The organism is Gemmobacter lanyuensis (genome assembly GCF_014652355.1).
Classification (GTDB): Bacteria; Pseudomonadota; Alphaproteobacteria; order Rhodobacterales; family Rhodobacteraceae; genus Gemmobacter; species Gemmobacter lanyuensis.
Map to the genome: position 1 here is coordinate 109,277 of NZ_BMYQ01000003.1, position 112,475 is coordinate 221,751.

Sequence of the window (112,475 nt, forward strand, 5' to 3'; positions counted from 1 at the left end):
CGCGCCGATCGTCGCCCCCATGATCCCGCGCCCCGACGCGCCCATGCGGTCGCGCAGGTCAGGGGCGAGGCGTTTGAAGAGATGGGGGCCGATCCAGAGGATCAGGCCGATCAGCAATAGGGTCATGGTGCGAAGCTCCGGCAGATGTGAAATCGGTTCACATTGCCCTTATTCGGCCAGCGCCGCAATCGCCTCTGCCTTGGCCAAGGTGGCCTTGGCGGTCACGATATGGAGGTTTTCGACAATCTTGCCATCCACCACCGCCACGCCGCCGCCCTGCGCCATCACCGCGTCAAAGGCGGCAATCTGGCGACGGGCCAGATCGATCTCGGCCTCGGAAGGGGCAAAGGCGCTGTTGGCGATCTCCAGCTGGGCGGGGTGGATCAGCGTCTTGCCGTCAAAGCCCATGTCGCGGCCCTGTTCGCATTCGGCGCGCAGCCCTTCGTCATCCTTGAAGGCATTATAGACGCCATCGACGATGGTCAGGCCATGCGCCCGCGCGGCCAACAGGCACAGGCCAAGGCCCGCCTGCATCGGCAGACGGTCGGCGCGGAACCGGCTGTTGAGCTCTTTGGCAAGGTCATTGGTGCCCATGACCATGCCCTTCAGGCGCGGATGCGCGGCAATCTCGGCCGCGTTCAGCATCCCGATGCAGGTTTCCATCATCGCCCAAAGATCGGCGCCCGGCACGGCATCGGCCACGGCATCCAGATCGGCGGCACGGTTCACCTTGGGGATCAGGATCGCGTCGATCCGCGCGCCGCGGGCAATGGCGGCATCCATCGCATCGGCATCGGCCCGCCCCCATTCTGTGTCAAAACCGTTGATGCGGACGATCCGGGCGCGATTGCCGAAATCCCAATCTGTCAGCACCTTGGCAAGCAATTCGCGCGCCGCGGGCTTTTCATCCGGGGCGACGGCATCTTCCAGATCGAAGATGATCGCATCGGCGGGCAGGCCCATCGCCTTTTCCAGCGCCCGCTCTTTCGAGCCGGGGATATAGAGGACCGAACGGTAGGGGCGGGCGGTCTGGGCCATGAGTCTCTCCCGTAAGTAATAATCTTGCGCGAGGAAGCATGATTTCGGCATATCTGGCAAGACCCGTTTTGCCGCGATGCAGAAATACTTTGGTGTCGGGCGGGCCGGAACGGGCCGTTAACCGCGCATCAGCACCTGGGACGGCAGCCTGTGACGACAGATCGCAGCAAAGGTGCGCCGCCATGATTCAGGAAAGACTTTACGCCCTGTCGCTTGGTTTCGCCGGTCTGATCTACGCGACGCAGGCGGCGCGCGGTTTGCTGTGGTAGAGGGTCAGACCTTGGTCAGCGCATCCCAGACCAGCTTGACCGACAGGATCAGCAGCGCCCATGTCACCAGCTGGAAAAACAGCCGTTCCGGCAGTTTCCGCACCAACCAGACCCCCGCAAAAACCGCGACCGAGGCCGGTATCGCCAGAAGGACCGAGAGTTTGAGGTTTTCCACATTGATCTGCCCCAGTGCCCAATAGGGGATAAGCTTGATCGCGTTCACATAGGCAAAAAGGATGGTCGATGTGCCGGCAAACACCTCTTTCGGCAGTTTCAGCGGCAGGGTGTAGACCTGATAGGGCGGGGCGCCCGCGTGGCTCACAAAACTTGTGAAGCCGGTCAGCGCGCCCCAGAACATACCCGGCGCGACCTCGGCCGTTTTTGCGGCGGGTTCCACACGGCGGGGGCGCAGCATGTTCAGCGCAAAGATGGCACCGATCAGCCCGACGATGCCCGAAACCACCCATTCGGCCACAACATGTGCGGTGGCCCAGCCCAGCACGACGCCAATTGTGGTGGCAGGAACCAGAATGGCGAGCAGTCGTTTGTCGAAGGCATGACGATAGGCATAAAGCCCGAACATGTCCGAGACGACATAGATGGGCAACAAAAGCCCCGCCGCCATCACGGGCGACATGACCTGCGACATCAGCGGCACCGACAACATCGCCACCACCGGCACACCGCCTTTGCCCATGCCCACAAGCACTGCGGCCAACCCCGCCAGGACCCAGAAAATCGTGTCGTGCATCATGGCCCCGGCTGGCTTTTGTCAAATCCGTCCGGGTTTAGCGCAAACATCTTGCGCGCGCCAGTCGGGCCTGTCATGCCGCGACGCGGCGGCCCGAAGAATCTTGCGGGAATCTTCCGGGGTCACTATAGCATACCATTGCATACAATCCCAGCCGGAGACGGAATCATGGCACGACCCAAGATTGCACTGATTGGCGCAGGCCAGATCGGCGGCACTCTCGCCCATCTCGCAGCCATCAAGGAACTCGGCGATATCGTCCTGTTCGATATCGCGGAAGGCACCCCGCAGGGCAAGGCGCTCGACATCGCACAGTCCGGCCCGTCGGAAGGCTTTGACGCGACCATGAAGGGCGCCAACAGCTACGAAGACATCGCGGGTGCCGATGTCTGCATCGTGACTGCCGGTGTCCCGCGCAAGCCGGGCATGTCGCGCGATGACCTGCTGGGCATCAACCTCAAGGTCATGAAATCGGTCGGCGAAGGCATTGCCAAATTCGCTCCGAACGCCTTCGTGATCTGCATCACCAACCCGCTTGACGCGATGGTCTGGGCGCTGCGCGAATTCTCGGGCCTGCCGCACAACAAGGTGGTCGGCATGGCAGGCGTGCTGGATTCGGCGCGTTTCCGTCACTTCCTGTCGGTGGAATTCAACGTCTCCATGCGCGATGTCACCGCCTTCGTGCTGGGCGGGCATGGCGACACCATGGTGCCGCTGGCCCGCTATTCGACCGTTGCCGGCATTCCGCTGCCGGATCTGGTCGCGATGGGTTGGACCACGCAAGAGCGTATGGACAGCATCATCCAGCGCACCCGTGACGGCGGCGCCGAAATCGTGGGCCTGCTGAAGACCGGTTCGGCCTTCTATGCCCCGGCCACCTCGGCCATCGAAATGGCAGAAGCCTATCTGAAAGACCAGAAGCGCCTGCTGCCCTGCGCGGCCTATGTCGATGGCGCCTTCGGCCTGAACGGCATGTATGTCGGCGTCCCGACCATCATCGGCAAGGACGGGATCGAGCGCATCGTCGACATCAAGCTGAATGCCGACGAACAAGCCATGTTCGACAAGTCGGTCGATGCGGTGAAGGGCCTGGTTGCCGCCTGCAAGACCATCGACCCGTCGCTGGCCTGATCGTCTGACGACCTTTCCGCGGCCGCGGGTCCGGGGGCAATTCCCCGGCCGCGGCCGCGGTTCATTTTGGGGGGCTTCCCCCTTGGCGGGCTGCCTGCGCTTGCGGTAAGGGCAGGGGATGACCCAAGGCCATATCTCGCCCTATCACGCGCCCGACTTCATCCCCGACGCCCTGTCGCGCGGCCGTCACCGGTCTATCATCGGGGGGCGGTGGGAAGAAACCGGCGTCATCCAGATGCAGATGCTGCTGGCCGAGGGCCTGCGCCCGTGCCACCGGCTGCTGGATATCGGCTGCGGTCCGCTGCGGACGGGCTGCCGCGCCGTGCCCTATCTGAACCCCGGCAATTACTGGGGCACCGATCTGTCGCGCGATCTGATCCTGAAGGGCTATGCCGATGAGCTGACCGAGGGCGACCGCGCCCGCCTGCCGCGCGCACAGCTGGTGGGGGATGCGGACTTCAGCTTTCCGGGGGTGCCGGATGCCTTTGACTATCTGCTCTGCTTTGCGGTCTTTACCCATCTGCCGATGAACCATCTGCGGCGGGCGCTGATCCGGGTGGGGCAGCGATTCACGAAGTTTGAAAAGTTCCTGTTCACCGTCTTTCTTGCCCCCGATGCCGCGGCGAGCCTTGGGCCGGTGCGTCAGCCCGACGGGGTGGTGACGCATGACATCCGCCCGCCCTATCACCTGCTGGCCGAGGATGTTCAGCACTTCTGCGCGCAGGCCGGGCTGATGGTCGACATCCGCCCCAACCGCCTGCCGCGGGGACAGGTGCTTTGTGTCGCGCGCAGGGCCTGACCTGTCGCAAGAGACTCGGCCCGAGTCTTTCGAGCGAAGCCCCGCATGCTGTTTGCGTTAACGAAACCTTGCTTGTGATCACACTTTTTCGCGGTGTGATCACAAATACGATTTTTATGCGCCAAAACCTGCCCGCCACGCAAAAGCCATTTTGAGACCGCCTTTTTCTATGGCATCACCCCGCCAAATCAGCAGCGATGGGACATGATCCATGAACATCCATGAATATCAGGCCAAGGCGCTTCTGCGCAGCTACGGCGCCCCGGTTTCGGACGGGCGCGTCGTCCTGAAAGCGGAAGATGCCAAGACGGCCGCGGGTGAGCTGGACGGGCCGCTCTGGGTCGTCAAGGCTCAGATCCACGCCGGTGGCCGTGGCAAGGGCAAGTTCAAAGAGCCGGAAGCCGGCGAAAAGGGCGGTGTCCGCCTGGCCAAATCGGTCGAAGAGGCCGAGACGCTTGCCAAGCAGATGCTGGGCCGCACGCTGGTCACGCATCAGACCGGCCCGGTCGGCAAGCAGGTGAACCGCATCTACATCGAAGCGGGCTCGGACATCGCGCGCGAACTCTACCTCGCGCTGCTGGTGGATCGTCAGTCCTCGCGCATTTCCTTCGTCGCCTCGACCGAAGGCGGGATGGACATCGAAGAGGTTGCCGCCTCGACCCCGGAAAAGATCATCAGCTTCTCGGTTGACCCGGCTTCGGGCCTGTCCGATTTCCACGGCCGCCGTGTGGCCTTCAGCCTCGGGCTGGAAGGCAACCAGGTGAAGCAGTGCGTGGCGCTGGTCAAGACGCTCTACAAGGCCTTCGTCGAGAAGGACATGGAGATGCTGGAGATCAACCCGCTGATCGTGACCCCGGAAGGCCAGCTGAAGGTGCTGGACGCCAAGGTCTCGTTCGACGGCAACGCGATCTACCGCCATGCCGATATCGCCGCCCTGCGCGACGAAACCGAAGAAGACCCGAAAGAGCTTGCCGCGTCGAAGTTCGACCTGAACTACATCGCGCTGGACGGTGAAATCGGCTGCATGGTGAACGGCGCGGGCCTTGCGATGGCCACGATGGACATCATCAAGCTTTACGGTGCCGAACCGGCCAACTTCCTCGACGTGGGCGGTGGCGCCACCAAAGAGAAAGTGACCGAGGCCTTCAAGATCATCACCTCTGACCCGAACGTCAAAGGCATCCTCGTGAACATCTTCGGCGGCATCATGCGCTGCGACGTGATCGCGGAAGGCGTGCTGGCGGCGGTGAAAGAGGTTGGTCTGCAGGTGCCGCTGGTCGTGCGTCTGGAAGGCACCAACGTCGAGCTGGGCAAAGAGATCATCCGCAATTCCGGCCTGAACGTCATCGCAGGCGACAACCTGTCGGATGCCGCGCAGAAGATCGTGAAAGCGGTCAAGGGCTGATCCGATGCGCAAGCGGATGGTCCCTTTCCTGCTGGTTCTGACGGCTCTGCCTGCCTTCGGGCAGGACCTGGCCGCGCTGCCTGATGCGGTGGCGTTGCTCAAGGGCAAGGCGCTGGCTGACCGGCTGGACGGGGCGATCATCGCTTGTCTGTATGGGACAACGGACCCGGCCAAGGCCGAGGCGGCCTATGAGCTGGCGGAATGGGTGCGCGCGGACGAATTCGAAGGCACCGTGCGCTATGTGTCGAAGGACATCGTGACGATGTTCTGGGACGCGCCCGAAACCGGCTTCTGCATGGTCGAGACGGGGGCGATGGGCACCGATGCCCTGCTGGCCCGCGCCACGACCCTGCTGGACGGGGCAGGCTGGGTTGTCCCCCGCCTTGCCACGGTCGAGGGTTGCCCCGCGCTTGATCTGGGCAATGGGATGACCCTTGCGCCCACCTCGGCCGGGCAGGACCCGCTGTGTTCCGCCGACGAAAACGCCGCCCTGCGCTTTCAGGCCAAGAATTGATCCTTGGGCCGGGTGCGCCCCGGCCTGACCCGCAATCAACGGTGGCAGCGCCACCATACGGAGAGACACATGGCTGTTCTCGTGAATGAAAATACCAAGGTGATCTGCCAGGGCTTCACCGGCTCGCAGGGGACCTTCCACTCGGAACAGGCGATCGCCTACGGCACCAAGATGGTTGGCGGCGTGACCCCCGGCAAAGGCGGCACCAGCCACCTGAACCTGCCGGTGTTCAATTCGGTCCACGAAGCCAAGCACGTGACCGAGGCGAATGCGACCGTGATCTACGTGCCGCCGCCCTTCGCTGCGGATTCGATCCTCGAAGCGATTGACGCCGAGATGGAGCTGATCGTCTGCATCACCGAGGGCATCCCGGTGCTGGACATGATGAAGGTGAAGCGCGCGCTGGAAGGCAGCAAATCGCGCCTGATCGGGCCGAACTGCCCCGGCGTCATCACCCCCGGCGCCTGCAAGATCGGCATCATGCCGGGCCATATCCACCAGCGCGGCAGCGTCGGTGTGGTGTCGCGTTCGGGCACGCTGACCTATGAGGCCGTGAAGCAGACCACCGACCTCGGTCTGGGTCAGTCCTCGGCCGTGGGCATCGGCGGCGACCCGATCAAGGGCACCGAACATATCGATGTGCTGAACATGTTCCTCGACGACCCGGAAACCCAGTCGATCATCATGATCGGTGAAATCGGGGGTTCGGCCGAGGAAGAAGCTGCCGAGTTCCTGGCGCAGCAGAAGAAGAAGGGCCGCTGGAAGCCGACCGCCGGTTTCATCGCGGGCCGCACCGCGCCGAAAGGCCGCCGCATGGGCCACGCCGGGGCGATCGTCGCCGGGGGCAAGGGCGATGCGGAATCGAAGATCGAGGCCATGAAGTCGGCCGGGATCATCGTCGCTGACAGCCCGGCCCATCTGGGCGAGGCCGTCATGAAGGCCCTTGGCAAGTAATGACCTTTGCCCCCGGCCACGGCCGGGGGCGCACTTCACGGGAGGGGAGTGTGCCATGACCTGCGATCCGCTTCCGGCGCTGCCCGGCCTGCCCGCCACCCGGCGGGCCTGACCGCGTTTCAGACCTGCCCCCGCCCGCCGCACAGACCTCCGGCCCAGACCCTTCAAGGATAACGCCGATGACCGATCAGACCCCCAACGCCGCGTTCCACGCCCAATCCTTCATGGATGGCGCGAATGCCGATTACATCGACCAGCTTCAGGCCCGCTATGCCGCCGATCCGAATTCGGTGGATGCCGCCTGGGCCGCCTTCTTCGCGGCGCTGGGTGAAAGCGAGCTGGACGCCAAGCGCGCCGCCGCCGGCCCCAGCTGGGCCCGCGCCGACTGGCCGCCGACCGCTGCCGATGACCTGACCGCCGCCCTGACCGGCGAATGGCCGCTGGCCCCGAAAGAGGCCAAGGGCGCGGGCAAGAAGATCGCGGAAAAGGCGGCCGAAGCCGGGGTGCAGTTGTCGCAGGACCAGATCCAGCGCGCCGTGCTGGATTCGATCCGCGCCATCATGATCATCCGCGCCTACCGGATCCGCGGCCACCTGGCCGCCGACATCGATCCGCTGGGGATGCGTGACGCCTCGGCCCATCCCGAGCTGGACCCGAAATCCTACGGCTTCACCGAAGCCGACATGGATCGCCCGATCTTCATCGACAATGTGCTGGGCCTGACCCATGCCTCGATGCGCCAGATCATCGACATCGTGAAGCGCACCTACTGCGGCACCTTCGCGCTGCAATACATGCATATCTCGAACCCTGAAGAGGCCGCCTGGCTGAAAGAGCGGATCGAGGGCTACGGCAAGGAAATCCAGTTCACCCGCGAAGGCCGTCGCGCCATCCTGAACAAGCTGGTCGAGGCCGAGGGCTATGAGAAATTCCTCCATGTGAAATACATGGGCACCAAGCGCTTCGGCCTGGACGGGGGCGAGGCGCTGATCCCGGCGATGGAACAGATCATCAAGCGCGGCGGTGCGCTGGGTGTGAAGGAAATCGTCATCGGCATGCCGCACCGCGGCCGTCTGAACATCCTCGCCAATGTGATGGGCAAGCCCTATCGCGCGATCTTCAACGAATTCCAGGGCGGCTCGTTCAAGCCCGAGGATGTCGATGGGTCGGGCGACGTGAAATACCACCTCGGCGCCTCGTCGGACCGGTCGTTTGATGGCAATACGGTTCACCTGTCGCTGACCGCCAACCCCTCGCACCTTGAAGCCGTGAACCCGGTGGTGCTGGGCAAGGTGCGCGCCAAGCAGGACCAAAAGGGCGACCACACGGACCGCACCTCGGTGCTGCCGATCCTGCTGCATGGCGATGCTGCCTTTGCGGGGCAGGGCGTCGTGGCCGAATGTCTGCAGCTGTCGGGCATCAAGGGGCACCGCACCGGCGGCTGCATCCACATCGTCGTGAACAACCAGATCGGCTTTACCACCGCGCCGCATTTCTCGCGCACCTCGCCCTATCCGACGGATATCGCGCTGATGGTGGAAGCGCCGATCTTCCACGTGAACGGTGATGACCCCGAGGCCGTGGTCCATGCCGCCCGCGTGGCGACCGAATTCCGCCAGACCTTCCACAAGGACGTGGTTCTGGACATCTTCTGCTACCGCCGCTTCGGTCACAACGAAGGCGATGAGCCGATGTTCACCAACCCGGTCATGTACAACCGGATCAAGAAGCACAAGACCACGCTCCAGCTCTATACCGAGCGTCTGGTCAAGGACGGCCTGATCCCGGAAGGCGAGATCGAGGATATGAAGGCCGCCTTCCAGGCGCGCCTGAACGAAGAGTTCGAGGCCGGCAAGGACTACAAGCCCAACAAGGCCGACTGGCTGGATGGCCGCTGGAAGAACCTCTCGACCGATGGCGGCAACTACACCCCCGGCAAGACCTCGATCGCGCCGGAAACCTTGGCCGAAGTGGGCGCCGCGCTGACCCGCGTGCCTGACGGGTTCGACATCCACAAGACCGTGGCGCGTCAGCTGGAAACCAAGAAGAAGATGTTCGAAACCGGCGAAGGCTTTGACTGGGCCACCGCCGAGGCGCTGGCCTTCGGGTCGCTGCAGGTCGAAGGCTTCCCGGTGCGTCTTGCCGGTCAGGACTGCACCCGCGGCACCTTCTCGCAGCGCCATTCGGGCCTGATCGACCAGACCACCGAGGAACGCTACTACCCGCTGAACCACATCCGCCCGGGTCAGGCGCGGTATGAGGTCATCGACTCGATGCTCTCGGAATATGCGGTGCTGGGCTTTGAATACGGCTATTCGCTGGCAGAGCCGAATGCGCTGACCCTGTGGGAAGCCCAGTTCGGCGATTTCGCCAACGGCGCGCAGATCATGTTCGACCAGTTCATCAACTCGGGCGAATCGAAATGGCTGCGGATGTCGGGCCTTGTTGTGCTGCTGCCGCATGGCTTTGAAGGGCAGGGGCCGGAACACTCTTCGGCGCGTCCGGAGCGCTTCCTCCAGCTGTCTGCGCAGGATAACTGGATCGTGGCGAATTGCTCGACCCCGGCGAACTACTTCCACATCCTGCGCCGCCAGCTGCACCGCGATTTCCGCAAGCCGCTGATCCTGATGACGCCGAAATCGCTGCTGCGCCACCCGCTTTGCATTTCGCGCGCCGAGGACTTCACCACCGGCTCGTTCTTCCACCGTGTGCTGTGGGATGACGCCCAGAAGGGCAATTCCAAGCAGGTGCTGAAGGCCGATGACCAGATCAAGCGCGTCGTGCTGTGTTCGGGCAAGGTCTATTACGACCTGCTGGCGGAACGCGATGCCCGCGGTTTGGACGATGTCTATCTGCTGCGCGTGGAACAGCTCTATCCGTTCCCCGAAGCCTCGCTGCGCGCCGAACTGTCGCGCTTCCCGCAGGCCGAGGTGGTCTGGTGCCAGGAAGAACCCAAGAACCAGGGCTACTGGACCTTCGTCGAACCCAATATCGAGCAGGTGCTGGCCCAGGTCGGCGGCGCGTCGAAGCGTGCCCGCTATGCTGGCCGCAAGGCTTCGGCCTCGCCCGCAACCGGCCTCGCCTCCAAACACAAAGCTGAACAGGAAGCGCTCGTGAACGATGCGCTGTCTTCGGAAGGGAAGTAATAAAATGACCGTTGAAGTCCGCGTCCCCGCCCTTGGCGAAAGCGTCACCGAGGCGACCATCGCAACCTGGTTCAAGAAGCCCGGCGATACCGTCGCCGTGGACGAGATCCTGTGCGAGCTGGAAACCGACAAGGTGAGCCTGGATGTTCCCTCGCCCGCAGCTGGTGTTCTGGGCGAAATCCTGGCGCAGGAAGGCGAAACCGTCGCCGCCGCCGCGCTGCTGGCCACCATCGCCGAAGGTGCCGCCGGTGCCGCCCCCGCCCCGGTGACTGTCGATCCCAAGATCGAACAGGCCGCCGCGGTGAATTCGCCCGGCGCCGGTCCCGAAGTGCCCGCCGCCCGCGCCGATGTCGAAAACGCCCCCTCGGCCAAGAAGGCGCTGGCCGAGGCCGGTCTGTCGGCCGATCAGGTGCAGGGTTCGGGTCGGGATGGCCGCATCATGAAGGAAGACGTTGCCAAGGCTGCCGCTGCTGCCGCCGCCCCCGTGGCTGCGGCCGTCGCGGCCGCCCCGGTCGCCATTCCGCGCGCCCCGGTCCCGGCCGATGACGCCGCCCGCGAAGAACGGGTGAAGATGACCAAGCTGCGCCAGACCATCGCGCGCCGCCTGAAGGACAGCCAGAACACTGCCGCCATGCTCACCACCTACAATGAGGTGGACATGTCCGGCATCATGGAGCTGCGCAACACCTACAAGGACGCCTTCGAGAAGAAGCACGGCGTGAAGATGGGCTTCATGTCCTTCTTCGTGAAGGCCTGCTGCCACGCGCTGAAGGAAGTCCCCGAGGTGAACGCCGAAATCGACGGCACCGACATCGTCTACAAGAACTACGTCCATATGGGCGTGGCCGTGGGCACGCCCTCGGGTCTTGTGGTGCCGGTGGTGCGTGATGCCGATCAGATGGGCTTTGCCGCGATCGAAAAGAAGATCGCCGAACTGGGCATCCGCGCCCGTGACGGCAAGCTTTCGATGGCCGAAATGGCGGGCGGCTCGTTCACCATCTCGAACGGCGGCGTCTATGGTTCGCTCATGTCCTCGCCCATCCTGAACCCGCCGCAATCGGGGATCCTCGGGATGCACAAGATCCAGGACCGTCCGGTCGTGGTGAACGGCCAGATCGTGATCCGCCCGATGATGTATCTTGCCCTCAGCTACGATCACCGCATCGTCGACGGCAAAGGCGCCGTGACCTTCCTCGTCCGAGTCAAGGACGCGCTGGAAGATCCGCGCCGCCTGCTGATGGATCTGTGATCCTGCTCGGGGGCGGCAATACCGCCCCCGAACCCTCCCCTCGCGGGGGCCGTCGGCCCCCGTTCCGTCGCGCCAAAAGATGCCGGGGCCCCGCCCATGACCGACGACCTGTCCCTTCCCGCACTCACCCTCCCGGCCCGGCCCGCATTGCCGGGGCAGGGCTCTCCGCGGTGGGACGTCGGCCCCAACCGTCCGAGCCGCGCATGACCCCCGAACTCACCGCCCTTGCCCTCGCGGGCCTGCTGCAGGCCGTGCAATTTGCGACCTTCGCAGTCCCGGCCAACCGGGAACTCGGCGTGGGCTATACCTCCTCGGCGCGCGACGTCCCGCCCTCGCGGTCCATGTCGAGGGTCACCGCCCGGCTGCAACGCGCGATGAACAACCATTTCGAAGGGCTGATCCTCTTTACCCTCGCCGTGGTGGTCGTGACGCTCGGCCAGCAATCCAGCCCGGTCACGCAGACCGCCGCTTGGATCTACCTTGGCGCCCGCATCCTCTATGTTCCGGCCTATGCCCTCGGCTGGCGCCCCTGGCGCTCGGCCATCTGGGGCATCGGCTTCTTCGCAACCCTTACCATGATCGTGGCCAGCCTGATCTGACCGCTTTCATCTTGGCAAAATATCCTCGGGGGTCCGGGGGCAGACAGCCCCCGGTCTTCGACACCACAGGAGACCGAAATGGCAGAATTCGATGTGATCGTGATCGGCGGCGGCCCCGGTGGCTATGTCTGCGCCATCCGCTGCGCGCAGCTGGGCCTCAAGACCGCCGTGGTCGAAGGGCGCGAAACACTGGGCGGCACCTGCCTCAACGTGGGCTGCATCCCGTCGAAAGCGCTGCTCAACGCCACCCACCACCTGCACGAAGTGCATGAGAATTTCGAAAAGATGGGCCTGATGGGCGCGCATCCGACCGTGGATTGGGCGAAGATGCAGGCCTACAAACAGGATGTCATCACCGGCAATACCAAGGGGATCGAATTCCTCTTCAAGAAGAACAAGGTCACCTGGCTCAAGGGCTGGGGCACAATCCCGGCCGCCGGTCAGGTGAAGGTCGGCGAAGACACCCATACCGCAAAGCATATCGTCATCGCTACCGGCTCCGAACCCGCAAGCCTGCCGGGCGTCACCGTCGATGAAGAGGTGGTTGTCACCTCCACCGGCGCGCTCGCCCTTACCGAAATCCCGAAATCCATGGTGGTGATCGGCGCCGGCGTCATCGGCCTCGAAATGGGGTCGGTCTATGCCCGCCTCGGCGCCAAGGTGACCGTGGTCGAATATCTCGACGGCATCACCCCCGGCATGGATACCGAAGTGGCCAAGGCCTTCCAGAAGATCCTCGCCAAACAGGGCCTCAAATTCGTGCTGGGTGCCGCCGTCCAGGGCACCGAACGCACCGCCACCGGGGCCAAGGTCGCCTACAAGCTCCGCAAGGACGACAGCGCGCATGAGATCGAGGCCGATGTCGTCCTCGTCGCCACTGGCCGCAAACCCTATGTCGCAGGCCTCGGCCTTGACGCGCTCGGCGTCGAGATGGAGCCCCGCGGCCAGGTCAAGACCAATGGCCATTTCGCCACCAGCGTGAAGGGCATCTACGCCATCGGCGACGCCATCATCGGCCCGATGCTCGCCCACAAGGCCGAAGACGAAGGCATGGCTCTGGCCGAAATCCTCGCGGGCAAGCACGGCCATGTGAACTATGACGTCATTCCCGGTGTCGTCTATACCACGCCCGAGGTGGCGACCGTCGGCAAGACCGAAGACCAGCTCAAGGCCGAAGGCCGCGCCTATAAGGTCGGCAAGTTCAGCTTCATGGGCAATGGCCGCGCCAAGGCCGTCTTCCAGGGCGAAGGCTTCGTCAAGATGCTGGCTGACAAGGAAACCGACCGTATCCTCGGCTGCCATATCGTCGGCCCCGCCGCCGGTGACCTGATCCACGAAGTCTGCGTCGCCATGGAATTCGGCGCTGCGGCACAGGATCTGGCGCTCACCTGCCACGCCCACCCCACCTATAGCGAGGCCGTGCGCGAAGCCGCCCTTGCCTGCGGCGATGGCGCCATCCACGCCTGATCCGGCCCCAAAACGCAAAACGCCCCGGTCCAACCCGGGGCGTTTTTCTTTTCTTCCTATTTTCTGTCTGAAAATATCCTCAGGGGGTGAATGGCCGTCAGGCCAGAGGGGGCGCGAGCGCCCCCTGCCTTCATTCTGCCGCCACCGCCTCCGGGTTCACCAGCGCGACAATGTCCAGCATGATGCGGTTCAGCTCGAAATCCTTGGGCGTATAGACCGCGGCCACACCCATTGCGCGCAGCTTCACGGCATCCTCCTCGGGGATGATCCCGCCCACCACGACCGGCACATGGTCAAGGCCCGCAGCCCGCATCCGTTCCATCGTCTCGCGGATCAGCGGCAGATGGCTGCCCGAAAGGATCGACAGACCCACCACATGCGCCTCTTCCGCCGCCGCCGCGGCAACAATCTCGGCCGGGGTCAGGCGGATGCCTTCGTAATGGATATCCATGCCGCAGTCGCGCGCACGGGCGGCGATCTGCTCGGCACCGTTCGAATGGCCGTCAAGACCGGGCTTGCCCACCAGGAATTTCAGCTGCCGCCCCAGCCGGGCTGAGGCCGTGGCCACGGCCTCGCGGATCGGCTCCAACCCTTCCGTCCGGTTCGAGGGGCTGCGCGACACGCCCGTCGGCGCACGATATTCGCCAAAGGCCGCCCGCACCACGGCACCCCATTCGCCCGTCGTCGCCCCGGCCTTGGCCGCAGCGATAGAGGCCGGCATCACGTTCTGCCCCGACAGGCAGGCCGCCCGCAGTGCCTCCAGCGCCTGTTTCACCGCGGCCTCATCACGGCCCGCGCGCCAGGCTTGCAGACGCTCGACCTGATCACGCTCGGCGGCCTCGTCCACCACCATGATCGCTCCATCCCCCGCCGTCAACGGCGAGGGCGCGGCCTCGGTCCAGCGGTTCACGCCGACGACGATGGTCTCTTTCGCCTCGATCCGGGCAATACGCTCGGCATTGGCCTCGACCAGACGGCTCTTCATATACTCAATCGCCGCCACCGCGCCGCCCATGGCGTCGATCTGCGCCAACTCCTGCCGCGCGCCGTCCTTCAGCGCCGCAACCTTGCGGTCAATCGCCGGGTTCCCGTCAAAGAGATCGTCATATTCCAGCAAGTCCGTCTCATAGGCCAGGATCTGCTGCATCCGCAGCGACCATTGCTGATCCCAAGGGCGGGGCAGGCCAAGCGCCTCGTTCCAGGCCGGAAGCTGCACCGCGCGCGCGCGTGCCTTCTTGGACAGGGTCACCGCCAGCATCTCGATCAGGATGCGATAAACGTTGTTTTCCGGCTGCTGTTCCGTCAGGCCAAGGCTGTTGACCTGCACACCATAGCGGAAACGGCGGTATTTCGCATCGGTGATGCCATAACGGTCGCGGCACAGCTCATCCCACAGATCGACGAAGGCGCGCATCTTGCACAGTTCGGTCACAAACCGGATGCCCGCGTTCACGAAGAAGGAGATCCGCCCCACCATATTCGGGAAATCTTCGGCCGGAACCTTGCCCTTGAGGTCGTCCAGAACGGCACAGGCCGTGGCCAGCGCAAAGGCCAGCTCTTGCTCGGGCGTGGCCCCGGCCTCTTGCAGGTGGTAGGAACAGACGTTCATCGGATTCCATTTCGGCAGGTGCCGCTGCGTATAGGCCGCCACATCGGTGATCATCCGCAGGCTGGGCTTCGGCGGGCAGATATAGGTGCCCCGGCTCAGGTATTCCTTGATGAGGTCGTTCTGCACCGTCCCCTGCAGACGCGAGATATCGGCGCCTTGTTCCTCGGCCACCGCAATATAAAGGGCCAGCAGCCAAGGCGCGGTGGCATTGATCGTCATCGAGGTATTCATCTGCTCCAGCGGGATCTGGTCAAAGAGCATCCGCATGTCGCCCAGATGGGATACCGGCACACCGACCTTGCCAACCTCGCCGCGCGCCAGTTCGTGGTCGCTGTCATAGCCCGTCTGCGTGGGCAGATCGAAGGCCACCGACAGACCCGTTTGCCCTTTGGAAAGGTTTGTCCGGTAGAGCTGATTCGAGGCCCGGGCCGTGGAATGCCCGGCATAGGTGCGGAACAGCCAGGGGGCTTCCTTCTGCGGCATCTGGGGCGCTTGGGTCATGGCGGGCCTCGTGAATCGGGTTGGAAATATTATTGCTGCGATGCAGTTATGCGCGAAAGAATATGCCCCTGTCAATTCGCCGCGCTGCGGCATGGCCGGGTTTACGGCGAAGGTCGCACCGCATAGGCTGCGGCCCATGACATCGACCGTGGAACTTCCGCTCTGGCTGGTGGTGCTGGCCCTTCTGCTCGCCGCCGTCGCGGCGTTGGAACGCGTGCTCATGCCCTCTGCACGGTGGTTCCTGCGGAAACGGGCCGAGCGGCTGATCGGGCGGCTCAATACCCACCTTGCGCGGCCGATTCAGCCCTTTCGCCTGATGGCGCGGGCGGATCGCATCGTGCAGCTGACCTATGATCCCCAGGTGATCCGCGCCGTGATGGACCATGCGCGCGACACCGGCGTGCCGGAACCCGTGGCGCTGCAGGCCGCGCGCAAGGCCGCGCGCGAAATCGTGCCGGGCTTTTCCGCGCTGGTCTATTTCGGGGTGGCAACGCGGTTGGCCCGTTGGTTTTCGCGCCTGTTCTACCGGGTCCATGTCGGGCGTGTGGACGCCGCCCTTGCGACCATCGACCGTGAGGCGACGGTGGTTTTCGTGATGAATCACCGCAGTAACATGGATTACGTGCTGGTGACCTGGCTTGTCGCCAACCGTTCGGCCCTGTCCTATGCGGTGGGGGAATGGGCGCGGATCTGGCCGCTTTCGGCGATGATCCGGGCGATGGGCGCCTTCTTCGTGCGGCGCAATTCGCGCAATACCCTCTATCGCCGTGTGCTGGCGCGCTATGTGCAGATGATCACCGCGGAAGGGGTGACGCAGGCGATTTTCCCGGAAGGGGGCCTCAGCCTTGACGGGCGGGTCGGGGCGCCGCGGATGGGGCTTTTGTCCTATATCCTGCAGGATTTCGGGCCCGATCACCGTGATGTGGTGTTTGTGCCGGTGGGCATTGCCTATGACCGTGTGCTTGAGGACCGGCTGTTGGTTGAAGCCGCGCAGCGGGGCGACCGGCGCTTTCGTGGCAATCTTTTCGGCGTGATCGGCTTCACCCTGCGGATGCTGCGGCGCAAATGGAAGGGCAGCTATATCGGCTTTGGCAGCGCCGCCGTCAGCTTCGGGGCGCCGCTGTCGTTGCGGGACTGGCTGGTGCATCAGACTGCCGACCCCGAACGGCTGGGCACGGCGCTTATGGCGCGTGTCGCGCAGGTCGTGCCGGTATTGCCGGTGCCGCTGGTGGCGGCGGCTTTGCGCGAAGGGGCTCTGACGCCGGGCGCCGTCCAGCGCCGCGTGGAGGAGATGGTCGCCGAGCTGACGGCGCGTGGCGTGCCGCTGGAACTGCCTGCCGGCGGGGTATCCGAGGCCGTGGGAGAGGGGCTGACCGCCCTTCTGGCCCGTGGGATCGTTGCCGACCTGAACGGATTGCGTATTGCATCCGGGAAAGAGGCGCTCTGTGCCTATCAAGCCGGGCCGGTGGAGCAGCATCTTGGGCGCTGATGCCGCAAGATCGCTATGCCCCGGCGGGATTTCCCGTTACGCTGCGCCGCAGCAAGGGGGATTCGCATGGGCAAGGTCATCACCATCGCGCAACAGAAGGGCGGGGCGGGCAAGACCACGCTTGCCGTGACGCTGGCGGGGGCTTTCGTGCGGCAGGGTCTGTCGGTGGCGCTGCTCGACAGCGATCCTCAGGGCAGCCTCGGGCGTTGGTTCATGACCCGGGTCGAGCGTCTGGGCGAGCCGGATGTCGAGTTTTCCACCGCTTCGGCCTGGGGCGTGGGTTATGAATGCCGCAAGCTGAAGGGGCGGCATGACATTGTCATCGTCGATACCCCGCCCAAGGCCGACAGCGATCTGCGCCCTGCCTTGCGCGAGGCGGATCTGGTCTTGGTGCCGGTCGCGGCGAGCCATGTGGATCTTTGGGCAACCGATGGCGTGCTTGATCTGGTCGCGCGGGAAAGCGGGCGGGCGCTGATCGTGCTGAACCGGATGAGCGCGGGCACCCGTCTCGCGGAAGAGGTGGCAAAGGCGGCAGAGGGCGTGGCGCAGGTGGCGAAGTCGCGCCTTGCTGCGCGCGTGGCCTATGCCGAAACACTGGGGCAGGGGGCTTCGGCGCTGGATGCGCGCGGCCCTGCGGCGGCCGAAGCGAAGGCCTTGGCCGCCGAGGTTTTGGCCGCTCTGGCCGAGTAAGCCCGGCCAGAGCGCCCGTTCAGAATACGTCAAAAAGATAAAGCAGAATGATGATCGGGATCGGGATGCCGATCACCCAGGCGAGAATGCCACGCATGTGAGCCTCCTTTTTGCTGTCGCAAGGCCAACGCCCCGCAGGCGGCAGCGGTTCCAGACAGGCGGCCTGCGCCCGGCCCGCCGCGCCAATGCGCGGGGCGCCCAGAGGTTTCACCGCGCTGTTCGCAGGCAATGCGCCTTCGGACATACGGGGGGCGAAGGTCGCCCGACGTCCCTGACCGGGTTTGGTTGACTGCCGCGAAAGGGCGCCCTGCATGTGGCCAAGTTCCTTTGTCCTCTCTCATGCAGCAAGGCGTGCGTCTCGGAGAGCGGCCTTTGGACATGGAAATCAGCGCCCATTTCCCGGGCCCCGGCCAACAACCCGGTTTCCCGAACGCCCGCCAGAAGTGAGGGCCAGATGTCTGGCTTTGGGCCACATGGTTGCGGCGGGCAAGGGCTGCCCACCCGCTTGGCCCATGGCATTGGCCGGTGCGCCCAAACCTTGATCGGCTTCCCCGATATCCCGCCACAGTGTTTCGGCCATCCGCCGCGCCGCCACGGCCGAGGGGCGCCCCGCCCATGAAGAAGGACGGTGAGGTTTCCCCCACCGGCCCAAAGCCATATGCCGTTGTCACACCGCGAAGGTCAGCGGGTGAATTTTTTGTATTTGACGCGCTTCGGTTCAATCGAATCCGGGCCGAGGCGACGGACCTTGTCTTCCTCATAGGCTTCGAAGTTGCCCTCGAACCATTCCACATGGCCTTCGCCTTCGAAGGCGAGGATATGGGTGCAGAGCCGGTCAAGGAAGAAGCGGTCGTGGCTGATGATGACCGCGCAGCCTGCGAATTCTTCCAGGGCCGCTTCCAGCGCCTGCAGCGTTTCCACGTCAAGGTCGTTGGTCGGTTCGTCGAGCAGCAGGACGTTGCCGCCAGAGCGCAGCAGCTTGGCCATGTGCACGCGGTTGCGCTCACCGCCCGACAGCAGGCCCACCTTCTTCTGCTGGTCGCCGCCCTTGAAGTTGAAGGCCCCGCAATAGGCGCGGCTGTTCATCGTGGCGTCGCCCAGTTCGATGACCTCAAGCCCTTCCGAGATTTCTTCCCAGACGGTCTTGTTGGGGTCCAGCGCGTCGCGCGACTGATCCACGAAGGACAGCTTGACGGTATCCCCGAAGGTGATGGTGCCGGCATCGGGTTTTTCCTGCCCCGTCAGCAGCTTGAACAGCGTCGATTTCCCGGCGCCGTTCGGGCCGATGACGCCCACGATGCCACCGGGCGGCAGCACGAAGGACAGGTCCTCGAACAGCAGCTTGTCGCCGAAGGCCTTGGTCAGGCCTTCGATCTCGATCACCTTGCCGCCCAGACGCGGGCCGTTCGGGATGATGATCTGCGCGGTCGAAATCTTCTCGCGCTCGGTCTTGTTGGCCATTTCCTCGTAAGACTGGATCCGGGCCTTGGATTTCGCCTGACGGGCCTTGGCCCCGGCGCGGATCCATTCCAGTTCCTTTTCCAGAACCTTCTGCTTGGCCTTGTCCTCACGCGCTTCCTGCGCCATGCGCTTGGCCTTCTGTTCCAGCCAGCTGGAATAGTTGCCCTCGTAGGGGATGCCGCGGCCGCGATCGAGTTCGAGGATCCAGCTCGTGATATCGTCGAGGAAATAGCGGTCGTGGGTCACGATCAGGATCGTGCCCTTGTATTCGATCAGGTGCTTTTGCAGCCAGGCGATGGTCTCGGCGTCGAGGTGGTTGGTCGGTTCGTCGAGCAGCAGCATGTCGGGCGCCTCAAGCAGCAGCTTGCAGAGCGCAACCCGGCGGCGTTCCCCGCCCGAGAGGGTTTCGACATTGGCGTCATCAGGCGGGCAGCGCAGGGCCTCCATCGCCACATCGACCTGGCTGTCGAGATCCCAGAGGTTCTCGGCGTCGATCTCGTCCTGCAGCTTGGCCATCTCCTCGGCGGTCTCGTCCGAGTAGTTCATCGCCAGTTCGTTGTAGCGGTCGATCTTGGCCTGCTTCTCCGCAACCCCCAGCATGACATTGCCGCGCACGTCCAGCGCGGGGTCCAGCTGCGGTTCCTGCGGCAGATAGCCGACTTTGGCGCCTTTGGCGGCCCAGGCCTCGCCGGTGAAATCCTTGTCCCAGCCGGCCATGATGCGCAGCAGGGTCGATTTCCCGGCGCCGTTGACGCCGACGACACCGATCTTCACGCCGGGAAGGAAGTTCAGGCGGATATTTTCAAAGCACTTCTTGCCGCCGGGATAGGTCTTGGAGACGCCATCCATGTGATAGACGAATTGATACGAGGCCATGTCGGGCTCCATGTTCCAGAATTGCCCCTGCTCTAGCGGTCTCGCGGCGGTTCTGCAACGGAAAGCGGGGTCAGAGCTGCTTCTCGAACCAGTGATGGGCAAAGGGATTGTCGTTGTAGCGCGGGATTTCCTGCCATCCCGCGCGCCGGTAGAGGGTCAGCGCCTCGGGCAGGTGGCGGCTGGTGTCAAGGCGCAGGCGCGTCAGGCCCAGACGGCGGGCTTCGGTTTCGGCGGCGGCCATCAGGCGGCGGCCCAGCCCCACCCCGCGATGATCGGGCGAGACCCAGAGACATTTGATTTCGGCCCGGCCCAGCCCATCCCCGCGCAGCGAGACGCAGCCCAGCCGGTCCTCGCCATGTTCGGCCATAAGGAAGGCACCGCGCGGCGGACGCAGGGCGCCGGGGTCGGGGTCGGTGCCGGGGGTGAAGGGCAGGCCGAAGCGGCCCGAAAGTTCGGTATAATAGGCGCGCAGGCAGGCTGCGGCCTCGGCGCTGTCGGGGTCGATCAGGCGCAGGCGCATGCGATGTGCGGCCAGCAGGGTGGCCACGCGGTCCATCGCGGCCAGCAGCGTTTCATCGCCGTCCAGAAGGTCATGCAGTTCGGCCGCGCGGTCGCGGGTCAGCTGTTGGCAGGCCGCGATCTCTGCCAGCCCGGCTGGGGTGCAGGCGGCGCGGCGGCGGCGCGCATCTTCGGGGTCGGGGGTGACGGTGATCAGGCCGTCCTCTTCCAGTTGGCGGAGCTGACGGCTCATCAATCCGCTGTCGAGCGTCAGGTGATCGCGCAGGGCGCCCACATCCATCCCCGCGGCGCCGATGGCCATCAGTGCGCGCAGCGGTCCCATCGGCCGTCCGCGCGCGGCAAGCGCCGCTTCCCGCCCGGCCTCTTCCGCGGCGATGGTTCGGGTGAAGCGCAAGAGGCGGTCAAGCTGCGGTTCGGGCATGTCGGACTCGGGTCAGGCAATTTCTCTGACTGATGTCAGGAATTTTCGCCATTGGCAAGCGGACCCCCGCGTGTATGACGATTCCGGGCGGGCAGGGCGCGATAAGGAACAGGGGCGGATGCGGCAGGGCTTTCCACGGGCGACGCGGGGCATGGTGGTGGGGCTTCTGGGCGGGTCCTTCGATCCGGCGCATGAAGGCCATGTCCACATCACGCGCGAAGCGTTGCGGCGCTTTGGCCTGGATCGCGTCTGGTGGCTGGTCACGCCTGGCAACCCGCTGAAACCGCGCCAGCCTGCGCCCATGGCGGATCGGTTGGCGCGGGCGCGGGCGCTGATGCAGCATCCGCGCGTGGTGATCACAGATCTTGAGGCTCATCTGGGCACCCGCACGACCGCCGCCACGCTGAAGGCGCTGCGGGCGCGCTATCCGAGGGTGCGGTTTGTCTGGCTGATGGGGGCCGACAATCTGGTGCAGTTCCACCGCTGGGATCGCTGGGAAGACATCATGCACATGGTTCCCGTGGGGGTATTGGCCCGCCCTGGCTGGGGCGTGCGCGGGCGTCTGGGCCGTGCGGCGCGGGTCTATGCGACCGACCGGGTGACCGAAGGGGCCGCGGGCGATCTGGGGCGCCGGGCGGCCCCTGCCTGGGTGCTGGCCGATGTGCCGCTGAACGATCTGTCCTCAAGCGCGATTCGCGCGCGGGGGGAATGGCACAGCGGCGGCTAGGTCAGTTGGCGGGCGCCTGCGAGGTGGCGTCGCCTGCCGGGGCTGCGTCCGGCGCGGGCGGCGGGCCGGCAGGTTCGGGTGCCGCGACCAGAATCCCGTTCAGCCATTTCCCCGCGCTTTCCTGACCCGAGGTATAGCGCAGCACGCCTTGCCCCTCGCGCTTGCCCTTGACGAAGTCGCCCTCATAGGTGTCGCCATTGCCATAGGTCGCGGTGCCTTTGCCGGTCATTTCCCCCATTTGCCACTGGCCGCTATAACGGAACCCGTCGCTCATGGTGAAATCGCCGATACCGTGGCGGATGCCATCCACAAAATCGCCCGTATAGGTTGACCCATCGGGATAGGTTGCCGTGCCTTTGCCGGTACGTTTGCCCGCCGTCCAGTCACCATCGTAGCGGAAGCCGTCTGGCCGGGTCAGCACGCCTTTGCCATCGGCCTGCTCACCGCGGAACTGCCCCGCATAGGCGGCGCCATCGGCATAGGTGGCGCGGCCACGGCCCTCGATCTGGCCCTTGGACCAGTTGCCGTCATAGCTTGACCCGTCGGCATAGGTGATCTTGCCCTGACCCTGCGGTAGATCCGCGACGAAGCTGCCCATGTAGACCGATCCATCGGCATAGGTGAGGGTGCCTTGCCCCTCCATCCGGCCCGCCTTCCAGTCGCCGTCATAGCCATAGCCATCGGGGGCGATGTAGCGGCCCTTGCCCTCGCGCTGATCGGCGCGGAACTGGCCTTCATAGACGGCGCCGTCCTTGTAGGTCATCTTGCCCCGGCCCTGACGGCGGCCTTCGACAAAGGCACCTTCGTAGCGGTCGCCATTGGGTTGCGTCAGCTTGCCTAGGCCGTTGATCTGGCCCTTGGCCCAATCGCCTTCATAAACTAGCCCATCGGGCATGGTCAGTTTGCCCTTGCCATCGCGCAGGCCCGCCTGCATCTGCCCCTCGTATCGGGTGCCATCGGCATAGGTCATCACGCCTTGGCCCTGCATCTGGTTGGCGACCCAGTCCCCCTCATAGACCATGCCGCCGGGCGAGGTGAGCTTGCCCTTGCCTTCATGCTTGCCCGCGACGAAGGCCCCTTCATAGACCGCGCCATTGGCATAGCGGGCGATGCCCTGACCCTCGATCGCGCCATTGGTCCAGTCGCCTTCATAGCTCGACCCGTCGGCATAGGTGATCTTGCCCTTGCCATCAGGTTTTCCGCCCACGAAGGCGCCCTGATAGATCGACCCGTTGGGATAGCGTGCCGTGCCCTGACCGCGGATTTCGCCTTCGACCCAGGCGCCGGAATATTCATAGCCGTTGGGCAGCCGATAGGTGCCGGTGCCGTGCTGGCGGCCGTTCAGAAACGTGCCCTCATAGACCGATCCGTCGTCATATTGCTTGACCTGCACGTCATCCAGCGATTGCGCGGCTGCGGCCAAGGCCACAACCTGTGCCAGAACCAGACCTGCCATCCCGATCCGCCGCCGCATCCCGCGCCTCCGTCCCGTGTCATCGCCCATGCAGCCTTTTCCTTGGCTGTCAGTCTGCTAGAAAGCAAGACAATTCCTCGGGACGCCGCTCCCGCAGATTGTGGAGAGCCGCCCATGACGACCCGCTTCCGCCTGACGCTTGGCCAGCTGAACCCGACCGTGGGCGACCTTGCCGGAAATGCCGAAAAAGCCCGTGCCGCCTGGGCCGAGGCCAAGGCCGCCGGGGCCGATATGCTCGCGCTGCCCGAAATGTTCATCACGGGCTATCAGACGCAGGATCTGATCCTGAAATCGGTTTTCGTGCAGGAGGCCGAGGCCGCGCTGCATCAGCTTGCCCGCGATTGCGCCGAGGGGCCGGCCATCGGCATCGGCGGCCCGGCGATGCTCGGCGGTCGGCTGCACAATGCCTATTGGATCCTGCAGGGCGGTGCCGTGGTGGCGCAGGTCTTGAAGCATCACCTGCCCAATACCGATGTCTTTGATGAAAAGCGCGTCTTCGTGGCGGCCGATGTCTCGGGGCCGTATCGCGTTGGTCCGATCCGCATCGGCACCCCGATCTGCGAAGATGCCTGGCACCCCGATGTGGCCGAAACGCTGGCCGAAACCGGGGCCGAGATCCTGCTTGTCCCCAATGGCTCGCCCTATCACCGGGGCAAGCCCGATCTGCGGCTGAACCTGATGGTGTCGCGCGTGGTCGAAACCGGGCTGCCGCTGGTCTATCTGAACATGGTGGGCGGGCAGGACGATCAGGTTTTCGACGGTTCGTCCATGGTGCTCAATCCGGGGGGCGAGCTTGCGCTTCAGATGCCGCAGTTTGACGCCTGCATCACCCATGTCGATTTCCTGCAAGGCCCCGAAGGCTGGCGCGCCGAACCCGGCATGAAGGTCGAAATCCCGCGCGTGTGGGAGGCGGATTATCGCGCCTGCGTGCTGTCGCTGTCGGATTACATGGCCAAGACCGGGTTCAAGAAGGCCGTTCTGGGCCTGTCGGGCGGGGTTGATTCCGCGCTGGTTGCGGCGATTGCGGCCGATGCGCTGGGGCCGGAAAACGTGCATTGCGTCATGCTGCCCTCGGCCTATACCTCGGAGCATTCGTTGCAGGATGCAGGCGAAACCGCGCGCAATCTGGGCTGCCGTCTGGATACCGTGCCGATTGGCGGCGCACAGGCCGCTGTAGGCGAGGCGCTGGCCGATCTGTTCCGCGGCACCGAACCCGGCATCACCGAGGAAAACATCCAGAGCCGTCTGCGCGGCGTCATGCTGATGGCGATTTCCAACAAATTCGGGGGCATGTTGCTGACCACGGGCAACAAATCCGAAGTGGCGGTGGGCTATTGCACCATCTACGGCGATATGAACGGCGGCTATAACCCGCTGAAAGACATGTATAAAACCCGTGTCTTTGAAACCTGTCGCTGGCGCAATGCGAACCATCGGCCCTGGATGAAGGGGCCTGCGGGCGTGGTGATCCCCGATCGCGTCATCAGCAAGCCCCCCAGCGCCGAGTTGCGCCCCAACCAGACCGATCAGGACAGCCTGCCGCCCTATGAGGTGCTGGATGCCATTCTGGAAGGGCTGGTGGACCGGGAACTTTCGGTCGCCGATCTGGTCGCGCAGGGCTTTGACCGCGCCACCGTCAAGCGGGTCGAACATCTGCTGTACATCAGCGAATACAAGCGCTTCCAATCGGCGCCGGGCGTGCGCCTGACCCCGCGGGCCTTCTGGCTGGACCGGCGCTATCCGATTGCGAACCGTTTTCGCGACGCCACCTGACTTAGATGCAGGACTATTACGCCAACCTGGAGCGCTTGCTGTATGATCAAGATGGTGAGCTGTCACGCAGGCTGAAATCTGCGGCGCTTATCATTTTGTCAGCAGAGGAACTGCGGTCTTGCGTTGAGCAGAAGGCCCTATTGTTTTTCGGTTTACAGAAAGAGTTAAGTTGGCGGCGGGACGATGACCCTCTGCCAATAGAATACGAGGGACTACGATCCAAAAAACAAGCGGACCGGCTTCGGGCTGCGAGCCTCTGGTTCCAAAGCGTTGGTGCATTTAGTGAAGACGATTTTGAGCTGGTTCGGCTTGCAATGAACTATCGAAATGAAGTCGCCCATGAGCTTCTCGAAGCGCTTCTTTATCAATCCCCCGACTTCTTCGCCCCAGAAGTGCCATTTGCAATGGTTTGTTTAGCTCACAAAATAAATGTATGGTGGATGAAAAATTACGAGTTTGAAGACGATTGTAATGAGAGCTTGGATGTCGATAAGGCTGAACAGCTGTCTACCGCAATTGTGAGATTGATAACACTGGCGGCATTTCCTGAATTGTCTGAGGTGCCGCATGCAAATGAAACATGATGATTTATATAGAACTAGTGGTCGCGTGATCCGAAACACGCACTCCGGAACAATGTAAGTCTTCCCCCATGCAGCAGCAGGAACAGCGCCTCAGCCATCGGGCAATGCCTGCGGTGTGGTCTGGGGCAGAAAGCGCGCGACATCCTCGGGGCGGCAGAGTTCGGTCGCGGGGGTGATGCAGGCCGCGGCGGCCGCGGCGACGGCCATGGCCAGCGCAGCCTCACGCACCGCGCCGCGCGACAGGGCCAGAACATGGGCCCCGACAAAGGTATCGCCCGCGCCGACTGCGCTGATGACCTTGACCTGCGGTGCCGGGGCGAACAGGCGCCCCGTACCGTCCGCCAGCACAGACCCTTCGGCCCCGCGGGCGATGATCACGGTTTCCGCCACCCCACGCGCCACCAGATCGGCGGCGAAGGCCGCGCTCGTCGCGCGATCGGGCAGGGGGTGGCCGGCCAGGCCTTCCGCTTCGGCATCATCCATTCGCAATACGGCAAGGCCCGGCACCGGGTCTTGCACCACCGCCGTCAGCGCAGCACCCGAGGTATCGAGGATCAGCCGCGCGCCGGGGGGCAGGGCGGCCTGCACCTCGGCGGCAAAGCGGTCAGGCACGCCGGGGGGCTGGCTGCCTGACAGCACCACCAATGCCCCCTTTGGCGTGATCTCGCGGATGCGCGACAGCGCGCGGTCCATGTCGGAGCGGGGCCAGGGTGTGCCGGGCAGCACGAAGCGGAACTGTTTGCCGGTGCTTTCGTCGGTGACGGCGATGCTTTCGCGCGTCTCGCCGGGGGCGTCGATGCCGCTATAGCCCACGCCCTCGGCGCGCAGGGCTTGGGCCAGACGGTCGCCCGTGGCCCCCGCCAGCGCGACAAGGGCCAGCGCCTCGCCGCCCAGAATGCGGATCGCGCGGGCCACGTTGATGCCCCCGCCGCCCGGATCGATGCGCGGCGCGCTGCAACGCAGTTTCGGGCCGGGCTGCACGCTGGGGGTGCTGGTCGACAGATCCAGCGCGGGGTTCAGCGTGATGGTCAGGATCGGGGTCATGGGGCACCTTTCATGCGGCCAGCTTGCCAGACCCTGCCCCTGCCCGCAACGCGCAGAGCGGGGATTTCTGTGCGCCCATGCACCATGGCCTTGCGACCTTACCGACTGGAACAAACAGCCCGGCGCCTTATTTTCTTAAGACCGCAACGGATTGGGAAACACGATCATGACTGTCAAGCTCGCTATCGTTTTCTATTCTTCCTACTCGACCAACCTGCAAATGGCCCGTATCGCAGCCGAGGATGCCCGCGCCGCCGGGGCCGAGGTGCGCCTGCTTCGCGTGGCCGAAACCGCACCCGAGGATGTGGTCGCGGGCCAAGACGCCTGGAAGGCGACCGCCGATGCCATAAAGGACATTCCCGTCGCCACGGCTGCGGATATGGAATGGGCCAATGCCTATCTCTTTTCGACGCCGACGCGCTTTGGTCAGGCGGCCTCGCAGGTGCGGGCCTTCATCGACACGCTGGGCGGTGTCTGGTTCCAGGGCAAGCTGGCGAACAAGGCGATTTCGGCCATGACCTCGGCCCAGAACGCCCATGGCGGGCAAGAGGCGACGATCCTTGGCCTTTACACCAGCTTCCTGCATTGGGGCTCGGTCATCGTGGCGCCGGGCTATACCGATGCGTCGATCTTTGAGGCGGGCGGCAACCCCTATGGTTACAGCCACACGCAGGGCAAGCCCTTTGGCGATGCCGAACGCAAGGCGATCGGCCATCAGGTGCGCCGTCTGATCGAGATCGCCGGCAAGCTGGCCTGAGGTTTTGGGGCAGGGGGCGCCTGGCCCCCTGCCTGCGTGCCGTCACCCCTCCATCAGCAGCTGATAGCTGGCGGGGACCATGCGGAACCCGTCGCCCTGCGCCTCAAGATATCCCAGCGCGGGGAAGGGCATGTGATAGCCGATGAAGGGCAACCGATCTGCGGCGATCATGCCCAGCAGGGTCTTGCGCGTGGCCGCTGCGGCGGCCTTGTCCATGTCAAAGCGCACCTCCCATTCAGGGCGTTGCAGCGAAAAGACATAATGGTTCACGGTATCCGCCGTCAGGATCAGCCGCTGCCCACCGCTTTCCAGATGATAGGCCATATGGCCGGGGCTATGGCCAAAGGCCGCCAGTGCGGTGATGCCGGGCGCCACCGTGCCGCCATCGTCCAGCATGGTCATGCGGTCATTCAGCGGTTTGACCTTGGTGTCAAAGCCCTCATTCCCCGCCTGGGACCAATGGTTGTGCTCGGCGCTGCCGGTCACATAGCGGGCCTTGGGGAAGGTCGGCCCGGCGTCGCCGGCAAGGCCGCCGATATGGTCGCCGTGCATATGGGTCAGCACCACGACATCGATCTGGTCGGGGGTATGCCCCGCCGCCGCCAGCGCCGCGGTGATGCCTTCGGGGGCAAGGCCCGTGTCGAACAGCACCAGCTCGGCCCCGGTGTTCACCAGCGTAGGGGTAAAGAAGTTCTGCGTCCGATCCGCTGGCAGAAAGTTCTGCGCGGCCAAGGCGGCGAAATCCTCGGCGCTGGCATTCAGGCCGAAGGTTTCCTGCGGCTTGTCGGTGGTGCGGGTGCCTGCGAGCAGCGGCGTCACCTCGAAGCTGCCCAGTCGGAAGCGCTGGAACAGCGGCAGGGCCGGGCCTTGGGGATCGGCTGCCGCCTGTGCAGGGCGGGTCAGCCCGGCCGAGAGGGGCAGCGCCCCCGCAAGCGGCAGGGCAGCCGCGGCAAACAGCGCGCGGCGGCGGGTCAGGGTCGGGTCGGTCATGGTCGCTCTCCCTTCAGGTTGTTCACCCGAAGGTAGAAAGCCGCGCCCTCACGGCCAATCACGCTTCGGTTATTCCCACCAGGGGTCCACTGCGGCGATCTCGGCATCGGACCAGCCGAAGTGATGGGCAAGCTCGTGCACCAGCACATGGGTCACCATTTCCCCCAGCGAAACATCGCCCCGGTCCAGCCATTCATCCAGAATGGGGCGGCGGAACAGCCAGATCACATCCGGCCCCGTCGGCTGGTCCATCACCGATTTCTCGGTCAGGGGGATGCCCTCATAAAGCCCGGTCAGTTCGAACGGGTCGTCGATCTGCATGGCCGACAGGATATCGGCCGGGGCGAAATCCTCGATACGCACCAGCACACGGGTCGCGGCGGCGCGCCAGGGTTCGGGCAGGGCGATGACCGCCTCATGGGCGAGCTGTTCGATCAGGGCGAGGTCGGGCGCAATCGTCGCGGCGGTGGCATGGGTCATGCCCGGCAGGATAGGGCGCCTGCCGCCCGGTGCAAGCGGGTGATATGGACAAAAGAGCCGTGCCGTGCCAAAGGTCCGGGGTTCAGGAGACATGCCCATGACCACCGCATCCCGGCCCACCGTTACCCGCTTCGCCCCCTCGCCCACCGGCTATATCCATGTCGGCAACCTGCGTACGGCGCTGATGAACTACCTGATCGCCCGCAAGACCGGCGGCACCTTCATCCTGCGTCTGGATGACACCGATCAGGAACGGTCGAAGCAGGAATATGCCGATGGCATCATGCGCGATCTGGAATGGCTGGGCCTGCACTGGGACCGCGTCGAAAAGCAGTCGCTGCGGCTGGATCGCTATCGGGCCGAGGCGGAAAACCTCAAGGCCAAGGCGCGGTTCTATGAATGTTTCGAAAGCCCGGTCGAGCTGGACCTGAAGCGCAAGAAGCTGCTGAACATGGGCAAGCCACCGGTCTATGACCGCGCCTCCTACAAACTGTCGGAGGAGGAGAAGGCCAAGATGCGCGCCGAGGGGCGCGAGGGATACTGGCGTTTCCTGCTCAATCAGACCCGCATCGAATGGGCCGACGGCATCATCGGCCCGGTCAGCATCGATGCGGCCAGCGTGTCGGACCCGGTGCTGATCCGTGCCGATGGGCAGGTGCTGTATACCTTTGCTTCGTCGGTTGATGACATCGACATGGGGGTCACGCATATCGTGCGGGGTGCCGACCATGTGACGAATACCGCCACCCAGATCCAGATCATGGAAGCGATGGGCGGCACGCCCCCGGCCTTTGCCCACCATTCGCTGCTGACCGGCGCGAAGGGCGAAGAGCTGTCTAAGCGTCTGGGCACGCTGTCGCTGCGCGATCTGCGCGCGCGGGGGGTGGAGCCGATGGCGCTGCTGTCGCTGATGGCGCGTCTGGGGTCGTCGAAGCCGGTGGTTCTGGCTGGGTCGATCGATGAGCTGGCCGAGGGCTTTGACGTGGAAAGCTTTGGCACCGCGCCCACGAAATTCGATGCCGAAGACCTGTTCCCGCTGACGCGCCAGCATGTGCAGGGCTTGCCGCTGGATGCCGTGGCGGAACGCATCCGCGCGCTCGGCGTGCCAGAGGACAAGGTCGAAGGGTTCTGGCGTGTGGCCAAGGACAATATCACCGTGCTGGACGATCTGGCCGGGTGGTGGACCCTGTTCCGCGATGGCGCCGAGCCGATGGTCGAGGACGAGGACCGCGAATTCGTGGCGCAGGCGCTGGCCCTGCTGCCTGCCCAGCCCTGGACGGAAAAGACCTGGTCGGAATGGACCACCGCGGTGAAAGAGGCCACGGGCCGCAAGGGCAAGGGGCTGTTCATGCCGCTCCGCAAGGCCTTGACCGGGCAGGCGCATGGGCCGGAAATGGCTGATGTGATGCCGCTGCTGCAGGTGGTGCGCGGGCTGTGAGTGCGGACGGGGGGCTTCGCGCCCCCCGCACCCCCCGCGGGATATTTGAAGACAGAAAATGAAGGGGCGTTGTGCGCCCCTTTTTGCCGTTTCAAGAGGGTGGCCAATGACGCAGGGTCAGGCGAAATTTGTCGAGGGCAGTCTGTTTCGCCATGTGGCGGTCATGTCGCTTACGGCTTCGGTCGGGTTGATGGCGATCTTCGTCGTCGATCTGATCAATATGGTTTACATCAGCTGGCTGCGCGATCCGGTGCTGACGGCGGCGGTGGGCTATGCGGGGGCGGTGCTGTTCTTCACCACGGCCGTCGGCATCGGCCTTTCGGTCGGGGTGTCGGCGCTGGTGGCGCGGGCAGTGGGGGCGCGCGACCCGGCGCTGGCGCGGGATCGGGCGACCGCTGGACTGGTGCTGAGCGCGGGCGTGGGCTGTATCTTTGCCGCCCTTGTCTGGCTGTTCTTGCCGGCCATCGTGGGCTTGCTGGGGGCTGAGGGGCGGGTAGGGGCCGAGACGCTCTGGTTCCTGCAGCTGTCGGTGCCGGGGCAGCCGCTGCTCATGGTGGCCATGGTCGGGGCGGCGGTGCTGCGTGCCCATGGCGAGGCGCGGCGGTCGATGATGGTGACGGTTTGGGGTGCCATCGTGCTGGCGGCACTGGACCCGGTGTTGATCCTTTGGGCCAATCTGGGGCTGACGGGGGCCGCGCTGGCGGGCTGGGGATCGCGCCTCGCCATGGTGGTCATGGCGCTTTGGCCGATCTGGCGGCGGCACGGCGGTTTTGGTGTGGTCTCGGGGCGGATGATCGCCGATCTGGCGCCGGCGCTGGGGGCGATTTCGGCGCCTGCGGTGCTGACGCAGCTGGCAACCCCGGTGGGGCAGGCGATCATCACCCGCATGGTTGCGGGCTATGGCGAGGCGGCCGTGGCGGGCATGGCCATTGCCGGGCGCCTGACGCCGGTGGCCTTCGGGATGATCTTTGCGCTGTCGGGCGCCATCGGCCCGATCATCGGGCAGAACCTGGGTGCCAAGCGTATGGACCGGGTGCGGCGCGGGTTCTGGGATGCCCTGCTTTTTTGTGCGCTGGTCATCATCGGCATGTCGGCCCTGCTGTTTCTGGCCCGTGCGCCCATTGCCGATGTCTTCCATGCCGAGGGGCTGACGCGGGATCTGCTGTATCTGTTCTGCGGGCCGCTGAGCCTGCTGTTCTTCTTCAACGGCATGATCTTTGTCGCCAATGCCGCCTGCAACAATCTGGGCGCGGCCTTCCAGTCGACGCTGGTGAATTGGGGCCGCCACACGCTGGGGACAGTGCCTTTTGCGCTGTGGCTGGGTGCCGCGCATGGGCCGCAGGGGGTGCTGGTGGGGCAGGCGGTGGGGGGCATCGTCTTTGGTCTTCTGGCGGTCTTCCTCGCGCTGCGGGTGATGGATCGCCGGTCTGCGACGCTGCAATAGTCGCTTTCGCGCGGTATCCCGTCGTATTCCATTTTCTGCTTGCCAGCCGCCCCCGCGCCGGGCTAACCCTGTCTTAACAGGATCGGGAGAATCCGGCGGGGGGGCAACCTTCGGAGCCGGTGCCGAAGGAGCAACCGCCCCGGTAAACTCTCAGGCGACAGGACCGTCCTGCACACAGACTCTGGAGAGAGGCGCCTTGGCGCCCGCCGAAGGGATAACGATCTCAGGCGCCCGTGACGGGGTGAGGACAGAGGGGGCACCGCAGGACAGGGGTTGGCCTGTCCGTCCGGTGCCGGAATATCTTCGTCCGGCGGAAGAGGGGGGACGCGTGAGCGACCTTGAACGCTTGGTTCTGCATGATCTGCATGTGGAACTTGGGGGGAAGATGGTTCCCTTCGCGGGCTATGAGATGCCCGTGCAATATGGCCTTGGCGTGATGAAGGAACACCTGCACACGCGCAGCAAGGCCGGTCTTTTCGATGTCAGTCATATGGGTCAGGTGCTTCTGCGGCCGAAGGGCAGCTATGAGGCGACGGCGCTGGCCTTTGAGGCGCTGATGCCGGTCGACGTGCTGGGCGTGGCGCCCGGCCGTCAGCGCTATGGCCTTTTCACCAATGCCGAGGGCGGCATTCTGGATGACCTGATGTTCGCCAACCGGGGCGACCATCTTTTCGTCGTGGTCAATGCGGCCTGCAAGGGACAGGACATCGCCCATATGACGGCGCATCTGTCGGACACGACCGAGGTGATCCCGGTGACGGACCGCGCGCTTTTTGCGTTGCAAGGTCCGGCGGCCGAGGCCGCGCTGGACCGTGTCGCACCGGGTGCTGCCGCCATGCGCTTCATGGATGTGGCGGTGCTGGACAGCGCCTTTGGGCCGCTGTGGGTGTCGCGCTCGGGCTATACCGGCGAAGACGGCTATGAGGTTTCGGTCGAGAACGGGCAGGCCGAGGCGCTGGCCCGCGCGCTGCTGGCGATGGAGGAGGTTGAGGCCATCGGCCTTGGCGCCCGCGACAGCCTGCGCCTTGAGGCCGGGCTTTGCCTTTATGGCCATGACATCGACACCACCACCACGCCGGTCGAGGCCGGTCTGACCTGGGCCATCCAGAAGGCGCGCCGCACCGGTGGCGCCCGGGCCGGGGGCTTCCCCGGTGCCGGCCGCATTCTGGCGGAACTGGCCGATGGTCCGGCCCGCCTGCGCGTCGGGCTGCGCCCCGAAGGCCGCGCCCCGATGCGTGAGGGCGTGGACATCTTCGCCGGGGATACGGCCGTCGGCCGCGTGACCTCGGGCGGGTTCGGCCCCTCGGTCGAAGCGCCGATTGCCATGGGCTATGTCAGCGCGGCGCAGGCCGCCATTGGCACCGTCCTTGAAGGCGAAGTGCGGGGCAAGCGCATGCCGCTGACCGTCGCCGCCATGCCCTTCCAACCCAACACCTACAAACGCTGAGGCGAAACGATGAAATTTACCAAAGAACACGAATGGCTCCGCGTCGAGGGTGACCTCGTGGTGGTGGGCATCACCGAGCATGCGGCCAGCGCGCTGGGGGATGTGGTCTTCGTCGAACTGCCGGACACGGAAATGCAAGTGGCCGCGGGCGACGAGATCTGCGTGATCGAAAGCGTCAAGGCCGCTTCGGACATTCTGGCTCCGGTGGATGGCGAGATCGTCGCCGTGAACGAGGCGCTGTCCGAAACGCCCAGCCTTGTGAACGAAGACCCGCTGGGCGCCGCCTGGTTCTTCAAGATGAAGATCGACGACCTGAGCGTCCTCGACGATTTCATGGATGAAGACGAATACAAGGACATGATCGGCTGACCGCCGGTCTTCTGACCTGACATCGGTGCGGGGCCGGTTAGGCCGTCCCTGCATCCTGCCACCGCCGGCGGGTGCAAAGGCACCTGCCCGGATTGTCACACCCTCGGAGGACGCGATGACCTTCACGCCGACCGATTACAACCCCTATGATTTTGCCAACCGCCGCCACATCGGACCGTCGCCTTCGGAGATGGCCGATATGCTCAAGGCGACCGGGGTGCAGTCGCTCGATCAGCTGATCGACGAAACCATCCCCGCCAGCATCCGCCAGGAAAAGCCGCTGTCATGGGCGCCGCTGTCGGAACATGAGCTGCTGGCGCGCATGCGCGAGGTTGCCGCGCGCAACAAGGTGATGACCAGCCTGATCGGGCAGGGCTATTACGGCACCGTGACCCCCCCGGCCATCCAGCGCAACATCCTGGAAAACCCGGCCTGGTATACTGCCTATACCCCCTACCAGCCCGAAATCGCGCAAGGCCGTCTTGAGGCGCTGCTGAACTATCAGACGATGGTCGCCGATCTGACCGCGCTGCCGGTGGCCAACGCGAGCCTTCTGGACGAAGGCACCGCCGCGGCTGAGGCCATGGCCATGGCCGAGCGCGTCGCCAAATCGAAGGCCCGCGCCTTCTTTGTCGATGAAAACTGCCATCCCCAGACCATCGCCGTGATCCAGACCCGTGCCATGCCGCTGGGGATCGAGATCATCGTGGGCGCCCCCGAGGATATGGATGCCACCGCCGTCTTTGGCGCGATCTTCCAATATCCCGGCACCTGGGGTCATGTCCGCGACCTGACCCCCTGGATCGAGTCGCTGCACGCCGCCAAGGCCGTGGCCGTGGTTGCAACCGACCTTCTGGCGCTGATGATGCTGAAGGCACCGGGTGAAATGGGCGCTGACATCGCCGTCGGTTCGGCACAACGCTTCGGCGTGCCGATGGGCTATGGTGGTCCGCACGCGGCCTTCATGTCCTGCCGCGACGATTACAAGCGCGCCATGCCGGGCCGTATCGTTGGCGTGTCGATCGACGCGCGCGGCAACAAGGCCTATCGCCTGTCGCTGCAAACGCGCGAACAGCATATCCGCCGCGAAAAGGCCACGTCGAACGTCTGCACCGCGCAGGCGCTGCTGGCGGTCATGGCCAGCATGTATGCCGTGTTCCACGGGCCGAAGGGGCTGCGCGCCATCGCGGAGCGTGTCCACAGCTACACCATCCGTCTGGCCAAGGCGCTGCGCGCCGCCGGGGCGACCCTGCCGCAGAAGGGCTTTTTCGACACGATCACCGTCGAGGTGGGCGTGGGGCAGGCCGGTATCCTTGCCGCTGCCCGGGCCGAGGGGCTGAACTTCCGCAAGGTCGGCAATGACCATGTCGGCATCAGCCTTGACGAAACCACCAACGAGGACGTGCTGCGCCGCGTGCTGCGGGCCTTTGGCATCCTCGATGCACCGCTGCCCGAGGGCGATCTGGGCTTCCCGGTCGAACTGCTGCGCACCTCGGAGGTGCTGACCCATCCGGTTTTCCACATGAACCGTGCGGAATCCGAGATGATGCGCTACATGCGCCGCCTGTCGGACCGCGATCTGGCGCTGGACCGGGCGATGATCCCGCTCGGGTCTTGCACCATGAAGCTGAACGCCGCTGCCGAGATGATGCCGATCACCTGGCCCGAATTCGGCAGCCTGCACCCCTTCGTGCCTGCCGATCAGGCCGCTGGCTATGCCGAGGCGATTGCCGATCTGTCGGAAAAGCTGTGCGAAATCACCGGCTATGACGCGATGAGCATGCAGCCCAACAGCGGCGCGCAGGGCGAATATGCCGGGCTTCTGACCATTCAGGCCTATCACCGTGCCCGCGGCGACCTGCAGCGCGACATCTGTCTGATCCCGGTTTCGGCCCATGGCACGAACCCGGCTTCGGCCCAGATGGCGGGGATGAAGGTGGTCGTGGTCAAATCCTCGGCCAATGGCGATGTGGATGTCGATGACTTCCGCGAAAAGGCCGCGCAGGCGGGCGACAAGCTGGCTGCCTGCATGATCACCTATCCCAGCACCCATGGCGTGTTCGAAGAAACCGTGCGCGAGATCTGCGCCATCACCCATGAACATGGTGGGCAGGTCTATATCGACGGCGCGAACATGAACGCGATGGTCGGTCTGGTGAAGCCGGGTGAGATCGGCGGCGATGTGAGCCACCTGAACCTGCACAAGACCTTTGCCATCCCGCATGGCGGCGGCGGTCCCGGCATGGGTCCGATCGGGGTGAAGGCGCATCTGGCTCCCTACCTGCCGGGCCATCCGGAAACCGGCGGGGCCGAAGGCCCGGTCTCGGCGGCGCCTTATGGATCGGCCTCGATCCTGCTGATCAGCTGGGCCTATTGCCTGATGATGGGCGGCGAGGGGCTGACCCAGGCCACCCGCGTCGCGATCCTGAATGCGAACTACATCGCCGCCCGTCTGAAGGGCGCCTATGAGGTTCTGTTCATGGGCAACCGGGGTCGCGTGGCGCATGAATGCATCCTTGACACCCGTCCGTTCGCCGAGGCGGGCGTGACGGTGGATGACATCGCCAAGCGCCTGATCGACAACGGCTTCCACGCGCCCACCATGAGCTGGCCGGTTTCGGGCACGCTGATGGTGGAGCCGACGGAATCGGAAACCAAGGCCGAGATCGACCGCTTCATCACCGCCCTTCTGGCCATCCGCGCCGAGATCAAGGCGGTCGAGGCCGGTGAGATCAGCGCCGAGGACAGCCCCCTGCGCCACGCGCCGCATACGGTGGAGGATCTGGTTGCCGACTGGACGCGCAAATATCCGCGTGAGCAGGGCTGCTTCCCGCCGGGCGCCTTCCGCGTGGACAAATACTGGCCGCCGGTTGGCCGCGTGGATAACGTCCATGGCGACCGCAACCTGATCTGCACCTGTCCGCCGGTCGAAAGCTACGCCCAGGCGGCCGAGTGATCGGGTGAACCCTTTGGCCCGCCCCGCCATGCTGCGGGGCGGGCCTTTTCATGCCCGGACGCCGGGCCGGGTCGCGTTGACCCGCCGTTGGGTGTCAGGTAGCGAGAGGCCATGATGACGGATCAGCCTTCCACGTTTTGGGGCGGTCTGGGGGCGGCGGTGCCGGTGGCGCTTGGCTATTTCCCGATCGCCTTTTCCTTTGGTGTCGCGGCCACGCGGGCAGGGTTTTCCCCGGCCGAGGCCATGGTGTTTTCGACCGTGATGTATTCCGGTGCGGGGCAGTTTCTGGGGATCACGCTGGTTTCGGGCGGGGTGCCGCTGCTTGTGTCGGTCATCACGCTGGTCGCCATGGCGCTGCGCCATGTGATCTATGGCCCCACAGTCCTGAAGGCCGCCGGGGCCGATGCCCGCACCCGCTTTGCGCCCTTCTGGGGCTTCTGGCTGACGGATGAGGTCTTCGGCGCGGCCTTGGGCGAGCTGGCCCGCGGGCAGCGGTTTTCGGAGCGCTTCATGGCGGGGCTCGGCTTTGGGGCCTGGGCGGCCTGGGGCAGCGGCACACTGCTGGGGGCCTTGGCCGGGGGCGGGGCGCTGGCGGCCTATCCGGCGGTCGAGGCGGGGCTGGGCTTCATGCTGCCTGCCCTGTTCCTTGCGCTGCTGCTGTCGATCCTGTCGCGGGCGCAGGTGCCGGTTATTGCGGTGGCGGGGCTGGTGACAACCGGCGTCACGCTGGCCGGAAGCCCCACGGCGGGCATTCTGCTGGGGATGCTGGCCGGGGCGCTGGCGGGGCTGGCACGGAAGGGGGCGGCATGATGCGGATCGAGGTTCTGGCGCTGGCGGTGCTGGTCGGGGTGGCGACTTGGGCCTTCCGCAGCCTGCCCATGCGGTTCGATCTGTCGGGCCTGCGCCCGGAAGGCGGGCTGTCGCGCCTGCTGGGGGCGACCGGCCCGGCCGCAATTGCGGCGCTGTTCGTCGCGTCGATCCTGCCTTTGGTGGCGGGCGGGCAGGGGCTGCCCTTCTGGGGCGGCAGTGCGGCGGTCATCGCGCTATGGCTCTGGCGGCGGTCGGTCGTTTTGGCCACGCTGGGCGGCGCCTTGGCCTTTGGCCTTCTGTCGTTGGTTTGACCCCCCTTGCAGCCGAGGCAGGGCGCGCCAATATATTCCTAAACTGGAATTTGATCTGGGGGCCGATCATGGAAGCCGTGAAACTGACATGCACCACCTGCGGGCAGGCCAATCGCATCCCGCGCGACCGTCTGGCCCAAGGGCCGAAATGCGGCAGCTGCGGCGAGCCCTTGGCCAATGGCCGCGTACATGAGCTGGATCAGCTCAGCCATGACAAGGCCGTGCGCGGGGATGAGCTGCCGCTTCTGGTCGATTACTGGGCGCCCTGGTGTGGCCCCTGCCGGGCCATGGCACCGGAATTTGCCAAGGCCGCAGGCGCGTTGGCCCCGGCAGTGCGCTTTGCCAAGCTGAACACGCAAGACCACCCCGAGATCGCCGGGCGCGCCCGCATCCAAGGGATTCCGGCGCTCGTGCTTTATCATCGTGGGCGTGAGATCGCGCGTCTTGCGGGCGCTCGCCCTGCCGCGCAGATCGCGGATTTCGTGCGGCAGAACCTTGCCGGGCGCGGCTGAAGCTGCGCTGAAAATACAGCTATTTTCCGCCCGCAGAGACGCTTGACATTCCCGTTTCGATTGGCGAAAACCCATCTCGGTCGAGGGGCAGTAGCTCAGTTGGGAGAGCGCGTCGTTCGCAATGACGAGGTCAGGGGTTCGATCCCCCTCTGCTCCACCAAGACCCTTCGCAAGCGGCGCCTTCGGGCGCCGTTTTGCATTTCCGGCCCCTGATATCGCGCGGCGCCGGGCCAAGGGCAAAAGAAAAGGGCCGGGTTTCCCCGGCCCCCTGTTCCCTTGCCAAACGGCGCAGGTCAGCCCTGCAGCGTCCGCACGCCATAGCCTTCGCCGCGCGCCTTCATGGCCGCCACAGCGGCAATCGAGGCCGCCGCGGTGGTGAAGTAGGGGATCTTGTCCATCAGCGCGACGCGACGGATGTCGCGGCTGTCGGCCAGCGCCTGCGCGCCCTCGGTCGTGTTCATCACCAGCGCGATGTCGCCGTTTTTCAGGCTGTCCACGATGTTAGGGCGGCCTTCATAGACCTTGTTCACCGGGGTGGCGGTGATGCCCTGCTCGGCCAGCCAGGCGCCGGTGCCACGTGTGGCCACGATCTCGAACCCGAGGGTGATCAGGCCGCGCGCGGCCTCGGCCATGGCTTCGGTCTTGTCCATGTCCTTGATCGACAGGAACACCCGGCCGCTTTCGGGCAGATGCGTGCCCGCGCCCATCTGCGCCTTGAGGAAGGCCAGCGCGAAGGTGCGATCCCAGCCCATGACCTCGCCGGTCGAACGCATTTCCGGCCCGAGGAGCGGGTCCACACCGGGGAAGCGGGCGAAGGGCAGCACGGCCTCCTTGACGCTGAACCAGGGCGTGATCGGATTGGCCAGCGTGTTGGGATCGGCCAGCGGCAGCACCGAATCCGGGCCGGTGCCTTCGCCATAGGGCGCGCGGTCGGGGAAGTTCGACAGCGGCTCACCGGCCATCAGACGCGCGGCGATCGAGGCGATGGCGCTATCGGTCGCCTTGGCGACGAAGGGCACGGTGCGGCTCGCGCGCGGGTTCACCTCAAGCACGTAGATCACACCATCCTTGATGGCGAATTGCACGTTCATCAGGCCCACGACATGCAGCGCCCGCGCCATCAGCACGGTCTGGCGCTTCAGTTCTTCCACCGTCTCCGCGCTCAGCGAATGGGGCGGCAGGCAGCAGGCGCTGTCGCCCGAATGGACGCCAGCCTCTTCGATGTGTTCCATGATGCCCGCAACATGGACATTCTCGCCATCGCAGAGCGCATCGACATCCACCTCGATCGCGCCCGCCAGATAGCTGTCCAGCAGCACCGGGTTGTCGCCCGAAACCTGCACGGCGGTGGCGATATAGCGTTCCAGATGTTCGTCCGAACGCACGATCTCCATCGCGCGGCCGCCCAGCACGAAGGAGGGGCGGATCACCAGCGGATAGCCCACCTGCGCCGCCACGGCGAAGGCTTCGTCGCGCGACCGGGCGGTGCCGTTGACCGGCTGCTTCAGGCCCAGCTCGTTCAGCAGTTTCTGGAACCGCTCACGGTCTTCGGCCAGATCGATGGCATCGGGCGTGGTGCCGAGGATCGGGATCCCTTCTTCATGCAGCGCATTGGCGAGCTTGAGCGGCGTCTGGCCGCCGAACTGCACGATCACGCCATGCAGCGTGCCGTTTTCCTGTTCGACGCGCAGGATTTCCAGCACATGTTCCAGCGTCAGCGGTTCGAAATACAGACGGTCCGAGGTGTCATAGTCGGTCGACACGGTTTCCGGGTTGCAGTTGACCATGATGGTTTCATAGCCCTGCGCGGTCAGCGCGAAGCAGGCATGGCAGCAGCAATAGTCGAACTCGATCCCCTGGCCGATCCGGTTCGGGCCACCGCCGAGGATGACGACCTTCTTGGCGTTGGAGGGACGGCTTTCGCATTCCACATCGCCCATCGCGGGGGCCTCATAGGTGGAATACATATAGGGGGTCTGCGCCTCGAATTCGGCGGCGCAGGTGTCGATGCGCTTGAAGACGGCCTTGACGCCCAGGGCGCGACGGGCGCGGCGGACTTCGGTTTCCGACCCGGCGGTCAGTTTGGCCAGACGGGCATCGGTGAAGCCCATCATCTTGAGTGCACGCAGGCCTTCGGCATCAGTCGGCAGACCGGCTTCGCGGATTTCGGCCTCGGCGTCGATGATTTCGCGGATGCGCGACAGGAACCACGGGTCGAAGCTGGTGGCCTGCTGGATTTCGTCATTGGTCAGACCGTGGCGCATGGCCTGGGCGATGACGCGCAGACGGTCGGGGGTTTGCTGACCCAGCGCCTTGAAGATGGAAGCCTTGTCCGGCGCGCCGGGGATGGCGATCTCGTCAAAGCCGGTCAGGCCGGTCTCAAGGCTCGCCAGCGCCTTTTGCAGCGATTCATGGATGGTGCGGCCGATGGCCATGACCTCACCCACCGATTTCATCGCGGTGGTCAGGTTGTTTTCCGATCCGGGGAACTTTTCAAAGGCAAAGCGCGGGATCTTGGTCACGACATAGTCGATCGAGGGTTCGAAGGACGCGGGCGTGACCTTGGTGATGTCATTGTCCAGCTCGTCGAGCGTATAGCCCACGGCCAGTTTCGCGGCGATCTTGGCAATCGGGAAGCCCGTCGCCTTCGAGGCCAGCGCCGAAGACCGCGACACACGCGGGTTCATTTCGATCACGACCATGCGGCCGTCCTTGGGGTTGATCGCCCATTGGACGTTCGAGCCGCCGGTTTCCACACCGATTTCACGCAGCACGGCGATCGAGCCGTTCCGCATGATCTGATATTCCTTGTCGGTCAGGGTCAGGGCAGGGGCCACGGTGATCGAGTCACCGGTATGCACGCCCATCGGGTCGATGTTTTCGATCGAGCAGACGATGATGGCGTTGTCCTTGCGGTCACGCACCACCTCCATCTCATATTCTTTCCAGCCGAGCAGCGATTCATCGACCAGAACCTGCGCCACGGGCGAGGCCTCAAGCCCCGATTTCACGATGGCCTCATAGTCGTCGCGGTTATAGGCGACGCCGCCGCCGGTGCCGCCCAGGGTGAAGGCGGGGCGGATGATGGCGGGCAGACCCACATATTCCAGTTGTTTGACGGCCTCGGCCACGCCTGCTGCGATGTCGAACTTGCCGTTCACCTTGGGGGCGGCAATGATGGTGGCCTTGGGGTTTTCAAGGCCCAGACGGTCCATCGCTTCGCGGAAGAGCTTGCGGTCTTCGGCCATCTCGATGGCTTCGCGATTGGCGCCGATCAGCTTGACGTTGAACTTTTCCAGCACGCCCATGTCATCCAGCGCAAGCGTGGTGTTCAGGCCGGTCTGGCCGCCCATCGTCGGCAGGATCGCGTCGGGGCGTTCCTTTTCGATGATCTTGGCGACGACCTCGGGGGTGATCGGTTCGATATAGGTGGCATCGGCCAGGCCCGGATCGGTCATGATCGTCGCCGGGTTCGAGTTGACGAGGATGACGCGATAGCCTTCCTCGCGCAGTGCCTTGCAGGCCTGTGCGCCCGAATAGTCGAATTCGCAGGCCTGCCCGATGACAATGGGCCCCGCACCGATGATCATGATGGAGGAGATATCGGTTCTTTTCGGCATGGCGGACCCCGTGTGTGCTTGCAGACCGCGCCCCGTGCGGAGAGCGGTAATCTGGATTCGATGGCGAAGCGCAAATTGACGGGGGTTATAGTCAGCAAGCGTCGCGGCGCAAGGGTGAATGCGCGTCGCGGTCTGCGGGGTGGCAGACTTGTCCGGCTGGTCAAAAACGGGCCGGTGCCCGTGTCGCGGGCCAGAAGGTCGCTTGCGGACTGGTCGAGCCGCCCCCCCGGTGCTAGATCGCCCCGCATCAGCCAAGGAGTAAAGACGTGATCCTGCTGGAACATGGCCCTCAGGGCCGCGCCGCACAGTTCACCGCACCCAAAGAGGTGATCGTGGCCCATGAGGCCGCCGAGGTTGCGCCCGCGCTGGCGCGGCTGGATGCGGCACGGGCGGCGGGGGGCTGGATCGCCGGTTATGTCTCTTATGAGGCGGGTTATGCGCTCGAGCCGAAGCTGGCGGCGCTGATGCCGGCCGAGCGCGATCATCCGCTGGTGGCCTATGGTGTTTATGACGCCCCCGAAGCCGCGGAGCCGGTGGAAGGCAGCGCCCATCTGGCGCCCCTGCGCCCCATGGTTTCACGCGAGGATTACGGCACCGCCTTTGATGCGGTGGCGGCCTATATCCGGGCGGGCGATTGCTATCAGATCAACCTGACCTTCCCGATGGAGACAGAGCTGACCGGCACGCCCCTTGGCCTTTATGCGGCGCTGAAGGCGCGGCAGGCAGTGGGGCTGGGGGCTTATCTCGACCTTGGGGTGGGGCCGGTGATCGTCTCCCGCTCGCCCGAGCTGTTCTTTTCGGTCAGCGCGCAGGGCCGGATCGAGGCCCGCCCGATGAAGGGGACCGCCCCGCGCGGGGCCGACCCCGAAGAGGATCAGGCCCTGGCACAGGAACTTTACCTGTCCGAAAAGGCGCGGGCGGAAAACCTGATGATCGTTGATCTTTTGCGCAACGACATCTCGCGGCTGGCCGAGGTGGGGTCGGTGCGTGTGCCCGAACTCTATGCGGTTGAACCCTTTGCCACCGTCCATCAGATGAGCAGCCGCGTCGTGGGCCAGCTGGTCGAACCGCCCAGCCTTGCGCGGCTGATGACGGCACTGTTCCCCTGCGGCTCGATCACCGGTGCGCCGAAGATCCGCGCGATGCAGATCATCCGCGAGGTCGAACCCTTTGCCCGCGGCGTCTATTGCGGGGCGATCGGCTGGATGGCGCCCGACGGGGCCGCCGCCTTCAACGTGGCGATCCGCACCCTTTCGATCTGGGGGCAGCGGGTGGTGCTGAATGTGGGGGGCGGGGTGGTCTTTGATTCCACCGCCCAGGGCGAATGGGAGGAAGCGCATTGGAAAGCACGCTACGCGTCGGCGTTGAGCCGGTCCGCCTGATCGAGACGCTGCTCTGGGACGGCGCGGCTTACCCACGGCAGGCCGGGCATCTCGCGCGGCTGGTGCGGTCGGCCGCGGCGCTGGGGTTTCTCTGTGATCCTGCTGCCGTTCTGGCCGCCCTGCCGCGCCCCGAAGGCCCGGCCCGTGTGCGCCTGACGCTGGGCGCCGGTGGGGATAGCGAGGTGACGGTCGCGCCGCTTCCCCCCGCCGCGCCGCAATGGCGGCTGAAACTTGCCGCGCCGCGGCTGGATTCGGCCGACCCTTGGCTGCGCGTCAAAAGCACCCGCCGCGGCGTTTATGACGCCGCCCGCGCCGCGCTGCCGCCCGGCACCGAAGAACTGATCTTCTGCAATGAACGCGATGAAGTCTGCGAGGGCACGATCACCAATCTGTTCTTCGACCGCGGGCAGGGGATGCGGACGCCGCCACTCAGCTCGGGCCTTCTGCCGGGGGTGCTGCGCGCCGAACTGGCCCTGCCGGAAGAGCCGCTGCTGCGGGTCGATCTGCCGCATGTGCGGCTGTGGGTGGGCAATGCGCTGCGCGGGCTGGTCCCCGCCGTCTGGCTGGGCTGACCCGAAAGATTTTGCCGCCCACCCGCCTTCAATGCAGGGCGCGCCACCCTGCCGGGGTTGACTTGACCCGCGCCCCGGTGTGTATCGGCGCATCAGGATGAAAGCCTCGGAAAGGGGAGCGTGATGCACGCCTATCGCAGCCATACTTGTGCGCAACTCAACAAGGATCACGTGGGCCAGAATGTGCGCCTGTCGGGCTGGGTCCATCGCGTGCGCGACCATGGCGGCGTGCTGTTCATCGACCTGCGCGACCACTACGGCATCACGCAGGTTCTGGCCGACAGCGACAGCCCTGCCTTCGCCGACATCGAAAAGCTGCGCGCCGAATGGGTGATCTGCATCGATGGCGTGGTCAAGGCGCGGGACGCAAGCCTTGTGAACCCCAAGCTCGCCACCGGCGAGATCGAGGTCTATGCCAAGGGCATGACCGTACTGGGCGCGGTTGAGGGCGATCTGCCCATGCCGGTCTTCGGCGATGTCGATTACCCGGAAGAAACCCGCCTGACCTATCGCTTCCTCGACCTGCGCCGCGAAAAGCTGCACAACAACATGATGCTGCGCTCGAACGTTGTGCGCCATCTGCGCAACGCGATGTGGGATCAGGGCTTCAACGAATTCCAGACCCCGATCATCACCGCCTCGTCGCCCGAAGGGGCGCGCGACTTCCTGGTGCCGTCGCGTCTGCATCCGGGCAAGTTCTATGCGCTGCCGCAGGCGCCGCAGCAGTTCAAGCAGCTGATCATGGTTGCGGGCTTTGACCGCTACTTCCAGATCGCGCCCTGCTTCCGCGATGAAGACCCGCGCGCCGACCGCAGCCCGACCGATTTCTACCAGCTCGATGTCGAAATGTCCTTTGTCGAACAGGAAGACATCTTCGCCGCCGTCCAGCCCGTCATTCAGGGCCTGTTCGAGAAATTCCGCCCCGATTGCAAAACCGCGACCGACTGGCCGCGCATCGCCTATCGTGACGCGCTGCTGTGGTACGGGTCGGACAAGCCCGACCTGCGCAACCCGATCAAGATGCAGGTGGTGAGCGATCACTTCCGCGGGTCGGGCTTTGCGGTCTTTGCGAAACTGCTCGAAAACGAAGGCACCCAGATCCGTGCGATCCCGGCGCCCACCGGCGGCAGCCGCAAGTTCTGCGACCGCATGAACGCCTTCGCGCAGAAAGAGGGCCTGCCGGGCATGGGCTATATCTTCTGGCGCGAGGCCGAGGATGGCTCGGGCATGGAAGCGGCCGGCCCGCTGGCCAAGAACATCGGCCCCGAGCGAACCGAGGCGATCCGTCAGCAGCTGGGTCTGGGCAAGGGCGATGCGGCCTTCTTCCTGGGCGGCAAGCCAGAACAGTTCGAAAGCTTCGCCGGGCGCGCCCGCAATGAGATCGGCCGCGAGCTGGGGCTGGCGGAAACCGATACCTTCCGCTTTGCCTGGATCGTGGACTTCCCGATGTATGAGAAAACCGACGAGGGCAAGATCGACTTCAGCCACAACCCCTTCTCGATGCCGCAAGGCGGGATGGAGGCGCTGAACGGCGATCCGCTGCAGGTTTACGCCTATCAATATGACCTGGCCTGCAACGGCTATGAGCTGATCTCGGGCGGCATCCGCAACCACAAGCCGGAAATCATGTTCAAGGCCTTTGAACTGGCGGGCTACCCGGCCAGCGAGGTCGAAAAGCGGTTCGGCGGCATGGTCAAGGCGTTCAAATACGGCGCCCCGCCCCACGGTGGCTGCGCCATGGGCATCGACCGCGCGGTCATGCTGCTGGCGGATGAGATGAACATCCGCGAAGTCATCATGTTCCCGATGAACCAGCGCGCGGAAGACCTGCTGATGGGTGCCCCGTCCGAACCCATGAACGAACAGCTGCGCGAACTGCGCCTGCGCGTGGTGCCGAAAGACGCCTGAGGGCGCCTGCCCTCGGGGGGCGGCCCTGGGTGAAAACATGATCTGGCCCCGCGCTTTTGCGGGGCCTGTGCCTGTCAGGGAAAGCCATGCTGCCGCCGATCTATGCCGCCTCGGTTCCGGTTTTCGTGCATTATCTGGAACGACTGGCCGCGCTGGTCGAAAAGACCGCCCATCAGGAACAGGTATTGGGCGCACGGCTGGCGCCCGACATGTTCACCGCAGCGCAACAGGTGGCGACGGCCACCGATTTTGCCCTGCGCGTGGCCTTTGCGCTGGCCGATGCACCGCTGCCCGCGATCGAGGATCACGGCATGGACCGTATCGGCCTTGGCCGCCGCATCGTGGCCGCGCGGGTGGCGCTGACTGCGCTGCCGCCCGACGCCTTTGCCGATGCCGCAGACCGGCGCATCCGCCACCGCGCGGGCTTTGCCGTGCTGGACCAGTCGGGGCATGACTTCCTGCATCTCTTCGGGATGCCGAATTTCTGCTTCCATGCCTCGATGGCCTTTGCCGTGCTGCGGGCGCAGGGGCTTGAAATCGGCAAGGCCGATTTTGACGGCCAGCACGATTATCCGCACGGCTTCCGCTTCTGATCCGGCGGAAAACCGCAACCCTGCAGGGCAGGGGGCTGCAAAGGGCGGCGGTCGCGCCTAGATTGCCGCCAAGCCCCATCCGGGGAACAGCGGAGACCCCATGCCCGATACTGCCGTGATTGCCGCCTTCCGTTTTGGCTTTGGCCTGCCGATGGTCGCAAACACCCCCCAGACCACCGAGGAGATGCTTTTGTCGCTGGGGGGGCCGGATCGCGGCCGCCTGATCTGGCCCGGCCCGACGCCTGATGAGGTGCTGGCCCTTTACCGCGAGGCGATCGCGGCACGTCGGGCGGCACAGGGCCAGCCGCGCAAAAGCCCGGTCCGGCGGGCCCATAACCAGATCCTCAAGGCTGTGCTGGATCAGGAGACGGGTTTTCTGCGCCGGACCCTTGCCCGCGCCATCGACAGCCCCGATCCTTTCCGCGAAAGGCTGGCGCTGTTCTGGCACGACCATTTCACCGCCATTCCGCGTCTGCGCGATCAGGCTGCCACGACCGCAAGCCGCGGTGACCATGCCATCCGGCCACATCTGGCCGGTCGGTTTGCCGATATGCTGCGGTCCGCGATCCTGCATCCGGCGATGCTGATCGGTCTGGATCAGGTCGCCTCGACGGGGCCGAATTCGCGCACCGGACGCGAGCGCGGCAAGGGCCTGAACGAAAATCTGGCACGGGAGCTGATCGAGCTGCATACACTGGGCGTCGGCGCGCATTATTCCCAGAAGGATGTGACCCAGCTTGCCGAACTTTTGACCGGTCTTGATATTTCGGGCGAGACGGGATTGTCCTTCGATGCCGCGCGGTCCGAACCGGGGGCCGAGACGGTTCTGGGCACGCGCTATGACGGGCGGGGAATGAAACCCATTCTGCAGGTCCTGGATGATCTGGCCCGCCGGCCCGAAACCGCGCGTCACCTTGCGCATAAGCTTGCCGTGCATTTCCTGTCGGATGACCCCGACCCGGCGCTGGTGGCGCGCATGGCGGATGCCTATCTGGAACAGGACACCCGCCTTTTGCCCGTCTATGCGGAACTGCTGCGCGCAGACGCGGCCCGGTCACCCCGCATGTCCAAGGCGCGCCAGCCGGTTGAATTCATGGCCTGCGCCCTGCGTGCCCTGGGCCTGACCGGGGCCGAGGTGATGCGGATGAGCCGCAATCCCTTTCTTCGCATGATCCGAGAGCCGATGGCTGTCATGGGTCAGCCATGGGAGGCGCCGCGAGGCCCCGACGGTTGGCCCGAGGCGCCGGAGGCCTGGATATCCCCCCAAGGGCTTGCGGCCCGCATCACCTGGTCGATGGAGGTGCCGGGGCGGCTGGTCAATGGCGGTATGCCGGACGCGCGCACGGTCATGGACCGCGCCCTTGGCCCCATGGCGGGGCCCGCGCTGCAACAGGCGGTGGGGCGGGCGGCCTCGCCTCGTGAAGGGGTGGGGCTGGTGCTGGCCGCGCCCGAATTCAACCGACGCTGAGGGGGACCCCATGGCACAGATGAACCGCAGGCTGTTTCTGCGCGCCGGGGCGGCGGCGCTTATGGGCTGTTCTGCTGCCGCAAGCCCGCTTCTGACGACGGTGACGCTGGCCGGAGGGGCGCCGATGTTGGGCGATCACCGCCTGGTCGTGGTGATCCTGCGCGGCGGGCTTGATGGGCTGGATATGGTGCAGCCCGTCGCTGACCCGCTGTTTTCGACCTATCGCCCCGGTCTGACCCGGACGCCGGGCCTTCCGCTTGACGGGATCTTTGCGCTGAATGCGCGGCTTGCGGGCCTCATGCCGCTATGGAAGGCGGGGGAGCTGGCCTTTGTCCATGCCACCTCAACCCCCTACCGCGACAAGCGCAGCCATTTCGACGGGCAGGACATTCTCGAGGCCGGGACCGGGCTGGACGTGCCCATGCCCGAGGTGCGCGACGGCTGGCTCAACCGGATGCTGCAGGCGATCCCGGGGCTGGGGGCGGAAACGGCCTATGCCGTGGGGCGCGAGGCGCTGCCACTGCTGGCCGGTGCCGCGCCGGTGCGCAGCTGGGTGCCGGATCAGCGGTTGCGCCTGTCCGATACCAGCCGGGCGCTGCTGGAACGGGTGTACCATGACGATCCGCTGTTTCATGCCGCAGCGATGGAGGCGATGGATCTGGCCGATGAGATGGACGGCACCGGGGGCATGGCAGAGGGGATGACCCGGCCCCCGAAGGCCCGAGGGGGGCGGCAGGCCGATGCCGAGGCGCTGGCTTCCTTTGCGGCGGGGCGTTTGCAGGACGCGGCGCGGATCGCGGCCTTTTCGCTTTCCGGCTGGGATTCGCACGGCAACCAGGCTTCGTCCCTGGTGCAAAGCTATGCCGCGCTTGAGGCATTGCTTTTGCGATTGCGCGCCGATCTTGGGCCGGTCTGGGGCAAGACGGCCGTGCTGGCCATGACCGAATTCGGCCGGACGGCGCGCGAAAATGGGACGGGCGGCACCGATCACGGCACGGGTGGCGCCATGCTCATGGCGGGCGGAGCGATCCGGGGCGGGCGGATCTATGGCGATTGGCCCGGGCTTGAAGAGGCCGCGCTTTATGACCGGCGCGATCTGATGCCCACGTCTGATGTCCGGGGCTGGGCCGCATGGGCCCTGCATGGGCTGTTCGGTCTGGACCGCAGCGTGCTGGAAACGGCGGTCTTTCCCGGCCTGGACATGGGGTCTGATCCCCGTTTCCTGGCGTAATCCTGAATCGGAGCTTCAACATGCTGCGTTCCTTGCTGATCCTTGCCGCGCTGATCCCCGCAGACCGCGTGCTTGCGCAAGAGGCCACGGTGGCGACGGAAACCTACCGATGCGACCGTGGGGCCATGGTGACGGCGACCTATCTCAACCTCGGGGATCGCAGCTTTGCGGTGCTGGGTTTCGAGGGGCGTCAGATGGGGTTTGAGGTGGATATCTCTGCCTCGGGCGCGCGCTATGTGGCCCGTGAGGGGACCGAGCCCTTTGTATGGTGGACCAAGGGCAGCGATGCCATGCTGTTGCATGGACAGGGTGATGCCGAAGCGATCGTTTATTCCGGTTGCCGCACCTTGCCCCCGCTGCCCTGAGATCAGGCCCATGACCGGCCAAAGGCCGCAGCGTCGGGTGACGCCCGCCGTTGCGCCACCAGATCACCAACACGCGTTCTGGCCGTTGTATCGCCCCGCAGCGCCGCCGCCGCCGCTTGGGCAAGGTCGCAATCGCCGCTTGCCCGCGCGACCCCCAGCAAGAACCCCGCCACATAGGCTAGGTCTGCCCCTTCGGGTGCCCGCGCCAAAAGGGCCCCGGCATGGGCCAGATCATCCTGCAGCGCCAGCGGGTCGGGCAGGGGGAGTGCGGCCCCCGGCGTGGCGACGGGGGCCGCGCCCCCGATCAGCCGCAAGACAGCGGTCTGAAAGACCTGCAGGCCGGCAACCGGCTTTTCCAGAAAACCATCAGCCCCGGCGGCCAGGGCAGCCGGGCGGGCGGCAGGATCCCCGCTGAGGCTCAGAAGGGCCGGGCGCATGCGGCTGCGGGCCAGAGCGCGGATCAGCACCTCGCCCCGCCCATCGGGAAGCCCGAGGTCGATCAGCACCACATCCGGCAGATAAAGCCGCAGATGCACCCGCGCCGCCGCCATGGTTTCCGCCCGCCGCAGCCGCCCGCCACTGCGCAGGCACATCAGGCGCAGTGCATCGCTGGCAAAGCGGCTGTCTTCCACAAGCAGCAGCGTACGCCCCCAAAGGGGATACTGCGGGTCTTGGGGGGCTCGGGGCACAAAGGCGGGTGCGGGCATGGCAGACCTGTCGGGCTTGACCTTGCGCCCATGGGACCACAAATCCCCTAACGCCCCTTTAACGCCGCTTGCCCGTTGCGCCGCGCCGCCGCATAAGCAGGGCAGGCGCCGTTCCGGGGCTGGCCCGCCCGGGAATGCGCGCCCGTGTCGTGCAGAGAGGAGAGCAAGCATGATCGGACGCCTGAACCATGTCGCCATCGCCGTGCCAGATCTGGCCGCGGCTGCCGCCCAATATCGCGATACCCTTGGCGCCATGGTGCGCGACCCGCAGGATGAACCCGATCACGGCGTGACCGTCGTTTTCATCGAACTGCCGAATACCAAGATCGAACTGCTCTACCCCCTCGGGGAAAACTCGCCCATTGCTGGATTTCTGGAAAAGAACCCGGCGGGGGGCATCCATCACATCTGCTATGAGGTCGAAGACATCCTTGCCGCGCGCGACCGCCTGAAGGCATCAGGCGCACGGGTGCTGGGCAGCGGAGAGCCGAAGATCGGCGCCCACGGCAAACCCGTGCTGTTCCTGCATCCCAAGGATTTCAACGGCTGTCTCGTCGAACTGGAACAGGTCTGACATGTCCATCACCGCCGCCCTGATCGTCTTTGCCGTGACCTGGTTCATGGTCTTCTTCATGGTCCTGCCCATGCGATTTACCTCGCAGCAGGATATGGGCGAGGTCGTGCCCGGCACGCCGAAATCCGCGCCCTCGGACTATCTGGTCAAGAAGAAGGCGTGGATCACCACGGCGGTGACCTTCGTGCTTTGGGTGGCGATCGTGTGGTTCATCACCAGCGGCCTGCTGACGATCAAGGATCTGCAATTCCTTGCGCCGACTGGCCCCGCGCCGCTTGGCCCGGTCAACTGACAGGATGGGCGGCCCCGAAGGAGGCCGCCCTTTCCCTTAGCGCTGTGCCGCCAGACGGTGGAACATATGGGTGAAGGTCGCCACCCCCAGCACCGGCACGATCAGGTTCAGCACCGGGACCGACAGCGGCACCGACATCAGCGCCCCCGCCAGCCAAATCTGCGTGCCAAAGCGCGCCCGCAGCGCCGCAGCCTGCGCCCGCCCCAGCCGCCGCTGCGCCACCAGCGTGAAATATTCCCGCCCGAGCAGGAAGCCGTTCACCGCCCAGAACACCAGCGGCGCCAGCGGCCCGGCGAAAAGATAGAACATCAGCGCCAGAAGGTTTGCCACCACCAGCAGGCCAAAGAACCCCAGCGCCTCTTTCAGGCTTTCACCCAGCGACAGGCCCGCCGTTTCGGGCAGGCCGGGGTAGTGGCGATCCTCGACCGCGTCGGCCACGCTTTCCAGAAACAACCCGGAAAAGAGCGCGGCCACCGGCACCATCAGAAAGGCCGAAACCCCGATCATCACGAAGATCGACCCGACCGACAGCAGCGCATCCACCCCGCTGACCGCGCCGATCCAGGGCAGTGTAACACTGTCGGGCACGAACCAGCCGATCAGCGTGACCACCCCGGCATAGACCGCGATCAGCAAAAGCAACGACAGGCCCAACCCCATGGCCACGACGCGCAGAAAGCGCGGATCACCCAGCTGGCCTAGCGCCTTGCCGAAATCCGTGAAGATCATGGTCACTCCGTCATCCAGCGGGTCAGGGCGGCGACATCGGGGCGCGGGCGTTCCGGCGGCACGGCGGTTTCCGTGCCGATATGGACAATCCCCATCACGCTTTCCTGCGGCGCAAGGTCGAAGGCCGCCTCGACGAAGGGGCGGTCATGGCTGACCCATCCGGTCAGCCAGCAGGCCCCCCAACCTGCGGCCTGCGCGGCATTGACGAGGCCCAGACATACGCAGCCCGCCGAGAGCAGCTGTTCGATGTCGGGCACTTTCTCTTGCGCCTTGGGGCTGTAGATCACCACAACGGCCAGATTGCCCTGATCGAACTGGCCGCGGCCCTTGGCGATCTTTTCCTCATTCCCCCCCAGCGCGCGGGCGCGCGCTTCGGCCAGATCGGCGAGGCGTGCCATCGCGGGCTTGGTCACCACCACCAGCCGCCAGGGTTCCAGCTTGCCATGATCGGGCACACGCAGTCCCGCCGTCAGGATCGGCATCAGCTCTTCCGCGGTGGGGACGGGGGTTGTCAGCGTTTTGGCGGGGCGCGACCGCCGGGTCAGCAGGTAATCCAGCACGGCGGGGTTGGGATCGGGCATCATGATATCCTTGCACTCTGTCGGGGCGAAGATAAGGGGCGGCGCGCGGCGGGGGAAGGCATCGCCCGCAGAAATCTGCCCAAGGCTGGGCAGGGCGGGGGATCGGGTCTTTCCCCATGCGATCCAAGCGACTATCACGGGGGCGTTACATGTTCCGGAGCCTTCCATGACCAATGTCAGCCGCCGTTCCCTGCTTGGCCTTCTGCTTGTGGCGCCGCTTGCGGCTTGCGGCGGGCGCCGCGCGCCCGAGCGGCCCCGGGGGGACGGGGGTGCTCAGGGCTCGGCCGAGATCAACCGCCTGATCGCAAAATACGCGCGTGAATATGACGTGCCGGAAAAGCTGGTGCACCGGGTGGTGCAGCGCGAAAGCAAGTATAACCCTGCGGCGCGGCATGGCGGCTATTTCGGGCTGATGCAGATCCGCCCCGAAACGGCCCGCACCATGGGCCATCGCGGCAGCCCGGCCAGCTTGCTGGATGCGGAAACCAACCTCAAATACGGGGTGAAGTATCTGCGCGGGGCCTATCTGGTGGCGCGGAAAAACCATGACCGCGCCATCGGCTGGTATTCGCGCGGCTATTACTATGAGGCCAAGCGCATGGGCCTTCTGGAAGAAACCGGGCTGCGCGGCTGATCATGGCCAAGGCGCGGGGGCCCGATCTGCGTGACCGCGCCCTGCCGGGGGCAGAATTCGCCCTGCGCGTCACGCCGCGGGCCGGGCGCAACCTTCTGTCCGATGAGAATGGCCAGCTGAAAGCCCAGGTCACCGCCGTGCCCGAGGACGGCCGCGCCAACAAGGCGGTGACCGAATTGCTGGCCGAGGCGCTGGGGGTGGCCCGCACCCGTCTGACATTGCTGCGCGGCGCCACATCGCGAGACAAGGTCTTTCGGCTGGATTAAGGCGGTTCGGCGCAGAAATGCCTGCGTGGGGCGCTTGTATCTGCGGCAGGGGCGGATAAAATACGCGGACCCGCCCGGCCCCTGCCGGGGCTGCGGGTCTGCCTTAGCCGGAGTGAAGCATGTCCTGGACCGACGAGCGTGTCGAGACGCTCAAGAGAATGTGGGCCGAAGGCCAGAGCGCCAGCCAGATCGCCAAAGAGCTTGGCGGGGTCACCCGCAACGCGGTGATCGGCAAGGTTCACCGTCTGGGTCTGTCGAACCGCGTGGGCGGTGCCGGCGGCAAGGAAGAGGATGAGGAAACCCCGGTCGCAGCCACGCCCAAGGCGGCCGAACCGCCCAAGCCTGCGGCCCCGGCCGAGCCGGTCGCTGCCGCCCCCGTGCCGCCGCGCCCGACGCCGGAACCCCGCGTGGCCGCCGAACGCCCCGCCGCACCTGCGGCGCCTGCCGCAGCGGCCGCGCCCGCCAGCGGTGCCAATGTCACGCCCATGCCCTTCCGCAAGGCGATCGTGCCTGCAGGTCAACCCCTGCCGCCCCAACCTTCGGCCAATGAAATCAGCCCCGAGGCCCTGGCCTCGGTCCGCGAGGTGGAAAAGCGCGCGCGCAAGCTCACCCTCATGGAGCTGACGGAACGGACCTGCAAATGGCCGATCGGTGACCCCGCGACCGAGGATTTCTGGTTCTGCGGTCTGCCCTCACAAGCCGGGAAGCCCTATTGCGACGCCCATGTCGGCGTGGCCTTCCAACCGATGAGTGCGCGCCGCGATCGCCGTCGCTGATCAGGCGCCCGCCGGAATGACAAAAGCCCCGCAGCGATGCGGGGCTTTTTCATTGGGGCGGCAAAGAAAAAGGCCCGCGCGATTCACGGGCCCCCTGGCGTCTTACTTCACCGGCGAGCGGTAGGTCATCCGCCGCACCGACCCGGTCTTCGACCGCATCAGCAGGGTTTCGGTGGTCACCCAGCCCGGCTCACGCTTGATGCCCGAGAGGATCGAGCCATTGGTGACGCCGGTCGCGGCGAAGATCACGTCGGCGGTCACCATCTCATCGCGAGTATAGATGCGGTTCAGATCGGTGATCCCGGCCTTGGTGGCGCGAGCGCGTTCGTCATCATTGCGGAACAGGAGCTTGCCATAGATCTGGCCGCCCATGCATTTGAGCGCGGAGGCCGCCAGCACGCCCTCCGGTGCGCCGCCCGACCCCATATACATGTCGATGCCGGTCTGATCGGGTTCGGCGCAGTGGATCACGCCTGCCACATCGCCATCGGTGATCAGACGGATCGCGGCACCGGTGGCACGGACCTCGGCGATCAGGTCTTCATGGCGGGGACGTTCCAGGATGCAGACGGTGATGTCGCCGGGCGCGCAGCCCTTGGCCTTGGCCAGCGCCTCGACCCGCTGGGTCGGCGTCATGTCCAGCGTCACGGTATCGGGCGCATAACCCGGCCCGATGGCCAGCTTTTCCATGTAGACATCCGGGGCATGCAGCAGCGTGCCGCGCGGTGCCATGGCGATGACGGTCAGGGCATTGGGCATGTCCTTGGCGGTCAGCGTGGTGCCTTCCAGCGGGTCCAGCGCGATGTCCACCGCCGGGCCATTGCCGGTGCCGACCTCTTCGCCGATGTAGAGCATGGGCGCTTCGTCGCGCTCACCCTCACCGATCACCACGACCCCGGCGATATCGAGCAGGTTCAGCTGATCGCGCATCGCGTTCACTGCCGCCTGATCGGCGGCCTTTTCATTGCCGCGGCCGATCAGGCTGGCACTGGCCAGCGCCGCCGCCTCGGATACGCGCGCAAGACCGAGCGAGAGCAGGCGGTCCTGAAATTCCTTTGCGTCAACCATGTCTGGAATCCGTGTTTAGATGGTGGGCTGGTGTCGTCCTAGCCCGCAACCCAGTACCGGGCAAGGCGAATAACGCGCCGCCCGTGGCACGACTGTTGCAGGCTGCCCTCTGGCCCGGGGGGCAGGCGGAACAGGATGATGTGGCGCGTTTTTCATCGGCGGTGGGGCAGGGCGGCCCTGTGGGGCCTGCTGCTGATCGCAGGGGCGCCGGTCGCACGTGCCGATGGCCCGCTGTTCAGCGACGCCTTCTGGGAAGATACGGCGCTGGTTTCGGTGGGCGTGGGGGGACCGCGCACCGATTACGTCACAGGTTTTGCCCGCGGCGGTTATGAGCTGAGCGACGGCACCCCGATCCGCATGCGCCCGTGGTATCGGGCCGGGCTGCGTGATCTGAATGTGACGCTGCTGACCAGCATCACCCCCGATTTCGGGGTGATGTGGGGGATGGGGCTGGGGGATCGTGGCCCGAAATATCGCATCAATCCCAGCCTGCGTCTGGGACTGATCTGGCAGACCCGCGTCGGGCGCGACAGTTGGCTGACACTGCGGGCGACAACCGATCTGGGCGGGCGCATCCGGGAACGGCCCTGCACCGCTGATTATGGCGACCTGGGAGGGGTGCAGCCCGTCAATTGCCGCCTTGCCGCCAGCCCCCTGCCGCCCGATCAGACGCTTGATCTGCTTTTTGATGAAAATCTGGGGGGGAACACTGAAATCGGGATCAGCCTGTCCGTTACCTTCTAAACTGGCCACTGCAGAAGGGCAGAATGATGCTGAAGCGGACGCTCGGGGTTGTGCTCGCGGCATGGTGTGCCGTGGGTTTTGGCGTGCCTGTCGCGGCGGAACCACGCCCGGCGTATGACGGGGGCAGGCCTGCACTGTCGTTCGACGCAACACTGCAACGCCATGTCATCCTGCGTCCCCGTCCTGCTGCCCTTGATCAGGCCCGGCCATGGATGGCGCCCGATGTCGCGCTGGCCTGGAACCTCGGCTATCGCGGGCAGACGGCTACCATCACCGTGATTGACGATTTTGCGGGCGATACGATGCTTTGGGGCAATCTGACCGGGGTGCGGCAGGTGCGCAGCCATGGCGAATGGACCGCGCAGATGGCAGGGATGCTCGCACCGGGGGCGCAGGTCATGGCGCAGGAATTCACCGATCACGGCATGCCGATGACCGTGACCAACCGTTTCGATGTCGTGAACCTGAGCTACGGGATCTATGCGCGACGCGGTGCCCCGCGCCCGCGCTGGGGGCGTCTTGAAACCTCGATCCTGAATGCCGCGCGCAATGGCACGGCCGTGGTGGTCAAGGCTGCGGGCAATGATGCCAGCGCGGTTTCCGGCACCACCTGGGATGGGCAGATCGACTATCTGAACGCCGATCTGGTGGGGCGGCCCTCGGCGGTCTTTGTCGGGGCGCTGGCCTATGACGGCACGTTGGCGGATCCGGCGCCCTTGGCCGCCTATTCCAACTTTGCCGGTAGCAACCGGACGGTGCAGGCACAATTCCTTGTGGTGGGGGTGGACAGCGATATCACGGGCCTGTCGGGCACGTCTTTCGCGGCGCCCACCGTGGCTGGCTATGCCGCCATCCTGTCCAGCAAGTTCCGCAACGCGACCCCCAACCAGCTGGCACAGCAGCTTTTGTCGACGGCACGGCAGGATACGATCGACGGCTACGACGTGCGGGTGCATGGGCAGGGGGAGGCGAGCCTGACCCGCGCCTTGGCCCCCCGCGCGATCCGGTAGCCGGACCCCGCCAGCCGGACAAGGAAAAAGGGCGGCACCGATCTGGTGCCGCCCTTTCTGATGTCAGATCTCTTCGATCCGGATGGCGACCGGGGCGCCGACCAGAACGCCGGTCGCCGCGAATTGCGACATGGCATGGGCCACGTCGGCAGGGGCGGCCTTATGCGTCACGATCAGCACCAGCGCCTTGTCGTCCTGTTCGTCCTGCTGGTTGATCTGGCGCATCTGATCGATCGAGATGCCCGCGTCACCCAGGCAGGTCGCGATCTTGGCCAGCGCACCGGGTTTGTCGAGCAGCGTGGCGCGCATGTAATAGGGCGCGGGCGTGGCCGATTTCGCCGGGCAGACATCGGCCAGTTGCGTGGCCGGGCAGCCGAAGGTCGGCAGGCGCAGGCCGCGGGCAATGTCGATCACATCCGACATGACGGCGCTGGCGGTCGGGCCTTCGCCCGCACCGGGACCGCGCAGGACGATCTGGCCCACGCTGTCGCCTTCCAGCATCACCATATTGGTGCCGCCCTGCAGCTGGCCAAAGGGGCTGTCCGCGGGCACGAGGCAGGGGGTCATGCGCTGTTCCAGCCCACGACCCGACATCTGCGCGACGCCCAGCAGCTTGATGTGATAGCCCATTTCATCGGCCAGATGGATGTCCTCGATCGAGACATTGCCGATGCCTTCCAGCTCGACATGATCGAAGGCGACCTTGGTGCCAAAGGCGATCGAGGCCAGCAGCGAAAGCTTGTGGCCCGCGTCGATCCCCCCGACGTCGAGATTGGGGTCGGCCTCAAGGTAGCCAAGCTGCCGGGCCTCTTCGAAGACCGTTTCATAGGGCAGGCCCGCGTTCTGCATCCGCGTCAGGATGTAGTTGCAGGTGCCGTTCATCACGCCCATGACGCGCTTGATCTGGTTTCCGGCAAGCCCTTCGGTCAGGGATTTGATGACCGGGATGCCGCCTGCGACGGCGGCTTCAAAACGGATCACGCGGCCCGCGGCTTCGGCGGCTTCGGCCAGCGCCTGCCCGTGATGGGCCAGCAGCGCCTTGTTGGCGGTGACCACATCCTTGCCCGCGGCAATGGCGGCTTCGGTGGCATCCTTGGCGGCGCCGTCATGGCCGCCCATCACCTCGACGAAAACGTCGATATCGTCGCGGCGGGCAAGGGCCACGGGATCATCTTCCCAGGCATAGGCCGACAGATCGACGCCGCGGTCCTTGCCCTTGGACCGGGCCGAGACGGCGGTGATGACCACGGGGCGGCCGGTGCGCATGGTCATAAGATCCGCATGACGCTGAACGATCTTGACCACTCCGATGCCGACGGTCCCAAGACCGGCGAGCCCGAGGCGCAGGGGCTGAACCATGATATGCTCCATTCCATATGGTGCCCGTCTGTTAGCCCGTTCGGCGCAGCGGCGCAACGCTGTCAGTGGGATGGGCGGTCAGTTGGCAGCGGGCGGATTGACCGGGCCTTGCAGGGCATTGGCGCGGTCGCGCAGGGCGGTGGCGCGGGCGGCAAGGCCGGTCGGGTCTTGCGGGGTGATCGTGCCCGGGGCGGGCACGCTGGCCAGCAGCCGGTCCAAGGGCGCGATCTGCGGCGCGGGGCCGGGGGGCGCCGCCGGGGCATCAAGAGCCGGCATCCCCGCACAGGCGGAAAGGGCAAGGCAGATCAGCAGGGCAGGGGGCAGCTTTGTCATCGGGGCCTTCGCAGATACGGCCCCGACCTTAGCCGTCGCGCGGCGGGGCGGCAAGCCGCAGCCCCTTTGCCTTGCACCCGGCGCGGGTTTCGCTAGTGTCGCGCGGATGGCACGCAAGACAGGTTCCCACGGCGAAATCACCGGGCCGCGCATCCGCAAGGTGGCGCGCACGCTGTTCGCGCGCCACGGCTATGCCGCCGTTTCGATGCGCCAGATCGCGGCCGAGGTGGGCGTGCAGGCCGGGGCGCTTTACGCCTATACCCCCGACAAGCAGAGCCTTCTGGTCAGCCTGATGCGCGAGCATATCGAGGATCTGCTGGCGCTTTGGGCGGCAGAGCCGGTGATCACCGACCCCCGCGCCCGGCTGGCGCGGTTCGTCCATTTCCATATCGACCGCAACGTCGATCAGGCCGAAGCGATCTTCATCGCCTATATGGAGCTGCGAAACCTCGACCCCGGCAACTTTGCCGAGATCGAGGGTCTGCGCCGCCGTTATGAAGCGATCATCGAAGATTGCCTGCGCGAGGGGGCGGCGCAGGGGCTCTTCCGTCATGCCGACGCGCGGCTGGCCACCATGGCGGTGATCGCTATGCTGAACGGGGTGATGAACTGGTATCGCGAGGGCGGTCGCCTCAGCCGGGACGAGGTCGCGCGCACCTATGCCGAACTGGTGCTGGGGGCCGTGGGGGCCACGGGGGATTGACCCCCGCAGCCGGGGTCAATGCGCCGGGCGGATGAAGGTGCCGTTCCGCAGATCGGCCATGGCCTGACGGATTTCGGCTTGGGTGTTCATGACGATGGGGCCGTGCCAGGCGACGGGTTCCTGGATCGGCGCGCCCGACACCAGCAGAAAGCGGATGCCCTTCGGGCCGGCCGTCACCGTCACCTCATCGCCCGTGCCAAAACGCACCAGCGTGCGGTCGCCGGACAGGTCGCGGATATTGACCTCTTGCCCCTGTACCTCTTTTTCCAGCAGCACGCCTTCGGGGCGGCTGGCATCGCGGAAGGTGCCGGTGCCTTCAAAGATATAGGCAAAGGCGCGGCGATAGGTATCGATCTTGAAGGTCTTGCGACGCCCCGCAGGCACGAAGATGTCGAGGTATTGCGGCTCGGCTGCGATGCCATCAACCGGGCCGGTCTTGCCCCAGAATTCGCCAACGATCACCTTCACGATGGTGCCGTCATCATCCTGGATCACCGGGATGTCAGGCGATTTCACATCCTGATAGCGCGGCGCCGTCATCTTCAGCGATGAAGGCAGGTTCGCCCAAAGCTGAAAGCCGTGCATCTGGCCCTTGGCATTCCCGCGCGGCATTTCCTGATGCAGGATGCCGGACCCGGCGGTCATCCATTGCACGTCGCCGCCCTTGAGGATGCCCTGATTGCCCAGGCTGTCGCCATGTTCCACCGAGCCGGCGAGAACATAGGTGATCGTCTCGATCCCGCGATGGGGATGCCACGGGAAGCCGCGCATGTAATCGCGCGGGTCATTGTTGCGGAAATCATCGAACATCAGGAAGGGGTCGAACTCTTCGGGGTTCGTGAAACCGAAGGCACGATGCAGATGGACGCCCGCGCCTTCAAAGGTGGGCTGGGCCAGGGTTTCGGACAGAACGGGGCGGATCGACATGGCTTTGCTCCTGCCCGGCGGACGCGCCGGGTTCATGCCACAGGAGGTAGGCCCGAAATCCCTGTGCGACAATCCCGCGGGGGTGCAGAACCCATGTGCAGGGATGCAAGATCAGTTGCAGGCGGTGGGGTTCGAAAAGGCAACATTGCCAAAGCGCGGGCGCACCGGCACGAATTCGTTGAAGGTCATGGCCTCAATGCCCCCCGAGAAGACGGGGGTATAGTCGAATTCGCTTTCGATCAGGATCTGCGTGCCGCCAGCGGGGGTGGTGGGGATGCGGTCCGCCTGCGTCTGAACCGTGAGCGTGGTGAAGGGCGGCAAAACGGTCGGGTCGAGCGAGCAGGACCATTGCACCTCGAACCGGTTGTTGGTGCCGGACCAGACAACGCTGGTCAGCCGCAGCCGCGGCACCTGACCGTCAGAGATCATATAGGCCATGAGCGTCTGAAGCCCGTTCGCGTCGGTCACCGTCAGCGCGGCGGATTGCCAGCGCGAAACGATGTCGCCCACGGTATAGGTGGCCTTCTGCAGCTTGTTCATGGATTTGTAGCCGTCCCAGAACACATAAAGCCCGAACGCGGCCCAGAGCATGATCGGCAGGATCATCGCCCCTTCGATCACGGCATTGCCATGTTCGGCCCGCAGGAAGCGGCGCAGCGAGGCGGACAAACGGGATAACACGGGTACGGGCATCACGGTTCATTCAGGAAAGCTGAGGTCGAGGTGAGACGATAGCCCCCCTGACCGTCAAGCGGCAAGTTGAGCGCCAGACCCGCCGAGGGGAAAAGCGCATCGGCAATCACGCAGGCCCGCATCACGATCAGAACCTTGCGCTCGGTCGGGTTCGGGTCGAGCACCGCGACAGGCTGCACCGCCTCGGCCCGGTTGACGCAGGTCGTCTGGGTGGTGGGCATGGTCCATGTCGTCAGTGCCACGCGTTCCATATTGAGCTTCAGCGTCGCGTTGCAGTTCGGGATCATCGAGGCGTTGTTGCAGATATAGGCCCTGATGTTGTCATGCGTCGGGTTGGCGATCATCCCCAGACGGACGGCGCGCGCGGCGATATCCACGGCCCGATCCAGCAGGGTCAGCCGCGTCATGTAAAGGCCGATCTCGAAGGTTGCCATGAACAGGGTGATGAACAGCGGCAGCATCAGCACGAAACCGATGGTCGCATTGCCGTCCTCGCGCCGGATGTGGCGCAGGACGGCCCCAAGGGCCGCCCGCGGGGTCATCATTGCTTGAGCTTCAGCATGCTGATCTGGGTGGCGATCGACTGGAACACCGTCGCGATATCCAGCGAGCTGGCATCGTAATAATGCCCTGCATCGGTGGCACAGGCCTTGAGCTGCGCCTTGCCGTCTGTCGGGGCCTCGAACCCGATGCCGAAGATCACCATGCCCGCAGATTTTGCGGCCGCGCAGATTTGCTGCAGGCGGGTGTTCTTGGTCGTCGCGTTGACGGTGTCGGTATAGGTTTCATACCAGGCCGCCGCCGTGCTGCCACGTGCCCGTTGCGTCACGAAGGCCAGATATTGCGCGGTGGCATAGCTGAAGGCCTGTTGCCAGGTGGCGCGGGTGCCGCTGGCGGTGGTTGACCATGTGCCGGTCGAAACGCTGTAGAAATCGCTCGTACCGGTGCGTTCAGGCCAGTAATACGTGGCCAGCGTCTTGCTGGTGGTGCCGGTAAAGTAGAAGGGCGACAGGCCTGTCCCGTCATAGGGCGGGGTCACGCTGACGTCATAGGTGTTTTCCCCGTCGGTCATCACCACCAGCACCTTGATCGTATCCCCCGACACGGCATCCAGCGGCCGGCCGGCATAGGCTGAACTGACGGCATTGCGGCTGATCAGGCCGTTGACCAAGCCCCGCGCGCTGGGATCCAGCAGCAGCGCCCCCCATTTCACCCCCAGTTCGATCGAAGTATTCCCATCGACCTGCAGGTTGGTGATGCGGCTTTTCAGCGTCGTCGCATTGTCACCCAGGGTGACAACCTCGTTGCGGGCATCGGCGTTGCAGTTTCGGATCTGCGGAGTCTTGTAGGCCGCATAGTTCGAGGTGCTCCAGATGAAGCCGTCGAAATGCGCGTTCTGGTGCAGCACGCTTGAGAGCGGCAGCGTGGTCGAGCTGAAGACCGAGCCGGGCAGTTCGAGACAGAAGGAGCTGTCATGCTTTTCGGTCGTGCCGGTGAACAGGTCGCGGACGTTACGCCCCACGTTGACCTGCGTGCTGTAGGGCACGATGGACATCGTGACCTTTCCGGCTTCGGAATTGTTGAAGATCGTATCCACGAAGCTGCGTGCGGCGGGGCGCAGCGCCGTGATCCGCGAGCCATCCATGGAGCCCGACACGTCCAGCACGAGGGACACCTCGACGTTCGAAATCCGCTCTTCGGCCTGGCTGTCGGCTGCGACGGAAAAATCCTGCACGCCCATCATCGACATGAAGAAGGGCTTGGTGTCGGCTGCGGCCGTGGCGGTCACGTTCTTGAAGTTCAACCCGCGGCTGACCGTGACCGAGGTGAGGTATTGCGTCAGGCTGGCCTTGTCGAAATAGTCACGCACCACGGTTGCCGGGTCGAGCGTCTGTTTCAGGGCCGCCGCAGCCAGAACGCTGTTGTCGAGCGTCTGTTGCAGCATCACGCGTTTCTGTTCGTGGCGCATCACGTCAATCGCAAGGCCGCCGATCAGCATCATGGACGTGAAGATCATCGTCGAAAACGGCAGCATCGAACCTTCCTCGCCCTGGAGGAATTTCCGCAACAGCGGCACATGCGTCTTGCGCGTCATCGTCATGTCACACCCTTCTTCGGCCTTTTCGGCCTGACCTTTACGCGAACACCATCCGAATTGCCGTATCTTGGCACCCCGGGCGTCAGGTAATCATCCATTCGACATAAGGCTTTGGACTTCGGGCATAAATGTGGCGAAGTTGCGGGAACTGCTAGGAAAATCCGACATTGGGATGTGCAATCCGGGGTTTGGTCCGCGAATTGTGGTCAAGGTCGAAACAGACCGCCGCCTTTCCGCCCGAATTGGGGGCCGTGGGGGGCATTTCGCACGATGATCCCGAATCGATGTCAATGGCGCGAATGAATAAAAGACCATCCTTTCGGCTGGTTCAGGGTGGCCCGTCCGCAGGGCTGGGGCGTGTCCTGCCCAATGCATAGGCAGGGGCACGGCGGGTGGCCCGCCATTTTGCCCCATTTCATTGACTTTTCGGCCCGGCCTTGCCACATCGCCCCCGAGCAGAATTCACAAGACAGGGCGCCAGAATGACCCATACCCTTGCCGGGCTGTTCCGCAGCCTGTTTCCCGCCATTTGTTCGGCACTGGCCCTTATCGTCCTCGGGGGGGCGGGGCTTTACTATTTTGCCACCGGCTTTGCGTTCAGCGCGATTGTGATGGCGCTGGGGGGGCTGGCCGCGCTGGTCGCGCTTTTCGGGCTGGTGGCGCTTCAGATCGAGAACAATGATCTCTTGCACCGCATCGCCGAAGCCGCCGAGGGGCAGGCTGCCGGTGCCATGGTGCGTCCGGTTGGCGGCCAGGTGGCGCCGACCCTGCCTGCCGTGCCGGATGAACCGGAAGATCTGGGCCCGACGCTGGTCGCCCGCCGGATCATCGCCACGCCGCGTCGCGCCCAGCCTGCCGCTGCTGTCGGCCGGATCGAACCTGTCGTGACCGTGCAGCGCCGCGCCGGGGTCTGACCCCGTTTTCCCGTTTCCCACCGGAGGTGGACATGCTGTCGAATGCTGATCTTGCTGCGCTGGTCGCCTTCCGCCACGCCCTGCACCGCCAGCCCGAAGTTTCGGGCGAAGAAATGGCCACCGCCGCCGCTGTTCGTGCCTTTACCGCCGATACCGGCCCAGATGCCGTGATCGAAGGGCTGGGCGGTCATGGCCTTGCGCTGGTCTATCATGGTGCGGCCCCCGGGCCGACGGTCCTGATCCGCTCCGAGCTTGACGCCCTGCCGATCGAGGAAATCGGAGATTTGCCGCATCGGTCGCAGATCACGGGGAAAGGGCATCTATGCGGCCATGACGGGCACAGCACCATCCTGTGCGGTGTGGCGCGGCTTCTGGGCCGCGCGCGGCCCGCGCGCGGGCGGGTCGTGCTGATGTTCCAGCCGGCCGAAGAAACCGGCGCGGGTGCGGCGGCGGTGTTGGCGGATCCTCGGTTTTCGGACCTTGTGCCCGATTACGCCTTTTCGCTGCACAATCTTCCCGGGCTGCCACTGGGCCGCGCCGCCATTGCGGCGGGGCCTGCGAATTGCGCCTCGGTCGGGATGCGGCTGCGGTTTCTGGGCCGCACGTCCCATGCCGCAGAGCCGCACAAGGGGGTGACGCCCGGTCCGGCCTTGGGGCGGCTGATCCCGGCGCTGCTGGCGCTGGGGCAGGGCGGTGATCTGGGGCCTGCCTTCCGGTTGGTGACGTTGACCCATCTGCGGATGGGCGAACCCGCCTTCGGCATCACCCCGGGCGAGGCCGAGCTCTGGGCCACGCTGCGCACCATGACGGATGCGGGCATGGCCGATCTGCGCGCGCGCGCCGTTGCGCTGGTCGAGGCCGAAGCCGCGGCCGAGGGGCTGGGGCTTGAGATCACCTGGCACGACGATTTCGCCGCCTGCACCAATGACCCCGAGGCCACCGCCCTGATGCGCGCCGCGCTGGAGGGGGCGGGTGTGCCGCTGATTTCGGCCGAGCCGATGCGCGCATCCGAGGATTTCGGGCGTTTCGGCACCGTTGCCAAGGCGGCGATGTTCTGGCTTGGCTCTGGCGAGGATCACCCCGCGCTGCATTACCCCGATTACGATTTCTCCGATGACCTGATCGCCATCGGCACCCGTGCCTTTGATCGGGTGATCCGGGATCTGCTGGGCTAGGCGGCCCCACCCAGCTGGGCGCGCCAGACCTTCCACCATTTGACCCAAAGGTCGGCGATCTCTTCCGGCTCGCCCGCGAAGAGACGCGCGCCAAGGGGGAAGGCCATCGCTTCGATTCCGGTCTGGGCATCCTGAATGCGCGCCGTCAGAAGGTCGGCGGCTTCGGGCGGCAGCACCGCTGGGGCGAGCGGGGCAAGATGCGCGCGCAGCTCTGCCAGATCGTGATGATCGCCAAGGGCCACGGCCAGGCGATCGGCCTCGGCAGCAAGGGGGCGCAGAACCTCGGGCCAGATGGGCTGCAGAAGGCGGGCCTGATACCAGTGATCCTTGGCGCGCTTGCGCCAGTCGTGCAGGGCCTCGGCCTCACGGCTGTCGCGCGCGGTCCGCATGGCGCGGCGCGCCCGTAGGCGGGTTTCGGCCAGCCCCTGCATCAGGATGCGGCGGTCGTTGCCCGTGACCTCCCACCCCTCGACGCGGAGGGCGAGGCTGGCGAAAACCGCCTGCAGGTCGGGCGTCGGTTGCCGTGCCGCAGCGGCCTCGGTCAGAAGGTGCGCCCGCAGCGGGGCAAGGCAGGGCAGATCGGCGCCCGCCACCACCCGGTCAAAGGTGGCCAGCCGCACCGCTGCATCCCTTTGCCCGGCCAGCGCATGGCCCGCCGCACGCAGGATGGCGTTTTCGGCGGGCTGCACATCGGCCAGCCCCGCCCGCAAAAGCCGCAGCAAGGCGCGCAGCTTCTTGATCCCCTTGCGCGCGGTATGGATGGCCGCCGTATCTGCCGGGTCTTGTGACAGCGCGTCCTGGATCCGGGCGATCTCGGCCAGGGCGAGGCGGCGCATCCCTTGGGTCAGCGAGACATCGCTCAGCTCGAAACGGTAAGGCATGGAGGCTCCGCAATCTGGTATTCGGTTTCGGGGGAGAGCTAGCCTCCGCCTGTAACGCCGAGATGACAGGCAGGTAACATGGGGGTGTGTGTCCCTGTCGCGCAACCCCTGCGTGTTGCGCGCGGGGGCAGGGCGGCGCACGGGGGGCTGACCCCCCGTTAACCCCGCGGCGGTAATCGTCCCACCAAGGACGCGCATTGCGCCGGGATACCGAGCCGAGGGGGCTTTCACGATGAACATGGCGATTACCGATGGACTGATGCTGATGCCGCCGCCGTTTGCGGCAGGGCTGACGCAATGGTCGCGGGCGGACGGCACGCCCGGCACCACCAGCTATGCCGGTGCGGCGGATGCCGCGCTTGTCCCGGCCGATCAGGATTTTGGCGGCTGTCTGGAGCTGCAGAAGACCGAGACGACGCAGCGCTTGCGCTACAAGGGGGAAACGCCCTTCCGGCCGGGGCTTTACCTTCGGGTGACGGCACGGGTGAAGGCGGTTGCGGGCAATATGCCGGCGGTGCGGATCGCGGCCTATGCCGCGCGGGCAGACGGATCGTCGGTGGCGGTGCCGGTGACGGGGCCGCAGGTCACGCTGACCTCATACGGTGCGGTGGTCACGGTCAGCGCCATCGTGGGGTCGGGCAATCGCACGGGCGTGGACATGGTCTGGGGGACGGAACCCAGCTATGCCCATTTCGGCCTTGATCTGACTGGCGCGAATGGCGGCATTATCCGGATCGACGATCTGGTGATCGAGGATGTGACCGCGATCTTCCATCGCAAGATGATCGACGTTGTGGATGTGCGCGACTATGGCGCGCTCGGCAATGGTACGACGGATGACCGCGCGGCCTTTGTGGCGGCGGATCAGGCGGCGGCGGGGCGGACGCTACTTGTTTCGGCCGGGACCTATCGCATCGGATCAAGCCTGACGCTGGACAGTGCGGTGCGCTTTGAAGGCACGGTCGCGCTGCCCGAGGCCGCGCGGCTGACCTGCACGCGGAACTATGATCTTGAGACCTACAGCGCGGCCTTCGGCAGCGATCTTGAGGGCTTCCGCCGCGGGCTGCAATCGCTGTTCTATTTCAGCGACCATGTCGTCTTTGACCTGTCGGGCCGCAAGGTGGATCTTCCCGCGCCGCTGGACGTGGCGGCGCTTGCCGGTCTGACCAGCCTGACAAGCCGCCGGGTGCTGACCAATGGCCAGATCGGCGCGGCCAATACCACCGCCTGGACGACCGATCAGGTGACCTCGGTCGCAAGCTACGCGCCAGCCTCTCCCACGCTGCTGACGGGGGTGGCGAATGTCGCCAATATCCCCGTGGGGTCGCGCGTCAGCGGCACTGGCGTCGGGCGTGAGGTCTATGTGCGGGCGCGCAACGTGGCGGCGGGGACACTGACGCTCAGCCAGCCGCTCTGGGGCGGTGCGGGGACGCGCAGCTATACCTTCCGGCGCTATAAATACCTGCTGGATTTCTCGGGTTTTGAGAACCTTGCCCGGTTTGAAATCACCGATATCGATTTCAACTGTGCAGGCCGCGCAAGCGGGGTGATGCTGGCGAAATCGGGGCTGACCTTCCGCATCGCCGATTGTGTCTTCACCTCGCCCGCGGATCGGGGGATCACCTCGATCGGGTCGGGCTGTCAGGGCATGATCGTCGATCAGTGCCAGTTCCTGTCCGCGGAACAGGCGATGCCCGCGCAGAACCGCACTACCATTGCGCTGAACACCAATGCCAATGATGCGAAGCTTCGGGATAACCGCGTCGTGCGCTTTGCCCATTTCGCGGTGATGGGCGGTAATGGCAACCTGTTCAGCGGCAACCATTTCTTCGGCGGCGATGATGAAACCGACGGGCTGCGGCAGGCCGGGGTCGTGCTGACCAATCCCAATTGCAAGACCATGTTCACCGGCAATTACATCGACAACAGCTGGATCGAATGGAGCAACGAATATGACCCCGAGCCGGGGTTCAGCACCGGCTTTTCCTTCGGGGCGCTGACGCTGACCGGCAATATCTTCACCTGCAACGATGTCTCGGCCGCCTTCCGCTGGATCGTGCTGCGCCCGCGCGGGCCGGGGCATTTCCTCAACGGGCTGGCGGTGGTGGGCAATGTGTTCCGCACCGTGAACGCGACCATCGACCGGGTGGAAAAGATCGACACCACGCAGGCCGGGCTGGATATGACGCGGGCGCGCAATATCGTCTTTGCCGCCAATACGTTCAACGGCATCACCCAGCAGACGGTGAACCCGGTGACGCTCCGCCATGCGCAGAACACCGCCGCTGCCACCTGGACGGTGTCAAGCGCGGGCTATCTGCCCTTTGGCGGGCGGGTCATGGCGGTGACATCGGTCCAGCCGGAAGGGCCGCTTGCCACGGCGGCGGGGACGGAAGGGTTCTGGTCCGGTTATGCCCGCCCGGAACAGGGGGCCGGGGCGGCCTCGGCCACATTGCATTGGCCACAGGCCCTGCGGGGTGTGGCGCAGGTGGTATTGCGGGGCGATCTGCCTGCGTGATCCGATCTGCCGATCAGAGGCCCTGCGGGGCCTCTTCTCACATGGCGAGATCGGCGGGCGACAGGTGGTGGGCGCGCCCGAAACCGCCATTCAGCAGGGCCGAGACCGGGCGGAGGCGGGCAAAGGTGAAATCGGCGAAGTCGATGTAAAGCTTGGCCTTGGGGTGATGGGTCAGCCAGTGATCGCGCAGGGCCGCATGAACGGGGTCGGTGCGGTCAACAAATTCGGCCGTGACGCGCAGCATCAGGCGCGGGTGGGTCAGCGGGTCGCCCTTGTCACCCGGTTCGCCCACCATCACCGCTGCTGCCGGATGGGCGACCAGCGCCGCATGATGCGCCGACAGCGCCGAAACCAGCGTCACCGGCATTCCGTCGGGGCCAAGGCCAAAGGCGATACGGCTGATCCCCGCCGTGCCGGTGGCCGGGTCGGTATAGGCCAGCGCCGCATGGCGGGCGTTTTGCAGCAGGCCCTGCGTAAGGGCGCGCGCCTCGGCATCGGCGGGTTGCACGGGATCGGGGCGTTTATCGGGCATGACAATCCGGCATGGGTGCAAAGGTTGACAGCAGCGGGTCAGAGGCGTCTGGTGGTGAAAACATCGCTACAGGCGCGCCATGTCCGAGACAAGCCGTTCCGTCGCCGCAGGGGCCAACCCCTTCCTGCCGAAGCTGATCACTGTTTTGCGCGAAGGCTATGGCCTTGCCGCGCTGCGCGCCGATGCTGTGGCGGGGCTGACCGTTGCCATTGTTGCATTGCCCCTGTCGATGGCGATTGCCATCGCCAGCGGGGTCGGGCCGGAGCGCGGGCTTTACACGGCGATTGCGGGCGGGTTCCTCGTGTCGGTTCTGGGCGGATCGCGCTACCAGATCGGCGGGCCTGCGGGTGCCTTCATCGTGCTGGTCGCGGCCTGTGTGGCGCAGATCGGGGTGCCGGGGTTGATCCTGGCCACGGTGATGTCCGGGGTGTTGCTTGTGGCGCTGGGGCTGGCGCGGCTGGGCAGCTACATCCGCTTCATCCCCTATCCGGTGACCCTGGGCTTTACCGCGGGGATTGCCGTCATCATCTTCTCCAGCCAACTGCGGGATCTGTTCGGGCTGGCGCTGGCCGCGCCAGAGCCGGGGCCGCTGCTGCCCAAGCTGGGGGCTTTGTGGGCGGCGCGGGGCACGCACTCGCCCGCGGCGGTGGGGGTCAGCCTTGGCACCATCGCGCTGATCATGGGGCTTCGGGCGCTGGCGCCGCGCTGGCCGGGGATGTTGATCGCGGTGGCGGGGATGAGCGCTCTGGCCGCGCTTGGCCTGCCGGTCGCCACCATTGGCAGCACCTTTGGCGCCTTGCCGCGCACCTTGCCCATGCCGGCGCTGCCCGAAATCACGTGGACGACGGTGCAGGCCGCCGCCCCCTGGGCCTTCAGCTTTACCTTGCTGGGGGCGATCGAATCCCTCCTCTCGGCGGTGGTGGCCGATGGCATGTCAGGCCGCCAGCACCGCCCCAATGCCGAGCTTGTGGCGCAGGGCATCGCCAATATCGGATCGGGGCTTTTTGGCGGGATCTGCGTCACCGGCACCATTGCCCGCACGGCGACCAATGTGCGCGCGGGGTCGCGGGGGCCGGTGTCGGGCGTGCTGCATGCGGTGTTTCTGGCGCTGGCGCTGCTGATCGCGGCGCCTTTGGCCGGTCATATCCCCCTGGCCGCGCTGGCGGGGGTGCTGGTCACCGTGGCCTGGAACATGGCCGAGCGGCACGAGATCGCAGCTCTGATCCGCAGCAGCCGGACCGACGCCGCGATTTTGGCCGTGACCTTCCTTCTGGTGCTGTTCCGCGACCTGACCGAGGGCATTGTCGTGGGCTTTGCGCTGTCGGGGCTCGTGTTCCTCAAGCGGATGTCGGATGCCACGGCCATCAACCTGCATCACACCCGCGCGGCCGATCATCACCGGGTCTATGCCCTGACCGGCCCGTTCTTCTTCGGTGCCGCCGCGCGGCTGAGCGCCGCGCTGGACCGCATCGCCGACCAGCCCCGAACCGTCATTCTGGATTTCACGGCGGTGCCGCTGGTCGACAGTTCGGGCGCCCGCAGCCTTGTCCTTCTGGCCGAGAAACTGGAGCGTCTTGGCGGAACGTTGTGGATTGCGGGCGCGCAGGCCGAGGTGGCCACGATTTTGCGGGCCGCAGGTCTGGACGCCACCCGCTGCCGCCAGTTTCCCGATCTGGACAGCGCAGAACAGGCGCTTCTGACGGCCTGACCGCTAGATCTGGGTGATTCGTCCCGCTGACCCGCATTGCTATGGCAAATTTACGGCTTTGTGGCCCCGTGGCGGGCCACTGGGGGGACTTTGCCGATCGTTCACGCCGGCGTGACCCGGCACTGTATTGAATTCTTTCGGAAAATCCGCGCGACCCTTTTCACGATTTACAGATTTCGTTCGATACCAGTCAAAAAATTTACAGAAAAAACCATTTAACAAAAGGGGTTACGCGAAAATCTGTTTTGGGTTTACAATGGCCGCAGGGATGGAAGGATCTGGCACGGCTCACCGCCGGATCCACGCTTACGACGAGGGGGGACCCCAGGATGAACCAACAGCCCGCCGAACTTGCGCCGACGACGCGCGACGTTCCCGCCGGTTTCGAAAACGCGCATGCCGATCTTGCCAAGTATCGCGCCATGTATGCCGAATCGGTCGACGACCCCGATGCCTTCTGGGGCCGTGAGGGGAAGCGGCTGGACTGGATCAAACCCTATACCCGCGTGAAGAACACCGACTTCACCTTCGGCAAAGTGTCGATCAAATGGTTCGAGGACGGGGTTCTGAACGCCTCGGTCAACTGCATCGACCGCCACCTGAAGGACCGCGCGCTGCAGACCGCCATCATCTGGGAACCCGATGATCCGGCAACGCCCGCGTTGCACATCACCTACAAAGAGCTGTCGGAGAAGGTGAACCGCATGGCCAACGTCCTGCTGTCGCAGGGCGTGATGCGGGGCGACCGCGTGGTGATCTATCTGCCGATGATCCCCGAGGCCGCCTATGCCATGCTGGCCTGCGCGCGCATCGGTGCCATCCATTCCATCGTCTTTGCAGGTTTCTCGCCCGATGCGCTGGCGAACCGCATCAATGACTGCGGCGCCAAGCTGGTCATCACCGCCGATACCGCCCCGCGCGGTGGCCGCCGCACGCCGCTGAAATCGAATACCGACGCTGCGCTGCTGCATTGCTCTGACAAGGTGCGCTGCCTTGTGGTCAAGCACACCGGCGATCAGATTTCCTGGGTCGATGGCCGCGATGTCGACGTCAAGCTGATGATGGACATGGTCAGCCCGGAATGCCCGCCCCGCCCGATGGGGGCCGAGGACCCGCTGTTCATCCTGTATACCTCGGGGTCGACCGGCAAGCCGAAGGGCGTGGTGCATACCACCGGCGGCTATCTGGTCTATGCCGCGATGACCCATCAATACACCTTCGACTATCAGGACGGCGATGTGTTCTGGTGCACCGCCGACGTGGGTTGGGTGACCGGACACAGCTATATCGTCTATGGCCCGCTGGCCAATGGCGCGACCACCATCATGTTCGAAGGCGTACCGACCTTCCCGGATGCCGGCCGTTTCTGGGAAGTCTGCGAAAAGCATGGCGTGACGCAGTTCTACACCGCGCCCACGGCGATCCGCTCGCTCATGGGGCAGGGGCCGGAATGGGTCGAGAAATATGATCTCTCGAAGCTGCGCGTGCTGGGTTCGGTCGGTGAGCCGATCAACCCCGAAGCCTGGGTCTGGTATGACAAGCATGTCGGCAAGGGCCGTTGCCCGATTGTCGATACCTTCTGGCAGACCGAAACCGGCGGCCACATGATTACCCCGCTGCCGGGTGCCACTGCGACCAAGCCGGGTTCGGCCACCACGCCCTTCTTCGGCGTCAAGCCGGTCGTGCTGGACCCCGCCACAGCCAAACGCCAGAGCGAGGTCGAGGCCGAGGGCGTCCTGTGCATCTCGGACAGCTGGCCGGGGCAGATGCGGACGCTCTGGGGCGACCATGACCGCTTCCAGGAGGCCTATTTCGCCCAGTACAAAGGGTATTACTTCACCGGGGACGGCTGCCGCCGCGATGCGGATGGCTATTACTGGATCACGGGCCGCGTGGATGACGTGATCAACGTCTCGGGGCACCGGATGGGCACTGCCGAGGTTGAAAGCGCACTGGTGGCCCATCAATCCGTGGCCGAAGCCGCCGTTGTCGGTTACCCGCATGACATCAAGGGGCAGGGCATCTACGCTTATGTCACGCTGATGAACGGGATTGAGCCGTCCGAGGATCTCCGCAAGGATCTGGTGAAATGGGTCCGCACCGAGATCGGCCCGATCGCCAGCCCAGATCTGATCCAGTGGTCGCCGGGCCTGCCCAAGACCCGTTCGGGCAAGATCATGCGCCGGATTCTCCGCAAGATCGCCGAGAATGACTTTGGCAGCCTGGGTGACACCTCCACGCTGGCCGATCCCTCGGTCGTGGATGAGCTGATCGCCAACCGCATGAACCGGGGCTGAGTGTGATGGCTGACACGACCACCCTCACCACGCCGGCGGTGCTGATCCTCCTCGGGCCTCCGGGCGCGGGGAAGGGCACCCAGGCCCGGATGCTGGAAGAGGACTTTGGCCTTGTGCAGCTCTCGACCGGTGATCTGCTGCGCGCTGCTGTCGCGGCCGGGACGGATGCGGGCCTGCGCGCCAAGGCGGTGATGGAGGCGGGGCAACTTGTGTCCGACGACATCGTGCTGGCGATCCTGCAGGACCGCATGGCCCAGCCCGATGTCGCCCGCGGGATCATCCTGGACGGGTTCCCGCGCACCGACGGGCAGGCCGCTGCCCTTGACGGGCTGCTGGCCCGCGCGGGCCAAAAGGTGACCGCCGCCATCAGCCTTGAGGTTGATGACGAGGCCATGGTCGGGCGTGTGTCCGGCCGCTACACCTGCGCCGCTTGCGGCGAAGGGTATCACGACGAATTCAAGCAACCCGCCCAGGCGGGGACTTGTGACAAATGCGGCGGCACGGCGTTCAAACGCCGCGCCGACGACAACGCCGAAACGGTGCGCGAACGGCTCAAGGCCTATCACGCCCAGACGGCGCCGCTGATCGCCTATTACGAAGCGCGGGGCGTGCTGGAACGGATCGATGCGATGGGTGCCATCGCCGATATCCGCCGGACGCTTGCCGCCATCGTCGAGCGCGTTTCAGCCTGAGGGGAGACCCGCATCCGGGGGGAGAGGACCGGGCGCGGGAGTGAGTAGGGGAGGCCGCCGGTCCGGCGGTCCAGCATGACAAGGCAGACAGGGCCCGCGCCCGTCCGAACCACCCGTCGCTGTCTTCGACGGGACTGGCTCTTGCATGCCCAAACCGAGACAGACCGGGTCCAGCCCGGCGAAACAAGGAGGATGCCTTATGGCAATGAATCAGACGGATGTGGCGGCCACCCGCTCGCGTCCCATGACGGCGGAAGAACGCAAGGTCATCATGGCCTCGTCCGCCGGGACGGTTTTCGAATGGTATGACTTCTACCTTTACGGCTCGCTCGCCTCGATCATCGGCGCGCAGTTCTTCACCGCCTTCCCGGAAGCCACCCGCAACGTGTTTGCGCTGCTGGCCTTTGCCGCCGGCTTCATCGTGCGTCCCTTCGGCGCGCTGGTGTTCGGCGCGATGGGCGACCTGATCGGCCGGAAGTATACCTTCCTGGCGACCATTCTGATCATGGGCTTCTCGACCTTCCTCGTCGGGATGCTGCCGGGCTACCAGTCCTGGGGCGTGGCCGCGCCGATCATCCTGATCGCGCTGCGGATGGCCCAGGGCCTGGCACTGGGTGGGGAATATGGCGGCGCCGCCGTCTATGTGGCCGAACACGCGCCTCCGGGCCAGCGCGGCTACTTCACCGCCTTCATCCAGACCACCGCGACCATCGGTCTGCTGCTGTCGCTGATCGTCATCCTGCTGGTGCAGGGCTACATCAACGGCCACTACCCGGATCAGCCGATCCTGGACGCCGCCGGTGCCGCCACGATGAACGCCGATGGCACCCCGGCCATGATGAAGGCCTTCAACGCCTGGGGCTGGCGCATCCCGTTCCTGGGTTCGATCTTCCTGCTGCTGATCTCGCTCTACATCCGTCTGCAGATGAACGAATCGCCGGCCTTCAAGAAGATGAAGGAAGAAGGCGCACAGTCGAAAGCGCCGCTGCGTGAAGCCTTCGGTCAGTGGAAGAACGCCAAGATCGCCATCATCGCGCTGCTCGGCCTTGTCGCCGGTCAGGCTGTGGTCTGGTACTCGGGTCAGTTCTACGCGCTGTTCTATGTGCAGAACGTCATCAAGGTGGACAGCTTCACCGCCAACGTGCTGGTGGCATGGTCGCTGATCCTCGGCACCGGTGGCTTCCTGTTCTTCGGGTCGCTGTCGGACAAGATCGGCCGCAAGCCGATCATCCTGGCGGGCTGCCTCATCGCTGCGATCACCTACTTCCCGGTGTTCGAGCTGCTGACCAAGACCGCGAACCCCGCGCTCTATGCGGCGCATCAGACCCCGATCACCGTGACCGCAGATCTGGACTCCTGCTCGTTCCAGTTCAACCCGACGGGTACCGCCAAGTTCACTTCGTCCTGCGACATCGCCAAGGCGCTGCTGGCCAAATCCTCGGCCAACTACTCGACCGTGGCGGGCACCGCTGGCCAGGTGGCCGAAGTGAAGATCGGCGAAACCGTCATTGCGTCGTATGAAGCAGGTGCGCTTTCGGGCGACGATGCCAAGGCTGCGAAAACCGCCTTCGAGAAGTCGGTGAATGATGCCCTGACCGCTGCCGGCTATCCGCTGGTTGCCGACAAGAACGAGACCGTGGCCAAGGCGGCCCACTTCTTCGACATCTTCACCGGCCAGAAGCTGACCATCATCGCCATCCTGACCTACCTCATCGTTCTGGTGACCATGGTGTACGGCCCGATGGCGGCCATGCTGGTGGAACTGTTCCCGACCCGTATCCGCTACTCGGGTCTGTCGCTGCCCTACCACATCGGCAACGGCTGGTTCGGCGGCCTGCTGCCCGCCACCGCCTTCGCGATCTCGGCCCAGACCGGCAACATCTATGCGGGCCTCTGGTATGCGATCGTGGTCGCCCTGATGACCGTCGTCATCGGCACCCTGTTCGTGCCGGGCGGCACCCACAAGAAAGACATCTTCTCGGAGTGATCCGGCAAGAGACGGCCGGGCCGGGGGAAACCCCGGCCCGTTCGCACAAGCAAGACCCGACGTCCATTCGCTTTCGCCATTGCGCCCCGATCCCTTTTGACCGTCCGCCCTGGCTCAGAGGCCAGCCGCAGGTCCGGAGCCCGCGCCATGCCCCTCCACCACGACACCCCTGTTCCATCCGCGCCGCGGGTGCTGATCGTGGAAGATGACGATCACATCGCCATGGCCATCGAATATGTCCTGACGCGCGAGGGGCTGACCCATGAACGCGTGTCGATGGGGGCCGCCGCGCTGCCGCGCATTCGTGCGCTCAGCCCCGATCTCGTGCTTCTGGATGTGATGCTGCCCGATGTTTCTGGCCATGACATCTGCCGCGGCCTGCGGGAAGATCCCGCCCTTGCAGGGGTGCGCGTGCTGATGATGACGGCGCGGGGATCGGCCAATGACCGCCGCCGCGCGATGGACGAAGGCGCGGACGCCTTCGTGACCAAACCCTTTGATGTCAAGGATCTGCGCGCCGAGGTGCGGCGCCTTTTGCAGATCTGACGCCGCCCGCGGTCAGGTCCCGCGGCTGCGGCTGATGACCGACCAGACCCCCAGCGCCGCCGCCACGAAGATCGTGTTCACCACGACCCCGGTCGCCACCTGCATCCACAGCGGGGCAGCCACCGGGCTTGCGGCCGTGACCGGAATGATCACTGCGATGAAGGCGATCCCTGCCGCCAGCGGCACCCACATGCCCGTGGCCGCGCGCGTGCGGAACATCGTATAGATCAGCGCCAGAACCAGACCCAGCCGGAACACATCCGTCAGCTGCGCCTGCAGAAGTTCAACCCACATTTTCCCCTCCCTCTTTTCCTTCTCGATAGCGGAGCCGGGGCGGTCGGTCCAGCCTTCGGACGGCGCGCGCGCAGGGGCGCACTGGACTCTGGGCCGCATCCGCCCGATATAGAGGGCATGTCCCTGCCGCCCGGTTTCCTTGATGAGCTTCGCACCCGCGTCACGCTCTCCAGCGTGGTGGGGCGCAAAGTCACGTGGGATGCCCGCAAGTCCAATCAGGGCAAGGGCGACTGGTGGGCGCCTTGCCCCTTCCATCAGGAAAAATCGGCCTCTTTCCATGTCGATGACCGGAAGGGTTTTTACTACTGCTTCGGTTGCCACGCGAAGGGCGATGCTGTCACCTTCCTGAAAGAGGCCGAGAACGTCAGCTTCATGGAGGCGGTGGAGATTCTGGCGCGCGAGGCCGGAATGCAGATGCCCGCCCGTGATCCGCAGGCCGCGCAAAAGGCCGACCGTCGCACCCAGCTGGCCGAGGTGATGGAAGAGGCCGTCCGTTTCTTCCGGCTGCAACTGCGGATGCAGGGCGCGCAGGCCGCGCGGGATTATCTGGCGCAGAAGCGCCGCCTTTCGCCCGAGGCGCAAGACCGCTGGGAAATCGGTTGGGCGCCCGACAGCCGCGTGGCGCTTCTCAATGCGCTCAAGGCCAAGGGCGTGGCGCCGGATCTGATGGTGGCCAGCGGGCTGATCGCAAAGGGCGATGACGGCAGCCTTTATGACCGCTTCCGCGGCCGGATCATCTTTCCGATCCGCGATGCGCGGGGGCGGGCGATTTCGCTGGGCGGGCGGTCGATGGACCCGAACGCGCGGGCCAAATACCTTAACGGCCCGGAAACCGAGCTGTTCGACAAGGGGCGCAACCTCTTCAACCACGGCCCCGCACGGGAAGCTGCCGGGAAGGGGCGCCCGCTGATCGTGGCCGAGGGCTATATGGACGTGATCGCGCTGGTCGAGGCGGGCTTTCCCGCCGCCGTGGCGCCTTTGGGCACGGCCATCACCGAAGATCAGCTGCGCCTGATGTGGCGGATTTCGCCCGAACCCATCATCACCCTGGATGGCGATACGGCGGGCCAGCGCGCGGCCATGCGGGTGATCGACCTTGCGCTGCCGCTGTTGGAAGCGGGGCAGGGGTTGCGCTTTGCGGTGCTGCCGCCAGGGCTTGATCCTGATGACCTGCTCAAGCAGAAGGGAGCCCCGGCGATGCAAGAGGTGCTCGAGACGGCGCAGCCCATGGTGAACCTGCTTTGGCGGCGGGAAACCGAGGGCCGCGTTTTCGACAGCCCCGAACGCAAGGCCGCGCTCGACAAAAGCCTGCGCGCCGCGCTGATGAAGATCCGTGATCCTTCGATCCGCAAACACTACGGCGATGACATCAAGGAGCTGCGCTGGGATCTGTTCCGGCAGGGCCGCCGTCCCACGCGCAGCGCCGAACGCGCGCCACGCGCTGCCTTTGGCGGCACGGCGCGCGGGGGGCGGTTCCAGCCGGTCGAACCGCTGGCCAGTACCCGCGCCTCGCTTCTGGCCAGCGCGGCAGAGGGGGATGAAACGACCATCGCCCTGCGTGTTTCGGTGGTGCTGGCGGCGCTGTGCCTGCATCCGCGGCTGATTGACCGGCACGAGGCGCAGATCGAACGCATGCAGCTGTCGGACCCGGCACATGAACATCTGCGGCAGGTCGTGCTGACCCATGCCCATGACGCCGATCCCGATACTTGCGCCGCGCGCCTGGCGCGGGCAGCCGGTCCTGCCCTTGAAACGCTGCTTGCCCATCCCTACGTGCAGATCTCGCCTCCCGTGCGCCACCCGCAGGATCAGGACCGCGCGGCCATGTGTCTGGCGCAGGAACTGGCCAAGCTCGAGGCTCATTGGGGCGCTGAACAAGAGTTGCGCGAGGCAGAGGAGGACATCCACGCCCTTGCCGATGAAGGCCTCACCTGGCGGCTGGGGCAAGTGGCCCGCGCCAAGGCGGATGCCGAGAAGGGCCCCGAGGCCGCCCGCGCCGAAGGCGTGATCGCGCCCAACGGGGTCGAGCTGAATCGCGAGGAACTGGATCATGCACAACGGATATGGGCCAGCATCGACTTCACGCGCGGCGGAAAATCCCGCTCTTAGCCCTTATTCTGTTGGGTGTTGCGCCGGTTCTTGGGCCTGCGCACGCTCCCCCCTTGCCCTTCCTTGATTCGCACGATTGATTCGACATCGATACCGACTGATTCGGCCCCCAGGAGTTCACATGGTCAAAGACACCGACGACGGCAAACCCGAGGATCAGGACGCCGACGTTTCGCTCGACATGAGTCAGGCGGCCGTGAAGCGCATGATCGCGGATGCCCGCGAACGTGGCTACATCACCTATGATCAGCTGAACGCGGTGCTGCCCCCGGAACAGGCCTCGTCGGAGCAGATCGAGGATGTGATGGCCATGCTCTCGGAGATGGGCATCAACGTCGTCGAGAACGAAGAGGCCGAAGAGGGCGAAACCGGCGGTGAGCTGGTCGAGGCCGGGTCGGGATCGCGCGAGCTTGCCATTGCCGGGGGCGCGTCGGAAACGCTCGACCGTACGGATGACCCCGTGCGCATGTATCTGCGCGAAATGGGCAGCGTCGAGCTTTTGTCGCGCGAAGGCGAGATCGCCATCGCCAAGCGCATCGAAGCCGGGCGCAACACCATGATCGCGGGGCTGTGCGAAAGCCCGCTGACCTTTCAGGCCATCACCATCTGGCGCGAGGAACTTCTGAACGAAGACATCCTGCTGCGCGACGTGATCGACCTCGAAGCCACCTTCGGCCGGTCGCTGGATGGCGATGACGAACTGGGCGGGCTTGAGGAAGTGGATATGGGCGCCGCCGCGGCCGCCACGCCGTCGCCGCGCCGGTCGTCGTCCGAGCCGGAACTTGATGCCGACGGCAACCCGATCAGCCGCGCCGATGACGACGAAGAGGATGACGAAGCCTCGAACATGTCGCTGGCGGCGATGGAAAACGCCCTGCGTCCCAAGGTGCTGGAGACGCTGGAACGCATCGCGCTGGATTACGAGACGCTCTCGGACATGCAGGACCGCCGCATGAGCGCGGCGATGAACAGCCGCGTGGCCCGTTTTACCGCGGATGAAGAGGCGACCTATCAGAAGCTGCGGTCGGAAATCGTGCTGCTGGTGAATGAACTCCATCTGCACAACAATCGGATCGAGGCGCTGATCGACCAGCTTTACGGCATCAACCGCAAGATCATGTCCATCAACTCGGGCATGGTGAAGCTGGCCGATGCCGCGCGGATCAACCGCCGCGAATTCATCGATGAATATCAGGGTTACGAGCTGGACCCGAACTGGATTGACCGCATGGCGGCCAAGGCCGGCCGCGGCTGGCAGACTCTGATCGAAAAGAGCCGTGACAAGCTGGAGGATCTGCGGACCGAAATGGCGCAGGTCGGCCAGTATGTCGGTGTGGATATCTCTGAATTCCGCCGCATCGTGCAACAGGTGCAGAAGGGCGAGAAAGAGGCCCGTCAGGCGAAGAAGGAAATGGTCGAGGCGAACCTGCGGCTCGTGATCTCGATTGCCAAGAAATACACCAACCGCGGTCTGCAGTTCCTTGATCTCATTCAGGAAGGCAATATTGGCCTGATGAAGGCGGTGGACAAATTCGAATACCGCCGCGGCTACAAATTCTCGACCTATGCGACCTGGTGGATCCGCCAGGCGATCACCCGGTCCATCGCCGACCAGGCCCGCACGATCCGCATCCCGGTCCACATGATCGAGACGATCAACAAGCTCGTCCGCACCGGCCGCCAGATGCTGCACGAAATCGGCCGCGAGCCGACGCCGGAGGAACTGGCCGAAAAGCTGCAGATGCCGCTGGAAAAGGTCCGCAAGGTGATGAAGATCGCCAAGGAGCCGATCAGCCTCGAAACCCCGATCGGCGACGAGGAAGACAGCCAGCTGGGCGATTTCATCCAGGATACCAACGCGATCCTGCCGCTGGATTCGGCCATTCAGGAAAACCTGAAGGAAACCACGACCCGCGTTCTGGCCAGCCTGACGCCGCGCGAAGAGCGCGTGCTGCGGATGCGCTTTGGCATCGGCATGAACACCGATCACACGCTGGAAGAGGTGGGCCAGCAGTTCAGCGTGACCCGCGAACGTATTCGTCAGATCGAGGCCAAGGCGCTGCGGAAGCTGAAACACCCGAGCCGCTCGCGCAAGCTGCGCAGCTTCCTCGACCAGTAAGGACAGCGCCCCCGCAAGGGGGCGTTTTGCTTTTGCCATGCATTGCATCTTTACCGTCCCCACCCGCGGCCCCGGCCTGTACGAGGTGACAGCTCAGATCCGCGACTGGGCCGAAGGGGCGGGCATGGCCGAGGCGCTGCTGACGCTGTTTGTCCGCCATACCTCGGCCAGCCTGCTGATCCAGGAAAACGCCGACCCCGAGGTGCAGGTCGATCTGCAGGCCTTCTTTGCGCGGCTGGTGCCGCCCTCGGATGATCCGGCGATGACCTATCTGACGCACACCTATGAAGGCCCCGATGACATGCCCGCCCATATCAAGGCGGCGCTTTTGCCCACCAGCCTGCACATCCCGCTGGTGCAGGGGCGGCTGGGGTTGGGAACCTGGCAGGGCATCTACCTGTTTGAACACCGCACCCGCCCGCATCGGCGTGAAATTCTGGCCCTGCTGCGCTAGGCGCGGGGTCGTGATCGGCCCCTGCCTTTCGTCCGCCGCCGGGCCGCGCTAGACTGCGGGCAACGAAAGGATTTCTTCCATGCGTCTTGCCTATCTTTCCATCGCGGTTGCCCTGGGGCTTGCCAGCCCTGCCGCGGCTTGGCTTGCCCCCAACAGCCTGACGGTGACCGATCAGGGCGGGGGGCGGTTCGAGGTGCACTCCCGCGGTGGTCTGTCCAACCCCGATGCCTTCTGCGCCGCGGGCGATTATGCGGTGCAGCAGCTGAACCTGGTGCCCACCGCCCGGATCTGGCGCGTCTCGCCGCCGCCGCGCCGGTCGGGCGAGGGGATCGTTTTCTCGACCAGCCCCGAGGGTGCCGCGCCCAAGACCGGGCTTTTCATGTTCGGCACGGATGACGGCTCCGTCTCGGTCGCCTTCGCGCAGCAGATGTGCGACCGGATGCGCCTCAGGGTCAAATGACCCCGGCCGCGGCGGTGGCGGGGGTATCCCCCTGAGTCCGCCGCGCCACAGTGCCGCCCCCATATCCTGCGGTCGGAAATTCCGACTAGGCGAAACCTGCGATGATGCGCTAGCGTCTGTGGATAACTGGGGGGCGGTCGCAAGACCCCTTGGACATCAGGCAGGACAGTCAGAAACAAAGGGGAACGGCCGATGCGCTGCCCATTCTGTGGCAATATCGACACTCAGGTGAAGGACAGCCGCCCGGCCGAGGATCACGTCTCGATCCGCCGTCGCCGGTTCTGCCCGGCCTGCGGGGGCCGCTTCACGACCTATGAGCGCGTGCAGCTGCGCGATCTGGTGGTGATCAAGACCTCAGGCAAGCGCGAGGATTTCGACCGCGACAAGCTGGAGCGTTCGATCCGCATCGCCATGCAGAAGCGTCCGATTGATCCGGAACGGATCGATCAGATGATCTCGGGCATTGTGCGCCGTCTGGAATCGCTGGGCGATACGGATATCCCGAGCCGCACCATTGGTGAGATCGTGATGGAAAGCCTCGCCCGGATCGACACGGTCGCCTATGTGCGCTTTGCCAGCGTTTACAAGAACTTCCAGGCGGCAGACGATTTCGACAAGTTCGTCTCGGAACTGCGGCCCACGACGGGCACCCCGGAAGAGTGAGCGGGACCGAGGCAGACCGCGCCTTCATGCGGACGGCGCTGGCGCTGGCGGCGCGCGGCTTGGGCAATACCTGGCCCAACCCGGCCGTGGGCTGTGTGCTGGTCTCGGCCGAAGGACGCATCGTGGGCCGGGGCTGGACCCAGCCGGGCGGCCGGCCCCATGCCGAACGCCGTGCGCTGGATCAGGCGGGGGCTTTGGCGCGGGGGGCTACGGCCTATGTCACGCTGGAACCCTGCGCCCATTACGGCAAGACACCGCCCTGCGCCGAAGGTCTGATTTCCGCCGGGGTGGCGCGCGTCGTCTCGGCGCTGACCGATCCTGACCCGCGCGTGGCGGGGCGGGGTCATGCCATGCTGCGGGACGCCGGGATTGCTGTCACCGAGGGCGTGCTGGCCGATGCGGCGCGGGCGCTGAATGCGGGTTTTCTCAAGCGCGTGGAACAGGGGCTGCCCTTTGTCACGCTGAAGCTTGCCACCACCATCGACGGGCGCATTGCCACCGCCAGCGGGGAAAGCCGCTGGATCACCGGACCCGAGGCGCGGCGTGCGGTGCATGCCATGCGGATGGGCCATGATGCGGTCATGGTCGGTTCGGGGACGGCGCTGGCCGATGACCCGGACCTGACGGTGCGCGACATGGGCGCCCCGCAGCAGCCCGTGCGGATCGTGATCGACAGTCTGCTGCGCCACAGCCCCGACAGCCGCCTTGGCCGCAGCGCCGCGGCCGCCCCGGTCTGGATGCTGCATGGTCAAGATGCGCCCTTTGCCGCCCAAGACGGTTGGCGCGCGACAGGCGCGCGGCTGCTGCCGGTGGCGATGGCGGGCGGGCATCTCGACCTGCGGGCGGCGCTGCGGGCGCTGGCCGAGGCGGGGCTGACGCGCATCTTCTGCGAAGGGGGGGCCGATCTGGCCGCCGCCCTCTTGCGCGCGGGTTTGGTGGATGAGCTGGTGCATTTCGGCGCGGGCGCCCTGATCGGCGCCGAGGGCCGTGCGGCCCTTGGCCCCATGGGCCTTCAGGCGCTAGCTGAGGCGCCGCGCCTGCAGCGGATCAGCCAGGACAGCGTCGGCGCCGATGTCGTCACCCGCTGGCATTGCAGCTGACCGGGTCAGTTGCCCTGAAGCAATTTGTCGAGGATGCGGCCTGTTTCCGCCTCGGCCGCTTCGCGCGCACGGCGGCGGGCGGCGTCTTCCAGGCTTTCGCCCGCTTCGGGGGTGATGCCCAGCTTTTCCTGCGCCAGTTCCTCGATCCGCTGCCGTGCCAAAGCCTCGGCCCGGGCCTGTTCGGCCTTGGCGCGTTCGCTGGCCAGCCATTCCAGATCCAACCGCACCTGCGGCTTGGCCCAGGGTCCGGAAATCAGCACCGGCACCGTCAGCCCGGCGCTGCCATCGGCCTTGGCGGCAAGCTGCGGCAGCAGGCGGTAACTGATCTTGCGCTGCCCCAGATCGACGCTGCCCGTGCCCCCGGCAGTGAACAGGGTGCTGGTCAGGGCCAGATCCTCGCTGGTGGCGACGCCGTCCTTCAGCGTGGTGGACACCGACAGGCGGTCAAACACCGTGCGCTTGCCCTCGCCGACATAGCCGGGGTCCATGGTCCGCAGCATCCCGGCAATATCCAGCCCCGCGACCTCACCCTTGCCCATCGACAGGGAAGCCTTCCCCGAGAGGCTTGCCATCAGCGCCGCGACCGTGGTCCCCGAGGCCAGCAGGTCAAGCTGCAGATCGGCCTTGCCGATCAGCCGGTCGCTGCCCGCCAGATCGGCCAGAAGCGCCTGGGTATCAAGGCCGTTGACGCCAAGCTTGGCCGAAGTCGAAAGCCCCTTGCGCGCGTTGACCACGATCTGCCCCTTGGCCTCTCCGCCATAGGCCTGCACTTCGGACAGGACCAACACGGCGCGGGCATCATCCAGCTGCAGCCGCGCGCGGGTCGGGCCCAGCGTCACCCCGCCGACGGCCACGCTTTGCGCCGACAGCGCCAGATCGGCATCCAGCTGCCCAAGGGCGCTGGCGTCGATGGGGGTGGTCGGCCAGCCGTCCGCCGGGGCACCATCCCCCGATCCGCCTTCCACCGGCAGCGGCAGGGATTCGGTCTGGAGCCGCCCCGTCAGGCGCGGGCGGGTCTTTCCGGGCTGCAGGTCGATCTCGGCCGACCAGAGGTGACCATCGGTCGTGATCTCGGCCCCGCGCAGATGCAGGCTGCCATCGCGCGTCAGCGTGAGATCGGCCTTGGCCGCAAGCTGTTCGGCACCATAGCCCTGCGGCAGATCGGGCAGGGGGGCGCCCTGCATGGTTTCCAGCGCGGGGCGGTCGGGCAGGTCGATCTCGACCCGGCCTTCGGCCATGGCGGGGCTGGCCGTGGCGCGACCCGTGAAGGTCAGACGGTTGGTGCCCGCCGTCGCAGTCAGCTGCAGATCCCCCAGCTTGCCGCCCAGGAAACCGGCCAGCGAGGCGACCTGGGCCTCAAGCGTAATGGGTTGGCCATTCTTCAGGGCCTCGGCGCTGACGCTCACCGGCCCATCAAACAGGGGGACGGCCGTTTGCAGATCCACCTCGGTCAGCTCGATGACCGCAGCATCAGGGGAAGGGCGCAGGCGCAGCTGACCGTTGCGGATCTGCAGGCTTTCAAGCGGCAGACCCTGCGCCAGACCTTCGGACCCGGCCGGCGTGGCCGGGGCGGCGGCGGGTTGTCCCAGTGCCCAGTTGCCGCGCCCCTGCGCGTCACGTTCCAGCGACAGGACGGGCGCCTCCAGCACCACCTCGGTGATCCGCACCTGGCCCGACAGCAGCGCCGCCATATCCAGCCCGATACCGATCTGTTCGGCGCTCAGCAGCGCCGGGTCTTGCGCCCAATCGGCATTGGCAATCCGGACCGGCCCGGCCGAAACCCCGAGGATCGGCCAGATCGACACGCGCGCACTGGGCCCGATGCTGATCTGCCGCCCGGTGGTGCGGGCAAATTCCCGCTCGGCCAGTGCCAGCACCTGATCCTTGGGCATCAGCACCACCATGAAGGCCAGCAGCAGGATCAGCACTGCCACCGCCGAAACCGCCTGCATCAAGCCGCGCATGGGCCGGTCTCCTGTTCTTCGTTCTTGCTGCTCTTTTGCAGGGAATCTTGCCCTGATCGCGGCAGGGGCGCAATCCCCGTGCCCCGGCCGCCTGCCCGAATGCGCAAAGGCCCGCGCGCCCCCTTTGCGCGCGGGGCGATCGCGGCTATATGGGGCCAATGTCCCAGAACCCGCCCAATCTCCGCCCCGACCTTGCCCGCGCCATCGTTCCCGACGAACGCCGCGCCGGACAACCGACCATTGGCATGGTCAGCCTAGGCTGCCCCAAGGCGCTTGTTGACAGCGAACGCATCCTGACGCGTCTGCGCGCCGAGGGTTACGCCATCAGCCCCGATTACAAGGGCGCCGATGCGGTGATCGTGAACACCTGCGGTTTTCTGGACAGCGCCAAGGCCGAAAGCCTGGATGCCATCGGCGAGGCGCTGCGCGAAAACGGCAAGGTTCTGGTGACGGGCTGCCTTGGTGCGGAACCCGAATTCATCACTGGCGCACACCCCAAGGTTCTGGCCGTGACCGGCCCGCATCAATACGAGGCCGTGCTGGATGCCGTCCACAAGGCGGTGCCGCCGTCGCCCGATCCCTTCATCGACCTGCTGCCCGCCAGCGGGGTAAAGCTGACGCCGCGGCATTACAGCTATCTCAAGATCTCCGAGGGCTGTAACCACAAGTGCAAGTTCTGCATCATCCCCGACATGCGCGGCAAGTTGGTCAGCCGCCCCGCCCATGCCGTGCTGCGCGAGGCGGAAAAGCTGGTCGAGGCCGGGGTGCGAGAGCTTCTGGTCATTTCGCAGGACACCTCGGCCTATGGGGTGGACCGCAAGCATGACATGGCCAAGTGGAAAGAGGGTGAGGTGCGCGCCCATATCACCGATCTGGCGCGCGAGCTGGGTCGGCTGGGTGCGGGGGATGATCTGTGGGTGCGGCTGCACTACGTCTACCCTTACCCGCATGTGCGCGATCTGATCCCGCTGATGGCCGAAGAGCTGGTGCTGCCTTACCTCGACATTCCGTTCCAGCATGCCCACCCCGACACGCTGAAGCGCATGGCGCGGCCTGCGGCGGCGGCAAAGACGCTGGACGAAATCGCCGCCTGGCGCGCGACCTGCCCGGACATCACCCTGCGTTCGACCTTCATCGTCGGCTACCCCGGAGAGACCGAGGCCGAATTCCAGACCCTGCTCGACTGGCTGGATGAGGCGCAGCTCGATCGCGTCGGCTGCTTCCAGTATGAAAACGTTGCGGGCGCGCGGTCGAACGATCTGCCCGATCACGTTCCGGCCGAGGTCAAGCAAGACCGCTGGGAGCGCTTCATGGAAAAGGCGCAGGCCATTTCCGAGGCCAAGCTGCAGGCCAAGGTGGGGCAGGTGATTCAGGTGCTGGTCGATGAGGTCGATGACGAAGGCGCGACCTGCCGCACCAAGGCCGATGCGCCCGAAATCGATGGCAACCTTTTTATCGATGAAGGTTTCGAAGGTCTGGCGCCCGGCGATTTCGTCACGGTCGAGGTCGAAGAAGCCAGCGATTACGACCTTTGGGGCCGGATCGTCGCGTGATGGGGCTTGATCGGCCGGAAGGCTCTGCCATCTTGGGGGCTTAGCCATCCCGAGGGAAAGCCAGATGACCGATACCCCCGACGTTCCGCAGAAAGCCCCCTACAAGGTCGAGCTTGAGGCCGGAAAGACCTATTTCTGGTGCGCCTGTGGCAAATCGCAGAAGCAGCCCTTCTGCGATGGCAGTCACAAGGGCACGACCTTCGCGCCGATGAAATTCACCGCCGAGGACAGCAAGACTGCCTTTCTTTGCGGCTGCAAGCACAGCGCGAAATCGCCCTTCTGCGACGGCAGCCACAAGGCGCTGTAAGATCAGGGCGCAAAACGGGAAACGGGGCCAATGCGCCCCGTTCTTTTCATCTCTGCAGCAACTTCAGGCATTTTTTGTGAACGGGCGTTCCCGTGCGGGAAAATATGCTATCCTGCGGCTGCGTCACTTTGACGCAGCTATATCAGGAGCGGAAAGATGAACATTTCCCGGAGCTTCCTGTTGATCGGTTCCTTGTATCTCTTGGTGGGGATTGGCCTTGGCAGCCATATGGGCGCCTCGGGCGATCATACGCTGGCGCCGGTGCATGCCCATATCAACCTTCTGGGCTTTGTGCTGATGACGCTGTTCGGCCTTGCCTATCGCGTGATGCCTGCCATGGGCGGGGGGATGCTGCCCAAGGCGCATTTCTGGCTGCATCAGGCGGGCAGTCTTGTCCTGCTGATCGGGTTGTTCCTGATGATGGGCGGGATGGTCGCGGCTGAAAGCATCGGGCCGGTGTTCCCGCTGGCCGAGCTTTCGATCCTTGCCGGGGTTGTGTGCTTTCTGGTCAACCTCTGGCGCCACGCCTGACGGGCGGGTCAGCCCAGCAGGATGACCAGCCAGGCCAGACCGCCCGCAATGGCAGTTACCGCCACGGCCGCGCTGCCCGCATCCTTGGCGCGGCCCGCGCGCGGGTCATGGTTGGTCGAGATGTAATCCACTGTCTCTTCGATGGCGGTGTTCATCAGCTCGGCCGCAAGGATCAGCACCCCCAGCGCCACGATCAGCGCACGTTCCCCGCTGGTCAGATCCAGCGAAAAGGCGAGCGTGTCGGACAACACATTCACCGCAAACCATTGGCGCAGCGATTTTTCGTTGCGCCAAGTCGAGATCCACCCCTGAAGCGACCAGGTGGCCGTATTCTTCAGCCGCAACAGCTCGGATTTTGCCCAGGCGAACATGATACCCCACTTCCCGTTCCGGTCCGCTTCTGACACGGCGGGGCAGGGGCTGTCCATTGCCCCGGTGGGGGTCAGACTTCGGTCTGATCCAGAAAGGCACGCACGCAGGTCACCACATGGGCGAATCGGTCGCCGCCCAGATGCACGCCGCCATACCAGCGCGTCACCACGACAATGGTATCCTTCAGCTCGGCCCGTTCCAGCATGCGCAGGATCACCGCCCCGGCGCCCGTTTCGCCGTCGTCATCCTTGACCGGCCCCCCGTCCGACAGGATGCAGGCCCAGCTGTTATGCGTGGCCTTGGCGTATTTCTTCACCCGGCGCAGATCGGCGATAAAGGCCGCACATCCCGCGCGCCCCTGCACCGGCCCGCCCGAGACCGCATATTTCGATCCCCGGTCGCGCACCACATTTTCGATCTGCCGCATCCGTCCCACCCTTTCAGGGCGCGACCCTACAGCGCAGCGGGGGCGGTTGCCAGTCGCGCCCGGACGCCGCGCTTCAGTTCCGGGGGGACAGCGCCTCCAGTTCGGCCTTGTTGCGGCAAAAGACAGGCAGCTGCGGTTCCGTCACGACCTGCGCCAACCAGGCGCTACAGGCGTCGGCCTTGCCGCAAGACTGACAGCGCGACACCATGGCGGCAAGTTCGCTGCGCTTGACGAACCCGTCCAGCACCGCATGCGGCAGGTTCACCCCCACCACCCGCGCCATGCCATAGGTCAGCCACCAGGCCTTGGGGGCTTCGACATATCCGATCATCTGATCCTCCGTCGCAGACATGTCGCCCCATGATGGGCAAAGTGCCGCGCGGTGGCGTTGACGCAGATCAACCGGCCTCAGTAGGCGGGCCAGCCTTCAAGCTGCGCCACGACGGCCGCCACTTGTGCGCGTCGCTGGGCATTGGCCGGGTGGCTGCCCAGAAACTGATCGCCGGGGTCGGGCAGGCGGTCAAAGAACCCGGTGCCGCGCACCGGATCGAACCCCGCCCGCCAGGTGATTTCGGCACCCAGGGCATCGGCCTCAAGCTCGAACTCCTTGGAAAACCGCCGGGCCCCCAGTTCAGCCCCCATGCGCTGCAGCTGCGCCATGGTGGCCTGATCCGCGCCCGTCGCCTCTGCGAAAACAGCACCCAGCATGGCGCCCTCGGCCGCGGTTTGCTGCCTGCGCGGGATATGGCCAGCGATGTGATGGGCCGCCTCATGCCCCAGCACGAAGGCGATTTCATCGGCATTCTGTGCCGCGGCAATCAGTGTCAGGGTAAAGACCACCACCGGGCGGCCCCGGTCATCGACGGTCTGAAAGGCATTGGGCTGCTGGTCGGGGCGGGGGTCAACCATGATCTCCAGATCGCAGTTCACGCCCCGTGGCGCGCTGGCGCGGCACATGCCCTCGGCCACAGGTTCGACACGTTCGACCACCTCGACAAAGCTGTTGGCTGGCGGGGCAGGGCGCATGATGGCCGCTGTCGGCGCCATGCCCGCGCCGGGCATCTGCACGCAGCCCGCAAGGGCCGCCGTGATCATCACTGCACCCAAGGGCGGCCCCGCTGCTGCCCGACCCGCTGCCACCATGCCCTGCTCTCCGGTTTGTCTGCTTTGCCCAAACTATGCCCATCCGCTCCGGGGGAAAAGGCCACAGCGCCCAGCCGTCGGCGGCTTCACGGCCTTGTCACCCGCAGCGCTTTTCCTTTGCGTCAGGGGGCGGGGGTGCTAGGCTAAATCCATGTTTACCATCGAACACGAATTTGACGCCACCGTGATCACCCTGATTGATGAGGGTAGCGTTGCCCTGCAGGAAGATGTCACCGTTACTGCCTTTGACGATTGCGTTACGCTGGAACAGGTTCATCCCCTGACGCAGGAGCCGATGATCATCACCCTCTCCATGGCCCAGGTGCAGGACTTGGCAGCGGCGCTGAACCTGCCCGAGGGCAGCTACAGGCTGGAGCCTGCGGCCAAGTGACATCCGGTCTGACCGGGAACGCGTGGAAATAGAGATTGCCTGACGGGGATGGTCGGGCTATGCCATGTGCATGATCGCCCTGTGCCGCCTTTTTCAGCTGCCCCGACGCCGACGCGCCTGACCGCGCGCGGGCTTTCCGCGATCATGCCGGTTCGACCGGCACTTCTCCCTTTCCTCCCGTTGACAGAGCCGCGTGCCTTTGGCACCCCTAGGCTTTCCGTTCCGCAAGGATAATCCCATGATCTCCTCCGTCCTGCCGACCTATAACCGCGCACCCTTGGCCTTTGTGAAGGGCGAGGGCAGCTGGCTGTTCGCCGAGGACGGGAGCCGATACCTCGACCTCGGGTCGGGGATCGCGGTCAACGCGCTGGGGCATGCCCATCCGGCGCTGGTACAGACGCTGGCCGATCAGGCGGCGAAGCTGTGGCATGTGTCGAACCTCTACCGCATCCCGGAACAAGAGGCGCTGGCCGATCTGCTGGTGGAACATACCTTCGCCGATACGGTCTTCTTCACCAATTCCGGGACCGAGGCGGCAGAGCTGGCGATCAAGATGGTCCGCAAATACTGGTATGACAAAGGCCAGCCCGACCGGACCGAGATCCTGACCTTCGAAGGCGCCTTCCATGGTCGGTCGACCGGCGCCATCGCCGCCGCCGGGTCCGAAAAGATGGTCAAGGGCTTTGGCCCGCTGATGCCGGGCTTCCGCACGCTGCCCTTCGGCGATCATGATGCGCTGCGCGCCGCGCTGACCGACAAGACCGCCGCCGTGATGATCGAACCCGTGCAAGGCGAAGGCGGCATCCGCCCGCTGCCCGATGCCTGCCTGAAAGGCCTGCGCGATCTGTGTGACCAGACCGGTGCGCTTCTGGTGCTGGACGAGGTGCAATGCGGCATGGGCCGGACCGGCAAGCTTTTCGCCCATGAATGGGCGGGGATCACGCCGGATATCATGATGGTCGCCAAGGGCATCGGCGGCGGCTTCCCGCTGGGCGCGGTGCTGGCCACGGAAAACGCGGCCTCGGGCATGGTCGCAGGCACCCATGGGTCCACCTATGGCGGCAACCCGCTCGGCTGCGCGGTGGGTGCGGCGGTCATGCGGATCGTGTCGGATGACGCCTTCCTGGCCGACGTGAACCGCAAGGCGGGCCTTTTCCGCCAAGGCTTTGAAGGGCTTATCGCGGCCCATCCCGCGGTGTTTGAAGCCGTGCGGGGCCAGGGCCTCATGCTCGGCCTGAAATGCAAGGCCGCCAATACGGATGTGGTGAAGGCGGCCTATGGCCAGCACATGTTGACGGTGCCCGCCGCGGACAATTGCGTCCGCCTGCTTCCCGCGCTCAATATCCCTGATGCCGATATTGCCGAGGCGCTGAAGCGGCTCGATGCCGCCGCAACCGAGGTGGAGCGGAATGCCGCCTGAACCCGCCAGACGGGCGCCCCCCCGGCGTTTTGCACGCGCGCCCCGGACAGGGGGCGCCACGGGCGCCGCACCCGGCCGCGGCACCGACCCTGCCGGGGAACGCGCGGTGCGCGCCTGGCGACGACCAGCCCCCGCAACCTCCGGCGCGCCCTGATGGCAGCCGGTCTTGCGGCGCTGCGGCCGCATCCCTTTCATCTTGGTAAAAATATCCCCCGGGGTCCGGGGGCGGGCAGCCCCCGGCGCCCAGCCAGAAAGTCCTGATGCATGAAACATTTCCTTGATATCCACACCACCGATGCCGCCGAACTGCGGCAGATGATCGACCTTGCCCATGCGATGAAGACCGCCCGCAAGGACCGCCCCAAGGGCACGCCTGATGACGACCAGCCCCTCAAGGGTCGCATGGTCGCGCTGATCTTCGAAAAACCCTCGACCCGGACCCGCGTCTCCTTTGACGTGGGCGTGCGCCAGATGGGCGGCGAGACGATGGTGCTTTCGGGCAAGGAAATGCAGCTCGGCCATGGTGAAACCATTGCCGATACCGCGCGCGTGCTGTCCCGCTATGTCGATCTGATCATGATCCGCACCTTCGAAGAGGCGACGCTGCAGGAAATGGCGGAACATGCCACGGTGCCTGTGATCAACGGTCTGACGAACCGCACCCACCCCTGCCAGATCATGGCCGATGTCATGACCTATGAGGAACATCGCGGCCCGATCGCGGGCAAGAAGGTGGTCTGGTGCGGCGATGGCAACAATGTCTGCGCAAGCTTCCTGCATGCCGCCGGGCAGTTCGGCTTTGACTTCACCTTCACCGGTCCCTCGACCCTCGACCCCGAGGCCGAGTGGCTGTCTTTCGCGCGGTCAAAGGGCGTGCAGGTTGCGGTGGAACGCGATCCGGCCCGCGCCGTGGCGGGGGCAGACCTTGTCGTGACCGATACCTGGGTGTCGATGCATGATCCCGAAAGCGCCAAGGAACGCCGCCACAATCAGCTGCGCCCCTATCAGGTGAATGAGACGCTGATGCAGCTGGCCAAGCCCGATGCGTTGTTCATGCACTGCCTGCCCGCCCACCGGAATGACGAAGTCACCAGCGCGGTGATGGATGGCCCGAATTCGGTGATCTTCGATGAGGCTGAGAACCGCCTTCACGCGCAGAAGGCCGTGATGCGCTGGTGTCTCGGGGTCTGACACCACAGGGAAAGGGGCGCCTGCGGCGCCCCTTTTTGCTTCAATGCGGCCTCACCCCGTCGGCCACTTTCGCATGGCCCGCCATGGCGGCCACGAAGATCAGACAGACTGCCAACCCCGCCCAGGTGCCGCGGAACCCGGCATGTTCCGCGATGAACCCGATAGAAGAGGGCGCGACCAGAATGCCGGCATAGCCGATCATCGTCACCGTGCTCAGCGCCGCGCCATGGGCCATGCCGGGCAGGTTCCCGGCGGCCGAAAACATGATCGGCACGGTATTGGCAATGCCCAGACCCGCCAGGCCAAAGGCCAGCAGCGCCAGCGCGGGTGTCGGCGCCACCGCCGCCCCGATCAGTGCCCCCGCCGCAATCAGCCCCGACACCCGCAACGTGCGCACGGCGCCAAAGCGGTTACGCACGGCATCGCCGGCAAAGCGCATCATCGCCATTGCGCCGGAAAACAGTGCAAAACCCAGGCCTGCGGCCGAAAGCGGCAGGCCCAGCTCATCCGTCAGATAGAGCGCCGACCAATCCATGATCGCCCCCTCGGGCACCATGCACAACAGCGCGGTGAAGCCCAGCAGCCAGACAATCGGCGCGCGCGGAAAGAGGGCCGCGGGCGGATGGTCCTCGGTGCTGGCGGGGCGGGGGGCCTGCATAAGGAAAGGTCGCGCCAGCATTACGGTCAGCGCCATGACGATGGCCACCGTCCCCGCCTGCGTGACCGGCCCCGCCGCCCCGATGATCAGGCTGCCCAGACTGCCGCCCAGAAAGCCCCCAAGGCTCCAGAATCCGTGGGACGAGGACATGATCGCCCGTCCCAGACGCCGTTCCACCTCGACCGCATTGGCATTCATGGCCACATCCATGCAGCCCGCCACGGCGCCAAAAACCATCATCGCCAGCGCCAGCAGCGGGACCGTTGGTGCCAGTACGATCAGCGGCAGCACCGGCACAAGAAGCGTGGCAAAGCCCGTCAGCACAAAGCGCGATCCGAAGCGCTGGATCAGCCGTCCGGCAAACAGCATTGCGCTGACCGCGCCCAACCCGAGGCCAAGGATCAAAAGGCCCATCGCCCCCTCGCCAATCCCGTGCCGCGGCAGCAGCAGCGGAATCTGCGGTGCCCAGGCCCCCATCGCAAAACCATTGACCATGAACATGGCGGCCACGGCCCAACGGCCGCGTTTCGCGTCCAACATGATTGATCTCCAAAACGCTTTGGAAAGGCCTTTACACCTTTGGCTCGGTCGGCGGAAGCGGGCCGCCTTCACCCTTTGTAACTGGGTGTTACAGCGCAAACCCTGTCAGGTGCCGCGCGGCTTGGCGCGGGTGGTGGGATCGGCCTCGCGCGGGTCTTCGGGCCAAGGGTGGCGGGGATAGCGGCCGCGCATGTCGCGGCGCACATCGGCATAGGAATTGGTCCAGAATCCCGGCAGATCGGCGGTGACCTGCACCGGTTTGCCGCCCGGCGACAGCAGGGTGATCCGCAGGGGCAGGCGCTTTGGCCCGACGGTCGGGTGAACGGTCACGCCAAACAGCTCTTGCAGGCGGACCTCGATCCCCGGCGTCTCGCCTTCATAGTCAATCGGCACGCGCCGCCCCAAAGGGGTTTCGAAATGCGAGGGTGCGAGCCGGTCAAGAAGCTGCGTCCCCTCCCACCCCAGCAGGCTGCGGAGCGGTTCGAGCAGGTCGAGCCCGCGCAGGTCGCCCTCGCTGCGCTTGCCGGTCAGATAGGGCAACAGCGCCTCGCCCGAGAGCAGCGCCGCATCGGACAGATCGGGCAGGTCGGCGCCATCGGCGCGGCAAAGATCGGCGCGCTTGCGCAGGCGCAACGCGGCGGGGGACCAGTTCAGCCCGATCTGGCGCAGGCCATCCAGCGCGGCGCGGGCCAGTGCCTCGGGCGGGGCATCGGTCCAGGCGCGGTCATCCAGCACCAGCGCCCCGAAACATTCCTGCCGCCGCGCCTGCACCCGCCCGTCGCGGCGCGACCATTCGCAGACGTCCCGCCAGCCGATCTGGGCGCCATGCACCGCGCGCAACTCGGCCTCGGAAATCTGGATTGCCTGCCGGATCGTGGCTTCGCGCAGATCGCCGTCCAGATCGGTGGCAACCAGCAGTCGCGCGCCCGACAGGGGCTGACCTGCGGGCAGGGCCGCGCCTTTGCCGCCCGACAGAACCCAGCGCGGGGCATCGCCCTTGCGACGCAGGCCCACACGGTCGGGATAGGCCAGCGCCGCCATCTGGCCAAGCGTCAACCCCAAAGGCCGGGCGGGGACAGCGCGGGCAAGACGGCGGGCCTCGGCCCGGATGCGCTCAACAGTGGGGCGGTGCAGGGCGTGGCCCTCGCGTTCGATACGCGCGGGGTCGCGCAGCGCGGCCATCCGCAGCGCCAGATCGGCGGGGGCGTCGCGCATCGGATCGCGCTCGGCCAGCAGGGCGGCCAGAAGCGCCGCGTCTTCGCCGCCGCCTGCCCGCAGCAGCATATGGCCCAGACGCGGGTGCAGCGGCAACGCCGACAGCGCGCGGCCGTGGTCTGTGATGCGGCCCGCGCCATCCAGCGCCTGAAGCGCGGTCAGCAAGGCGCGTGCCTCGCCCAGCACGCCGGGGTGGGGCGGGGTCAGGAAGGGCAGGGCATCCGATCCCCAGACCGCCAGTTCCAGCGCCAGCCCCGTCAGGTCGCCCGCCGCAATTTCCGGCGGGGGGAAGGGCTGGAGGCCGCCCTCTTCCCCCTTGGACCAGAGCCGATAGCATACACCTTCCGCCACCCGGCCCGCGCGGCCCCGGCGCTGTTCGGCCTCGGCCCGGGTGACCCGTTCGGTCACCAGCCGCGCCATGCCCGAGGGCGCATCGAACCGCGCCCGCCGTGCCCGCCCGCCATCAACCACCACGCGGATGTCGGGAAGGGTGAGCGAGGTTTCCGCAATCGAGGTGGCCAGCACCACCTTGCGCTGCCCCGCCGCCGCGGGGGCCAGCGCCGCGCGTTGGGCGGTGAATTCCATCGCCCCGAACAGCGGGCGGATGTCGCAGCCCTTCAGGCCGCGCAGCAGCCCCTCGACCCGGCGGATTTCGCCTTCGCCCGGCAGAAAGACCAGAACCCCGCCCTCGGGACATTCCTCGACCGCCTGCACCACCAAGGCCGCCACCGCCTGATCAAAGCGCGCGCGGGCCTCAAGCGGGCGGGGCAGCCAGCGCGTTTCCACCGGGAAGGCGCGGCCTGCGCTGGTCACCAGCGGCGCATCGCCCATCAGCGCGGCCACCGGGGCCGCATCCAGCGTGGCCGACATCACCACCAGCACCAGATCCTCGCGCAGCGCGCCCCGCACCTCAAGCGCAAGGGCAAGGCCCAGATCGGCGTTCAGGCTGCGTTCGTGGAATTCATCGAAGATGATCGCACCGATGCCCTCTAGCCCCGGATCGGTCTGCAACATGCGCGTCAGGATGCCTTCGGTTACAACCTCGATGACCGTCTCGCGGCTGACCTTGGCCTCCCCCCGGATGCGAAAGCCGACACGGCCCCCCACGGCTTCGCCCAGCGTTTCGGCCATGCGTTCGGCGGCGGCGCGCGCGGCAAGGCGGCGGGGTTCGAGCATCAGGATGCGGCCGCGGATCAGGCCCGACTCCATCATCGCCAGCGGCACGCGGGTGGTTTTCCCGGCGCCGGGTGGGGCCTGCAACACGGCCATGCCGCGGGAGCGCAGGGCCTCCAGCAGTGCGGGCAGGGCGTCGTCGATGGGCAGGGTTTGGGTCATGGCGGCCTCTGATCTTCCGCGGCCTAGATGCCGCGAGGCCGCACCCCGCCGCAAGCCCGAAGCTGCGGCGGGGACAGGGTTACACGGTATGCAGGTAAAGGTCGAAATCCACCTCGGACACCGTGCGCGCCACGCGGGCATATTCCGCCGCCTTGATGGCGGTGAAGGTCCGGTGCATATCCTCGCCCAAAGCCTCTTTCAGGAACCCCGACGCCTTGGCCGCTTCGATGGCCGACCGCCAATCCACCGGGATCGGGGGCGCATCGGCGGCATCGGCATAGCCATTCCCGGTGGTTTCCGGGCCGGGATCAAGCCTTTCGCGCAACCCCTTGCGAATGCCGGCCAGCACGGTGGCCGCCACCAGATAGGGGTTTGCATCCACCCCTGCGGGGCGATGCTCGATCCGGCGGGCGCGGATGTCGCCTGCGGGAATGCGCAGCGCGACCGAACGGTTGTTCACCCCCCAGGTCGGGCTAACGGGCGCATAGGATTGCGATGAAAACCGCCGCCAGCTGTTGGCATGGGGCGCAAAGACCAGCATGGATTCGCCCATGGTGGCGCGCAGGCCGCCCAAGGCATGCAGGATGGTGTCGGACCAGAGGCCCTCGGTCTCTTCCATAAAGACATTGCGGCCGGTGTCATCCTGAAGGGAGACGTGGAAATGCATGCCGGAGCCTGCGTAATCCTCATTCGGTTTGGCCATGAAGCAGGCGGTCACGCCATGGGCGCGGGCCTGGGCGCGCACGATCCGTTTGAGCCGCATCAGATCATCGGCGGCCTGCATCACGTCTTCGCGGTAATGCAGCGTCAGCTCATACTGGCCCGGCGCATATTCCGAGATCATGGTTTCGGCGGTGATCCCTGCCTTCCCGGCGGCGGCGTAGATATCCGAAAAAAGCGGCAGCATCCCGTGCAGGTGATCCACCGAATAGACCTCGGTCTTGGTCGAGGGGCGGCCATCCAGCACATCGCGGGCCGGGACCATCTTGCCCCGGGCATCGCGTTCGTTCGACAGCAGGAAGAATTCCAGCTCAAAGGCGCCTGCGGGGTGCAGCCCTTCGGCGGCCATGGCATCGACCTGGGCCTGCAGCGCATGGCGCGGGTCCGAGGTCATCTTGTTCCCTTCAAGGTCATACATCGACATGAAGACCTCGCCGCGCGGCGGCTGGGTGTTGTGCAGGGGCTTCAGCGTGCCGGGAATGGGCCAGGCGCGAAGGTCACCATCGCCCTGATCCCAGATGAGGCCGGTTTCATGCACATCCTCGCCGCAGATATCGAGGCCGAGGATCGAAATCGGCAGGTGACGCCCGTTCTTGTAGAAGGAGAGCAGTTCATGCCGGCGGATGATCTTGCCGCGCCCGATGCCATTGGCATCATGCAGGACGATGTCGAAGGCCTCGATCTCGGGGTGTGCGGCGAGGAAGGCTTCGGCCTCGGCGACGGTCGAGCCCGAAGGGCTGGCAGTGGCGGCGGTGGGGATTTGGGTCATGGATCAGAACAATTCGTCAAGGATGGCATCGAAGGCGGCGATCAGGCGGTCGATCTGCCGGGGCGTGGTGGCGGGGCTGACCAGCATCATGTTGTGGAAGGGCGCGATCAGGCAACCGCGGTTCAACAGGCTGGTGTGAAGCACGGACTCGACCTGCGGCTGATGGGCAGTGGCGGCTTCGGCCCCGTTCCGCAGCGGGCCGGGGGCGCAGATGAATTCAACCCGGGCGCCGACGCGCACGACATGCCAGGGCGCGCCATGCCGGTCGATGCTGCGGCGCAGGCCCTTGGACAGGCGTTCCGCCCCCTTTTCCATATGGCGATAGGCCTTTGGTGTCATCACCTCGGAGAGAGTGGCGGCCAGGCAGGCAAATTGCAACGGATTGGCGGAAAGCGTGGTGCCCATGCCGGAATGGCCCGGCGCGCGGGTGGCATTATAGGCGGCGAAACGCTCCGCCACATCGGGGCGCAGACCCCAGACGGCGGTGGGAAGGCCGCCTGCCACGCATTTCCCCACGACAAAGATATCGGGGTTGAGCGAGTGGACCCGGCTATAGCCGCCATAGCCCGAGGAAATCGTATGGGTTTCATCGATGATCAGCAGCGCGCCATATTTGCGACTGAGCTGGCGCAGCCCTTCGTGGAAGCCCGCCTCGGGCAGGACCATACAGGAATTGGTCATCACCGGTTCGGTCAGGATGGCGGCGATGTCCCCGCTTTGCAGGGCGGTCTCGACCCCGGCCAGATCGTTGAATTCGACCACGGTGGCGGTCTTGGTAAGGTCCGCGACCTGACCCACAAGGCCCGCGCGGGCGGCGGTCTGGCCGTCCCGCAGCTCGACCATCGTGTCGTCCAGCGTGCCGTGATAGCAGCCGTTGAAGACCAGAACCTTGGGTTTGCCCGTGACCGCGCGGGCCACACGCAGGGCGAAGCGGTTGGCATCGGTGGCGGTGGTGGCGATCTGCCAGCGGAAATCGCCGAAGGTTTCGGTCAGAAGCGCTGCGGCGCGCAGGGCGGTTTCGGTGGGCAGCATATAGGTCAGGCCGTGGCGGGCCTGTTTGCGGATTGCCCGGGCGACTGGGGCGGGGGAATGGCCGAACATCGACCCGGTGTCGCCAAGGCAGAAATCGTCGATCTCATGCCCGTCAAGATCGGTCAGCCTGGCGCCCTTGGCCTGATCCACCAGCATGGGGAAGGGCATGGGCCAATCCTTCATCCAATGCATCGGCACGCCGTCGAGGAAGGGTTGGCTGCCTGCCTTCAGCGCGGCTTCGGTTTTCGGGCGGGCAGCGGCATAGGCCGCAACCTCGCGCTGGCGCAGGGCATAGAGACGGTCGCGGCGGATACCAGCGACAAGGGCGGGATCGGACATGGGAACCTCCGTACTGCCCCGCTTATCCGGCATAATTTGATCAAATTCAAGAGGGCTGTTTGGGGCAGAAGGCGCCGGGGCTGGGGGCGCCGGGGTCGGGGGCATCGAGCCCCCGGCCCCGGCATTGCCATGGCCTGCGGTGCGGGCGGGCCTGCAGCCCCGGCGATCAGGGGGCGGTGATCTCGATCATGCGGGGGCCGGTGGGACGCGCGCGGAGGGCGGTGATCAGGGCCGCGGGATCGGCGTCGATGCGGGTGAAGGACAGGTCGCAGGCGGCGGCGAAGGGCTCCATCCGCAGCGGGCTGGGGGTGCAACCGGTGACGGGAACACCCACGGCCACCATCGATTCGGCGATTTCACGGAAGCCTGCGTTGTTCCAGATGAGATAGGTGATGGGAAGCGCCTCATCCACGGCGGTGCGGAGTTCGCCGGGCGAAAACTGCAGCCCGCCATCGCCGATCAGGCAGAGAACCGGCGTCCCGGGGGCGGCAAGGGCCGCGCCCACCGCCGCGCCGGGGGCAAAGCCGAGCGCGCCATAGCCGGTGGCGGCGTTGAACCAGCCGCCGGGGCGGTCATGATCGTAGAAGAGGTTGGCTGCGTAGATCGGCTGGGTGCTGTCGCCCACGATGATGGCCCGGGGAAGGGCGGTGCGGATCGCCTCGACCATGGTCAGCTGATGGGGCATGGCGGGGTGGAGGCGGGCAAGTTCCGCCCGGGCGGCGGTGCGTGCGGTGGCGGCGCGCTGGGCGCCTTGCCCTCCGCGCCGGGCGGGTAAATCTGTGAGAAGATCGGCGAGCGTGGTGCCGACATCGGCGCACATCGTGAGGGCGGCCGGGTGGCGGGCCAATTGCAGCGGGCAGAGGTCGACGCGGATCATTCCCGAAAGATCAGGCAGGCCGCCGCGCACATACATGTCATAATCCGTGGGGCCGAGTTCGGTGCCGAGGGCCAGGATCTGATCGGCGCTCGCGATCAGGTCGTGCGTGGCCTGCAGCGAGGGCGAGGCGGGCACACCCAGCGGGTGGCCATGCAGAAGGCCGCGGGCGTTCGTGGTCTGGATGACCGGCGCATCGAGCCGCTCGGCAAGATCCTGCACTGCCTGGGCCGCATGGCGGGTGCCGCCGCCCGCGAGGATCACGGGGCGTTGGGCGCGGGTCAGCAGGCTGCGGGCGGTGATGATCTGCGCGTGCTCGGCCCGGCGGGGGGCAGGGGGCGGCGCGATGCGCGGCGCTGCTGCGGGCAGGGGCATGACATCGGTCGGGACCTCAAGATGCACGGGGCCGGGGCGGCCCGTGGTGAGGGCGGCGAAACATTGCGCGAGGGTGGATTCAAGAGTTTCGGCGCTGGTGACGCGGAAGCTGGGGCAGAGGGCGCGCATCAGCCCTGCCTGATCAGGAAGTTCGTGCAAGAGGCCCAGGCCCTGACCAAGACTGTCGCGCCGGTTGATGCCCGAGATGACAAGGAGCGGCACGCTGTCCGCGCGGGCCTGGGCCATGGCGGTGAGGGCATTGGTCAGGCCCGGCCCGGTGATGACGAAAGCCACGCCCGGCTTGCCGCTGACGCGGGCATAGCCATCGGCCATGAAGGCCGCGCCCTGTTCGTGGCGTGGGGTGACATGGCGGATGCCCGAGGCGGGCAGGCCGCGGTAGAGTTCGATCGTATGGACGCCGGGGATGCCGAAGACGACCTCGACCCCATGGGCGCGGAGGCCGTGGACGAGAGCTTGGCCGACGGTCAGGGTCATGGCGGGCCTTTCGCATCTGAGGGGAGGGGGGAGGGGCGCTGCCCCTCTTGGGCCTCTGGCCCAATTCACCCCGGGATATTTCAGGGACAGAAAATGGGGATCAGGCGGCGTTGGAAAGGAGGCGCGCGGCGTGGCGGGCGATACGGGTGCAGCCTTCGGCCACCATCGCATCGGGCTGGGTGAGGGCGAGGCGGAGCCAGCCCGAGAGGGCGGTGCCGAAGCTTTCGCCGGGCATGGTGGCGACATGTTCGGCCTCGAGCAGGCTGGCCGCGAAATCCTGGCCGGAGAGGCCGGTGGCGCGGATGTCGAGGAGGGCGAACATCCCCGCCTGAGGCCGGTGGACGCGGAGGCCTGCGGTGCCGTGGAGGCGGGCGTGGATCATCCCCGCCCGGGTGGAGAAGCGTTCGACCATGCCGGGGGCGACCGGGGAGGGGGCGCTGATCGCCTGTGCGGTCATATCGGCGATGAAGGGCTGGTTGCCAAAGAGCATGGTTTCCGAGAGTGGCAGCAGGCGGGTGCAGAAATCCGCAGGCCCCACGAGCCAGCCCGAGCGGAAGCCGGGGGCGGCATGGGATTTGGAGATCGAGGCGCAGGAGATGCTGCGGTCGGCCAGTTCGGGAAGGTCGAGGGGGGAGGTGAAGGTGACACCGGGGAAGACCAGATCCTCATAGACCTCATCCGAGATGATCCAGAGGTCATGGGCGCGGGCGAGGGCGCCGAGGTCCTGCAGGTCTTGCCGGGTCAGCACAGCTCCGGTGGGGTTGTGGGGGGTATTGAGGAAGAGTGCCCGCGTGCGGGGGGTGATGGCGGCGGCGACATCGGCGGGATCGAGGCGGAAGCCACGTTCGGAGCGCAGGGTGACGGGGACCGGGGTTGCGCCGCTTGCCCGGATCAGGCCTTCGTAGGTGGCATACATCGGGTCGCCGAGAATGATCTCGGTCCCGCTTTCCGCGAGTCCTTGCAGGACGAGGAAGAGCGTGGTCTGGGTGCCGGGGAAGCACATCACCTGATCGGGGGTGATGGGGCGGCCGCGCCTTGCGCTGTAGCGGGCGGCAAGGGCGCGCAGGAGGCCGGGTTCGCCGCGCCCGTTGGAATAGCCCGTGCGGCCCGCCATCATGGCCCGGGCGGCGGTTTCCATGAGTTCGGTCGGGCAGGGGACATCGGGTTCGCCGATGGTGAATTCGAGGACGGCGGTGCCCTCGGCCTTCATCTGGCGGGCGCGGGCATGGATTTCCCATTTGGCCCCGCCCAGCCCGGCGAGGCGGTCCAGAACCGCTGCATATTTCATGTTCAGGTCTCCGACAGTTGGGGAGAGGGAAGGCGCAGGCCCAGAATGGCGCCTACGGCGTCAAGGCCGATGCGTTCGAGTTCGCCCGGCGCGAAGGCGGCGGGAAGGGCGGAGCCTTCGAGCCAGAGCCCGTCGATCACCCCGTTGCAGGCAATGGCGCGTCGGCGGCGTTCGGCGGCGTCGATCGGCAGGGGCAGCGCCGCGATCAACCCCTCGAGCAGGTCGCGGTAGCCCAGATAGGTTTCGGCGTGAATCGCGGCCATTTCGGGGGTCTTGCGGACCTGGTGCATGAAACCTGCCCAGAGGCCCATGCGCCCGGGATCGACCACCGGGGGGCGCAATGCTGCCGCGACGAAGGCCGCAAGCCGCGACACCGGATCCGGGGGGGCGCTCTCCAGCACTGCGGCATTGTCGGTGTTCATCCGCTGCATCAGCGCGCGATAGGCGGCGCGGGTCAGATCATCCTTGGATTGGAAATAGTGCCGGATCAGGCCGGGGGTCACGCCTGCACGTTCGGCGATGGCGCGCACGGTGGCCGCAGCGGGGCCGCCCTCGGCGATCAATTCCAGCGCGGCGGTGATCAGCGCCTCGCGCCGCCGCTCTTCGCCTTCGCGTCTGAACTTGCGTCTGTCGCCGGTCATGGATGCCTCAATTATACACTTGCATAATTGCAGAGGTCGCGTCTTACTGCAATCAGGAACCTTCGGAGCGCCAATGCCAGACCCCCGAGATGCCCGCGAGACCGTGACCGACATGCCGGGGCAAGCCGCCCCCGCGCGGGATGAGGCGATCCGGGTGGAGGGGTTGCGGAAGTCCTTTGGCAGGCTCGAGGTGCTCAAGGGCGTGTCGCTGACTGCGCGGGAAGGCGATGTCGTGGCCGTGATCGGCGGATCAGGGTCGGGCAAATCGACCATGCTGCGCTGCATCAACTTTCTGGAACATCCCAGCGCCGGCCGGATCGTGATCGGCGGCGAGACCGTGGCGATGAAATCCGATGGCAGCCCGGCCGACCGCCGTCAGATCGAGCGCATCCGCCAAAGCCTCGGGATGGTGTTCCAGCAATTCAACCTCTGGACCCATCGAACCATTCTGGAAAATCTGATCGAGGTGCCGGTACACGTTCTGGGCGTGCCGCGTGCCGAGGCGGTGGCGCGGGCCGAAGCCCTGCTGGCGCGCGTGGGGCTGGCGGAAAAGGCGCAGTCCTATCCGGCCTTCCTGTCGGGTGGGCAGCAGCAGCGGGCGGCGATTGCCCGTGCGCTCTGCATGGCGCCGCGGGCGATGCTGTTTGATGAGCCGACCTCGGCGCTTGACCCCGAGCTGGTGGGCGAGGTGCTGGCCGTGATCCGTGATCTGGCCGCTGAAGGGCGGACCATGGTCCTTGTCACGCATGAGATGAAATTCGCCCGCGAGGTCGCGAGCCATGTGATCTATCTGCACAACGGGGTGATCGAGGAGGAGGGGCCGCCGGACGCCCTGTTCGGCAACCCCCAGTCCGACCGCCTGAAACAGTTTCTGAAAAGTGTGGGTTAACCACCGGATCAACGACGACAGCACGAGGTATGAAGATGAAGACGCTTGCCCTGACAGTTGCGGCCGTTCTGATGGCCAGTGCCGCGCTGGCCGCCCCCGTGAAGGTGGGGATCGCGGCCGAACCCTATCCGCCCTTTGCCTCGCCCGATGCGGGCGGAACCTGGGTCGGCTGGGAGGTCGATATGATCGGTGCCGTCTGCAAGGCCGCCGAGATGGAGTGCGAAATCGTGCCGGTGGCCTGGGACGGTATCATCCCCGCGCTGACCGCAGGGCAGATCGATGCGATCATGGCCTCGATGTCGATCACCGAGGAACGCCTGCAGACGATTGATTTTTCGGACAAATACTACAACACCCCCACCGTGATCGTCGGTCCCAAGGATATGGCGATGACCGCCACTCCCGAAGGTCTTGCCGGAAAGATCCTCGGGGTGCAGGTGTCTACGGTGCATGAGGCCTACGCCCAGAAGCATTTCGCGGGCAGTGCGGCTGAAATCAAGGTCTACCAGACCCAGGACGAGGCCAATCAGGATCTGGTCGCAGGCCGCATTGATGCGGTGCAGGCCGACAGCATCGCGCTTGACGCCTTCCTGGCGACCGAAGCGGGTGCCGCCTGCTGCGCGCTGAAGGGCGCCGTCGCCGATGACCCTGCCGTGCTGGGGTTGGGCGTCGGCGTGGGCCTGCGCAAGGGCGAGGAGGATCTCAAGGCCAAGTTCAACGCGGGCATCGCCAAGGTGCTTGAGGACGGCACCTATGAAGCCGTGTCGAAACCCTATTTCGCCTCCTCGATCTACGGCGGCTAAGACGTGACCGCGCTTGCCGGGGCGGCGGCCTCGACGCTCGATCTGCTGCAACTTGCTCCCCCGGGTTGGGGGGGCAACCTGCTGCGCGGGCTTGCCAATTCGGTGCTGATCGCGGCTGGCGCCTTCGGGCTGGGCCTCGGCCTCGGCACGCTGGGCGCCTTCGGCAAGCTTTACGGCGGGCCGGTCCTGCGCGATCTGCTGGCGGTCTATACCACCGTGGTCAGGGCCGTGCCGGAGCTGGTGCTGATCCTCATCCTTTATTACGCGGTCACCGACAGCGTGAACCAGATCCTGCTGGCCTTCGGGTACGAGCGGATCCAGATTTCGGGCCTTGCCGCCGGGATCGCGGTTCTTGGCGTGGTGCAGGGCGCCTATGCGACCGAGGTGCTGCGCGGCGCCATTCAATCCGTCCCCGTAGGCCAGATCGAGGCTGCGCGCGCCATGGGCATGCCGCCTGGGCTGCTGGCCCGCCGGGTGACGCTGCCCCTGATGCTCGCCAATGCGCTGCCGGGGCTTGCGAACCTCTGGCTCATCGCCACCAAGGATACAGCCCTGCTTGCCGTTGTGGGCTTTGCCGAACTCACCCAGCAGACGCGGCAGGCGGCAGGCGCCACCAAGGCCTATTTCACCTTCTTCATGGCGGCGGGGCTGCTTTACCTGCTGCTCTCTATCCTTTCGACCTGGGGTTTTGCCCGGCTCGAACGCCGCGCCCGCCGCGGCTTGCCCGAGGTGCGCGGATGACCGGGTTCTGTCAGCCTCACCGCATCATCATGGCCCTCGTCGCCCTCGCCTTGATTGGCTGGAGCGCCACAACCCTCCGCTGGGACTGGGTTCCCGATTATGCGGGCCTTGCCGCGCTGGGCCTCTGGCGCACGATCTGGCTTCTGGTGCTTTCCGCCGCGCTGGGCCTGATGCTCGCCATTCCCCTTGGCCTTGCCCAGGCAGCCGGCCCTTGGTGGCTTGCCGCCCCGGCGCGCGGCTTCTGCACGGTGATCCGCGGCACGCCGCTCCTCCTCCAGCTCTGGCTCCTCTACTACGGCCTCGGCTCGCTCTTCCCCTCGATCCCCTGGATCCGCAACAGCGACCTCTGGCCCCTCCTGCGTCATGCCTGGCCCTATGGCCTTCTGACCCTGACGCTCAGCTTCGCGGGGTATGAGGGTGAGGTCCTGCGTGGCGCCTTCCGCGGCGTCCCCAAAGGCCAGCTCGAAGCCGCCCGCGCCATGGGCATGCCACGCCTCACCCTGCTGCGCCGGATCTGGTTGCCCCAGGCCCTGCATCGCGCCCTGCCCACACTCGGCGGGGAAACCGTGCTGCAGCTCAAGGCCACGCCCCTCGTCGCCACCATCACCGTGGTCGATATCTATGCCGTGGCTAGCCGGGTGCGGCAGGACACCTTCATCACCTATGAACCGCTCCTCCTCCTCGCCGTGATCTATATGGCGATCACCGGCCTCATTGTCCTTCTCTTTCGCTGGCTCGAAGGCCGCATCCCCTCGCGCGTCGCCTGACCCCTTCCCATTTTCTGTCTGAAAATATCCCACGGGGGTCCGGGGGTGTGAAACCCCCGGCGCGGGCCGCCCGCGCCACGCCCGCTTGACGCGCTGCTTCCGCCCCGCTAGGCCCTGCGCCCCAAAGCACGATGCCTCAGCCACCGCAGATCCTGCCCGCGACGGAGCGCCCGATGACCGACCACCCGCAAGATCAGACCCCCGCGCGCCGCAACTTCTATGGCCGGGTCCATGGCAAGACGCTGCGCGCCAGCCAGAAGCAATACCTGGCCGAGGATCTGGGCCGTGTGCGCCTGCCGGGCGTCACGGTCGAGGATAATCCCGAACGTCGGCCGCTCGATATCGCCACCCTGACCGGGGGGCGGCCGCTCTGGCTCGAAGTGGGCTTTGGCGGCGGCGAACATCTGGTCCATATGGCCGTCCGCAATCCTGATGTCTTTCTCATCGGCTGTGAACCCTTCGTGAATGGCGTGGCCATGCTGCTGGGCAAGATCCGCGAGGCGGGGGCAGAAAACCTGACGATCCACCCCGGCGATGTGCGCGATCTCTTCGATGTGCTGCCCGATGCCTGCCTGTCCAAGACCTTCCTCAACTACCCCGATCCCTGGCCCAAGGCGCGGCACCACCGCCGCCGCTTCGTTACGCCGGGCTATCTTGACCTGCTGGCCCGCGTGATGAAGCCGGGCGCCGAGTTCCGGGTTGCGACCGATATTCCCGATTACGTCCGCCAGACGCTGGAGGAGGTCCCGCCTGCGGGCTTTACGCTGGTGTCGCAGACCGGGCAGGGCGCGGCCTGGGAAGATTGGCTTTCCACCCGCTATGAACAAAAGGCGCTGCGCGAAGGGCGCGATCCGCATTACCTCACCTTTCGTCGCAACGGCTGAGGGCAGGCAACGCGCGCCGCGGTAAGGCGCGGTTTGCCACCCCCGCGCAATCTGCAGGTTCCGCAACCGGAGCCTGCCATGCGTATCACCAATTGCCACACGCATCTTTTCACCCATCGTCATGTGCCGCGGTTCTATCCGCATCCGCTGATCTGGCCCTTCAAACGGGCGCCGGGGCTGGTGCGGGGGCTGGCGGCGCTGGCGCGGCTGCTGGGGCATGAGGGGGCGGCCCAATCTTTGCGGCGTCTGCACCGCTTTCAATGTGAGGCCGCCTCTGGCACGCAGGCGGAAATCTTTGCCCGGCTGCTGGCGCAATATCCGCGCGGCACGCGCTTCGTGGTGCTGCCCATGCAGATGGCGGGGATCGGGGCCGGGGCTGTGCCCGCGCCGCTGCCCGCCCAGCATGACGAACTCGCCGAACTGGCCGCCGCCCACCCCGGCCTGATCCTGCCCTTTGCCACCTGCGACCCGCGCCTGCCCGGTGCCGCGGCCGAGGTGCGCCGCTGTATCGAGGATCTGGGGTTTCGGGGGCTCAAGCTTTACCCCCGTCTTGGCTATGCGCCCGACCATCCCGTCCTGATGCGCGAGGTCTATCCGCTGCTGGCCGAACGCGGTCTGGCGGTGGTCAGCCATTGTTCGCGCGGGGGTGTCACCGGGCCGCTGCCCCGGGCCGAGGCGGACCGCCTGTCCCATCCCCGCGCCTTTGCCCCGGTGCTGCGCGCCTTTCCGGCGCTGCAGGTCAATCTTGCCCATTTTGGCGGGCAGTCCGATTGGGAACGCTATGTCGCCCAAGGGATCGACCCTTTTGATCCCGCGGGCCTGCGGGACAATTTCCTTCTCGCCCTGCGCGAGATGATCGAAAGCGGCGAATTTCCCAATCTCTGGACCGATGTGTCCTATACGCTTTTCCAATCCGAGGCGTTCCTGCCCTTCCTGCGCCTGTTCCTGAAACATCCGCGGGTGCGGGCGCGCACGCTCTTCGGGTCGGATTTCTACATGACCCGGCAAGAGGATCTGTCGGAACGCGCCATGGCGGTGCGGCTGCGGATGGGGCTGGGGTCGGCGCTCTTTCGCCAGATCGCGGAAACCAATCCGGCGATCTGGCTGGGGGAAGCCCCGCCCGGCTGACCCGCGCCGCGCCGATTTTTCCGCGAAAAATCGGGGGCGGGCGCTGGACCGGGGGCTGCGCTTGCGCTAACGCGGAACCACAACTCTGCGAGGGGAGAGACGAATGTCCGGCCATGGCGAAGCGCAACCGATGACTGCCCGCAAGTCGGGCCCGCTGCGGGGCACCGCCGCCGTGCCGGGGGACAAGTCGATTTCCCATCGCGCGCTGATCTTCGGGGCGATGGCCGTGGGCGAAACCCGCATTTCCGGCTTGCTGGAAGGGCAGGACGTGCTGGATACCGCCAAGGCCATGCGCGCCTTCGGGGCCGAGGTCACGCAGCATGGGCCGGGTAGCTGGACGGTGCAGGGCGTGGGCGTGGGCGGCTTTCGCGAACCCGCCGATGTGATCGATTGCGGCAATTCCGGCACGGGCGTGCGGCTGATCATGGGCTGCATGGCCACCACCGACATGACGGCGACCTTCACGGGCGACGCCTCGCTGCGCAAACGCCCGATGGGGCGGGTGACCGATCCGCTCGCGCTGTTCGGCGCGCGGGCCTATGGCCGTCAGGGCGGGCGTCTGCCCATGACCATCGTGGGCGCGGCCAATCCGGTCCCGGTGCGCTACACGCTGCCGGTCGCCTCGGCGCAGGTGAAATCGGCGGTGCTGCTGGCCGGTCTGAACGCGCCGGGCGAAACCGTCGTCATCGAAAAGGAAGCGACGCGCGACCATTCCGAACGGATGCTGCTGGGCTTTGGCGCGCAGCTTCACGTCGAAAAGACCGCCGAGGGCAGCGTCATCACCCTGACCGGGCGGCCGGAATTGCGCCCGCAGACCGTGGCCGTGCCGCGGGATCCGTCCTCGGCCGCTTTCCCGGTCTGTGCGGCGCTGATCGTCGAGGGATCGGACATCCTTGTCCCCGGGGTCAGCCAGAACCTGACGCGCAATGGCCTTTACATCACCCTGTCTGAAATGGGCGCCGAGATCGAATTCCAGAACCCCCGCGAAGAGGGCGGCGAGCCGGTCGCCGACCTGCGCGTCCGCTTCAGCGGCAATATGAAGGGCATCGAGGTTCCGCCGGAACGCGCGCCCTCGATGATCGATGAATATCCGATCCTGTCGGTTGTCGCGGCGTTTTCGTCGGGCACCACCGTCATGCGCGGCGTGAAGGAGCTGCGCGTGAAGGAAAGCGACCGGATCGATGCCATGGCCCGCGGGCTTGAGGCCTGCGGCGTGAAGATCGAAGAAGATGAGGATACCCTGATCGTCCACGGCATGGGTCCCGGCGGCATGCCCGGCGGCGCCACCGCCAAGACGCATCTTGATCACCGCATCGCCATGAGCTTCCTTGTCGCCGGCATGGCCGCGCAAAAGCCGGTTTCGGTTGATGACGCCTCGCCCATCGTGACTTCTTTCCCGATTTTCGAGGGGCTGATGACGGGTCTGGGCGCCACTCTCGACCGCGGCTGACGCAACGGCGCGAACATTCGGCGGCGCCCCGCCGTTATGGGGCAAAAGAGACGGAGGCGAGACGATGATCTTCACGGTGGCGATTGACGGGCCGGCAGCGGCAGGGAAGGGCACGATCAGCCGCGCCGTGGCCGAGGCATTCGGCTTTGCCCACTTGGACACCGGGGCGCTTTACCGCGCCGTGGGCGCCAAGGGCGGTGACCCCGTGCAGGCGGCGCAAACCCTGTCGCCTGAGGATCTCGCCCGCGATGATCTGCGCACGCTTGAGGCCGGTCAGGCCGCAAGCCGCGTCGCGGCCCTGCCGGATGTGCGCGCGGCCCTGGTGGATTTCCAACGCCGCTTTGCCCGGCGTGAGGGCGGCGCCGTGCTGGACGGGCGCGACATCGGCACCGTGATCTGCCCCGATGCCGAGGTGAAGCTTTTCGTCACCGCCAGCGCCGAAGTGCGTGCCAAGCGTCGCTGGGCGGAACTGGGCGGCGATTATGACCAGGTCCTGCGCGAGGTGATCGAGCGCGACATGCGCGATGCGGGCCGCGCCTCGGCCCCCATGCGTGCCGCCGATGAGGCTGTGGTGATCGACACCTCCGATCTGTCGATCGCCGAGGCCATCGCCGCCGCCTGTGCCGAGGTGCGCCGCGCCCTGCCGCAGGGCTGATGCCCGGCCGGATGCCGCTTTTGCTTGCCCGCAAGGGGCAAAGCCGCTAGAAGCCCCCCATCCCGCGCAGACTCGACCGTCCGGATTCCCGGCACGGTCGGCTGTTTTTCGGGGCCACCAAAGACCGGCGGAGCCAACCGCATGGCCAGAAAACCATGACAAAGGAACTAACTGCATATGTGCGCTAAAGCATCCATGGATGAATTCGAAGCCCTTCTGAAAGAGAGCTTTGAGATTGACACCCCCGAAGAGGGTACGGTTGTCAAAGGCCGCGTCATCGCTATCGAAGCGGGCCAGGCCATCATCGACGTCGGCTACAAGATGGAAGGCCGCGTTGACCTGAAAGAATTCGCAAACCCCGGTGAAGCGCCCTCGATCAACGTCGGCGACGAAGTCGAGGTCTATCTGGACCGCGTCGAAAACGCCCGTGGCGAAGCTGTCATCTCGCGTGACAAGGCCCGCCGCGAAGAAGCGTGGGACCGTCTGGAAAAAGCCTACGCCAACGAGACCCGCGTCGAAGGCGCGATCTTCGGCCGCGTCAAGGGTGGCTTCACGGTCGATCTGGGCGGCGCTGTTGCGTTCCTGCCGGGCTCGCAAGTGGATGTGCGCCCCGTGCGCGATGCTGGCCCGCTGATGGGCATCAAGCAGCCGTTCCAGATCCTGAAGATGGACCGTCGTCGCGGCAACATCGTTGTCTCGCGTCGTGCGATCCTCGAAGAATCGCGTGCCGAACAGCGCGCCGAAGTCATCTCGAACCTGTCCGAAGGGCAGACCGTGGATGGCGTGGTCAAGAACATCACCGAATACGGTGCCTTCGTTGACCTGGGCGGCGTTGACGGCCTGCTGCACGTCACCGACATGGCATGGCGCCGTGTGAACCACCCGTCCGAGATCCTGTCGATCGGCGAGACCGTCAAGGTCCAGGTCATCAAGATCAACAAGGAAACCCACCGCATCAGCCTCGGCATGAAGCAGCTGCAGTCGGATCCGTGGGATGCGGTCGAGCGCGCCTATCCGCTGGGTTCGGTCCACAAGGGCCGCGTGACCAACATCACCGACTACGGCGCCTTCGTGGAGCTGGAAGCCGGCGTCGAAGGTCTGGTCCACGTTTCGGAAATGTCCTGGACCAAGAAGAACGTGCACCCCGGCAAGATCGTTTCGACCTCGCAAGAAGTCGACGTCATGGTTCTGGAAATCGACAGCGCCAAGCGCCGCGTGTCGCTCGGTCTCAAGCAGACCCAGCGCAATCCGTGGGAAGTCTTCGCTGAGAACCACCCGGTTGGCTCGGCCATCGAAGGCGAAGTCAAGAACATCACCGAATTCGGTCTGTTCATCGGTCTGGAAAACGACATCGACGGCATGGTTCACCTGTCCGACCTGTCGTGGGACCAGCGCGGCGAAGAAGCCATCCAGAACTACCGCAAGGGCGACGTGGTCAAGGCCGCCGTCACCGAAGTGGACATCGAGAAAGAGCGTATCTCGCTCTCGATCAAGGCTCTGGGCGACGACACCTTCTCCGATGCCGTTGACGGCGTGAAGCGTGGCTCGGTCATCACCGTGTCCGTGACCGCGATCGAAGATGGCGGCGTGGAAGTCGAATACAACGGCATGAAGTCCTTCATCCGTCGTTCGGACCTCGCCCGTGACCGTGCCGACCAGCGCCCCGAGCGCTTCCAGGTTGGCGACAAGGTCGATGTGCGCGTGACCAACGTCGACGCCAAGACCCGCCGTCTGGGCCTGTCGATCAAGGCCCGCGAGATTGCCGAAGAGAAAGAAGCCGTCGAACAGTATGGCTCGTCCGATTCGGGCGCTTCGCTGGGCGATATCCTGGGCGCCGCGCTCAAGGGTTCGGATCGTAACTGATCTGAACGGCTGATTGTGGTCGCAGGCCCCGCCATCCGGCGGGGCCTGTGCCTTTTGTGGCGGTTTTTTGCCGCCCCGAATGGCCAAGTTACCGCGATTTCACGGCTTTTCCTTTTGAGCCTTGGAAATTCTTGCTTATAGTCCCCTAAGAACAAGAACGTGGGCGTTGCCACTCTGCCCCGGGGGAGGGGACTTTTCGGATGATCCGTTCGGAACTGATCCAGAAAATCGCGGACGAAAACCCGCATCTCACGCAACGCCATGTCGAGCGGATCGTGAACACCGTGTTCGAGGAAATCATCGAGGCCTTGGCCAAGGGCGACCGGGTCGAGCTTCGCGGCTTCGGGGCCTTCTCGGTCAAGGCGCGGGATGCCCGCGTTGGCCGCAACCCCCGTACCGGCGAGGCGGTCGAAGTCGAGGACAAGAAAGTCCCGTTCTTCAAGACCGGCAAGCTGCTGCGTGACCGGTTGAACGGCAAGGCCTGAGACGGAAGAAAAGGGGGCCGCAGGTCCGATGCTGCGCTATCTGCGTTACCTCATCCTTTTGGCCATCGCCTTCGCGCTTCTGGTGCTGGCCATGGCTAATCGCGCACCTGTGTTGGTGCAGCTTTTGCCCGATGACATCGCGGT

106 protein-coding genes, 1 tRNA gene and 1 riboswitch (2 of these 108 running past the window's edge) are annotated in these 112,475 nt (G+C 65.7%); of the genes, 70 read left to right on the top strand and 37 right to left on the bottom strand.

Annotated elements, in window-relative coordinates:
* The 3 genes from IE101_RS07600 to IE101_RS07610 form a co-directional block, all read right to left on the bottom strand.
* Positions 1-126, bottom strand: partial view of an NnrU family protein gene (locus tag IE101_RS07600; protein ID WP_189633229.1) — the 5' end (the start) only. 417 nt of this gene lie to the left of the window's left edge; the window shows 126 of its 543 coding nt (coding positions 1-126); its start codon is at positions 124-126; its stop codon lies beyond the left edge, outside the window.
* 42 nt (positions 127-168) lie between these two features.
* On the bottom strand, positions 169-1,038 hold the full coding sequence (locus IE101_RS07605) for an HpcH/HpaI aldolase/citrate lyase family protein (RefSeq protein WP_189633230.1): 870 nt from the start codon (positions 1,036-1,038) through the stop codon (positions 169-171).
* 273 nt (positions 1,039-1,311) lie between these two features.
* Positions 1,312-2,058 carry a sulfite exporter TauE/SafE family protein gene (locus tag IE101_RS07610; protein ID WP_189633231.1) on the bottom strand — a complete coding sequence of 249 codons (747 nt, stop codon included), beginning with the start codon at positions 2,056-2,058 and terminating at the stop codon, positions 1,312-1,314.
* Between the two features lie 168 nt (positions 2,059-2,226).
* On the opposite strand from IE101_RS07610, the gene mdh reads away from it, so the two are divergent.
* From mdh to lpdA, 9 genes are all read left to right on the top strand, one after another.
* Entirely contained in the window at positions 2,227-3,189 is a 963-nt protein-coding gene (mdh, locus tag IE101_RS07615; protein WP_189633232.1) for a malate dehydrogenase, read from the top strand.
* Between the two features lie 118 nt (positions 3,190-3,307).
* On the top strand, positions 3,308-3,988 hold the full coding sequence (locus IE101_RS07620; RefSeq protein WP_189633233.1) for a class I SAM-dependent methyltransferase: 681 nt from the start codon (positions 3,308-3,310) through the stop codon (positions 3,986-3,988).
* Positions 3,989-4,199: 211 nt separating this feature from the next.
* The gene (sucC, locus tag IE101_RS07625) at positions 4,200-5,393 is read left to right on the top strand and encodes an ADP-forming succinate--CoA ligase subunit beta (protein WP_189633234.1); all 1,194 of its coding nucleotides are present in this window, start codon (positions 4,200-4,202) and stop codon (positions 5,391-5,393) included.
* Positions 5,394-5,397: 4 nt separating this feature from the next.
* A complete protein-coding gene (locus tag IE101_RS07630) occupies positions 5,398-5,907 on the top strand; it encodes a hypothetical protein (protein ID WP_189633235.1) in 510 nt (169 codons plus the stop codon).
* Between the two features lie 69 nt (positions 5,908-5,976).
* Positions 5,977-6,861, top strand: coding sequence for a succinate--CoA ligase subunit alpha (gene sucD / locus IE101_RS07635; RefSeq protein WP_189633236.1), 885 nt, complete (start codon positions 5,977-5,979; stop codon positions 6,859-6,861).
* Between the two features lie 179 nt (positions 6,862-7,040).
* The gene (locus tag IE101_RS07640) at positions 7,041-10,007 is read left to right on the top strand and encodes a 2-oxoglutarate dehydrogenase E1 component (protein WP_189633237.1); all 2,967 of its coding nucleotides are present in this window, start codon (positions 7,041-7,043) and stop codon (positions 10,005-10,007) included.
* Positions 10,008-10,011: 4 nt separating this feature from the next.
* The gene (gene odhB, locus IE101_RS07645) at positions 10,012-11,256 is read left to right on the top strand and encodes a 2-oxoglutarate dehydrogenase complex dihydrolipoyllysine-residue succinyltransferase (protein WP_373296080.1); all 1,245 of its coding nucleotides are present in this window, start codon (positions 10,012-10,014) and stop codon (positions 11,254-11,256) included.
* Positions 11,257-11,459: 203 nt separating this feature from the next.
* Positions 11,460-11,855 carry an MAPEG family protein gene (locus IE101_RS07650; RefSeq protein WP_189633238.1) on the top strand — a complete coding sequence of 132 codons (396 nt, stop codon included), beginning with the start codon at positions 11,460-11,462 and terminating at the stop codon, positions 11,853-11,855.
* Positions 11,856-11,933: 78 nt separating this feature from the next.
* Positions 11,934-13,322, top strand: a complete 1,389-nt coding sequence (lpdA, locus tag IE101_RS07655) for a dihydrolipoyl dehydrogenase (protein WP_189633239.1) — start codon at positions 11,934-11,936, stop codon at positions 13,320-13,322.
* Positions 13,323-13,452: 130 nt separating this feature from the next.
* Here the strand turns inward: lpdA and IE101_RS07660 are convergent, their stop codons facing one another.
* The gene (locus IE101_RS07660) at positions 13,453-15,414 is read right to left on the bottom strand and encodes a methylmalonyl-CoA mutase family protein (RefSeq protein ID WP_189633372.1); all 1,962 of its coding nucleotides are present in this window, start codon (positions 15,412-15,414) and stop codon (positions 13,453-13,455) included.
* A gap of 154 nt (positions 15,415-15,568) precedes the next feature.
* Between IE101_RS07660 and IE101_RS07665 the strand changes: the two genes are divergently transcribed.
* On the top strand, positions 15,569-16,921 hold the full coding sequence (locus tag IE101_RS07665; protein ID WP_189633240.1) for a 1-acyl-sn-glycerol-3-phosphate acyltransferase: 1,353 nt from the start codon (positions 15,569-15,571) through the stop codon (positions 16,919-16,921).
* A gap of 66 nt (positions 16,922-16,987) precedes the next feature.
* Positions 16,988-17,611, top strand: coding sequence for a ParA family partition ATPase (gene parA / locus IE101_RS07670; protein ID WP_189633241.1), 624 nt, complete (start codon positions 16,988-16,990; stop codon positions 17,609-17,611).
* Positions 17,612-17,630: 19 nt separating this feature from the next.
* Here parA and IE101_RS07675 read toward each other — a convergent pair whose 3' ends face one another.
* The 3 genes from IE101_RS07675 to IE101_RS07685 all read right to left on the bottom strand — a co-directional run bounded on the left by IE101_RS07675 (position 17,631) and on the right by IE101_RS07685 (position 20,888).
* A complete protein-coding gene (locus IE101_RS07675; RefSeq protein ID WP_189633385.1) occupies positions 17,631-17,924 on the bottom strand; it encodes a hypothetical protein in 294 nt (97 codons plus the stop codon).
* 368 nt (positions 17,925-18,292) lie between these two features.
* A complete protein-coding gene (ettA, locus tag IE101_RS07680) occupies positions 18,293-19,948 on the bottom strand; it encodes an energy-dependent translational throttle protein EttA (RefSeq protein WP_189633242.1) in 1,656 nt (551 codons plus the stop codon).
* 70 nt (positions 19,949-20,018) lie between these two features.
* Positions 20,019-20,888 (bottom strand): bifunctional helix-turn-helix transcriptional regulator/GNAT family N-acetyltransferase, encoded by an 870-nt coding sequence (locus IE101_RS07685; RefSeq protein ID WP_189633243.1) that lies wholly within the window; start codon positions 20,886-20,888, stop codon positions 20,019-20,021.
* Between the two features lie 118 nt (positions 20,889-21,006).
* Between IE101_RS07685 and IE101_RS07690 the strand changes: the two genes are divergently transcribed.
* Positions 21,007-21,615, top strand: coding sequence for a nicotinate-nucleotide adenylyltransferase (locus tag IE101_RS07690; RefSeq protein ID WP_189633373.1), 609 nt, complete (start codon positions 21,007-21,009; stop codon positions 21,613-21,615).
* A gap of 1 nt (position 21,616) precedes the next feature.
* Here the strand turns inward: IE101_RS07690 and IE101_RS07695 are convergent, their stop codons facing one another.
* A complete protein-coding gene (locus IE101_RS07695) occupies positions 21,617-23,119 on the bottom strand; it encodes an MORN repeat-containing protein (RefSeq protein ID WP_229804057.1) in 1,503 nt (500 codons plus the stop codon).
* Between the two features lie 84 nt (positions 23,120-23,203).
* Between IE101_RS07695 and IE101_RS07700 the strand changes: the two genes are divergently transcribed.
* On the top strand, positions 23,204-24,862 hold the full coding sequence (locus IE101_RS07700) for an NAD+ synthase (protein ID WP_189633244.1): 1,659 nt from the start codon (positions 23,204-23,206) through the stop codon (positions 24,860-24,862).
* A 5-nt stretch (positions 24,863-24,867) separates the two neighbouring features.
* A complete protein-coding gene (locus IE101_RS07705) occupies positions 24,868-25,446 on the top strand; it encodes a hypothetical protein (RefSeq protein ID WP_189633245.1) in 579 nt (192 codons plus the stop codon).
* Positions 25,447-25,536: 90 nt separating this feature from the next.
* On the opposite strand, the gene IE101_RS07710 is transcribed toward IE101_RS07705, so the two are convergent.
* Positions 25,537-26,490 (bottom strand): 1-phosphofructokinase family hexose kinase, encoded by a 954-nt coding sequence (locus IE101_RS07710; RefSeq protein WP_189633246.1) that lies wholly within the window; start codon positions 26,488-26,490, stop codon positions 25,537-25,539.
* 166 nt (positions 26,491-26,656) lie between these two features.
* Here IE101_RS07710 and wrbA point away from each other — a divergent pair, with 166 nt between their 5' ends.
* Positions 26,657-27,247 carry an NAD(P)H:quinone oxidoreductase gene (wrbA, locus tag IE101_RS07715; RefSeq protein WP_189633247.1) on the top strand — a complete coding sequence of 197 codons (591 nt, stop codon included), beginning with the start codon at positions 26,657-26,659 and terminating at the stop codon, positions 27,245-27,247.
* Positions 27,248-27,289: 42 nt separating this feature from the next.
* Here the strand turns inward: wrbA and IE101_RS07720 are convergent, their stop codons facing one another.
* Positions 27,290-28,237 carry an MBL fold metallo-hydrolase gene (locus IE101_RS07720; protein ID WP_189633248.1) on the bottom strand — a complete coding sequence of 316 codons (948 nt, stop codon included), beginning with the start codon at positions 28,235-28,237 and terminating at the stop codon, positions 27,290-27,292.
* A 69-nt stretch (positions 28,238-28,306) separates the two neighbouring features.
* Positions 28,307-28,717 carry a metallopeptidase family protein gene (locus IE101_RS07725; RefSeq protein WP_189633249.1) on the bottom strand — a complete coding sequence of 137 codons (411 nt, stop codon included), beginning with the start codon at positions 28,715-28,717 and terminating at the stop codon, positions 28,307-28,309.
* A 97-nt stretch (positions 28,718-28,814) separates the two neighbouring features.
* Here IE101_RS07725 and gltX point away from each other — a divergent pair, with 97 nt between their 5' ends.
* The 9 genes from gltX (at position 28,815) to IE101_RS07770 (ending at position 38,164) form a co-directional block, all read left to right on the top strand.
* A complete protein-coding gene (gene gltX / locus IE101_RS07730) occupies positions 28,815-30,155 on the top strand; it encodes a glutamate--tRNA ligase (RefSeq protein WP_189633250.1) in 1,341 nt (446 codons plus the stop codon).
* A gap of 106 nt (positions 30,156-30,261) precedes the next feature.
* Entirely contained in the window at positions 30,262-31,599 is a 1,338-nt protein-coding gene (locus IE101_RS07735) for an MATE family efflux transporter (protein ID WP_189633251.1), read from the top strand.
* Positions 31,600-31,672: 73 nt separating this feature from the next.
* A riboswitch (glycine riboswitch) is annotated at positions 31,673-31,774 on the top strand.
* A 153-nt stretch (positions 31,775-31,927) separates the two neighbouring features.
* Positions 31,928-33,046: a glycine cleavage system aminomethyltransferase GcvT gene (gene gcvT / locus IE101_RS07740; RefSeq protein ID WP_189633252.1), complete on the top strand. Its 1,119-nt coding sequence runs from the start codon at positions 31,928-31,930 to the stop codon at positions 33,044-33,046.
* Positions 33,047-33,055: 9 nt separating this feature from the next.
* The gene (gene gcvH / locus IE101_RS07745; RefSeq protein ID WP_189633253.1) at positions 33,056-33,415 is read left to right on the top strand and encodes a glycine cleavage system protein GcvH; all 360 of its coding nucleotides are present in this window, start codon (positions 33,056-33,058) and stop codon (positions 33,413-33,415) included.
* Between the two features lie 115 nt (positions 33,416-33,530).
* Positions 33,531-36,371, top strand: coding sequence for an aminomethyl-transferring glycine dehydrogenase (gene gcvP / locus IE101_RS07750; RefSeq protein WP_189633254.1), 2,841 nt, complete (start codon positions 33,531-33,533; stop codon positions 36,369-36,371).
* 114 nt (positions 36,372-36,485) lie between these two features.
* On the top strand, positions 36,486-37,181 hold the full coding sequence (locus IE101_RS07755; protein WP_189633255.1) for an AzlC family ABC transporter permease: 696 nt from the start codon (positions 36,486-36,488) through the stop codon (positions 37,179-37,181).
* The gene (locus tag IE101_RS07760) at positions 37,178-37,492 is read left to right on the top strand and encodes an AzlD domain-containing protein (RefSeq protein WP_189633256.1); all 315 of its coding nucleotides are present in this window, start codon (positions 37,178-37,180) and stop codon (positions 37,490-37,492) included. The genes IE101_RS07755 and IE101_RS07760 overlap by 4 nt, the downstream gene beginning before the upstream one ends.
* Before the next feature lie 68 nt (positions 37,493-37,560).
* A complete protein-coding gene (gene trxC / locus IE101_RS07765; RefSeq protein ID WP_189633257.1) occupies positions 37,561-38,004 on the top strand; it encodes a thioredoxin TrxC in 444 nt (147 codons plus the stop codon).
* A gap of 84 nt (positions 38,005-38,088) precedes the next feature.
* Positions 38,089-38,164 (top strand) — tRNA-Ala (locus IE101_RS07770).
* Between the two features lie 133 nt (positions 38,165-38,297).
* Here IE101_RS07770 and carB read toward each other — a convergent pair.
* Entirely contained in the window at positions 38,298-41,624 is a 3,327-nt protein-coding gene (gene carB, locus IE101_RS07775) for a carbamoyl-phosphate synthase large subunit (protein ID WP_189633258.1), read from the bottom strand.
* Positions 41,625-41,890: 266 nt separating this feature from the next.
* Here carB and IE101_RS07780 point away from each other — a divergent pair, with 266 nt between their 5' ends.
* The 7 genes from IE101_RS07780 (at position 41,891) to IE101_RS07810 (ending at position 49,143) form a co-directional block, all read left to right on the top strand.
* Positions 41,891-43,006, top strand: coding sequence for an aminodeoxychorismate synthase component I (locus IE101_RS07780; protein ID WP_189633259.1), 1,116 nt, complete (start codon positions 41,891-41,893; stop codon positions 43,004-43,006).
* Positions 42,964-43,578 carry an aminotransferase class IV family protein gene (locus tag IE101_RS07785; protein WP_373296081.1) on the top strand — a complete coding sequence of 205 codons (615 nt, stop codon included), beginning with the start codon at positions 42,964-42,966 and terminating at the stop codon, positions 43,576-43,578. Before IE101_RS07780 ends, IE101_RS07785 begins: the two co-directional genes overlap by 43 nt.
* Positions 43,579-43,701: 123 nt before the next feature.
* The gene (gene aspS, locus IE101_RS07790) at positions 43,702-45,486 is read left to right on the top strand and encodes an aspartate--tRNA ligase (RefSeq protein ID WP_189633261.1); all 1,785 of its coding nucleotides are present in this window, start codon (positions 43,702-43,704) and stop codon (positions 45,484-45,486) included.
* A gap of 86 nt (positions 45,487-45,572) precedes the next feature.
* Positions 45,573-46,079 carry a DUF1993 family protein gene (locus IE101_RS07795; RefSeq protein ID WP_189633262.1) on the top strand — a complete coding sequence of 169 codons (507 nt, stop codon included), beginning with the start codon at positions 45,573-45,575 and terminating at the stop codon, positions 46,077-46,079.
* A 100-nt stretch (positions 46,080-46,179) separates the two neighbouring features.
* A complete protein-coding gene (locus tag IE101_RS07800) occupies positions 46,180-47,547 on the top strand; it encodes a DUF1800 domain-containing protein (protein WP_189633263.1) in 1,368 nt (455 codons plus the stop codon).
* A gap of 10 nt (positions 47,548-47,557) precedes the next feature.
* A complete protein-coding gene (locus IE101_RS07805; RefSeq protein ID WP_189633264.1) occupies positions 47,558-48,778 on the top strand; it encodes a DUF1501 domain-containing protein in 1,221 nt (406 codons plus the stop codon).
* Positions 48,779-48,798: 20 nt separating this feature from the next.
* A complete protein-coding gene (locus tag IE101_RS07810; protein WP_189633265.1) occupies positions 48,799-49,143 on the top strand; it encodes an MliC family protein in 345 nt (114 codons plus the stop codon).
* A 2-nt stretch (positions 49,144-49,145) separates the two neighbouring features.
* Here IE101_RS07810 and IE101_RS07815 read toward each other — a convergent pair whose 3' ends face one another.
* Positions 49,146-49,850: a response regulator gene (locus IE101_RS07815; RefSeq protein WP_189633266.1), complete on the bottom strand. Its 705-nt coding sequence runs from the start codon at positions 49,848-49,850 to the stop codon at positions 49,146-49,148.
* 169 nt (positions 49,851-50,019) lie between these two features.
* Here IE101_RS07815 and mce point away from each other — a divergent pair, with 169 nt between their 5' ends.
* Together mce and IE101_RS07825 are read left to right on the top strand one after the other, a co-directional pair.
* A complete protein-coding gene (mce, locus tag IE101_RS07820) occupies positions 50,020-50,424 on the top strand; it encodes a methylmalonyl-CoA epimerase (protein ID WP_189633267.1) in 405 nt (134 codons plus the stop codon).
* A gap of 1 nt (position 50,425) precedes the next feature.
* Complete coding sequence (locus IE101_RS07825) at positions 50,426-50,716, top strand: DUF1467 family protein (protein WP_189633268.1); 291 nt, start codon at positions 50,426-50,428, stop codon at positions 50,714-50,716.
* 36 nt (positions 50,717-50,752) lie between these two features.
* Here the strand turns inward: IE101_RS07825 and IE101_RS07830 are convergent, their stop codons facing one another.
* Positions 50,753-51,442 (bottom strand): EI24 domain-containing protein, encoded by a 690-nt coding sequence (locus IE101_RS07830; protein WP_189633375.1) that lies wholly within the window; start codon positions 51,440-51,442, stop codon positions 50,753-50,755.
* A 5-nt stretch (positions 51,443-51,447) separates the two neighbouring features.
* A complete protein-coding gene (locus tag IE101_RS07835) occupies positions 51,448-52,026 on the bottom strand; it encodes a nitroreductase family protein (protein ID WP_189633269.1) in 579 nt (192 codons plus the stop codon).
* A 166-nt stretch (positions 52,027-52,192) separates the two neighbouring features.
* Here IE101_RS07835 and IE101_RS07840 point away from each other — a divergent pair, with 166 nt between their 5' ends.
* The 3 genes from IE101_RS07840 (at position 52,193) to IE101_RS07850 (ending at position 53,702) form a co-directional block, all read left to right on the top strand.
* Positions 52,193-52,660 (top strand): lytic transglycosylase domain-containing protein, encoded by a 468-nt coding sequence (locus IE101_RS07840; RefSeq protein ID WP_189633270.1) that lies wholly within the window; start codon positions 52,193-52,195, stop codon positions 52,658-52,660.
* A 2-nt stretch (positions 52,661-52,662) separates the two neighbouring features.
* A complete protein-coding gene (locus tag IE101_RS07845; RefSeq protein ID WP_189633271.1) occupies positions 52,663-52,926 on the top strand; it encodes a DUF167 domain-containing protein in 264 nt (87 codons plus the stop codon).
* Positions 52,927-53,045: 119 nt separating this feature from the next.
* Entirely contained in the window at positions 53,046-53,702 is a 657-nt protein-coding gene (locus IE101_RS07850) for a GcrA family cell cycle regulator (protein ID WP_189633272.1), read from the top strand.
* 102 nt (positions 53,703-53,804) lie between these two features.
* Here the strand turns inward: IE101_RS07850 and glpX are convergent, their stop codons facing one another.
* Entirely contained in the window at positions 53,805-54,770 is a 966-nt protein-coding gene (gene glpX, locus IE101_RS07855) for a class II fructose-bisphosphatase (RefSeq protein WP_189633273.1), read from the bottom strand.
* Between the two features lie 135 nt (positions 54,771-54,905).
* On the opposite strand from glpX, the gene IE101_RS07860 reads away from it, so the two are divergent.
* Positions 54,906-55,514 carry a hypothetical protein gene (locus tag IE101_RS07860; protein ID WP_189633274.1) on the top strand — a complete coding sequence of 203 codons (609 nt, stop codon included), beginning with the start codon at positions 54,906-54,908 and terminating at the stop codon, positions 55,512-55,514.
* Positions 55,515-55,537: 23 nt separating this feature from the next.
* On the top strand, positions 55,538-56,524 hold the full coding sequence (locus tag IE101_RS07865) for a S8 family serine peptidase (RefSeq protein WP_189633275.1): 987 nt from the start codon (positions 55,538-55,540) through the stop codon (positions 56,522-56,524).
* Positions 56,525-56,587: 63 nt separating this feature from the next.
* On the opposite strand, the gene IE101_RS07870 is transcribed toward IE101_RS07865, so the two are convergent.
* Both IE101_RS07870 and IE101_RS07875 read right to left on the bottom strand, forming a co-directional pair.
* Positions 56,588-57,883: a homoserine dehydrogenase gene (locus tag IE101_RS07870; RefSeq protein WP_189633276.1), complete on the bottom strand. Its 1,296-nt coding sequence runs from the start codon at positions 57,881-57,883 to the stop codon at positions 56,588-56,590.
* 78 nt (positions 57,884-57,961) lie between these two features.
* Positions 57,962-58,216 carry a hypothetical protein gene (locus IE101_RS07875; RefSeq protein ID WP_189633277.1) on the bottom strand — a complete coding sequence of 85 codons (255 nt, stop codon included), beginning with the start codon at positions 58,214-58,216 and terminating at the stop codon, positions 57,962-57,964.
* A gap of 106 nt (positions 58,217-58,322) precedes the next feature.
* On the opposite strand from IE101_RS07875, the gene IE101_RS07880 reads away from it, so the two are divergent.
* Entirely contained in the window at positions 58,323-58,919 is a 597-nt protein-coding gene (locus tag IE101_RS07880) for a TetR/AcrR family transcriptional regulator (protein ID WP_189633278.1), read from the top strand.
* 15 nt (positions 58,920-58,934) lie between these two features.
* On the opposite strand, the gene IE101_RS07885 is transcribed toward IE101_RS07880, so the two are convergent.
* From IE101_RS07885 to IE101_RS07900, 4 genes are all read right to left on the bottom strand, one after another.
* Positions 58,935-59,846, bottom strand: a complete 912-nt coding sequence (locus IE101_RS07885) for a pirin family protein (protein WP_189633279.1) — start codon at positions 59,844-59,846, stop codon at positions 58,935-58,937.
* A 111-nt stretch (positions 59,847-59,957) separates the two neighbouring features.
* Positions 59,958-60,539, bottom strand: coding sequence for a TadE/TadG family type IV pilus assembly protein (locus IE101_RS07890; protein ID WP_189633280.1), 582 nt, complete (start codon positions 60,537-60,539; stop codon positions 59,958-59,960).
* The gene (locus IE101_RS07895) at positions 60,539-61,084 is read right to left on the bottom strand and encodes a TadE/TadG family type IV pilus assembly protein (protein ID WP_189633281.1); all 546 of its coding nucleotides are present in this window, start codon (positions 61,082-61,084) and stop codon (positions 60,539-60,541) included. The genes IE101_RS07890 and IE101_RS07895 overlap by 1 nt, the downstream gene beginning before the upstream one ends.
* Positions 61,081-62,640 carry a pilus assembly protein TadG-related protein gene (locus IE101_RS07900; protein ID WP_189633282.1) on the bottom strand — a complete coding sequence of 520 codons (1,560 nt, stop codon included), beginning with the start codon at positions 62,638-62,640 and terminating at the stop codon, positions 61,081-61,083. The genes IE101_RS07895 and IE101_RS07900 overlap by 4 nt, the downstream gene beginning before the upstream one ends.
* Before the next feature lie 479 nt (positions 62,641-63,119).
* Here IE101_RS07900 and IE101_RS07905 point away from each other — a divergent pair, with 479 nt between their 5' ends.
* Both IE101_RS07905 and IE101_RS07910 read left to right on the top strand, forming a co-directional pair.
* On the top strand, positions 63,120-63,551 hold the full coding sequence (locus IE101_RS07905; RefSeq protein ID WP_189633283.1) for a hypothetical protein: 432 nt from the start codon (positions 63,120-63,122) through the stop codon (positions 63,549-63,551).
* A gap of 32 nt (positions 63,552-63,583) precedes the next feature.
* Positions 63,584-64,726, top strand: a complete 1,143-nt coding sequence (locus tag IE101_RS07910) for an amidohydrolase (protein ID WP_189633284.1) — start codon at positions 63,584-63,586, stop codon at positions 64,724-64,726.
* On the opposite strand, the gene IE101_RS07915 is transcribed toward IE101_RS07910, so the two are convergent.
* Positions 64,723-65,607: a CHAD domain-containing protein gene (locus IE101_RS07915; RefSeq protein WP_189633285.1), complete on the bottom strand. Its 885-nt coding sequence runs from the start codon at positions 65,605-65,607 to the stop codon at positions 64,723-64,725. The two genes, IE101_RS07910 and IE101_RS07915, sit on opposite strands and share 4 nt — an antisense overlap.
* A 232-nt stretch (positions 65,608-65,839) precedes the next feature.
* On the opposite strand from IE101_RS07915, the gene IE101_RS07920 reads away from it, so the two are divergent.
* A complete protein-coding gene (locus IE101_RS07920) occupies positions 65,840-68,125 on the top strand; it encodes a glycosyl hydrolase family 28-related protein (RefSeq protein WP_189633286.1) in 2,286 nt (761 codons plus the stop codon).
* 37 nt (positions 68,126-68,162) lie between these two features.
* Here the strand turns inward: IE101_RS07920 and IE101_RS07925 are convergent, their stop codons facing one another.
* Positions 68,163-68,657 carry a pyridoxamine 5'-phosphate oxidase family protein gene (locus tag IE101_RS07925; protein ID WP_189633287.1) on the bottom strand — a complete coding sequence of 165 codons (495 nt, stop codon included), beginning with the start codon at positions 68,655-68,657 and terminating at the stop codon, positions 68,163-68,165.
* A gap of 79 nt (positions 68,658-68,736) precedes the next feature.
* Between IE101_RS07925 and IE101_RS07930 the strand changes: the two genes are divergently transcribed.
* The 5 genes from IE101_RS07930 to IE101_RS07950 all read left to right on the top strand — a co-directional run bounded on the left by IE101_RS07930 (position 68,737) and on the right by IE101_RS07950 (position 75,887).
* Positions 68,737-70,365: a SulP family inorganic anion transporter gene (locus IE101_RS07930; RefSeq protein ID WP_189633288.1), complete on the top strand. Its 1,629-nt coding sequence runs from the start codon at positions 68,737-68,739 to the stop codon at positions 70,363-70,365.
* A 329-nt stretch (positions 70,366-70,694) separates the two neighbouring features.
* Positions 70,695-72,662 carry an acetate--CoA ligase gene (acs, locus tag IE101_RS07935; protein WP_189633289.1) on the top strand — a complete coding sequence of 656 codons (1,968 nt, stop codon included), beginning with the start codon at positions 70,695-70,697 and terminating at the stop codon, positions 72,660-72,662.
* Between the two features lie 5 nt (positions 72,663-72,667).
* Positions 72,668-73,354 (top strand): adenylate kinase, encoded by a 687-nt coding sequence (locus IE101_RS07940; RefSeq protein ID WP_189633290.1) that lies wholly within the window; start codon positions 72,668-72,670, stop codon positions 73,352-73,354.
* Between the two features lie 199 nt (positions 73,355-73,553).
* Positions 73,554-75,341: an MFS transporter gene (locus tag IE101_RS07945; RefSeq protein ID WP_229804058.1), complete on the top strand. Its 1,788-nt coding sequence runs from the start codon at positions 73,554-73,556 to the stop codon at positions 75,339-75,341.
* A gap of 147 nt (positions 75,342-75,488) precedes the next feature.
* A complete protein-coding gene (locus IE101_RS07950) occupies positions 75,489-75,887 on the top strand; it encodes a response regulator transcription factor (RefSeq protein WP_189633291.1) in 399 nt (132 codons plus the stop codon).
* A gap of 12 nt (positions 75,888-75,899) precedes the next feature.
* On the opposite strand, the gene IE101_RS07955 is transcribed toward IE101_RS07950, so the two are convergent.
* Positions 75,900-76,181, bottom strand: coding sequence for a hypothetical protein (locus IE101_RS07955; RefSeq protein WP_189633292.1), 282 nt, complete (start codon positions 76,179-76,181; stop codon positions 75,900-75,902).
* A 117-nt stretch (positions 76,182-76,298) separates the two neighbouring features.
* On the opposite strand from IE101_RS07955, the gene dnaG reads away from it, so the two are divergent.
* From dnaG to ribD, 6 genes are all read left to right on the top strand, one after another.
* Positions 76,299-78,290: a DNA primase gene (dnaG, locus tag IE101_RS07960; protein ID WP_189633293.1), complete on the top strand. Its 1,992-nt coding sequence runs from the start codon at positions 76,299-76,301 to the stop codon at positions 78,288-78,290.
* Between the two features lie 121 nt (positions 78,291-78,411).
* A complete protein-coding gene (gene rpoD / locus IE101_RS07965; protein ID WP_189633294.1) occupies positions 78,412-80,409 on the top strand; it encodes an RNA polymerase sigma factor RpoD in 1,998 nt (665 codons plus the stop codon).
* Between the two features lie 37 nt (positions 80,410-80,446).
* Positions 80,447-80,863: a secondary thiamine-phosphate synthase enzyme YjbQ gene (locus IE101_RS07970; protein ID WP_189633295.1), complete on the top strand. Its 417-nt coding sequence runs from the start codon at positions 80,447-80,449 to the stop codon at positions 80,861-80,863.
* Between the two features lie 79 nt (positions 80,864-80,942).
* Positions 80,943-81,323, top strand: a complete 381-nt coding sequence (locus IE101_RS07975; protein WP_189633296.1) for a hypothetical protein — start codon at positions 80,943-80,945, stop codon at positions 81,321-81,323.
* Positions 81,324-81,515: 192 nt separating this feature from the next.
* Complete coding sequence (nrdR, locus tag IE101_RS07980; protein WP_189633297.1) at positions 81,516-81,986, top strand: transcriptional regulator NrdR; 471 nt, start codon at positions 81,516-81,518, stop codon at positions 81,984-81,986.
* Entirely contained in the window at positions 81,983-83,086 is a 1,104-nt protein-coding gene (gene ribD / locus IE101_RS07985; RefSeq protein ID WP_268247277.1) for a bifunctional diaminohydroxyphosphoribosylaminopyrimidine deaminase/5-amino-6-(5-phosphoribosylamino)uracil reductase RibD, read from the top strand. The genes nrdR and ribD overlap by 4 nt, the downstream gene beginning before the upstream one ends.
* Before the next feature lie 5 nt (positions 83,087-83,091).
* Here ribD and IE101_RS07990 read toward each other — a convergent pair whose 3' ends face one another.
* Positions 83,092-85,050: an AsmA family protein gene (locus tag IE101_RS07990; RefSeq protein WP_189633298.1), complete on the bottom strand. Its 1,959-nt coding sequence runs from the start codon at positions 85,048-85,050 to the stop codon at positions 83,092-83,094.
* Positions 85,051-85,208: 158 nt separating this feature from the next.
* On the opposite strand from IE101_RS07990, the gene rimO reads away from it, so the two are divergent.
* From rimO to IE101_RS08005, 3 genes are all read left to right on the top strand, one after another.
* Positions 85,209-86,603 carry a 30S ribosomal protein S12 methylthiotransferase RimO gene (gene rimO, locus IE101_RS07995; RefSeq protein ID WP_189633299.1) on the top strand — a complete coding sequence of 465 codons (1,395 nt, stop codon included), beginning with the start codon at positions 85,209-85,211 and terminating at the stop codon, positions 86,601-86,603.
* A gap of 64 nt (positions 86,604-86,667) precedes the next feature.
* Complete coding sequence (locus IE101_RS08000) at positions 86,668-86,910, top strand: CDGSH iron-sulfur domain-containing protein (RefSeq protein ID WP_189633300.1); 243 nt, start codon at positions 86,668-86,670, stop codon at positions 86,908-86,910.
* Positions 86,911-87,066: 156 nt separating this feature from the next.
* Entirely contained in the window at positions 87,067-87,441 is a 375-nt protein-coding gene (locus IE101_RS08005; RefSeq protein WP_189633301.1) for a TonB-dependent receptor, read from the top strand.
* Positions 87,442-87,449: 8 nt separating this feature from the next.
* Here IE101_RS08005 and IE101_RS08010 read toward each other — a convergent pair whose 3' ends face one another.
* The 4 genes from IE101_RS08010 to IE101_RS08025 form a co-directional block, all read right to left on the bottom strand.
* Complete coding sequence (locus IE101_RS08010; protein ID WP_189633302.1) at positions 87,450-87,812, bottom strand: diacylglycerol kinase; 363 nt, start codon at positions 87,810-87,812, stop codon at positions 87,450-87,452.
* A gap of 71 nt (positions 87,813-87,883) precedes the next feature.
* On the bottom strand, positions 87,884-88,240 hold the full coding sequence (locus tag IE101_RS08015) for a YigZ family protein (protein WP_189633303.1): 357 nt from the start codon (positions 88,238-88,240) through the stop codon (positions 87,884-87,886).
* A gap of 73 nt (positions 88,241-88,313) precedes the next feature.
* Positions 88,314-88,592, bottom strand: a complete 279-nt coding sequence (locus tag IE101_RS08020; protein ID WP_229804059.1) for a DUF6455 family protein — start codon at positions 88,590-88,592, stop codon at positions 88,314-88,316.
* Between the two features lie 56 nt (positions 88,593-88,648).
* A complete protein-coding gene (locus IE101_RS08025) occupies positions 88,649-89,335 on the bottom strand; it encodes a M48 family metallopeptidase (RefSeq protein ID WP_373296087.1) in 687 nt (228 codons plus the stop codon).
* Positions 89,336-89,534: 199 nt separating this feature from the next.
* Here IE101_RS08025 and IE101_RS08030 point away from each other — a divergent pair, with 199 nt between their 5' ends.
* The 3 genes from IE101_RS08030 (at position 89,535) to argF (ending at position 92,385) form a co-directional block, all read left to right on the top strand.
* On the top strand, positions 89,535-89,774 hold the full coding sequence (locus tag IE101_RS08030; RefSeq protein ID WP_189633305.1) for a DUF8831 family protein: 240 nt from the start codon (positions 89,535-89,537) through the stop codon (positions 89,772-89,774).
* Between the two features lie 238 nt (positions 89,775-90,012).
* Positions 90,013-91,194: an aspartate aminotransferase family protein gene (locus tag IE101_RS08035; RefSeq protein WP_189633306.1), complete on the top strand. Its 1,182-nt coding sequence runs from the start codon at positions 90,013-90,015 to the stop codon at positions 91,192-91,194.
* Positions 91,195-91,458: 264 nt separating this feature from the next.
* Positions 91,459-92,385, top strand: coding sequence for an ornithine carbamoyltransferase (argF, locus tag IE101_RS08040; protein WP_189633307.1), 927 nt, complete (start codon positions 91,459-91,461; stop codon positions 92,383-92,385).
* Positions 92,386-92,425: 40 nt separating this feature from the next.
* Here argF and IE101_RS08045 read toward each other — a convergent pair whose 3' ends face one another.
* The 7 genes from IE101_RS08045 to IE101_RS08075 form a co-directional block, all read right to left on the bottom strand.
* On the bottom strand, positions 92,426-93,583 hold the full coding sequence (locus IE101_RS08045) for an MFS transporter (protein WP_189633308.1): 1,158 nt from the start codon (positions 93,581-93,583) through the stop codon (positions 92,426-92,428).
* Positions 93,584-93,688: 105 nt separating this feature from the next.
* Positions 93,689-96,133 (bottom strand): ATP-dependent helicase HrpB, encoded by a 2,445-nt coding sequence (hrpB, locus tag IE101_RS08050; RefSeq protein WP_189633309.1) that lies wholly within the window; start codon positions 96,131-96,133, stop codon positions 93,689-93,691.
* 79 nt (positions 96,134-96,212) lie between these two features.
* Positions 96,213-97,622, bottom strand: coding sequence for a glutamine synthetase family protein (locus tag IE101_RS08055; protein ID WP_189633310.1), 1,410 nt, complete (start codon positions 97,620-97,622; stop codon positions 96,213-96,215).
* A gap of 3 nt (positions 97,623-97,625) precedes the next feature.
* Entirely contained in the window at positions 97,626-98,993 is a 1,368-nt protein-coding gene (locus IE101_RS08060) for an aspartate aminotransferase family protein (protein WP_189633311.1), read from the bottom strand.
* A 166-nt stretch (positions 98,994-99,159) separates the two neighbouring features.
* A complete protein-coding gene (locus tag IE101_RS08065; protein WP_189633312.1) occupies positions 99,160-100,737 on the bottom strand; it encodes a 5-guanidino-2-oxopentanoate decarboxylase in 1,578 nt (525 codons plus the stop codon).
* Positions 100,738-100,837: 100 nt separating this feature from the next.
* Entirely contained in the window at positions 100,838-102,025 is a 1,188-nt protein-coding gene (locus IE101_RS08070; RefSeq protein WP_189633313.1) for a pyridoxal phosphate-dependent aminotransferase, read from the bottom strand.
* A gap of 2 nt (positions 102,026-102,027) precedes the next feature.
* Complete coding sequence (locus tag IE101_RS08075; RefSeq protein WP_189633314.1) at positions 102,028-102,666, bottom strand: TetR/AcrR family transcriptional regulator; 639 nt, start codon at positions 102,664-102,666, stop codon at positions 102,028-102,030.
* A 112-nt stretch (positions 102,667-102,778) separates the two neighbouring features.
* Between IE101_RS08075 and IE101_RS08080 the strand changes: the two genes are divergently transcribed.
* The 11 genes from IE101_RS08080 to IE101_RS08130 form a co-directional block, all read left to right on the top strand.
* Entirely contained in the window at positions 102,779-103,555 is a 777-nt protein-coding gene (locus IE101_RS08080; RefSeq protein ID WP_189633379.1) for an ABC transporter ATP-binding protein, read from the top strand.
* A 29-nt stretch (positions 103,556-103,584) separates the two neighbouring features.
* Positions 103,585-104,358: a transporter substrate-binding domain-containing protein gene (locus tag IE101_RS08085; RefSeq protein ID WP_189633315.1), complete on the top strand. Its 774-nt coding sequence runs from the start codon at positions 103,585-103,587 to the stop codon at positions 104,356-104,358.
* A 3-nt stretch (positions 104,359-104,361) separates the two neighbouring features.
* Positions 104,362-105,099, top strand: coding sequence for an ABC transporter permease (locus IE101_RS08090; RefSeq protein WP_189633316.1), 738 nt, complete (start codon positions 104,362-104,364; stop codon positions 105,097-105,099).
* The gene (locus IE101_RS08095) at positions 105,096-105,866 is read left to right on the top strand and encodes an ABC transporter permease (protein ID WP_189633317.1); all 771 of its coding nucleotides are present in this window, start codon (positions 105,096-105,098) and stop codon (positions 105,864-105,866) included. Before IE101_RS08090 ends, IE101_RS08095 begins: the two co-directional genes overlap by 4 nt.
* A 173-nt stretch (positions 105,867-106,039) precedes the next feature.
* Positions 106,040-106,750 carry a tRNA (guanine(46)-N(7))-methyltransferase TrmB gene (gene trmB, locus IE101_RS08100; RefSeq protein WP_189633318.1) on the top strand — a complete coding sequence of 237 codons (711 nt, stop codon included), beginning with the start codon at positions 106,040-106,042 and terminating at the stop codon, positions 106,748-106,750.
* A gap of 78 nt (positions 106,751-106,828) precedes the next feature.
* The gene (locus IE101_RS08105) at positions 106,829-107,878 is read left to right on the top strand and encodes an amidohydrolase family protein (protein WP_189633319.1); all 1,050 of its coding nucleotides are present in this window, start codon (positions 106,829-106,831) and stop codon (positions 107,876-107,878) included.
* 103 nt (positions 107,879-107,981) lie between these two features.
* Complete coding sequence (aroA, locus tag IE101_RS08110; protein ID WP_189633320.1) at positions 107,982-109,328, top strand: 3-phosphoshikimate 1-carboxyvinyltransferase; 1,347 nt, start codon at positions 107,982-107,984, stop codon at positions 109,326-109,328.
* Positions 109,329-109,392: 64 nt separating this feature from the next.
* A complete protein-coding gene (locus IE101_RS08115) occupies positions 109,393-109,983 on the top strand; it encodes a (d)CMP kinase (protein WP_189633321.1) in 591 nt (196 codons plus the stop codon).
* A gap of 177 nt (positions 109,984-110,160) precedes the next feature.
* Positions 110,161-111,846, top strand: a complete 1,686-nt coding sequence (rpsA, locus tag IE101_RS08120) for a 30S ribosomal protein S1 (protein ID WP_189633322.1) — start codon at positions 110,161-110,163, stop codon at positions 111,844-111,846.
* A gap of 200 nt (positions 111,847-112,046) precedes the next feature.
* Positions 112,047-112,331 carry an integration host factor subunit beta gene (gene ihfB, locus IE101_RS08125; RefSeq protein WP_189633323.1) on the top strand — a complete coding sequence of 95 codons (285 nt, stop codon included), beginning with the start codon at positions 112,047-112,049 and terminating at the stop codon, positions 112,329-112,331.
* 28 nt (positions 112,332-112,359) lie between these two features.
* Positions 112,360-112,475 carry the 5' end (the start) of a lipopolysaccharide assembly protein LapA domain-containing protein gene (locus tag IE101_RS08130; RefSeq protein WP_308429866.1) on the top strand. Its footprint extends 238 nt past the window's final position, so 116 of the gene's 354 nt are visible here — the first part of the coding sequence; its start codon is at positions 112,360-112,362; the stop codon falls past the right edge of the window.

What these genes read in the sequence shown, in the direction of transcription:
- sucD (WP_189633236.1), top strand. Translation starts at nt 5,977, where the DNA reads ATGGCTGTTCTCGTGAATGAAAATACCAAGGTGATCTGCCAGGGCTTC.
- glpX (WP_189633273.1), bottom strand. Translation starts at nt 54,770, where the DNA reads ATGGTTGACGCAAAGGAATTTCAGGACCGCCTGCTCTCGCTCGGTCTT.
- lpdA (WP_189633239.1), top strand. Translation starts at nt 11,934, where the DNA reads ATGGCAGAATTCGATGTGATCGTGATCGGCGGCGGCCCCGGTGGCTAT.
- IE101_RS08105 (WP_189633319.1), top strand. Translation starts at nt 106,829, where the DNA reads ATGCGTATCACCAATTGCCACACGCATCTTTTCACCCATCGTCATGTG.
- ihfB (WP_189633323.1), top strand. Translation starts at nt 112,047, where the DNA reads ATGATCCGTTCGGAACTGATCCAGAAAATCGCGGACGAAAACCCGCAT.
- IE101_RS07915 (WP_189633285.1), bottom strand. Translation starts at nt 65,607, where the DNA reads ATGCCTTACCGTTTCGAGCTGAGCGATGTCTCGCTGACCCAAGGGATG.
- IE101_RS08015 (WP_189633303.1), bottom strand. Translation starts at nt 88,240, where the DNA reads ATGCGGCAGATCGAAAATGTGGTGCGCGACCGGGGATCGAAATATGCG.
- IE101_RS07605 (WP_189633230.1), bottom strand. Translation starts at nt 1,038, where the DNA reads ATGGCCCAGACCGCCCGCCCCTACCGTTCGGTCCTCTATATCCCCGGC.
- odhB (WP_373296080.1), top strand. Translation starts at nt 10,012, where the DNA reads ATGACCGTTGAAGTCCGCGTCCCCGCCCTTGGCGAAAGCGTCACCGAG.
- IE101_RS07885 (WP_189633279.1), bottom strand. Translation starts at nt 59,846, where the DNA reads ATGTCGATCCGCCCCGTTCTGTCCGAAACCCTGGCCCAGCCCACCTTT.
- IE101_RS07900 (WP_189633282.1), bottom strand. Translation starts at nt 62,640, where the DNA reads ATGACGATGACGCGCAAGACGCATGTGCCGCTGTTGCGGAAATTCCTC.
- IE101_RS07760 (WP_189633256.1), top strand. Translation starts at nt 37,178, where the DNA reads ATGATGCGGATCGAGGTTCTGGCGCTGGCGGTGCTGGTCGGGGTGGCG.
- IE101_RS07815 (WP_189633266.1), bottom strand. Translation starts at nt 49,850, where the DNA reads ATGCCCGCACCCGCCTTTGTGCCCCGAGCCCCCCAAGACCCGCAGTAT.
- IE101_RS07610 (WP_189633231.1), bottom strand. Translation starts at nt 2,058, where the DNA reads ATGCACGACACGATTTTCTGGGTCCTGGCGGGGTTGGCCGCAGTGCTT.
- IE101_RS07720 (WP_189633248.1), bottom strand. Translation starts at nt 28,237, where the DNA reads ATGACCGACCCGACCCTGACCCGCCGCCGCGCGCTGTTTGCCGCGGCT.
- IE101_RS07865 (WP_189633275.1), top strand. Translation starts at nt 55,538, where the DNA reads ATGATGCTGAAGCGGACGCTCGGGGTTGTGCTCGCGGCATGGTGTGCC.
- dnaG (WP_189633293.1), top strand. Translation starts at nt 76,299, where the DNA reads ATGTCCCTGCCGCCCGGTTTCCTTGATGAGCTTCGCACCCGCGTCACG.
- sucC (WP_189633234.1), top strand. Translation starts at nt 4,200, where the DNA reads ATGAACATCCATGAATATCAGGCCAAGGCGCTTCTGCGCAGCTACGGC.
- IE101_RS07870 (WP_189633276.1), bottom strand. Translation starts at nt 57,883, where the DNA reads ATGGTTCAGCCCCTGCGCCTCGGGCTCGCCGGTCTTGGGACCGTCGGC.
- gcvH (WP_189633253.1), top strand. Translation starts at nt 33,056, where the DNA reads ATGAAATTTACCAAAGAACACGAATGGCTCCGCGTCGAGGGTGACCTC.
- IE101_RS08065 (WP_189633312.1), bottom strand. Translation starts at nt 100,737, where the DNA reads ATGACCCTGACCGTCGGCCAAGCTCTCGTCCACGGCCTCCGCGCCCAT.
- IE101_RS08085 (WP_189633315.1), top strand. Translation starts at nt 103,585, where the DNA reads ATGAAGATGAAGACGCTTGCCCTGACAGTTGCGGCCGTTCTGATGGCC.
- gcvP (WP_189633254.1), top strand. Translation starts at nt 33,531, where the DNA reads ATGACCTTCACGCCGACCGATTACAACCCCTATGATTTTGCCAACCGC.
- IE101_RS08000 (WP_189633300.1), top strand. Translation starts at nt 86,668, where the DNA reads ATGACCGATACCCCCGACGTTCCGCAGAAAGCCCCCTACAAGGTCGAG.
- IE101_RS08095 (WP_189633317.1), top strand. Translation starts at nt 105,096, where the DNA reads ATGACCGGGTTCTGTCAGCCTCACCGCATCATCATGGCCCTCGTCGCC.
- IE101_RS07685 (WP_189633243.1), bottom strand. Translation starts at nt 20,888, where the DNA reads ATGCCCGAACCGCAGCTTGACCGCCTCTTGCGCTTCACCCGAACCATC.
- IE101_RS07875 (WP_189633277.1), bottom strand. Translation starts at nt 58,216, where the DNA reads ATGACAAAGCTGCCCCCTGCCCTGCTGATCTGCCTTGCCCTTTCCGCC.
- parA (WP_189633241.1), top strand. Translation starts at nt 16,988, where the DNA reads ATGGGCAAGGTCATCACCATCGCGCAACAGAAGGGCGGGGCGGGCAAG.
- IE101_RS08060 (WP_189633311.1), bottom strand. Translation starts at nt 98,993, where the DNA reads ATGTCCGATCCCGCCCTTGTCGCTGGTATCCGCCGCGACCGTCTCTAT.
- IE101_RS07835 (WP_189633269.1), bottom strand. Translation starts at nt 52,026, where the DNA reads ATGCCCGATCCCAACCCCGCCGTGCTGGATTACCTGCTGACCCGGCGG.
- IE101_RS07805 (WP_189633264.1), top strand. Translation starts at nt 47,558, where the DNA reads ATGGCACAGATGAACCGCAGGCTGTTTCTGCGCGCCGGGGCGGCGGCG.
- IE101_RS07705 (WP_189633245.1), top strand. Translation starts at nt 24,868, where the DNA reads ATGCAGGACTATTACGCCAACCTGGAGCGCTTGCTGTATGATCAAGAT.
- IE101_RS07940 (WP_189633290.1), top strand. Translation starts at nt 72,668, where the DNA reads ATGGCTGACACGACCACCCTCACCACGCCGGCGGTGCTGATCCTCCTC.
- aspS (WP_189633261.1), top strand. Translation starts at nt 43,702, where the DNA reads ATGCACGCCTATCGCAGCCATACTTGTGCGCAACTCAACAAGGATCAC.
- IE101_RS07990 (WP_189633298.1), bottom strand. Translation starts at nt 85,050, where the DNA reads ATGCGCGGCTTGATGCAGGCGGTTTCGGCGGTGGCAGTGCTGATCCTG.
- IE101_RS07945 (WP_229804058.1), top strand. Translation starts at nt 73,554, where the DNA reads ATGGCAATGAATCAGACGGATGTGGCGGCCACCCGCTCGCGTCCCATG.
- IE101_RS07620 (WP_189633233.1), top strand. Translation starts at nt 3,308, where the DNA reads ATGACCCAAGGCCATATCTCGCCCTATCACGCGCCCGACTTCATCCCC.
- ettA (WP_189633242.1), bottom strand. Translation starts at nt 19,948, where the DNA reads ATGGCCTCGTATCAATTCGTCTATCACATGGATGGCGTCTCCAAGACC.
- IE101_RS07650 (WP_189633238.1), top strand. Translation starts at nt 11,460, where the DNA reads ATGACCCCCGAACTCACCGCCCTTGCCCTCGCGGGCCTGCTGCAGGCC.
- IE101_RS07800 (WP_189633263.1), top strand. Translation starts at nt 46,180, where the DNA reads ATGCCCGATACTGCCGTGATTGCCGCCTTCCGTTTTGGCTTTGGCCTG.
- IE101_RS07905 (WP_189633283.1), top strand. Translation starts at nt 63,120, where the DNA reads ATGACCCATACCCTTGCCGGGCTGTTCCGCAGCCTGTTTCCCGCCATT.
- IE101_RS07755 (WP_189633255.1), top strand. Translation starts at nt 36,486, where the DNA reads ATGACGGATCAGCCTTCCACGTTTTGGGGCGGTCTGGGGGCGGCGGTG.
- IE101_RS07890 (WP_189633280.1), bottom strand. Translation starts at nt 60,539, where the DNA reads ATGCCCGTACCCGTGTTATCCCGTTTGTCCGCCTCGCTGCGCCGCTTC.
- IE101_RS07930 (WP_189633288.1), top strand. Translation starts at nt 68,737, where the DNA reads ATGTCCGAGACAAGCCGTTCCGTCGCCGCAGGGGCCAACCCCTTCCTG.
- aroA (WP_189633320.1), top strand. Translation starts at nt 107,982, where the DNA reads ATGTCCGGCCATGGCGAAGCGCAACCGATGACTGCCCGCAAGTCGGGC.
- IE101_RS07640 (WP_189633237.1), top strand. Translation starts at nt 7,041, where the DNA reads ATGACCGATCAGACCCCCAACGCCGCGTTCCACGCCCAATCCTTCATG.
- rpsA (WP_189633322.1), top strand. Translation starts at nt 110,161, where the DNA reads ATGTGCGCTAAAGCATCCATGGATGAATTCGAAGCCCTTCTGAAAGAG.
- IE101_RS08025 (WP_373296087.1), bottom strand. Translation starts at nt 89,335, where the DNA reads ATGATCACGGCGGCCCTTGCGGGCTGCGTGCAGATGCCCGGCGCGGGC.
- IE101_RS08045 (WP_189633308.1), bottom strand. Translation starts at nt 93,583, where the DNA reads ATGTTGGACGCGAAACGCGGCCGTTGGGCCGTGGCCGCCATGTTCATG.
- IE101_RS07850 (WP_189633272.1), top strand. Translation starts at nt 53,046, where the DNA reads ATGTCCTGGACCGACGAGCGTGTCGAGACGCTCAAGAGAATGTGGGCC.
- IE101_RS07955 (WP_189633292.1), bottom strand. Translation starts at nt 76,181, where the DNA reads ATGTGGGTTGAACTTCTGCAGGCGCAGCTGACGGATGTGTTCCGGCTG.
- carB (WP_189633258.1), bottom strand. Translation starts at nt 41,624, where the DNA reads ATGCCGAAAAGAACCGATATCTCCTCCATCATGATCATCGGTGCGGGG.
- IE101_RS07880 (WP_189633278.1), top strand. Translation starts at nt 58,323, where the DNA reads ATGGCACGCAAGACAGGTTCCCACGGCGAAATCACCGGGCCGCGCATC.
- IE101_RS07920 (WP_189633286.1), top strand. Translation starts at nt 65,840, where the DNA reads ATGAACATGGCGATTACCGATGGACTGATGCTGATGCCGCCGCCGTTT.
- trxC (WP_189633257.1), top strand. Translation starts at nt 37,561, where the DNA reads ATGGAAGCCGTGAAACTGACATGCACCACCTGCGGGCAGGCCAATCGC.
- IE101_RS07665 (WP_189633240.1), top strand. Translation starts at nt 15,569, where the DNA reads ATGACATCGACCGTGGAACTTCCGCTCTGGCTGGTGGTGCTGGCCCTT.
- gltX (WP_189633250.1), top strand. Translation starts at nt 28,815, where the DNA reads ATGACCACCGCATCCCGGCCCACCGTTACCCGCTTCGCCCCCTCGCCC.
- IE101_RS07950 (WP_189633291.1), top strand. Translation starts at nt 75,489, where the DNA reads ATGCCCCTCCACCACGACACCCCTGTTCCATCCGCGCCGCGGGTGCTG.
- IE101_RS07840 (WP_189633270.1), top strand. Translation starts at nt 52,193, where the DNA reads ATGACCAATGTCAGCCGCCGTTCCCTGCTTGGCCTTCTGCTTGTGGCG.
- IE101_RS08030 (WP_189633305.1), top strand. Translation starts at nt 89,535, where the DNA reads ATGTTTACCATCGAACACGAATTTGACGCCACCGTGATCACCCTGATT.
- IE101_RS07660 (WP_189633372.1), bottom strand. Translation starts at nt 15,414, where the DNA reads ATGCCGCAGAAGGAAGCCCCCTGGCTGTTCCGCACCTATGCCGGGCAT.
- IE101_RS07675 (WP_189633385.1), bottom strand. Translation starts at nt 17,924, where the DNA reads ATGCAGGGCGCCCTTTCGCGGCAGTCAACCAAACCCGGTCAGGGACGT.
- IE101_RS07825 (WP_189633268.1), top strand. Translation starts at nt 50,426, where the DNA reads ATGTCCATCACCGCCGCCCTGATCGTCTTTGCCGTGACCTGGTTCATG.
- IE101_RS08020 (WP_229804059.1), bottom strand. Translation starts at nt 88,592, where the DNA reads ATGTCTGCGACGGAGGATCAGATGATCGGATATGTCGAAGCCCCCAAG.
- argF (WP_189633307.1), top strand. Translation starts at nt 91,459, where the DNA reads ATGAAACATTTCCTTGATATCCACACCACCGATGCCGCCGAACTGCGG.
- IE101_RS07725 (WP_189633249.1), bottom strand. Translation starts at nt 28,717, where the DNA reads ATGACCCATGCCACCGCCGCGACGATTGCGCCCGACCTCGCCCTGATC.
- IE101_RS07690 (WP_189633373.1), top strand. Translation starts at nt 21,007, where the DNA reads ATGCGGCAGGGCTTTCCACGGGCGACGCGGGGCATGGTGGTGGGGCTT.
- IE101_RS07810 (WP_189633265.1), top strand. Translation starts at nt 48,799, where the DNA reads ATGCTGCGTTCCTTGCTGATCCTTGCCGCGCTGATCCCCGCAGACCGC.
- IE101_RS08115 (WP_189633321.1), top strand. Translation starts at nt 109,393, where the DNA reads ATGATCTTCACGGTGGCGATTGACGGGCCGGCAGCGGCAGGGAAGGGC.
- mdh (WP_189633232.1), top strand. Translation starts at nt 2,227, where the DNA reads ATGGCACGACCCAAGATTGCACTGATTGGCGCAGGCCAGATCGGCGGC.
- IE101_RS07700 (WP_189633244.1), top strand. Translation starts at nt 23,204, where the DNA reads ATGACGACCCGCTTCCGCCTGACGCTTGGCCAGCTGAACCCGACCGTG.
- IE101_RS08080 (WP_189633379.1), top strand. Translation starts at nt 102,779, where the DNA reads ATGCCGGGGCAAGCCGCCCCCGCGCGGGATGAGGCGATCCGGGTGGAG.
- rimO (WP_189633299.1), top strand. Translation starts at nt 85,209, where the DNA reads ATGTCCCAGAACCCGCCCAATCTCCGCCCCGACCTTGCCCGCGCCATC.
- IE101_RS08055 (WP_189633310.1), bottom strand. Translation starts at nt 97,622, where the DNA reads ATGACCCAAATCCCCACCGCCGCCACTGCCAGCCCTTCGGGCTCGACC.
- IE101_RS07970 (WP_189633295.1), top strand. Translation starts at nt 80,447, where the DNA reads ATGCATTGCATCTTTACCGTCCCCACCCGCGGCCCCGGCCTGTACGAG.
- trmB (WP_189633318.1), top strand. Translation starts at nt 106,040, where the DNA reads ATGACCGACCACCCGCAAGATCAGACCCCCGCGCGCCGCAACTTCTAT.
- IE101_RS08035 (WP_189633306.1), top strand. Translation starts at nt 90,013, where the DNA reads ATGATCTCCTCCGTCCTGCCGACCTATAACCGCGCACCCTTGGCCTTT.
- IE101_RS07925 (WP_189633287.1), bottom strand. Translation starts at nt 68,657, where the DNA reads ATGCCCGATAAACGCCCCGATCCCGTGCAACCCGCCGATGCCGAGGCG.
- IE101_RS07895 (WP_189633281.1), bottom strand. Translation starts at nt 61,084, where the DNA reads ATGATGACCCCGCGGGCGGCCCTTGGGGCCGTCCTGCGCCACATCCGG.
- wrbA (WP_189633247.1), top strand. Translation starts at nt 26,657, where the DNA reads ATGACTGTCAAGCTCGCTATCGTTTTCTATTCTTCCTACTCGACCAAC.
- IE101_RS07630 (WP_189633235.1), top strand. Translation starts at nt 5,398, where the DNA reads ATGCGCAAGCGGATGGTCCCTTTCCTGCTGGTTCTGACGGCTCTGCCT.
- IE101_RS08010 (WP_189633302.1), bottom strand. Translation starts at nt 87,812, where the DNA reads ATGTTCGCCTGGGCAAAATCCGAGCTGTTGCGGCTGAAGAATACGGCC.
- IE101_RS08005 (WP_189633301.1), top strand. Translation starts at nt 87,067, where the DNA reads ATGAACATTTCCCGGAGCTTCCTGTTGATCGGTTCCTTGTATCTCTTG.
- hrpB (WP_189633309.1), bottom strand. Translation starts at nt 96,133, where the DNA reads ATGACCCAAACCCTGCCCATCGACGACGCCCTGCCCGCACTGCTGGAG.
- IE101_RS07860 (WP_189633274.1), top strand. Translation starts at nt 54,906, where the DNA reads ATGATGTGGCGCGTTTTTCATCGGCGGTGGGGCAGGGCGGCCCTGTGG.
- IE101_RS08075 (WP_189633314.1), bottom strand. Translation starts at nt 102,666, where the DNA reads ATGACCGGCGACAGACGCAAGTTCAGACGCGAAGGCGAAGAGCGGCGG.
- IE101_RS07795 (WP_189633262.1), top strand. Translation starts at nt 45,573, where the DNA reads ATGCTGCCGCCGATCTATGCCGCCTCGGTTCCGGTTTTCGTGCATTAT.
- mce (WP_189633267.1), top strand. Translation starts at nt 50,020, where the DNA reads ATGATCGGACGCCTGAACCATGTCGCCATCGCCGTGCCAGATCTGGCC.
- IE101_RS07845 (WP_189633271.1), top strand. Translation starts at nt 52,663, where the DNA reads ATGGCCAAGGCGCGGGGGCCCGATCTGCGTGACCGCGCCCTGCCGGGG.
- nrdR (WP_189633297.1), top strand. Translation starts at nt 81,516, where the DNA reads ATGCGCTGCCCATTCTGTGGCAATATCGACACTCAGGTGAAGGACAGC.
- IE101_RS07735 (WP_189633251.1), top strand. Translation starts at nt 30,262, where the DNA reads ATGACGCAGGGTCAGGCGAAATTTGTCGAGGGCAGTCTGTTTCGCCAT.
- IE101_RS07975 (WP_189633296.1), top strand. Translation starts at nt 80,943, where the DNA reads ATGCGTCTTGCCTATCTTTCCATCGCGGTTGCCCTGGGGCTTGCCAGC.
- IE101_RS07710 (WP_189633246.1), bottom strand. Translation starts at nt 26,490, where the DNA reads ATGACCCCGATCCTGACCATCACGCTGAACCCCGCGCTGGATCTGTCG.
- IE101_RS07910 (WP_189633284.1), top strand. Translation starts at nt 63,584, where the DNA reads ATGCTGTCGAATGCTGATCTTGCTGCGCTGGTCGCCTTCCGCCACGCC.
- acs (WP_189633289.1), top strand. Translation starts at nt 70,695, where the DNA reads ATGAACCAACAGCCCGCCGAACTTGCGCCGACGACGCGCGACGTTCCC.
- IE101_RS08070 (WP_189633313.1), bottom strand. Translation starts at nt 102,025, where the DNA reads ATGAAATATGCAGCGGTTCTGGACCGCCTCGCCGGGCTGGGCGGGGCC.
- IE101_RS07695 (WP_229804057.1), bottom strand. Translation starts at nt 23,119, where the DNA reads ATGGGCGATGACACGGGACGGAGGCGCGGGATGCGGCGGCGGATCGGG.
- rpoD (WP_189633294.1), top strand. Translation starts at nt 78,412, where the DNA reads ATGGTCAAAGACACCGACGACGGCAAACCCGAGGATCAGGACGCCGAC.